At 68.1% G+C, this 113,812-nt stretch carries 101 protein-coding genes and 1 tRNA gene (2 of these 102 running past the window's edge); 51 read left to right on the top strand and 51 right to left on the bottom strand.

The window, feature by feature from the left end; genetic code table 11:
* Positions 1–1,019, bottom strand: partial view of an L-lactate permease gene (locus BM013_RS05430; RefSeq protein ID WP_093123830.1) — the 5' portion only. Its footprint begins 643 nt before the window's first position; the window shows 1,019 of its 1,662 coding nt (coding positions 1–1,019); its start codon is at positions 1,017–1,019; the stop codon falls past the left edge of the window.
* 119 nt (positions 1,020–1,138) lie between these two features.
* Between BM013_RS05430 and BM013_RS05425 the strand changes: the two genes are divergently transcribed.
* The 5 genes from BM013_RS05425 to BM013_RS05405 all read left to right on the top strand — a co-directional run bounded on the left by BM013_RS05425 (position 1,139) and on the right by BM013_RS05405 (position 6,489).
* Complete coding sequence (locus BM013_RS05425) at positions 1,139–2,023, top strand: LysR substrate-binding domain-containing protein (protein WP_093123828.1); 885 nt, start codon at positions 1,139–1,141, stop codon at positions 2,021–2,023.
* Between the two features lie 189 nt (positions 2,024–2,212).
* Positions 2,213–3,370 (top strand): alpha-hydroxy acid oxidase, encoded by a 1,158-nt coding sequence (locus BM013_RS05420; RefSeq protein ID WP_093123825.1) that lies wholly within the window; start codon positions 2,213–2,215, stop codon positions 3,368–3,370.
* Positions 3,371–3,479: 109 nt separating this feature from the next.
* Positions 3,480–4,829: an MFS family transporter gene (locus BM013_RS05415; protein WP_093123822.1), complete on the top strand. Its 1,350-nt coding sequence runs from the start codon at positions 3,480–3,482 to the stop codon at positions 4,827–4,829.
* 76 nt (positions 4,830–4,905) lie between these two features.
* Entirely contained in the window at positions 4,906–5,496 is a 591-nt protein-coding gene (locus BM013_RS05410) for a hypothetical protein (protein WP_093123820.1), read from the top strand.
* A 90-nt stretch (positions 5,497–5,586) separates the two neighbouring features.
* A complete protein-coding gene (locus BM013_RS05405; RefSeq protein WP_093125156.1) occupies positions 5,587–6,489 on the top strand; it encodes an EcsC family protein in 903 nt (300 codons plus the stop codon).
* Between the two features lie 134 nt (positions 6,490–6,623).
* Here the strand turns inward: BM013_RS05405 and BM013_RS05400 are convergent, their stop codons facing one another.
* From BM013_RS05400 to BM013_RS05385, 4 genes are all read right to left on the bottom strand, one after another.
* Positions 6,624–7,067, bottom strand: coding sequence for a helix-turn-helix domain-containing protein (locus BM013_RS05400; protein ID WP_093125154.1), 444 nt, complete (start codon positions 7,065–7,067; stop codon positions 6,624–6,626).
* Between the two features lie 155 nt (positions 7,068–7,222).
* The gene (locus BM013_RS05395) at positions 7,223–8,209 is read right to left on the bottom strand and encodes a tripartite tricarboxylate transporter substrate-binding protein (RefSeq protein WP_093123818.1); all 987 of its coding nucleotides are present in this window, start codon (positions 8,207–8,209) and stop codon (positions 7,223–7,225) included.
* Between the two features lie 42 nt (positions 8,210–8,251).
* Positions 8,252–9,559, bottom strand: coding sequence for an alpha/beta hydrolase (locus BM013_RS05390; RefSeq protein WP_256221398.1), 1,308 nt, complete (start codon positions 9,557–9,559; stop codon positions 8,252–8,254).
* A 68-nt stretch (positions 9,560–9,627) separates the two neighbouring features.
* On the bottom strand, positions 9,628–12,414 hold the full coding sequence (locus BM013_RS05385) for a tannase/feruloyl esterase family alpha/beta hydrolase (RefSeq protein WP_093123812.1): 2,787 nt from the start codon (positions 12,412–12,414) through the stop codon (positions 9,628–9,630).
* 131 nt (positions 12,415–12,545) lie between these two features.
* Here BM013_RS05385 and BM013_RS05380 point away from each other — a divergent pair, with 131 nt between their 5' ends.
* Positions 12,546–13,475: a LysR substrate-binding domain-containing protein gene (locus tag BM013_RS05380; protein ID WP_093123810.1), complete on the top strand. Its 930-nt coding sequence runs from the start codon at positions 12,546–12,548 to the stop codon at positions 13,473–13,475.
* Positions 13,472–14,497 carry a Bug family tripartite tricarboxylate transporter substrate binding protein gene (locus tag BM013_RS05375; RefSeq protein WP_093123807.1) on the top strand — a complete coding sequence of 342 codons (1,026 nt, stop codon included), beginning with the start codon at positions 13,472–13,474 and terminating at the stop codon, positions 14,495–14,497. The genes BM013_RS05380 and BM013_RS05375 overlap by 4 nt, the downstream gene beginning before the upstream one ends.
* Before the next feature lie 24 nt (positions 14,498–14,521).
* Here the strand turns inward: BM013_RS05375 and BM013_RS05370 are convergent, their stop codons facing one another.
* Positions 14,522–15,082 carry a putative glycolipid-binding domain-containing protein gene (locus tag BM013_RS05370; protein WP_093123805.1) on the bottom strand — a complete coding sequence of 187 codons (561 nt, stop codon included), beginning with the start codon at positions 15,080–15,082 and terminating at the stop codon, positions 14,522–14,524.
* A gap of 64 nt (positions 15,083–15,146) precedes the next feature.
* Here BM013_RS05370 and BM013_RS05365 point away from each other — a divergent pair, with 64 nt between their 5' ends.
* The 3 genes from BM013_RS05365 (at position 15,147) to BM013_RS05355 (ending at position 17,836) form a co-directional block, all read left to right on the top strand.
* Positions 15,147–15,812 (top strand): YiiX family permuted papain-like enzyme, encoded by a 666-nt coding sequence (locus tag BM013_RS05365; RefSeq protein ID WP_256221396.1) that lies wholly within the window; start codon positions 15,147–15,149, stop codon positions 15,810–15,812.
* Between the two features lie 129 nt (positions 15,813–15,941).
* Positions 15,942–17,129: a DNA polymerase IV gene (gene dinB, locus BM013_RS05360; protein ID WP_256221424.1), complete on the top strand. Its 1,188-nt coding sequence runs from the start codon at positions 15,942–15,944 to the stop codon at positions 17,127–17,129.
* On the top strand, positions 17,129–17,836 hold the full coding sequence (locus tag BM013_RS05355; RefSeq protein WP_256219772.1) for a TIGR02117 family protein: 708 nt from the start codon (positions 17,129–17,131) through the stop codon (positions 17,834–17,836). The genes dinB and BM013_RS05355 overlap by 1 nt, the downstream gene beginning before the upstream one ends.
* Positions 17,837–17,876: 40 nt before the next feature.
* Here BM013_RS05355 and BM013_RS05350 read toward each other — a convergent pair whose 3' ends face one another.
* Complete coding sequence (locus tag BM013_RS05350; RefSeq protein ID WP_093123802.1) at positions 17,877–18,956, bottom strand: purine-nucleoside phosphorylase; 1,080 nt, start codon at positions 18,954–18,956, stop codon at positions 17,877–17,879.
* Positions 18,957–19,117: 161 nt separating this feature from the next.
* Between BM013_RS05350 and BM013_RS05345 the strand changes: the two genes are divergently transcribed.
* Positions 19,118–20,350: a DNA topoisomerase IB gene (locus BM013_RS05345; protein ID WP_093123800.1), complete on the top strand. Its 1,233-nt coding sequence runs from the start codon at positions 19,118–19,120 to the stop codon at positions 20,348–20,350.
* On the opposite strand, the gene BM013_RS05340 is transcribed toward BM013_RS05345, so the two are convergent.
* The 5 genes from BM013_RS05340 to BM013_RS05320 all read right to left on the bottom strand — a co-directional run bounded on the left by BM013_RS05340 (position 20,293) and on the right by BM013_RS05320 (position 26,420).
* A complete protein-coding gene (locus tag BM013_RS05340) occupies positions 20,293–20,991 on the bottom strand; it encodes a hypothetical protein (protein WP_093123797.1) in 699 nt (232 codons plus the stop codon). The two genes, BM013_RS05345 and BM013_RS05340, sit on opposite strands and share 58 nt — an antisense overlap.
* A gap of 161 nt (positions 20,992–21,152) precedes the next feature.
* A complete protein-coding gene (locus BM013_RS05335; protein ID WP_093123795.1) occupies positions 21,153–21,338 on the bottom strand; it encodes a DUF3606 domain-containing protein in 186 nt (61 codons plus the stop codon).
* Between the two features lie 157 nt (positions 21,339–21,495).
* On the bottom strand, positions 21,496–23,043 hold the full coding sequence (locus BM013_RS05330; protein WP_093123792.1) for a class I adenylate-forming enzyme family protein: 1,548 nt from the start codon (positions 23,041–23,043) through the stop codon (positions 21,496–21,498).
* A gap of 3 nt (positions 23,044–23,046) precedes the next feature.
* A complete protein-coding gene (locus BM013_RS05325) occupies positions 23,047–24,042 on the bottom strand; it encodes a Bug family tripartite tricarboxylate transporter substrate binding protein (protein ID WP_093123790.1) in 996 nt (331 codons plus the stop codon).
* Between the two features lie 41 nt (positions 24,043–24,083).
* A complete protein-coding gene (locus tag BM013_RS05320; protein WP_093123787.1) occupies positions 24,084–26,420 on the bottom strand; it encodes an acyl-CoA dehydrogenase family protein in 2,337 nt (778 codons plus the stop codon).
* A 139-nt stretch (positions 26,421–26,559) separates the two neighbouring features.
* Between BM013_RS05320 and BM013_RS05315 the strand changes: the two genes are divergently transcribed.
* From BM013_RS05315 to BM013_RS05305, 3 genes are read left to right on the top strand one after another with little or no spacing between them, the layout of a single operon-like run.
* Positions 26,560–27,342, top strand: a complete 783-nt coding sequence (locus BM013_RS05315; protein ID WP_093123784.1) for a citryl-CoA lyase — start codon at positions 26,560–26,562, stop codon at positions 27,340–27,342.
* A gap of 11 nt (positions 27,343–27,353) precedes the next feature.
* Complete coding sequence (locus tag BM013_RS05310; protein ID WP_093123782.1) at positions 27,354–28,517, top strand: acyl-CoA dehydrogenase family protein; 1,164 nt, start codon at positions 27,354–27,356, stop codon at positions 28,515–28,517.
* Positions 28,518–28,534: 17 nt separating this feature from the next.
* Positions 28,535–29,884 (top strand): MmgE/PrpD family protein, encoded by a 1,350-nt coding sequence (locus BM013_RS05305; protein ID WP_093123779.1) that lies wholly within the window; start codon positions 28,535–28,537, stop codon positions 29,882–29,884.
* A gap of 26 nt (positions 29,885–29,910) precedes the next feature.
* On the opposite strand, the gene BM013_RS05300 is transcribed toward BM013_RS05305, so the two are convergent.
* The 6 genes from BM013_RS05300 to BM013_RS05275 form a co-directional block, all read right to left on the bottom strand.
* Positions 29,911–30,618: an arylmalonate decarboxylase gene (locus BM013_RS05300; protein WP_093123777.1), complete on the bottom strand. Its 708-nt coding sequence runs from the start codon at positions 30,616–30,618 to the stop codon at positions 29,911–29,913.
* A gap of 132 nt (positions 30,619–30,750) precedes the next feature.
* A complete protein-coding gene (locus BM013_RS05295) occupies positions 30,751–31,755 on the bottom strand; it encodes a Bug family tripartite tricarboxylate transporter substrate binding protein (RefSeq protein ID WP_093125144.1) in 1,005 nt (334 codons plus the stop codon).
* A gap of 87 nt (positions 31,756–31,842) precedes the next feature.
* On the bottom strand, positions 31,843–32,997 hold the full coding sequence (locus BM013_RS05290; RefSeq protein ID WP_093123774.1) for a mandelate racemase/muconate lactonizing enzyme family protein: 1,155 nt from the start codon (positions 32,995–32,997) through the stop codon (positions 31,843–31,845).
* A gap of 110 nt (positions 32,998–33,107) precedes the next feature.
* Positions 33,108–33,995 (bottom strand): LysR family transcriptional regulator, encoded by an 888-nt coding sequence (locus tag BM013_RS05285; RefSeq protein ID WP_093123772.1) that lies wholly within the window; start codon positions 33,993–33,995, stop codon positions 33,108–33,110.
* A 13-nt stretch (positions 33,996–34,008) separates the two neighbouring features.
* Positions 34,009–34,899: a LysR family transcriptional regulator gene (locus BM013_RS05280; protein ID WP_093123769.1), complete on the bottom strand. Its 891-nt coding sequence runs from the start codon at positions 34,897–34,899 to the stop codon at positions 34,009–34,011.
* 156 nt (positions 34,900–35,055) lie between these two features.
* Entirely contained in the window at positions 35,056–35,961 is a 906-nt protein-coding gene (locus BM013_RS05275; RefSeq protein WP_093123766.1) for an SDR family NAD(P)-dependent oxidoreductase, read from the bottom strand.
* 375 nt (positions 35,962–36,336) lie between these two features.
* Between BM013_RS05275 and BM013_RS05270 the strand changes: the two genes are divergently transcribed.
* From BM013_RS05270 to BM013_RS05260, 3 genes are read left to right on the top strand one after another with little or no spacing between them, the layout of a single operon-like run.
* Positions 36,337–37,227, top strand: a complete 891-nt coding sequence (locus BM013_RS05270) for a DUF4123 domain-containing protein (RefSeq protein WP_093123763.1) — start codon at positions 36,337–36,339, stop codon at positions 37,225–37,227.
* Entirely contained in the window at positions 37,224–40,283 is a 3,060-nt protein-coding gene (locus tag BM013_RS05265; protein WP_093123760.1) for a T6SS effector BTH_I2691 family protein, read from the top strand. Before BM013_RS05270 ends, BM013_RS05265 begins: the two co-directional genes overlap by 4 nt.
* Entirely contained in the window at positions 40,280–41,257 is a 978-nt protein-coding gene (locus BM013_RS05260; RefSeq protein WP_143098231.1) for a DUF6708 domain-containing protein, read from the top strand. Before BM013_RS05265 ends, BM013_RS05260 begins: the two co-directional genes overlap by 4 nt.
* A gap of 50 nt (positions 41,258–41,307) precedes the next feature.
* On the opposite strand, the gene queF is transcribed toward BM013_RS05260, so the two are convergent.
* From queF to yaaA, 4 genes are read right to left on the bottom strand one after another with little or no spacing between them, the layout of a single operon-like run.
* Complete coding sequence (queF, locus tag BM013_RS05255) at positions 41,308–42,180, bottom strand: NADPH-dependent 7-cyano-7-deazaguanine reductase QueF (protein ID WP_093123754.1); 873 nt, start codon at positions 42,178–42,180, stop codon at positions 41,308–41,310.
* Entirely contained in the window at positions 42,177–43,079 is a 903-nt protein-coding gene (locus BM013_RS05250; RefSeq protein WP_093123752.1) for an alpha/beta hydrolase, read from the bottom strand. The genes queF and BM013_RS05250 overlap by 4 nt, the downstream gene beginning before the upstream one ends.
* A 35-nt stretch (positions 43,080–43,114) precedes the next feature.
* A complete protein-coding gene (locus BM013_RS05245) occupies positions 43,115–43,957 on the bottom strand; it encodes a 2OG-Fe(II) oxygenase (protein ID WP_093123749.1) in 843 nt (280 codons plus the stop codon).
* Entirely contained in the window at positions 43,957–44,739 is a 783-nt protein-coding gene (yaaA, locus tag BM013_RS05240; RefSeq protein ID WP_093123746.1) for a peroxide stress protein YaaA, read from the bottom strand. The genes BM013_RS05245 and yaaA overlap by 1 nt, the downstream gene beginning before the upstream one ends.
* A gap of 106 nt (positions 44,740–44,845) precedes the next feature.
* Between yaaA and BM013_RS05235 the strand changes: the two genes are divergently transcribed.
* Both BM013_RS05235 and galU read left to right on the top strand, forming a co-directional pair.
* Positions 44,846–47,725: a valine--tRNA ligase gene (locus BM013_RS05235; RefSeq protein ID WP_093123744.1), complete on the top strand. Its 2,880-nt coding sequence runs from the start codon at positions 44,846–44,848 to the stop codon at positions 47,723–47,725.
* Between the two features lie 123 nt (positions 47,726–47,848).
* The gene (galU, locus tag BM013_RS05230; protein ID WP_093123741.1) at positions 47,849–48,739 is read left to right on the top strand and encodes a UTP--glucose-1-phosphate uridylyltransferase GalU; all 891 of its coding nucleotides are present in this window, start codon (positions 47,849–47,851) and stop codon (positions 48,737–48,739) included.
* A 72-nt stretch (positions 48,740–48,811) separates the two neighbouring features.
* Here galU and BM013_RS05225 read toward each other — a convergent pair whose 3' ends face one another.
* The 3 genes from BM013_RS05225 to cysM all read right to left on the bottom strand — a co-directional run bounded on the left by BM013_RS05225 (position 48,812) and on the right by cysM (position 50,608).
* Positions 48,812–49,045 (bottom strand): sulfurtransferase TusA family protein, encoded by a 234-nt coding sequence (locus BM013_RS05225; protein ID WP_093123739.1) that lies wholly within the window; start codon positions 49,043–49,045, stop codon positions 48,812–48,814.
* On the bottom strand, positions 49,035–49,610 hold the full coding sequence (locus tag BM013_RS05220) for an NUDIX domain-containing protein (RefSeq protein WP_093123736.1): 576 nt from the start codon (positions 49,608–49,610) through the stop codon (positions 49,035–49,037). Before BM013_RS05220 ends, BM013_RS05225 begins: the two co-directional genes overlap by 11 nt.
* A 95-nt stretch (positions 49,611–49,705) precedes the next feature.
* The gene (gene cysM, locus BM013_RS05215; RefSeq protein WP_093123734.1) at positions 49,706–50,608 is read right to left on the bottom strand and encodes a cysteine synthase CysM; all 903 of its coding nucleotides are present in this window, start codon (positions 50,606–50,608) and stop codon (positions 49,706–49,708) included.
* A 42-nt stretch (positions 50,609–50,650) separates the two neighbouring features.
* Here cysM and BM013_RS05210 point away from each other — a divergent pair.
* A tRNA-Leu gene (locus tag BM013_RS05210) sits at positions 50,651–50,735 on the top strand.
* 131 nt (positions 50,736–50,866) lie between these two features.
* Here the strand turns inward: BM013_RS05210 and BM013_RS05205 are convergent.
* Positions 50,867–51,799, bottom strand: coding sequence for an NAD-dependent epimerase/dehydratase family protein (locus BM013_RS05205; RefSeq protein WP_093123731.1), 933 nt, complete (start codon positions 51,797–51,799; stop codon positions 50,867–50,869).
* An 80-nt stretch (positions 51,800–51,879) separates the two neighbouring features.
* On the opposite strand from BM013_RS05205, the gene BM013_RS05200 reads away from it, so the two are divergent.
* Positions 51,880–52,944, top strand: a complete 1,065-nt coding sequence (locus BM013_RS05200) for a CDP-6-deoxy-delta-3,4-glucoseen reductase (protein WP_093123729.1) — start codon at positions 51,880–51,882, stop codon at positions 52,942–52,944.
* A gap of 86 nt (positions 52,945–53,030) precedes the next feature.
* A complete protein-coding gene (locus tag BM013_RS05195; RefSeq protein WP_093123726.1) occupies positions 53,031–54,008 on the top strand; it encodes a Bug family tripartite tricarboxylate transporter substrate binding protein in 978 nt (325 codons plus the stop codon).
* 84 nt (positions 54,009–54,092) lie between these two features.
* Here the strand turns inward: BM013_RS05195 and BM013_RS05190 are convergent, their stop codons facing one another.
* The 8 genes from BM013_RS05190 to BM013_RS05155 all read right to left on the bottom strand — a co-directional run bounded on the left by BM013_RS05190 (position 54,093) and on the right by BM013_RS05155 (position 63,403).
* A complete protein-coding gene (locus BM013_RS05190) occupies positions 54,093–54,869 on the bottom strand; it encodes an ABC transporter ATP-binding protein (protein WP_371268835.1) in 777 nt (258 codons plus the stop codon).
* Between the two features lies 1 nt (position 54,870).
* Positions 54,871–55,650 (bottom strand): ABC transporter ATP-binding protein, encoded by a 780-nt coding sequence (locus BM013_RS05185; RefSeq protein ID WP_093123723.1) that lies wholly within the window; start codon positions 55,648–55,650, stop codon positions 54,871–54,873.
* 20 nt (positions 55,651–55,670) lie between these two features.
* Positions 55,671–56,879, bottom strand: a complete 1,209-nt coding sequence (locus BM013_RS05180) for a branched-chain amino acid ABC transporter permease (protein WP_093123720.1) — start codon at positions 56,877–56,879, stop codon at positions 55,671–55,673.
* Between the two features lie 13 nt (positions 56,880–56,892).
* On the bottom strand, positions 56,893–57,822 hold the full coding sequence (locus BM013_RS05175; protein ID WP_093123717.1) for a branched-chain amino acid ABC transporter permease: 930 nt from the start codon (positions 57,820–57,822) through the stop codon (positions 56,893–56,895).
* 242 nt (positions 57,823–58,064) lie between these two features.
* The gene (locus BM013_RS05170; protein ID WP_093123715.1) at positions 58,065–59,357 is read right to left on the bottom strand and encodes a replication-associated recombination protein A; all 1,293 of its coding nucleotides are present in this window, start codon (positions 59,355–59,357) and stop codon (positions 58,065–58,067) included.
* A gap of 22 nt (positions 59,358–59,379) precedes the next feature.
* Positions 59,380–60,012: an outer membrane lipoprotein periplasmic chaperone LolA gene (lolA, locus tag BM013_RS05165; protein ID WP_093123712.1), complete on the bottom strand. Its 633-nt coding sequence runs from the start codon at positions 60,010–60,012 to the stop codon at positions 59,380–59,382.
* Positions 60,013–60,171: 159 nt separating this feature from the next.
* Positions 60,172–62,628 (bottom strand): DNA translocase FtsK, encoded by a 2,457-nt coding sequence (locus tag BM013_RS05160; protein WP_093123710.1) that lies wholly within the window; start codon positions 62,626–62,628, stop codon positions 60,172–60,174.
* Positions 62,629–62,728: 100 nt separating this feature from the next.
* Positions 62,729–63,403 carry a Crp/Fnr family transcriptional regulator gene (locus tag BM013_RS05155; protein WP_093123707.1) on the bottom strand — a complete coding sequence of 225 codons (675 nt, stop codon included), beginning with the start codon at positions 63,401–63,403 and terminating at the stop codon, positions 62,729–62,731.
* A 180-nt stretch (positions 63,404–63,583) separates the two neighbouring features.
* Here BM013_RS05155 and trxB point away from each other — a divergent pair, with 180 nt between their 5' ends.
* From trxB to rpmG, 3 genes are all read left to right on the top strand, one after another.
* The gene (gene trxB, locus BM013_RS05150) at positions 63,584–64,543 is read left to right on the top strand and encodes a thioredoxin-disulfide reductase (RefSeq protein ID WP_093123704.1); all 960 of its coding nucleotides are present in this window, start codon (positions 63,584–63,586) and stop codon (positions 64,541–64,543) included.
* A 191-nt stretch (positions 64,544–64,734) separates the two neighbouring features.
* Complete coding sequence (gene rpmB, locus BM013_RS05145) at positions 64,735–64,968, top strand: 50S ribosomal protein L28 (RefSeq protein ID WP_007830293.1); 234 nt, start codon at positions 64,735–64,737, stop codon at positions 64,966–64,968.
* Between the two features lie 11 nt (positions 64,969–64,979).
* Entirely contained in the window at positions 64,980–65,153 is a 174-nt protein-coding gene (gene rpmG, locus BM013_RS05140; protein ID WP_007830291.1) for a 50S ribosomal protein L33, read from the top strand.
* A gap of 265 nt (positions 65,154–65,418) precedes the next feature.
* Here the strand turns inward: rpmG and BM013_RS05135 are convergent, their stop codons facing one another.
* The 3 genes from BM013_RS05135 to BM013_RS05125 form a co-directional block, all read right to left on the bottom strand.
* Entirely contained in the window at positions 65,419–66,633 is a 1,215-nt protein-coding gene (locus BM013_RS05135) for a DesA family fatty acid desaturase (protein WP_093123702.1), read from the bottom strand.
* Positions 66,634–66,765: 132 nt separating this feature from the next.
* Positions 66,766–68,037, bottom strand: coding sequence for an RsmB/NOP family class I SAM-dependent RNA methyltransferase (locus BM013_RS05130; protein ID WP_093123700.1), 1,272 nt, complete (start codon positions 68,035–68,037; stop codon positions 66,766–66,768).
* Between the two features lie 61 nt (positions 68,038–68,098).
* Positions 68,099–69,952 (bottom strand): M48 family metalloprotease, encoded by a 1,854-nt coding sequence (locus tag BM013_RS05125; protein WP_093123698.1) that lies wholly within the window; start codon positions 69,950–69,952, stop codon positions 68,099–68,101.
* Positions 69,953–70,004: 52 nt separating this feature from the next.
* Between BM013_RS05125 and BM013_RS05120 the strand changes: the two genes are divergently transcribed.
* On the top strand, positions 70,005–70,238 hold the full coding sequence (locus tag BM013_RS05120) for a DUF1653 domain-containing protein (RefSeq protein ID WP_093123696.1): 234 nt from the start codon (positions 70,005–70,007) through the stop codon (positions 70,236–70,238).
* Positions 70,239–70,310: 72 nt separating this feature from the next.
* On the opposite strand, the gene BM013_RS05115 is transcribed toward BM013_RS05120, so the two are convergent.
* Together BM013_RS05115 and purN are read right to left on the bottom strand one after the other, a co-directional pair.
* Positions 70,311–70,631 (bottom strand): I78 family peptidase inhibitor, encoded by a 321-nt coding sequence (locus BM013_RS05115; RefSeq protein ID WP_093123693.1) that lies wholly within the window; start codon positions 70,629–70,631, stop codon positions 70,311–70,313.
* A gap of 36 nt (positions 70,632–70,667) precedes the next feature.
* Positions 70,668–71,264: a phosphoribosylglycinamide formyltransferase gene (gene purN, locus BM013_RS05110; protein WP_093123691.1), complete on the bottom strand. Its 597-nt coding sequence runs from the start codon at positions 71,262–71,264 to the stop codon at positions 70,668–70,670.
* Between the two features lie 133 nt (positions 71,265–71,397).
* Here purN and BM013_RS05105 point away from each other — a divergent pair, with 133 nt between their 5' ends.
* From BM013_RS05105 to BM013_RS05090, 4 genes are all read left to right on the top strand, one after another.
* Positions 71,398–72,579 (top strand): acyl-CoA dehydrogenase family protein, encoded by a 1,182-nt coding sequence (locus BM013_RS05105; protein WP_093123688.1) that lies wholly within the window; start codon positions 71,398–71,400, stop codon positions 72,577–72,579.
* A gap of 12 nt (positions 72,580–72,591) precedes the next feature.
* The gene (locus BM013_RS05100; protein ID WP_093123686.1) at positions 72,592–73,707 is read left to right on the top strand and encodes an acyl-CoA dehydrogenase family protein; all 1,116 of its coding nucleotides are present in this window, start codon (positions 72,592–72,594) and stop codon (positions 73,705–73,707) included.
* Between the two features lie 86 nt (positions 73,708–73,793).
* Positions 73,794–75,164 (top strand): alpha/beta fold hydrolase, encoded by a 1,371-nt coding sequence (locus BM013_RS05095; protein ID WP_093123683.1) that lies wholly within the window; start codon positions 73,794–73,796, stop codon positions 75,162–75,164.
* Positions 75,165–75,196: 32 nt separating this feature from the next.
* The gene (locus tag BM013_RS05090) at positions 75,197–75,985 is read left to right on the top strand and encodes an enoyl-CoA hydratase (protein ID WP_093123680.1); all 789 of its coding nucleotides are present in this window, start codon (positions 75,197–75,199) and stop codon (positions 75,983–75,985) included.
* 22 nt (positions 75,986–76,007) lie between these two features.
* Here the strand turns inward: BM013_RS05090 and BM013_RS05085 are convergent, their stop codons facing one another.
* On the bottom strand, positions 76,008–76,568 hold the full coding sequence (locus BM013_RS05085) for an HNH endonuclease (RefSeq protein WP_093123678.1): 561 nt from the start codon (positions 76,566–76,568) through the stop codon (positions 76,008–76,010).
* A gap of 164 nt (positions 76,569–76,732) precedes the next feature.
* Between BM013_RS05085 and BM013_RS05080 the strand changes: the two genes are divergently transcribed.
* The 10 genes from BM013_RS05080 (at position 76,733) to BM013_RS05035 (ending at position 88,999) form a co-directional block, all read left to right on the top strand.
* On the top strand, positions 76,733–77,770 hold the full coding sequence (locus BM013_RS05080) for a bifunctional riboflavin kinase/FAD synthetase (RefSeq protein ID WP_093123676.1): 1,038 nt from the start codon (positions 76,733–76,735) through the stop codon (positions 77,768–77,770).
* A 128-nt stretch (positions 77,771–77,898) separates the two neighbouring features.
* Positions 77,899–80,757: an isoleucine--tRNA ligase gene (gene ileS / locus BM013_RS05075; protein ID WP_093123673.1), complete on the top strand. Its 2,859-nt coding sequence runs from the start codon at positions 77,899–77,901 to the stop codon at positions 80,755–80,757.
* The gene (gene lspA, locus BM013_RS05070; protein ID WP_093123671.1) at positions 80,757–81,269 is read left to right on the top strand and encodes a signal peptidase II; all 513 of its coding nucleotides are present in this window, start codon (positions 80,757–80,759) and stop codon (positions 81,267–81,269) included. The genes ileS and lspA overlap by 1 nt, the downstream gene beginning before the upstream one ends.
* A 176-nt stretch (positions 81,270–81,445) precedes the next feature.
* The gene (locus BM013_RS05065) at positions 81,446–82,465 is read left to right on the top strand and encodes a LacI family DNA-binding transcriptional regulator (protein WP_093123668.1); all 1,020 of its coding nucleotides are present in this window, start codon (positions 81,446–81,448) and stop codon (positions 82,463–82,465) included.
* A gap of 43 nt (positions 82,466–82,508) precedes the next feature.
* Positions 82,509–83,531: an ABC transporter substrate-binding protein gene (locus BM013_RS05060; protein WP_093123665.1), complete on the top strand. Its 1,023-nt coding sequence runs from the start codon at positions 82,509–82,511 to the stop codon at positions 83,529–83,531.
* Between the two features lie 171 nt (positions 83,532–83,702).
* Complete coding sequence (locus BM013_RS05055; RefSeq protein WP_093123663.1) at positions 83,703–84,524, top strand: ABC transporter permease; 822 nt, start codon at positions 83,703–83,705, stop codon at positions 84,522–84,524.
* Positions 84,525–84,564: 40 nt separating this feature from the next.
* Positions 84,565–85,365 (top strand): ABC transporter permease, encoded by an 801-nt coding sequence (locus BM013_RS05050; RefSeq protein WP_093125139.1) that lies wholly within the window; start codon positions 84,565–84,567, stop codon positions 85,363–85,365.
* Positions 85,355–86,416 (top strand): ABC transporter ATP-binding protein, encoded by a 1,062-nt coding sequence (locus BM013_RS05045; protein ID WP_093123660.1) that lies wholly within the window; start codon positions 85,355–85,357, stop codon positions 86,414–86,416. The genes BM013_RS05050 and BM013_RS05045 overlap by 11 nt, the downstream gene beginning before the upstream one ends.
* Positions 86,413–87,273: a phosphodiesterase gene (locus BM013_RS05040; protein ID WP_093123658.1), complete on the top strand. Its 861-nt coding sequence runs from the start codon at positions 86,413–86,415 to the stop codon at positions 87,271–87,273. The genes BM013_RS05045 and BM013_RS05040 overlap by 4 nt, the downstream gene beginning before the upstream one ends.
* Positions 87,274–87,337: 64 nt before the next feature.
* The gene (locus BM013_RS05035) at positions 87,338–88,999 is read left to right on the top strand and encodes a Na/Pi cotransporter family protein (RefSeq protein ID WP_093123655.1); all 1,662 of its coding nucleotides are present in this window, start codon (positions 87,338–87,340) and stop codon (positions 88,997–88,999) included.
* 325 nt (positions 89,000–89,324) lie between these two features.
* Here BM013_RS05035 and BM013_RS05030 read toward each other — a convergent pair whose 3' ends face one another.
* On the bottom strand, positions 89,325–90,335 hold the full coding sequence (locus BM013_RS05030) for a bile acid:sodium symporter family protein (protein ID WP_093125137.1): 1,011 nt from the start codon (positions 90,333–90,335) through the stop codon (positions 89,325–89,327).
* A 70-nt stretch (positions 90,336–90,405) separates the two neighbouring features.
* Here BM013_RS05030 and BM013_RS05025 point away from each other — a divergent pair, with 70 nt between their 5' ends.
* On the top strand, positions 90,406–91,347 hold the full coding sequence (locus BM013_RS05025) for a LysR family transcriptional regulator (RefSeq protein ID WP_093123653.1): 942 nt from the start codon (positions 90,406–90,408) through the stop codon (positions 91,345–91,347).
* Here BM013_RS05025 and BM013_RS05020 read toward each other — a convergent pair.
* Positions 91,289–91,726, bottom strand: a complete 438-nt coding sequence (locus BM013_RS05020) for a response regulator (RefSeq protein ID WP_093123651.1) — start codon at positions 91,724–91,726, stop codon at positions 91,289–91,291. The two genes, BM013_RS05025 and BM013_RS05020, sit on opposite strands and share 59 nt — an antisense overlap.
* A 153-nt stretch (positions 91,727–91,879) precedes the next feature.
* Positions 91,880–92,866, bottom strand: a complete 987-nt coding sequence (locus BM013_RS05015; protein WP_093123648.1) for a quinone oxidoreductase family protein — start codon at positions 92,864–92,866, stop codon at positions 91,880–91,882.
* Positions 92,867–92,968: 102 nt separating this feature from the next.
* Here BM013_RS05015 and BM013_RS05010 point away from each other — a divergent pair, with 102 nt between their 5' ends.
* Positions 92,969–93,886, top strand: coding sequence for a DMT family transporter (locus BM013_RS05010; RefSeq protein WP_093123646.1), 918 nt, complete (start codon positions 92,969–92,971; stop codon positions 93,884–93,886).
* Between the two features lie 58 nt (positions 93,887–93,944).
* Here the strand turns inward: BM013_RS05010 and BM013_RS41155 are convergent, their stop codons facing one another.
* From BM013_RS41155 to BM013_RS04985, 5 genes are read right to left on the bottom strand one after another with little or no spacing between them, the layout of a single operon-like run.
* Entirely contained in the window at positions 93,945–95,711 is a 1,767-nt protein-coding gene (locus BM013_RS41155; protein WP_177225425.1) for a DUF5672 family protein, read from the bottom strand.
* Positions 95,712–95,742: 31 nt separating this feature from the next.
* Positions 95,743–96,534, bottom strand: a complete 792-nt coding sequence (locus tag BM013_RS05000; RefSeq protein ID WP_093123643.1) for an SDR family oxidoreductase — start codon at positions 96,532–96,534, stop codon at positions 95,743–95,745.
* Positions 96,535–96,574: 40 nt separating this feature from the next.
* Complete coding sequence (locus BM013_RS04995; protein WP_093123640.1) at positions 96,575–97,522, bottom strand: DMT family transporter; 948 nt, start codon at positions 97,520–97,522, stop codon at positions 96,575–96,577.
* 43 nt (positions 97,523–97,565) lie between these two features.
* Positions 97,566–99,179: a gamma-glutamyltransferase family protein gene (locus BM013_RS04990; protein WP_093123638.1), complete on the bottom strand. Its 1,614-nt coding sequence runs from the start codon at positions 99,177–99,179 to the stop codon at positions 97,566–97,568.
* A gap of 15 nt (positions 99,180–99,194) precedes the next feature.
* On the bottom strand, positions 99,195–100,166 hold the full coding sequence (locus BM013_RS04985; RefSeq protein WP_093123636.1) for a Bug family tripartite tricarboxylate transporter substrate binding protein: 972 nt from the start codon (positions 100,164–100,166) through the stop codon (positions 99,195–99,197).
* Positions 100,167–100,263: 97 nt separating this feature from the next.
* Here BM013_RS04985 and BM013_RS04980 point away from each other — a divergent pair, with 97 nt between their 5' ends.
* A complete protein-coding gene (locus BM013_RS04980) occupies positions 100,264–101,190 on the top strand; it encodes a LysR family transcriptional regulator (RefSeq protein WP_093123633.1) in 927 nt (308 codons plus the stop codon).
* Positions 101,191–101,268: 78 nt separating this feature from the next.
* Here the strand turns inward: BM013_RS04980 and BM013_RS04975 are convergent, their stop codons facing one another.
* The 3 genes from BM013_RS04975 to BM013_RS04965 form a co-directional block, all read right to left on the bottom strand.
* Entirely contained in the window at positions 101,269–102,780 is a 1,512-nt protein-coding gene (locus BM013_RS04975) for a tripartite tricarboxylate transporter permease (RefSeq protein WP_093123630.1), read from the bottom strand.
* A 19-nt stretch (positions 102,781–102,799) separates the two neighbouring features.
* Entirely contained in the window at positions 102,800–103,288 is a 489-nt protein-coding gene (locus tag BM013_RS04970; protein ID WP_093123628.1) for a tripartite tricarboxylate transporter TctB family protein, read from the bottom strand.
* A gap of 143 nt (positions 103,289–103,431) precedes the next feature.
* The gene (locus tag BM013_RS04965) at positions 103,432–105,231 is read right to left on the bottom strand and encodes a type IV pilus assembly ATPase TfpB (protein ID WP_093123625.1); all 1,800 of its coding nucleotides are present in this window, start codon (positions 105,229–105,231) and stop codon (positions 103,432–103,434) included.
* Positions 105,232–105,567: 336 nt separating this feature from the next.
* Here BM013_RS04965 and BM013_RS04960 point away from each other — a divergent pair, with 336 nt between their 5' ends.
* The 8 genes from BM013_RS04960 to BM013_RS04925 all read left to right on the top strand — a co-directional run.
* Positions 105,568–107,463 (top strand): phage tail sheath family protein, encoded by a 1,896-nt coding sequence (locus BM013_RS04960; protein ID WP_093123623.1) that lies wholly within the window; start codon positions 105,568–105,570, stop codon positions 107,461–107,463.
* A gap of 21 nt (positions 107,464–107,484) precedes the next feature.
* Positions 107,485–108,009: a phage tail protein gene (locus BM013_RS04955; protein WP_093123620.1), complete on the top strand. Its 525-nt coding sequence runs from the start codon at positions 107,485–107,487 to the stop codon at positions 108,007–108,009.
* 33 nt (positions 108,010–108,042) lie between these two features.
* Positions 108,043–108,822, top strand: coding sequence for a hypothetical protein (locus BM013_RS04950; protein WP_093123617.1), 780 nt, complete (start codon positions 108,043–108,045; stop codon positions 108,820–108,822).
* Positions 108,819–109,622 carry a hypothetical protein gene (locus BM013_RS04945; protein ID WP_093123615.1) on the top strand — a complete coding sequence of 268 codons (804 nt, stop codon included), beginning with the start codon at positions 108,819–108,821 and terminating at the stop codon, positions 109,620–109,622. Before BM013_RS04950 ends, BM013_RS04945 begins: the two co-directional genes overlap by 4 nt.
* A 6-nt stretch (positions 109,623–109,628) precedes the next feature.
* The gene (locus BM013_RS04940; protein WP_093123612.1) at positions 109,629–110,813 is read left to right on the top strand and encodes a Pvc16 family protein; all 1,185 of its coding nucleotides are present in this window, start codon (positions 109,629–109,631) and stop codon (positions 110,811–110,813) included.
* On the top strand, positions 110,813–112,936 hold the full coding sequence (locus BM013_RS04935; protein ID WP_093123610.1) for an ATP-binding protein: 2,124 nt from the start codon (positions 110,813–110,815) through the stop codon (positions 112,934–112,936). Before BM013_RS04940 ends, BM013_RS04935 begins: the two co-directional genes overlap by 1 nt.
* 196 nt (positions 112,937–113,132) lie before the next feature.
* Positions 113,133–113,420, top strand: coding sequence for a hypothetical protein (locus BM013_RS04930; RefSeq protein WP_093123607.1), 288 nt, complete (start codon positions 113,133–113,135; stop codon positions 113,418–113,420).
* On the top strand, positions 113,417–113,812 hold the 5' portion of the coding sequence (locus BM013_RS04925) for a hypothetical protein (protein ID WP_093123605.1). 273 nt of this gene lie beyond the right edge of the window; only the first 396 of its 669 coding nucleotides appear in the window; its start codon is at positions 113,417–113,419; its stop codon lies off the right edge, out of view. Before BM013_RS04930 ends, BM013_RS04925 begins: the two co-directional genes overlap by 4 nt.

The following is a 113,812-nucleotide window of genomic DNA, read 5'->3' as shown; positions in this document are numbered from 1 at the left end:
TCGATGGGGAAGCTCGGCGCGAAGATGCCGTTGAGCCAGGTCTTCACCGTGGGCAGGCCCCAGATGAACACGAACACGGTGAGGATGAGCCACGGCGTCCACGCGCGGATGACGGCGGCGCTCGGGTGCTTCGCGGGCGCGGTGGCCGGGCCGGCCTCGCCGCCGTCGGCCTCGTGCCCCTTGAGCGACACCGAGGTCCAGATCTTCTTCGGCTTCCACACGCGCAGGAACAGCACCAGGCACACCATCGACACGATGGCCGCGATGATGTCCACCAGCTCCGGCCCGATGAAGTTCGACACCAGGAACTGCGGAACGGCGAACGACACGCCCGTCACCAGAATGGCGGGCCACACCTCCATCATTCCCTTGCGCCCCGCGAAGGCCCAGATGAGCCAGAACGGCACCAGCAGCGAGAAGAACGGCAGCTGCCGCCCGATCATCGCGGTGACCGCCATGAGGTCGTAGCCGTGCACCTTGGCCAGCGTGATGACCGGCGTGCCCAGCGCGCCGAAGGCCACCGGCGCCGTGTTGGCGATGAGCGAGAGCCCCGAGGCCGCGAGCGGCGAGAAGCCCAGCCCGATGAGGATGGCCGCCGTGACCGCCACCGGCGTGCCGAAGCCCGCCGCCCCCTCGAAGAACGCACCGAACGCGAAGGCGATGAGCAACAGCTGCAGGCGCCGGTCTTCGGTGATGCCCGCGATGGAATCCTGCAGCACCTGGAAGCTGCCGTTCTGCTGCGTGAGCTGCTGCAGGAAGATGATGTTCAGCACGATCCAGCCGATGGGCAGCAAGCCGGTGATGCCCCCCAGGAAGGCCGCCTTGCCCGCCATGTCGGCCGGCATGCCGAAGGCGAACACCGCGATGGCCACCGCGCTCAGGAGGCCCAGCCCCGCCGCGTAGTGCGCCTTGACGTGAAGCAGCCCCAGAGACACCAGCATCACCACCACCGGTATCGCGGCCAGGGCCGTCGATACGATCATGTTGCCGAACGGGTTGTAAACCTGTTGCCAGACCATGCGCTTGTCTCCTCTTTGTTGGAATCTTTTTGAGCCGGTGACCCGAGGCAATGAGAGTCCGCCACGAGAGACCGAGAGCGTTCGATACCATCCTACCCCGCTACTTTCGCCAACAAAAGATGGTTTCTCCGCGTCTCCCCTCGACCCAGGGCCTGCAGGCCTTCGAGGCCGTCGCGCGGCTGCGCAGCGTGAACCTGGCCGCCGAGGAGCTCAGCGTGACGCCCAGCGCGGTGAGCCACCGCATCCGCCAGCTCGAGCTGCTGCTGGGCCTGAAGTTCTTCGCGGGCAGCGACTTCAGCCTGAGCGCCGACGGCATGGCCTACCTGGCCCGCGTGCGCGAAGCCATTGCGGCGCTGCAGCAAGTGCCCGGGCGCGAGCCCGCCTCGCAGGTGCGCCGGCTGCGCGTGGCCGTCACGCCCACCTTCTCGCGGCAGATGCTGCTGCCGCGGCTCGCGCGCTTTCGCGACGCCTACCCGAACATCGAGCTCATGCTGCAGGTGACCGCGCCGGTGCGCAACACCACGGTGGAAGAGGCCGACATCGAGCTGCGCTTCGGCACCGGGCCGTTTCACGACCGCGAGTCTTTCCAGCTGCTGGCCGACGAGGTCTCGCCGGTGTGCAGCCCGGCCTACCTGCGGCGCCACGGCCCGTTCGACGGCTTCGCCACCGACGCCGAGGTGTCGCGCGCGCAGTTGCTGCGCACGCCGCTGGAGTCGTGGCGCACCTGGTTCAAGGCCTGCGGCGTGGGCCTGCCAGAGCCGGCCACGGGCCACCAGTTCAACGACCTGGGACTGGCGCTCGACGCGGCGGCCGAAGACTTCGGCGTGGTGCTGATGCACCTGCGCCTGGGCAGCGCCTGGCTGGACAACGGCCGGCTGGTGCGGCTGTCGCCGCGCAGCGTGCCCTCGCCCAACGCCTACTTCCTGTGCTGGCGGCCGGGGGCCATGGAGCGATGGGAGTGCGCGACCTTCGTGGAGTGGCTGCGCGAGGCGCTGCGTGATTGACCGGGGACCGATAAGGGGCCGATGAGGGGCCGATCGGGGACCGGTCAGTGACCGGCCAGTCACCGATCGGCTGGACTGAATTTATTTCAGTTGCCGGCCAGGCTTTTTTCAGATGGCCGCCGAAGGTGCCTGCGGATAATGGCCGGTTCGCCCCCGCCTTCCCACCAAGACCAGCCAGGAGACAAGCCCGTGTCCGACCTTTCCAAGATCACCAGCATCGAAGACCTGCGGGTGATCGCCAAGCGCCGCGTGCCCAAGATGTTCTACGACTACGCCGACTCCGGCGCCTGGACCGAGGGTACCTACCGCGCCAACGAAAGCGACTTCCAGAAGATCAAGCTGCGCCAGCGCGTGGCCGTGAACATGGAAGGCCGCTCGCTGCGCACCACCATGGTCGGCCAGGAAACCGCCATGCCCGTGGCCATTGCGCCCACCGGCCTCACCGGCATGCAGCACGCCGACGGCGAGATCCTCGGCGCCCGCGCGGCCAAGGCCTTCGGCATTCCGTTCACGCTGTCCACCATGAGCATCTGCTCGCTGGAGGACATCGCCGAGAACACCGACCGCCACCCGTTCTGGTTCCAGCTGTACGTCATGAAGGACCGCGACTTCATCGAGCGCCTGATCGAACGCGCCAAGGCCGCCAACGTGACCGCGCTGCAGCTCACGCTCGACCTGCAGATTCTTGGCCAGCGCCACAAGGACATCAAGAACGGCCTCACCGCGCCGCCCAAGCCCACGCTGAAGAACCTCATCGACCTGGCCACCAAGCCGCGCTGGTGCATGGGCATGCTGGGCACCAAGCGCCGCACCTTCGGCAACATCGCGGGCCACGCCAAGGGTGTGAAGGACCTGTCGTCGCTGTCGTCGTGGACCGCCGAGCAGTTCGACCCCGCGCTGAGCTGGGCCGACGTGGAGTGGATCAAGAAGCTCTGGGGCGGCAAGCTCATCCTGAAGGGCGTGATGGACGTGGAAGACGCGCGCCTCGCGGCCTCCAGCGGCGCCGACGCGCTCATAGTGTCGAACCACGGCGGGCGCCAGCTCGACGGCGCGCCCTCTTCCATCGCGGCGCTGCCCGCCATCGTCGATGCCGTGGGCACCGAGATCGAGGTGTGGATGGACGGCGGCATCCGCAGCGGGCAGGACGTGCTCAAGGCCCGCGCACTGGGCGCGCGCGGCACGCTCATCGGCCGCAGCTTTCTGTACGGCCTGGGCGCCCACGGGCAAGAGGGCGTGACGCGCGCGCTGGAAATCATCCGCAAGGAACTCGACATCACCATGGCCTTCTGCGGCCGCACGCAGATCGACGAGGTCGACTCGAGCATCCTCCTTCCGGGCACCTTCTAAGGCCCCTTCGGAGGTAGGCTGATGCGGTGCCGGCTGACACGCCGCACCCTTGTGGCGGCGCAGAATGTTTTGGCAACAACAACATTGCCGCACGGCACAAGAAGGCACCATGAGCGCAGTCACGCCGACTTCGGGAGGCCCAGCGGCCTCCTCGTCCCTCACGCAGCCGGAGTCTGCGCCGCACTACACCGCCGAAGAAAAACGCCACCGCGTCTTCGCGATCATGGCGGCCTCGTCGGGCAACCTGGTCGAGTGGTTCGACTTCTACGTGTATGCGTTCTCGGCGCTGTACTTCGCGCCGGCCTTCTTCCCCAAGTCGGACCCCACCGCGCAGCTGCTGAACACCGCCGGCGTGTTCGCGGCGGGCTTTCTCATGCGGCCCATCGGCGGCTGGCTCTTCGGCCGCGTGGCCGACCGGCTCGGGCGCAAGACCTCGATGCTCATCTCGGTCACCATGATGTGCGGCGGCTCGCTGGTCATCGCCTTCTTGCCGACCTACGCGCAGATCGGCGCGTGGGCGCCCTTTCTGCTGCTGATGTGCCGCCTGTTCCAGGGCCTGTCGGTGGTCGGCGAATACGGCACCACCGCCACCTACATGAGCGAGGTGGCGCTGCGCGGCCAGCGCGGCTTCTTCTCGTCGTTCCAGTATGTGACGCTCATCGGCGGGCAGCTGCTCGCGGTGCTGGTCATCGTGGTGCTCGAACAGCTGCTGACCGAGTCCGAACTCAAGGCCTGGGGCTGGCGCATTCCGTTCGTCATCGGCGCCATCGCCGCCGTGGTGGCGCTGCTGCTGCGCCGCACGCTGCATGAGACCCAGACAGCAGAGGCCAAGGCCAACAAGGAAGCCGGCAGCATGGCCGGGCTCTTCAAGCACCACACGCCCGCCTTTCTGACTGTGCTGGGCTACACGGCCGGCGGCTCGCTGATCTTCTACACCTTCACCACCTACATGCAGAAGTACCTGGTGAACACCGTGCACCTGCCGATCAAGACCGCGAGCTACGTGATGACCGGCGCGCTGTTCGTCTACATGTGCATGCAGCCGGTGTTCGGTGCCTTGTCGGACCGCATCGGGCGGCGCAACAACATGCTGCTGTTCGGCGGCCTGGGGACGCTGGCCACCGTGCCCATCCTCACGGCCTTGCAGCACACCACCAGTCCCGTGCTGGCCTTCGTGCTCATCATCGTGGCGCTGGCCATCGTGAGCTTCTACACCTCGATCAGCGGCATCGTGAAGGCCGAGATGTTCCCGCCCGAAGTGCGCGCGCTGGGCGTGGGGCTGGCCTATGCCGTGGCCAATGCCATCTTCGGCGGCTCGGCGGAGTACGTGGCGCTGGGCCTGAAGTCGCTGGGGCACGAGTCGGCGTTCTTCTGGTACGTGAGCGCCATGATGGTCATCGCGTTCCTGGTCAGCCTGCGGCTGCCGCGCCAGGCCAGCTACCTGCATCACGACCACTGAGCGGGTTAAGCCCCTCTGTTCGGGCAATTCAAACGCCCGGGTGGCGGAGATACTTCCGGCCTCAAAGGATCGAGGCATGAAGTCAAAGCTGGAAAGCGCGGCGGTGTATGGCGCCGCCGTACTCATCTGCGGCACGTTGATCGGCATCTTCGCGGCCTACCCGCCCGTGACGCCCGGGGACTGGGCCGCCTGGGCGCAGGCCTTCGGCGCCATCGCCGCCATCGCGCTGGGGCTGTGGGCCGTGCAGCGGCAGCACCGGCTCGAGATACTGCGCCAGGTCGAAGCGACCGCCGCGGCGCGCCGTTCGCAGCACCAGAGCGCGCTGCTGCTGATCGACGCCGTCTACAAGATGGCGGAGAAGGTCAAGTCGCACGCCGACGAGAGCGCACTCGACCTGCTGCACCTTTCCCTCGAAGCCGAAGGCATCACGTCGGCATTGGCAACCGTCGACCATCTGCGCTTCGACACGCAGCGCGCGATCGACGCGCTGCTCGTGGCACAGGCTTCGTCGCGCAAGCTGCTGGCGCACCTGCAGCGGGCCTATGACCTGTCGCTCGATGGACGGGGGCACAAGTGGGCGCCGGTGAAGGAATTTGCCGAGCAGGTGAGTGCCGCGGTGAAGGGGCCGATGGAGGCGTATCGCGGGGAACTCGTGGGTGACGAGTAAGCAGCCACCGGCGCTTCATCAAGGCCGAACGCGTGAGTTCCGCGTGAGAACACGTTTCAATTTTTACCAACGCTGATTTCAGTGCTGACCATGTCCAATCTCCCCGCTTACGACCTTCTTGCGCTGAAGCAAATCCATGACTGGAAGCATCCATCGGTCGGATGGTTGGGCAAGAAGTTGCAGTTGCTCAACCGACCGTTGGACAAGGCGGGAGACTTCTTGCTCGATACACCGGGCGTGGGCACGGTCATCAAGAAGTCCGTTCAAGGACTGACCACCCTTTGCAACGATGCCGCTCAGTGGAGCGTTCGGCCAGAAGCCATCTTTGAAGAGTTTCGCAAGGCCGGACACGAGGGCGTCAAATCACATGCGGATATCGCCGATCTGCCTCTGAAAGATGTCGACAAGGTCGTCGGCTGGCTCGCGGCGAAGTACAAAGGCATCGCCGCCGCCGAAGGCGCGAGCGCGGGGGCAGCAGGTGCGGTGGGTCTGGTCGTCGATATCCCAGCGTTGATCGCACTCAATCTGCGCGCAGTGGGCGAATACGCGGCGTACTACGGGTTTGACACGACACGCCAGGAAGAACGGCTGTTTGCACTGAACACGCTGGGATTCGCTTCTTCGCCGACCGATGCATCCAAAGCCCTTGCAATGTCTCAGCTGGTCCGGCTGGCCCAGGACGTGGCAAAGAAAGTCACGTGGAATGAGTTGGAAAAGAACGTCTTCGTGAAGCTGGTCCAGGAGATCGCCAAAGCACTCGGCATCCGTTTGACCAAAGCGAAACTTGCCCAGGCCATTCCCGTGGTCGGTGCCGCGGTCGGCGGCGGTTTCAATGCGTACTTCACTTCAAAGGTATGTGACGCGGCATACCAGCTCTACCGCGAACGCTTCCTCGCCCAGAAGCACGGCGCCAATGTCATCGATGCGGCGGTGAAGCCGGCGGAAACATTCGATGCCGAGTTCCCCGACGTGGATCTGAAAAAAGCAGCGTAGCCGCACCGTGCCGCCGGCAAATCGGCCGTAACGAAAGCAGGCGTGTGGAATTGGTGAAAGAGCCGCTCCATTTCATGAAGCGCTCAAACCAAAAGGCCAAACCAAAGGCCGCACGGCCAACCATTGGGCGCTGCTTATTCAGTCCCCAACCGCTGCGCCACTTCCACTTTCCCCAGCCCCCGCACGGAAGCCAGGCTTTCCAATTGCGCGGCCCTCGGCCGCGCCTTGCCCTGCTCCCAGTGGTAGATCGTCTGCCCCGACACGCCCACCAGCTTGCCGTAAGACGCCGCGGAAATACCCAACTTGGTGCGGTGCGAAGCCAGACGGCCCGCGCTGAAGCGTCGCTTCGTTTCACCGTCGCCCGATTCGTCGGATGCGCTCGAGGCACGTGCACTGCGGGCGCTGCCCTTGGCCACGTTGCGCAGTTCCTTTTCCAGCGCGCTCACCTGACGGCGCAATGCCGCGATGGCCGTGCGGTGGTGCACGGAGGCTTTCTTGAGGGTTTCGATTTCAGCGCGGACTTCCTTGCGGGCGACACGCGAGATTTCAGACTTAAGGATTGACGCAATGTTTGGCATGCCGGCATTGTGCCCAGCAAATGTAAACATCCGAAAAGAATACTGAATTGCCCCGCCATCAAATTTGAATCTTTTGATTACAAAGAGGCCATGCATTTCGCGCGCGAGCCTTCTTGCAAGCCCGCGCGCGAACTGTCGACGATGGGCTGCGCGGCTCAGTCGGCGTACACGCCGGCCGCCTTGATGATCGGCGTCCACTTGGCGATTTCGTCGATCACGAACTTCTTGTGGCCCGCGGGTTCGATGCGGCCGTCGGTGGCCACCACGGCGCCGAGCAGTTCCTCGCGGTGAATGAAGTCCGGGTCTTTGAGCGCCGCCTTCATGGCGTCGTTCAGCTTCTTCAGCACCGGCGCGGGCGTGCCCTTGGGCGCATAGAGGCCGTGCCAGATCGTCACCTGGAAGTTCTTCAGCCCTGCTTCGTCGAGCGTAGGCAGGTCCTTCAGCATCGGCAGCGCGAGCCGCTTGGGCGTGGTCACTGCAAAGGCCTTCACCTTGCCGGCCTGGATCTGCGGCGTGGTGTTGGTGGTCTGGTCGCACAGCAAGTCGATCTGCCCGCCGATCAGGTCGGTGATGGCGGGCGCCGTGCCCTTGTAGGGCACGGGCGTCATCTCGGTTTTGGTGGCGCTCTGGTACAGCAGGCCGCACAGGTGCGAGGCCGAGCCCACGCCCGCATTGCCGATGTTGATCTTGCCCTTGTTGGCGGCGATCCAGCCGGCCAGTTCCTTGTAGTTGCTGGCGGGAATGCCGGGCTTGGAGATGAGCGTCATGGGCACGTCGTTGACGATGCCCAGGTACTCGAAGTCGGTCTCGACCTTGAACGGCACGTTGCGCACCAGGCTGGGCACGGTGGCCATCGCGATGTGGTTCAGCAGCAGCGTGTAGCCGTCGGGTGCGGCGCGCGCCACCTTGGCCGCGCCGATGGAGCTGCCCGCGCCGGGCACGTTGTCGATGATGACGGTGTTGCCGCCCAGCGGCTTGCGCAGCGCCTCGGCCAGGTCGCGCGCCACGCGGTCGGTCGGGCCGCCGGCCGCGAACGGCACGACGATGGTGACGGGCTTGCTGCCCGGGAAGTCCTGGGCCTGCGCGCAGGCGGCGCCCATGGCTGCAGCGGCGACGGCTGCGAGGGCGAACAGTTTCTTCATGGAGTCTCCGTAATTTTCCGTAGGGTTGAAGGCAGGATGGAATCAGGGTGCGCGCGAAGGCACGCGGGTTTCGAGTGCGGGCGGCTGCCACCCGGGCTTGATGTGGCAGCCGTTCTTGCCGTCGGTGTCGAAGCGCGGCATCAGCGCCTTGCAGCGTTGCGCGAGGCCTTCGGGCGTGGGCTTCTCGCCCTTGTCGACCCAGTCGAGCAGCGAGGCAAAGAGCGCGGGGTATTCCGAATCGCTCAGATAGCTGTGCTCGTGTTCGGTGCTGAAGCTCTGCACCAGCAGCTCGCCGGTGCCGGCCGCGTCGCGGATGCGGCGGTAGGAGTTCTCGAGCTCGACGAAGGCCGTCGGGTCGTCGATGGCGTGCAGGCCCACGGTGGGCAGCGCGGTGCGGCCGGTGGGCTGGCTGTCTGCGGCGAGGGCGCCCTTGGCCTGCGGGTCGGCCGCGTAGCGCGCCACGCCGGCATTGAGTGCCGCATCGTCGGCCGAGCCGGCATACACCACGCCGATGTTGCCGAAGGGGTTGCGCCCGCCCAGGCGCTTCTGCACGAGGTCCTGGAACAGCCAGGTCGCCCAGCCGAGGTGGCCGAGCAGCGAGCGCTCCTGGATCTTCACGACCGACAGGATGGTCTTCAGGCGGGCCGCCTGCTCGGGCGTGCGCTGCGCGGCGGGCAGGCCGACGCCGGTGCATTCCTTGACGCGCGCGGCGAGCTCGGCGCGCGAGAGCTTCGCATCGAGCGGCAGGCCCATCCACAGCGGGTACTGCGGCTCGTCGGGGCGCGGATGGTTGTGGCAGACGTACTGGTAGACCACGCGCAGGTCGAGCCGGAAGTCGTAGGCGCTGTTGCCGCCGCCGAGCACGCCGCTGGTGAGCATGAGGCCGTCGTACGGGCTCTTTGCACCGCCCGCGGGGGCGTACAGCTCGGCCGCCTTCGCCGCCACGCCCGCGCCGTAGCTCTGCCCGTGCAGCAGCGTGCGCCGCGGCTGGCCGAAGTAGCGCACGAAGACCTGGCGCAGGCGCTCGGTGTCTTCCGCGGCCATGGTCACGCCGTAGCCGCCGCGGCGGTAGGTGGAACCGGCCCAGGCGTAGCCGGCCTTCACGGTCACGGCCCAGCGCTTCAGGTCTTCCTCGCTGCGCTCGAGCTTGGGCGGGCCGCTCTCGGGGCCGCCGTGGGCGTGCATGACGAGCACACCCTTGCCATCCCTGGACCAGTCCTTCGGAATGGCGATCCAGTAGAGCGCGCCGCTGCCGTCTTCACCGGTGTAGCAGCGCGCGGCCTCGGGCACGGGGGACGGGCAGGTCGCGGGCTTCGGCGCGGTGGCCGGTGCGGCGTGCGCGGACAACATCGGCGCCGCGCTGAGCAAGGCGAATACGGCAAGGTGCGAAAGGTGCGAAAGGTGTGAAAGTGGTTTTTTCAATGACGTACTCCGAATTCGAGCGCTGCGTTCGCTCCTTGGGGTGCTGTGGAAACGAACACAAGAACGCCGCGGTTGAAAATCAGTTCGCCGGGTCGACCCGCATCGGCCTGCGCCACCGCGTCCAGCGGCTGTGCCTTGTAGCTCAAGGCTGCGGTCGCATCGCCCAGGTAGAACGTCTTGCCCGAGACGATGGCATCGTGGTTCTCCCCGTTCGCGCTCAGCATCGCGTAGCTGCCGTCGGACGAGCCTGGCACAAAGCGCAGCGGGGCCAGGACACGCAGGCCCTTGACCATCTCCGTGCCGGCGACCGGGGTGAAGGCCTTGGGTATCAGGTGCAGCGGCACTGCGGCATCGTTGACCATCCCGATCACCATCGAGCCGCTGAGCGTGCCGCCGACCGTATCGGCCTTGTCGGTCGCCGGCGTGGTGAAGACGTCGAACGACCTGCGGGTGGTGTTGTAGGTGATGTAGCCCTTCTCTGCGGGCTTGCATGCAGCGTCGTAGGCCATGAAGCCGCCGTTCTTCTCATCGGCGCAGTACTGGAAGGTGCCCACGTCGCGCAGCTTGCCCGTCGACCTGTAGCTGGTCGCGCCCTTGTCGCGCTGCAGCACCCCCGCCGCATTGAATGAGTCCGCAGCTTTCGCGACATCGCTCGGCAATTTCCCCGCCTCGAGTTCGTCACCGAGCGTTTTCTCGAAAGCCAGCAGCGGCGTGAAGCGTCCGTTGCCCGGCACGTTCACGCCGCCCGACAGCACGCCGCCGGCCCCGAAGGTGAAGATCGCGCCGTTCTCCGCGCTCGTGTAGCTGCAACTGCCCTCCTCGACCAGCGAACCCGTGCGCGGTGCGCGGGCCGTGCCGCCCACGGTGGCGACGAAGGTCACGGCATAGGTCATGGTGGCCCGGTCGATCTGCACGCGCAGCTCCTCGCCCAGGGCGTTGCCGCCCTTGTAGGTCGCCACGGACGCGGGCAGGTTGCTGCAGACCGGGTCGCCGCAGCTGTAGTTGACGATCGCATCCTGGCTGCCGCGGCCGCGGTATCGGGGCCACGACGGGAACCGGCACAGCGGCCGCGAGCGCCCCGCGGTGGCGACCACCGCATCGACCGCCGTGCCGGTCTCCGGCGCAAGGCCGCCGTCGACCCAGCCTTCGAGCGCCGCGAGAGAATCCCAGCCGGGGATGAAGGTGCCGGTGCCATGGCCCATGCCGGGCACGGTGTAGAAGCGCACGTTCTTGTCGACCGCGGCCTGGCCGAGCGTGGCAATGAGCTGCTTGTAGTAGTCGATGGTCGAGTTCGGGCTGATCACTTCGTCGGCCAGCCCGTGCAGCAGGATGAGCCGGCCGCCGTGCGCGAAGAACGGCGCGAGGTTCGGGTTGGTCGCGTCGGTGAGGTTCGAGAGCTCCGTCACCCGCGCGGCATAGCTGCCGAGGTTCAGCGGATCGAAGGTCAGCGTGTCGAACGTCGCGATGCGCGTGACGAAGTACTTCACCCACTGGTCGCCTGTGACGTACATGTTGGCGTCGTCCAGGGTGGCGGGGTTGCCCGGCGTCTTGCGATCGCCGAGGTTGCGCGGTTCCTTCTCCAGGTCGACGGCCGGCGGGGCCACGAGCGTGCCCTCGAGGATGTTGTAGCCGCCCGCGCGCTTCACGCCGTTGGCGAGCGAATAGGTGGTGAAGTCCAGCGGCGATTCGATCGTTCGCAGGGTGTTCAGTTGCGCCTCCGACAGGCAGGTGTCGGCCTTTTTACCGGTCATGGCAATGCCGCCAGGGCAGCGCAGCGACTCCAGGATCTGCTGGTTGAGCTGGCGGCATTTCTCGACGTTGCTCACGATGTTGTCGACCACGCCGTCGAGCTTGTCGCAGGCCTCCTTCACCCTTGCCTGCACCAGCAGGGTCTTGGGCACGTTCAGCCAGCCCTTGCCCTCGTCGGCGTAGAGCGCGCGCCCCACCGCCACGTTCGACAGGCGGGTGCCGGTGTAGTTGAGCGCGGGCTCGTTGGCGATCACGCCGTCGTAGTCCAGTGGCCAGCGCTGGATGTAGCTGAGCGCATCGCGCCCGCCGGTGGAGGTGCCGAGAAAGTAGGCGTGCTTGGGCTTGACCGCATAGCGCGCGAACACCAGTGCCTGCGCCACGTCGCGCGTCTTCTTGAGCGACTGGCCGGCGTAGTTGGCGAGCTGCTCGTCGTTGGCCGCGAACTTGGCGTCGGTGATGCCGGACTTGTGGCCCGAGTCGCTGCCATAGGTGGCGTAGCCCAGCGCGAGCGGCGCGGGCTGGTCGGCGGGGCCGAAGCGGACCACTTCGGTGCCGTCGATCAGCTTCCCGTTGAAGCCGCCGCCGCCGAAGTGGATGGTCTTCCGGTTCCATTTTTCGGGCAGGTTGAGCGCGAATGCGATGGCCTGGGCAGAAGGGTCGACCGGCTGGATGGTGCCGCGCACGCGGCAGTAGTTGCCCAGCAGGTTGCCGGGCTCGCCCGCGGTCACGGGCGTGGCGCTGACGACGGTGGCGCCCTGCGTGGGCAGGCTGATCAGCGAAGCCGGCAGGTTCCTGCCCGCGAGAGCGGCGCAGGGGACGACGGGTTGCACGGTGTCGTCGACCGGGGTGTCGAGCACCTTGTCGGGCGAGTTGCCGCTGCCGGAAGGCGTGGCCGACAGGAAGACGGCTCCTCCTTCCCCTACGCCGCCGCTGCCACCGCCCCCGCCACAGGCGGCCAGGACCATTGGAATGCCGAGCGCCATGCCGAACCAGCGGCAGGCGCGAACCATCGATGCAGGGCGCGGTGTGCGCATGGGTTTGTCTCCTTGATGCGGCCTCGATGGGCCGCTTTTTCCAATGGGCGGGCGGACGATAGATTCACGAGTGACTTCGGGTCAAATAAAATAAAGCGGCACTTTCGATATAAAAAACATATGAGAGACAGATGGACATCCGTGCACTGAGGTACTTCGCCGCGGTGGCCGAAACCGGCCATATGACGCGTGCCGCGGAGCAGCTGGGCATCCAGCAGCCGCCGCTGAGCCTGCAGATCAAGGCGCTGGAGCGCGAACTGGGCACGCTGCTGTTTCGCCGCCATCCGCGCGGCGTGGCGCTCACCGACGCGGGCCGGCTGTTCCAGGTGGAGGCGCTGCGCATGCTGCAGGACATGGACGCCATGAAGCAGCGCATGGCGCGCGTGGCCAACGGGCAGGCCGGCACGCTGGCGGTGGGCTTCACCAGCTCGGCCGCGGCGCACCGCTTCATGCCCGAGGCGCTGCGCGCGTTCCGCCGCGCCTATCCCGCCGTGGAGCTGCAGCTGCGCGAGGACAATGCCGCCGAGCTCACCGAGGCGCTGTCGGCGGGCCGCCTGCATTGCGGGCTGCTGCGCGTGCCGGTGGCGCGGCCCGAGGGGCTGGTGTTCGAGACGCTGCTGCGCGAACCGGTGTGGGCGGCCATGCCCAGCGACCATCGCCTTGCCGCGTCCTTCGGCCAGCGGGGCAAGGCCTCGCGCCCGTTGCCGCTGGCGAAGCTGTGCGAGGAAGGCATCATCCTCGTGCGGCGCCCGGGCGCGCCCGGCCTCTATGCCGACCTGCTCGCGCTGTGCCACGCCAAGGGCCTGCGCCCGCGCGTGGTGGCCGAAGTCGATCGCATGATGACCAACCTGAACCTCGTGGCCGCGGGTGTCGGCCTGTCGGTGGTGCCGGCCTCCATGACCGGCGTGCACGCGCACGCCATCGCCTATGCGCGGCTGGCCGACGGCGGGCAGCTCGACGCGCCGCTCACGCTGGTGTCGCGCGCGGAAGAAGACAACCTGCCCGCGCAACACTTCGCCACATTGCTGCGCCAATTGGCCGCCCAGAATCCCGCGTCATGAGATTGCCCGGGCGTCGCCACTTCATCCGGCTTGCCGGCGGCGCGCTGGCGGCCGCGTGCGCGGCGCCGCGCCTGCTGCGGGCTGCGCACGCATCCACATCCACACCCACATCGGCCGACGGGCTTTGGCCGAACCGGCCGCTGCGTCTCCTGGTGGTGTACCCGCCCGGCGGCGTGAGCGACGGCATGGCGCGCGTGCTGGCCGAGCCGCTGGCGCAGTCGCTGGGCGTGCCGGTGCTGATCGAGAACCGGCCGGGCGCGGGCGGCAGCCTGGGCATGGACGCGCTCTCGCGCTCGGCGCCCGACGGCCATACGCTGGCTTTCTCGGCCATCAGCCCGCTCACGCTGCACCCGCTGATTGCGCGCGTGTCCTACGACCCGCTGCGCGCCGTGGTGCCCGTGGCCAGCGTGATGCGCACGCCGGTGCTGGTGGTGGGCACGCCGGCCTTCACCGGGCGCGGCTTCGGCGAGCTGATCGCGCAGGCGCGCCGGGAGCCGGGCGCGGTGCGCTGGGCCACCTCGGGCGTGGCCACCATCGGCCACATGGTGCTGGCGCAGGTGCGCATGCAAAGCCGCACCGGCATCACGCACATTCCCTACCAGGGCGGCGGTCCGCAGGTCAACGACGCGCTGAGCGGGCAGTTCGAGGTGCTGTCGACCAACGTGGCGGCGCAACAGCTGCAGTACATCGAGGGCGGGCGCCTGCAGGCGCTGGCGGTGGGCGCGCGCACACGCATCGAGGCGCTACCGGCGGTGCCCACGCTGGCGGAACTGGGCTTCGAGAAGGCCAACCGCGATTCGCTCTTCGGCTTCTTCGCGCCGGCCCGCACGCCGGCGGCGGTGGTGCAGCGCCTCAACGCGGAGATCAACCGCGTGCTGGCCGGCGACACGGTGCGCGCGCGCCTGCGCGAGGCCTACAACCTGCCGGCCGGCGGCAGCACCGAAGACTTCGCGCGCGAGATCGCGGCCGACCGGCGGCGCAACCGTGAACTGGTGGCGGGCGACCGGTCGCAGTTCGACTGACCGGCCGTTGCGCGTTCCGGCAAGCTACTTCTCGGCCACCCACAGCCGCGGGTAGTCGCGCACGAAGCCGTCTTCGGTCACGCTCAGCGTGGCCGCGTAGTCGAAGCGCTTGGCCTCGTAGGCGTATTCGCTGTCGCTGCGCCGCTCGTAGCGCTGCGCCAGTTCGCTCAGCACGCCGCCGTCCAGGTCGACCCACGCGGCCGGCGCGTCGGCGCTCTCGCCCTTCGAGAGGTTGAGCCGGCGCAACTGCAGCAGGTTGGTGGCGGGCGTGAAGCCCAGGTCGAGGTCCACGCAGTGCGACAGGTCGGCCACCGCCTCGTCGTTGAGCTTCCAGTGGCCGCGCGCGTCGCGGGCAATCGACAGGTCGACCGCCGCGCCGCCGAGCCAGCCGCGCACCGTGCCCCACTGTGTGTGCCACAGCAGGTCGCAGCGCACGCGATAGTGCAGCTGGGCGATGCGGCCGTCTTCCAGGCGGAACACGGTGGCACCGTCGAGCTGCCAGGCCGAGGCATTGCGTTCAAGACGGCAGGCGTCATGACCCGGTGCATCGAGCCTGCGCCAGAGGATGGAGGCGACGGTTTGCATGGCGCGCATGATGGCACCGGCATGCGGCGGTGTGCAAGCGGCATCGCGCAAAATGCCCCGCATCATGAAAGACCATTCCGCCGCATCGCTGGCACTTCTGGCCGCCCTGCTGGGCATGGCGGGCGCCATCTCGGCCGCCCAGGCCGCACCCGCTGCACCCGCTGTACACGCCGCGCGCGCCACGGACTCGCTGAAGGACGGCGACATCGTCTTCCACACCTCGCGTTCCGCGCAGAGCGTGGCCGTGCAGCGCGCCACCGGCTCGCGCTACAGCCACATGGGCATCGTGCTGCTGCGCAACGGCAAGCCCTATGTGTTCGAGGCGGTACAGACCGTGCGCTACACGCCGCTGGCGCAATGGGCGGCGCGCGGCAACGGCGGGCACTACGTGGCCAAGCGGCTGCGCAATGCCGACACGCTGCTGACACCCGGCGCGGTGGCCCGGTTGCGCGCGGGCACCTCCGACTTCGAAGGCCGCCCCTACGACCTGACCTTCGAGTGGTCGGACAAGCGCATCTACTGCTCCGAGCTGGTGTGGAAGCTCTACCAGCGCGCGCTGGGCGTGCGCATCGGCGAGCTGCAGAAGATCCGCGAGTTCAACCTGAACGACCCGGCCGTGCGCGCCAAGATGCGCGAACGCTACGGCGACAAGGTGCCGATGGACGAGCCGGTGATCTCCCCGGTGGCGATGTTCGACTCCCCGTTGCTCAGGACCGTCGAAACGCGCTGAACGAATGCCCCCTGGCGGGCAGCTGAGCGAACGCCCCCCAACGGACGAAGGCGGCCCGGCCGGGAGACAATTGTGGCCGTGAGTTCCCAGACCCCGAAACCGCCGATCCGCCGCATCGCGCACCTCGACATGGACGCCTTCTACGGCTCGGTCGAGCTGCTGCGCTATCCGCAGCTCAAGGGCCTGCCGGTGGTGATCGGCGGCGGACGGCGGCGCGTGGACGAGGCCATCCGCGGCCTGCCCGAGGGCGGCACGCTGGCCGACATTCCGGTCGGCTCGTTCCCGCTGCTGAAGGACTACACCGGCCGCGGCGTGATCACCACCGCCACCTACCCGGCGCGCCAGTTCGGCGTGGGCTCGGCCATGGGCCTCATGAAGGCCGCCAAGCTGTGCCCGCAGGCCATCATCCTGCCGGTGGACTTCGACGAGTACCGGCGCTATTCGCGCGCCTTCAAGCAGGTCATCCTGGAGGTGGCGCCGCTCATGGAAGACCGCGGCGTGGACGAGGTGTACATCGACTTCACCGACGTGCCCGGCGGCCAGCGCGACGGCGGGCGCTCGCTGGCGCGGCTCATCCAGAAGGCCATCCTCGACGCCACCGGCCTGACCTGCTCGATCGGCGTGGCGCCCAACAAGCTCATCGCCAAGATGGCGAGCGAATTCGAGAAGCCCAACGGCATCTCGGTGGTGTACGAGGACGACCTCGAGACGCGCATCTGGCCCCTGCCCTGCCGCAAGGTGAACGGCATCGGCCCCAAGGCCGACGAGAAGCTCAAGCGCTTCGGCATCGAGACCGTGGGCCAGCTGGCGGCGCACGACCGCGACTGGCTCGTGGCCAACTTCGGCAAGGCCACCGGCGCGTGGATGCACGAGGTGGCCTGGGGCCGCGACAACCGGCCCGTGGTGACCGAGAGCGAGCCCGTGTCGATGAGCCGCGAGACCACCTTCGAGCGCGACCTGCACGCGGTGCGCGACCGCGCCGAGCTGGGCGCGATCTTCACGCAGCTGTGCGAGAAGCTGGCCGAAGACCTGCAGCGCAAGGGCTACGTGGGCAAGACCATCGGCATCAAGCTGCGCTACGACGACTTCAGGATCGCCACGCGCGACCAGACCATCGACCGCTTCACCGCCGACGCGAAGACCATCCGCCAGACCGGCGGCCAGTGCCTGAAGCGCGTGCCGCTGGAGCGCCCGCTGCGGCTGCTGGGTGTGCGCGTGGGCGCGCTGGCGAAGGCGGGCAGCCCCGAGGCGCTGGCGCCTGCGGGTGCGCAGCGCACGGCCCCGGAGCCGGTGGCGACCACGGCGTCGCTGTTCTGATGGCCATGCTGAAACGCTGGCTCCTGCGCATCGCGTTCACGCTGCTGGGGCTGATCGCGTTGGTCGGCCTCTATGTGGCCACCGCCAGTGCCCTGGTGTTCTGGCCGGCCAACGCAAGCACCCATACCGGCACCCCGCCATCGAACGACGCGCCCGCCGACGTGCAGGCCTGGGTGCTGAGCAACGGCGTTCACACCGACTACGTGTTCCCCATCCGCTCGGCCACGGTCGACTGGCTGCAGGTGTTCCCGCTGAAGGACTTCAAGGCCCCGCCGCCCGACGCCGAGTTCGTCGCCATCGGCTGGGGCGACCGCGAGTTCTACCTGAACACGCCCACCTGGGGCGACCTGACGGCGGCGCGCGCCTTCGGGGCGCTGTCGGGCGGCAACCGTGCGCTGATGCACGTGAGCTACCTGCGGCGCGCCCAGCTGGCGCGCGGCGCATACCGGCTGCCGCTGTCGCAGGCGCAGTACGCGCAGCTTGCCGGCTACGTGCGCGCGGCCCTGCCGCAGGGCCGCGCCACGCCCATCGCGGGCGCGCACTACGACAGCCAGGACGCCTTCTACGAAGCCGAAGGCGGCTACAACCTCTTCGAGACCTGCAACACCTGGACCGGGCGCGGGCTGCGGCAGGCGGGCCTGCCCGCGAGCCGCTGGACGCCGTTCGACTTCACGGTGACCTGGCACCTGGTGCCGGGGCGGCCCTGAAGGGCCTCAGCGCCTGAGCGCCTGAGCGCCCTGAACAGGGTCAGGGCTTCGGCACGCCCGCCGACCACTTCGGCCAGTTGCCCACGATGTGGTCGACCACGCGCGAGCCGACGCGCTCGATGTTCTCCACCGTCTCGGCAAAGCCGCCCGCCGTCTCGCCCGGCGCCGGGTCCAGGTGCTGCAGCGTGGTTTCCTTCGGGCTGCCCTGGTCGAAGTTGACGGCGCCGCGCAGGCTCATCACGCGGTCGGTGCCGTGCGTGCGCTTGATCACCAGGGTGATGGCGGCGGCTTCCATCTCGGTGATCACGTAGTCGTCGGCGCCGTACAGCCTGGCGATGTACTGCGCCTGCTTCGACATGCCCGGGCCGTGGAAGAAGGTGTCGCCGGTCATGTGCGTGCCGGTGCCGACGAAGGGCGCGCGGCGCGCCGCGGCGTCGGGGTAGCGCAGGCGGTACTTGCGGGCCGAGTCGGCGTCCTTCAGGGGCGTGTCCGCCGAAAGCTTCATGGCCCAGGTCACGAGGTCGGGGTTGAGCTTGAAGCGGCGGTAGTCCTCGTAGCCCTTGCGCGGCATGAAGGTCGGCTCGCCGGCCTTGTTCTCCTCGGGCGCCCAGCGGTGGCCCAGGTCGTAGTCGACCAGCCAGGTGGCCCAGCTCACCTCGCCGATGGTGCCGCGCGAAGGCGGCGTGCCGGCCACGCCCGAGATGACGTAGTAGCTCTGCGAGAAGTCGAACTGCGGGTTCAGCAGGATGGCCTGCATCGACGACGACGAGTTGACCTTGCCCATGCCGAGCACCGCGCCGCACACGCCGTCGGCGTTGCAGTACACGGGCTGCAGCGCGCCGGGCACGGCGATGGGCTTGGCGCCCTTCCAGTAGCGCTCGTACCAGTGCTGGAACTCGCCGGCGCGGTCACCGGTGTTCTGGCCGATCTCGAACATGGCGGCGACGAAGACCTTGACCTTCACCGGCGCGGTCGGGGTGACGGGGGTCACGGCAGCGGCCGGGGCCGATGCACCAGAAGTGGTCGGCGTGGTGGTCGAGGCGCACGCCGTGAAGAGCAAGGCGGCCGCGGGCGCCGCGAGCCAGCGGGCCGTGAAAAGGGAGGGCTTGGAGGCAGTCATTCTGGAACTCGATGAAAAAGGAAAAGACACGGGGGCAGAGCAACAAGCGCGCCCAGCGCACCGCCGGCGCTTGCGGCGTCCTACAACCCGCGATTGTCGGCGCTGGCAAAAGCACGGTGTAACGCCACCACTTCACCTCGCTGCCCATCCACCCCTACGCCATGCCGGCCTCCCACACCTCCTCCGCACGCGCCGCCAGGCCGCCCTCGAAGCCGACGCCCATCGCCAACGGCCTCGTCTACGTGAACCCCGAGATGCCCGGCATCCACCGCCTGAAGCAAGGCGAGCGCTTCCGCTACCGCGACGCCAAGGGGCAGTGGCTGCGCGACGTGGACGAGATCTCGCGCATCCGCATGCTGGCCATTCCGCCCGCCTACACGCAGGTGTGGATCTGCCCGTTGCCCAACGGCCACCTGCAGGCCACCGGCATCGACGCGCGTGGGCGCAAGCAGTACCGCTACCACGCCGACTGGCGCACGCTGAAGGACGAGACCAAGTTCGAGCGCCTGGAGGCCTTCGCGCTCGCCCTGCCCCGCATCCGCGCCCGCGTGGCACGCGACCTGCGGCCCGACAAGGCACGCAAGGCGCCCGGCCGCAACCAGGTGCTGGCCGCGCTGGTGCGCCTGCTCGACACCACGCTGATGCGCGTGGGCAACGAGGAATACGCGAGCAGCAACGGCTCCTACGGCCTGACCACGCTGCGCAACCGGCACGCGGCGGTGCAGGGCACGGCGCTGCGGCTGCGCTTCAGGGGCAAGAGCGGCGTGATGCACGAGGCCAAGCTCGAAGACCCGCGCGTGGCCAAGGTGGTGCGGCAATGCCAGCAGCTGCCAGGGCAGGCGCTGTTCCAGTACGCGGACGAAGACGGCGAAAGCAGGGAACTGCACAGCGTGTCGTCCACCGACGTGAACGACTACCTGGCCGAAGCGGCGCGCGGCGAGCGCTTCACCGCCAAGGACTTCCGCACCTGGCACGGCACGGTGCAGGCGCTGGAACTCACGCGTCTGGCCTGCGAGCCCGGACGCACCGCCGCCGACGGCAGCCGCTACAGCGCCAAGGACATCCTCGCCGCGGTGGCCAAGCAGCTGGGCAACACGCCCGCGGTCTGCAAGAAGGCTTATGTGCACCCGGCCGTGCTGGCGCTGGGCAGTGCGCTGTCCGACGGCGACGAGGCCACTGGCGCGCTGTTCGAGAAGATCGGCGGCAGCAGCCAGGCCCGGCCGTCGCGCGGGCTGCACGCGGCGGAGCGGCGCATGCTGGCCTTCCTCAAGGCCAACCGCCAGGCGCAAGGTCGCGCCACGCGAAAGACATCGGCCCCGCGTGCCGCGAAGAAAGTTCAGTTGCCGGTGGCGAGCACCAGGCGCACGCTGTCGCCGTCCAGCGTCATGGCGTAGCCGAGGTCTTCGGCCAGGTTCTGCAGCGCCACGGCGTCGATGGCCAGCGCGCGCGGCGCGCGGTGCGCGTCGAGCACCGCGGGCGTGGTGCCGGGCTCGCGCGGCACGGCCTTCAGGCGCAGCGCGTTGGCACCGTCGGCCTCGACGCGGATCGCACCGGCCTCGGCCGCGCCGTCATGCAGGTAGCCCAGCGCGCCGAGGAACAGGTAGCGCAGCGCGGCCGCGGCGGGCCAGCGGTGTTCGCCGTCCTGGCCCTCCTTCGTCTCCTGCGGGTCGAGCGCGCCGTCGATGTCGAGCGACACGCCGTGCAGGTCGAAGGCGGAGCGCATCAGCGTCACGCATTGCGCGACCAGCGCGCTGCGCGTGATGCCGTCGTCGGCGGTGGCCAGTTCCCAGTCGCGCAGCGAGCGGATGGCCCCGACCAGTTCGCTCACCTGGTTGTCGATGAGCGCCACGCGCTCTTCGCAGGCCGCGGAGTCGATGGCGGGCGCGGCCACCTGGCGCTTGAGCATGAGCAGGGCCATGCGGATCACCGACACCGGGGCGGCCATGTCGTGGCGCAATGCGGGCAGCGCCCGGGTCAGCAGTTCGTGGCGCACGCCGGCGGCGATCCAGCTGCGCGCGCTGGGAGAAGACTTCATTGCGCGGCAGCCAAAGGTGTCAGGTGGGTCGGCACGGTCACGGGGTACTTCCTGAAACGAGGGGAAATACAAGTATCGTGCCCGCGTTTGGCCACGGGTGTAGGAGCGTGCCTACGATCTCCACGCGACGCGGTCCTCTGCGCAATCCCCGGGGCGAAAGATCAGGTCACCGGCTTGCCCAGGTAGGTGCGCACGTCCTTCACCTGCACGCCCGCCGCGGCGATGGCCGAGCGCAGCTGCTGCTCGGTCACGCCCAGCGTCTGGGTCCAGTAGCGCACCTCGTGCAGTTCGTTCACGTTGATGCGGGACGCATCCTGCGGCCCGCGCTTGCTCATGTCATCGGCCATGGTGTTTTCCTTTGTAGAAGACGCCACGATGCGGCGCACGCCGGGCGCGGGCTGGAGGACGCCGGCGCACCCGCGTGCAGGAGAAATCCGGCCGCGGCCGCGCAGGCGCGAGGCCTCTTCGCTCCTCGGGAGAGCCGCGCCGCCATCCTCCGCGGTCTCACACCGCGGCCGGCCGGCAACGCGCCTGCAGTTCGCGCTTGAGCAGCTTGCCGTTGGCGGTGGTCGGCATCGCGTCGATCACCTCGATGCGCGCCGGCCGCTTGTAGGGCGAGAGGTGCTCCACCAGGTGCGCGCGCAGCGCCGCCTCGTCGAGCGCGGCACCGGGCTTGAGCTCGACGAAGGCGATCACCTGCTCGTTGCCGTCGGCCTCGGGCACGCCGACCACGGCGCACAGGTGCACGCCCTCGAAGCGGCCGATCACCGCCTCGATTTCCGCCGGGTACACGTTGAAGCCCGAGCGGATGATCATTTCCTTCAGCCGCCCCACCACGAACAGCGCGCCGTCGCCGCCGAAGCGGCCAAGGTCGCCGCTCGCGTACCAGCCGCCGGGGCGCATCACGTGGGCCGTGGCCTCGGCGTCGCGGAAGTAGCCCCGCATGAGGCCCGGCCCGCGCAGCCAGATCTCGCCGGTCTCGCCCGGCGGCACGTCATGGCCGTCGAGCGACACGATGCGGGCCTCGCCGCCCTCCACCGCATGGCCGGCCGCGGTGTCCGCGCGCGGCGCCTCGGTGCGCGTGAGGAACACCGAGCCCGCGTACTCCGACAGGCCGTAGCCGTAGTGCAGCGGCTGGCCGAACAGTGTCTCCACGCGCTGCTTGAGCGCCGGGTCGAGCGGCGCGGAGCCGGTGTACACGTAGCGCAGGTGCGGAAAGCGCGGCCGCGCATGCTCGGCCTCCACATGCTCGCCCTCCACATGCCCGGCTTCCACATGCCCGGCTTCGATGTGTGCGAGCAGCCGCGCATACATGGTCGGCGGCCCCAGCAGGTTCGACACCTGCTCGCATGCCAGCGCCTGCAGCATGTCGGCCGGCGAGAAGCTGGCGCGCAGCACCAGCGCCGCACCGCCCGTGAGCGCGGCCATCAGCACGGTGCCGATGCCGAAGATGTGCGTCATCGGCAGGAAGGCGTAGGCCCGGTCGCGCTCGCCCAGCGCGCGCACCTGCGCCGACACGCGCCCGAAATGCAGCAGCCCGCGGTGCGACACCATCACGCCCTTGGGCGTGCCCGAGGTGCCCGACGTGAAGATGATCGCGGCGGTGTCGGCCAGCGCCGCGCCGGGCTCGGTGCGCGCCTCGGCACGCACGGCCGAGCGCGCCACGCCGTGCAGCGCGGCCGGTTGCGCGGCGGCGCGCTGCGCATGCACGGCGGCCGCCTCGGAAGCGGCCGTCGTGAAGCAGCACAGCCGTGCATCGGCCCGCTCGACGATGGCGGCGATCTCGCCCGGCGACATGCGCGCGTTCACGCCGCACGACCACGCGCCCACGCGGCTGCACGCCATGAGCAGCGCGATGTGCGCGGCGCAGTTCTCGGCCACCAGCACCACGCGGTCGGTGGGCCGCACGCCGGCGTCGAGCAGGTCCTGCGCGGCCGTGTCGACCATGGCCTGCAATGCGGCGTACGTCGTCGTGCCGCCAAGTTCATGAAGAAAGACCGCGTCGGGCGTGCGCGCGGCGCGCGCTTCGAGCAGGTGATGGATCCGCTGCATCGCTTATTCCGCCTCGATGCCCTTGGACGCCGTGGCCCACAGCCGGCGGTCCGACTGCCCCTTGCTCGCCAGCAGGTCGGCCCCGCCCGACCACACGTCGTAGCCCTGCTCGCGCAGCCGGTGCGCGATGTCCTCGCGCGCCAGCATCTTCTGCGCGGCGGCGTTGATGCGCGCGGCCAACGCCGCGTCCATGCGCGCCGGGCCGTACAGGCCGAACCAGCCGCCCACGTCGTAGCCGGGCACGCCCGACTCGATCATGGTCGGCACGTCGGGCAGCATGCGGTTGCGCTGGCGCGAGGTGACGGCCAGCGCGCGCACCTTGCCGGTCTGGATGAAAGGCTTGGAGGTGGCGATGATGTCGAACATCATGGTCACGGTGCCGCCCATCACGTCGGCCAGCGCCGGGGCGCTGCCCTTGTAGGGCACGTGCGTGAGCTGCACGCCGGTCATCTTCTCCAGCAGCGCGCCGCTCAGGTGGTTGGACGCACCCACGCCGGCCGAGCCGTAGAACACCTTGCCGGGCCGCGTCTTCGCGTAGGCCAGCAGCTCGGCCACGTTGCGCACCGGCACGTCGTTGTTGATGACCAGCACGTTGGTGTAGTCCACCAGCGGCGCGATGGGCGTGAGGTCCTTCATCGGGTCGAAGGCCATCTTGCGCTGCACGTTCGGATTGATGGTGATGGTCGGGCTCGCGCCGAAGAACAGCATGGCGCCGTCGGGCGCGGCCTTGGCCACCGCGTCGCCGCCCAGCGAGCCGCTGGCGCCGGGGCGGTTGTCCACGATCACCTGCGTGCCCAGCTCCTGGCTCAGCGCGGGCGCCAGCAGGCGCGCGGCGCCGTCCACCGGACCGCCGGCCGAATAGCCGACCACCAGCTTGATGAGCGGCGGCAGCTGCTGCTGCGCGAAGGCGCGGTGCGGCAATGCGGCCAGCGCCGCGCCGCCCGCCGTGGCAGCCATGGCGGCCATGAGCCGGCGGCGCGAGAGGTCGATGGAAGTCATGAGCGTTGTCTCCTGTTATGAATTCTTTCGGCGCCCGTCGCTCAGGCCGGCAAGTCGAGGACTTGCCGCGCGAGGATGTTGCGCTGGATCTCGTTCGTGCCGCCGTAGATCATTGCGGCGGTGGCGCCGATGAGCGGCGAGAGCACGTTGAAGGTCTGCCCGTCGAGCAGCTGGTCGCCCGCCACGGCGCCCTGCTCTTCGCCGGCCTCGACCAGCAGCGCGCCGATGCGGTGGAAGGTCTCGCTGGCCCAGATCTTCAGCAGCGACACCGACGCGGGCAGCGGCTTGCCGGCCCGCACGATGTCCGCGAAGCCGGTGTACGCGGCCGACAGGTCGAGCACATCGAGCCGCAGCGCCGCGAAGCGCTGCGCGAACACCGGGTCGGCGAACAGGCGCCGCGCCTGCGCCAGCCGCGCGAGCTGGCCCAGCGCGTACTGCGATTGCTTGGGGCTGCCCAGGAAGATGCGCTCGAAGCCCAGCAGCGCCTTGGCGATGCTCCAGCCGCCGTGCAGCTTGCCCACCAGGTTGCCGGCCGGCACGCGCACGTTGTCGAAGAACACCTCGCAGAACTCGGGCTCGCCCGCCAGCGTGTGGATCGGGCGGACGGTGATGCCCGGCGTGCGCAGGTCGCACAGCAGGAAGCTGATGCCCTCCTGCTTGCGCGCGTCCTTGTCGGTGCGCACGAGCATGAAGATGTGGTCGGCGTCCTGCGCGAGCGTGGTCCAGATCTTCTGGCCGTTGACCACGAAGTGATCGCCCTGCGCGTCGCGCGCGGGCATGGCCTCGGTGCGCAGGCCCGCGAGGTCGGAGCCGGCATTGGGCTCCGAGTAGCCCTGGCACCACACGTTCTCGCCGCTCAGGATGCGCGGCAGAAAGCGCTGCTGCTGCTCGGGCGTGCCGTGCTGGATCAGCAGCGGGCCGATCATCACGATGCCCTGGTCGGGCGCGCGCGCCACGCCGTGCTGCTCCAGCTCCTCGATCCATGCGATGAGCTTGTCGGCCGGCAGGCCCATGCCGCCGTGCGCCTGCGGCCAGGCCGGCGCGATCCAGCCCTGGGCCGACAGCGTGAGGTACCACTCGCGCATCTCGCTCCAGCGCGCGCGGTGCGACAGGTAGCGCAACCGCGGCGGGTAGCGCTGCTGCACGAAGGCGCGCACCATGCGGCGGAAGTCGGCCTCGGGCATGGCGGCCCAGTCGGCGGTGCGCGGGAACTCGCCTTGCCAGGCGGCCGCGCCCGTGACTGCGTCGGCCTCGCCGGCCAGCGCGGCGTGCCGGCGCTGGTGCGCGCTGACGTTGCCCAGCCAGGCCGAGAGGCACAGCACGCGCTTGTAGAACAGGCTCAGGTCGCATTCCTGCGTGTAGCCGATGGCGCCGTGCAGCTGCACCGAGGCACGCGAAGCCTGCAGCGCGGCGGCGGTGCAACGTGCGTTGACGCGGCTGGCCTCGGCCTCGAGCCGCGCTGCCGGCAACCCCTGCCCCGCCAGCGCCAGCACCTCGGCCAGCGTGGCCTGCGCCACCTCGAGGTGAATGAACATGTCGACGCAGCGGTGCTGCAGCGCCTGGAAGCTGCCGATGGGCTTGCCGAACTGGGTGCGCGTGCGCAGGTAGGCCAAAGTCTGCGCGAGCATGGCCTGGCCGGCGCCCAGCAGTTCGGCGGCCTGGAGAATCTGGCCGGCCGCGAGCGCATGGCGCAGCGCATCCTGCGCGGCGGGGCCTTCGGCCAGCACCGCGCCGGGCGGCAGCGCGACCTGCTCGAAGCGAAGGTTCGAGGCCTGGCTGCCGTCGACCAGCGGCACCGGCGTCTCTGTCACGCCTTCGGTGCCGCGCGGCACCCAGAGCAGCACCGCGTCGTCTTCGCCGCGCGCCGACACCAGCCAGCCACTGGCGGCCGCGCCGGGCAGCACCATGAGCTTCTCGCCCTGCAGCAGCACGCCGCCGGCCTGGCCCGCGCGCCCCTTCCACGCCTCGCAACCGCAGGCCAGCGGCACCGCGCTCAGGTCGCCCGCGCTTTCCTGCCAGGCCAGCGCGGGCAGGCTGCGGCCGGCCACCAGGTCGCCCAGCAAGGCACGGGCGGGCGGTGTGTCCAGCCGCGCCAGCAGCAGCGCGCCGAGCCCGGCCACGGCCAGCAGCGGCTCGGGCGCCACGTGCTCGCCCGCGGCCCGCAGGATCTCGGCGGCGCCGTCGAGCCCGAGCGCCAGGCCACCGGCCGCTTCGGGCGCCAGCATGCCGGGCCAGCCGAGCGCGGCGATGTCGCGCCAGCCCTCGGCTTCGTCGCCGCCGGGTGCTTCCGTGCGGGCCCGCCGCCGGGCGATGGCACGGCTGCGCGCAAAGTAGTCCAGGGCCGCGGCGCGAATGGCCGCGCGGGATTCGGAGTCCATCGGTGGGTCTGCCTCGTTGCGTTGCAAAGACGGTTCGCAGCGTGCCTGAAGACCCCATGGCCGGGCATTCGCATTTGCCGAAGGGAGGGTTTCGCAATCAGAGAACCATGCCGCGCGAGGGCGGTCTAGATTCGATGCCATGACCAAGATCAAGAAATCCCTGCATACCGAGCTGGGCCACAGCACGCCCGACAAGATCACCGTGCGCGGGCGCGACCTGCCCTCCGAGATCCTCGGCCACCTGAACCTCGGCGACATGGCCTTCCTGGAGCTGACGGGGCGCATCCCGACGCCGCAGGAGTCGGTGACCTTCAACGCCATCGTCGTCACGCTGGTGGAGCACGGCGTCACGCCCAGCGCGCTGGCCGCGCGCCTCACCTACGCGGGCGCACCCGAGGCGCTGCAAGCCGCCGTGGCAGCCGGTCTCTGCGGGTTGGGCAGCGTGTTCGTCGGCAGCACCGAAGGCGCGGCCAGGATGCTCTACGAGGCCATTCCCTTCGGCGAGAAGCCCGTGCGTCCGCTGGCGGACATCGCGAAGGACATCGTCGCCGACCACCGCGCGCGCCAGCAGATCGTGCCGGGCCTGGGCCATCCGCTGCACAAGCCGATCGACCCGCGCACGCCGCGACTGTTCCAGATCGCGGCGGAGAACGGGCTTTCGAGCCACTACGTCGCGCTGATGCAGGCGGTGCAGGCCGAGGCCGAGCGCGTGTCGGGCAAGTCGCTGCCGATCAACGCGACAGGTGCCATCGGCGCCATCGCGGCCGAGTTCGGCTTTCCGTGGAAGATCATTCGCGGCTTCGGCGTGATGGCGCGCGCCATCGGCCTGGTGGGCCACATCCTCGAGGAGATCGACGACCCGATGGCCATCGAGATCTGGCAACGCGTGGAAAAAGAAGCCGGCGGCCCGCGCCAGGACTGAAGAGCCCCCAGATGAACAACGCCAACGACAAGAGCTTTCCCGACATCCGCGACGCGGTGCGCGACCTGTGCGCGCAGTTTCCCGACGCCTACTTCCGCAAGATCGACGAGGCCCGCGGCTACCCCGCCGAGTTCGTCGATGCGCTCACCAAGGCCGGCTGGATGGCCGCGCTGATTCCGCATGAATACGGCGGCTCCGGCCTGGGCCTGACCGAGGCCTCGGTCATCATGGAAGAGATCAACCGCTGCGGCGGCAACTCCGGCGCCTGCCACGGCCAGATGTACAACATGGGCACGCTGCTGCGCCACGGCAGCGAGGCCCAGAAGCGCGCCTACCTGCCCAGGATCGCCAACGGCGAGCTGCGCCTGCAGTCGATGGGCGTCACCGAGCCCACCACCGGCACCGACACCACCAAGATCAAGACCACGGCGGTGAAGAAGGGCGACCGCTACGTCATCAACGGGCAGAAGGTGTGGATCTCGCGCATCCAGCATTCGGACCTGATGATCCTGCTGGCGCGCACCACGCCGCTGGCGGACGTGAAGAAGAAATCGGAAGGCATGTCGATCTTCATCGTCGACCTGCGCGAAGCCATCGGCAAGGGGCTCACGGTGCAGCCCATCCTGAACATGGTGAACCACGAGACCAACGAGCTGTTCTTCGAGAACCTCGAGATCCCGGCGGAGAACCTGATCGGCGAGGAAGGCCAGGGCTTCAAGTACATCCTGGACGGGCTCAACGCGGAGCGCACGCTGATCGCGGCGGAGTGCATCGGCGACGGCTACTGGTTCATCGACCGCGTGACGGCCTACACCAAGGAGCGCGTGGTGTTCGGCCGGCCCATCGGCCAGAACCAGGGCGTGCAGTTCCCGATTGCCGAGGCGTTCATCGAAGTGGAAGCCGCCAACCTCATGCGCTACGAGGCCTGCCGCCTCTTCGACGCGCACCAGCCCTGCGGCGCGCAGGCCAACATGGCGAAGTACCTCGCGGCCAAGGCGAGCTGGGAAGCGGCCAATGCCTGCCTGCAGTTCCACGGCGGCTTCGGCTTCGCGTGCGAATACGACATCGAGCGCAAGTTCCGCGAGACGCGGCTGTACCAGGTCGCGCCGATCTCGACCAACCTGATCCTGAGCTATGTGGCCGAGCACATGCTCGGCCTGCCACGCTCGTTCTGAAAGCGAAGCACCTCACCATGAACGAATCCAGAACCCTTGCAGACTTTGCCGCCGGCCTGCAGTTCAAAAGCATTCCGCCGCCCGTGCTGCGCCGCACCGAAGACCTGATGCTCGACTGGCTGGGCTCGGTGCTCGCGGCGCGCACCGCGCGGCCGATTCGCAGCATCGAGCGCTTCGCACAGCTGATGGGCCCCGCCGACGGGCCCAGCGAAATCCTGACCTCGCGCCGCACCAGTTCGCCGCTGTTCGCCGCGCTGGTCAATGCGGCGGCCTCGCACTTCGTGGAGCAGGACGACGTGCACAACGGCTCGGTGTTCCACCCCGCCGCCGTCGTCATTGCACCGGCACTGGCCGTGGCGCAGAGCGTGGGCGCGAGCGGCGCGCAGCTGCTGACGGCGGTGGTCGCGGGCTACGAGGTCGGCATTCGCGTCGGTGAATTCCTGGGCCGCTCGCACTACAGGACCTTCCACACGACCGCGACGGCGGGCACGCTTGCCGCAGCCGCAGCCGTGGGTCGGTTGCTGCAGCTCACGCCGCAGCAGATGCTGCATGCCTTCGGTTCCGCGGGCACGCAGTCGGCCGGCGTGTGGGAGTTCCTGCGCGACGCGGCGGACTCCAAGCAGCTGCACTGCGCGCACGCGGCATCCAGCGGGCTGATGTCGGCCTACCTCGCGCAGGACGGTTTCACCGGTGCCGCGAAGATCCTCGAAGGCGCGCAGGGCCTGGGTGTCGGCATGTCGAGCGACGCCGACCCGGCCAGGCTCACCGACGGCCTGGGCACGCGCTGGACGCTGGCCGAGACCTCGTTCAAGTACCACGCCTCCTGCCGCCACACGCACCCCGCGGCCGACGCGCTGCTGCAGGTGATGACGCAGAACAAGCTCGGGCCCGCCGACGTCTCGCGCGTGACCACGCATGTGCACCAGGGCGCCATCGACGTGCTGGGCCGCGTGAACGTGCCGGCCACGGTTCACCAGGGCAAGTTCTCGATGGGCACGGTGCTGGGCCTGATTGCCGTGCACGGCCGTGCGGGCCTCGGCGAGTTCGACCGCGACTTTCTCGCCCCTGAAGTCTCGGCCTTCCGCGACAAGGTGACGATGGAACTCGACGCCGAGGTCGACACCGCCTACCCCGCGCGCTGGATCGGCAAGGTCAGTGTGCAGACCGCCGACGGCCGCACGCTGCAGGGCCGCGTCGACGAGCCCAAGGGCGATCCGGGCAACAGCCTGAGCCGCGCGGAGATCGAGGACAAGATGCAGCGCCTGGCGCACTACGGCGAAGGCGCGACGGCCGACGAGGCCAAGGCGCTGTGCCAACGTGTCTGGCAACTGGAAGCCACGCCGCGCGTGGGCCGCTGGCTGGGCTGAGCCGCGTCAGGCGAACTCAGGCGAAGTCAGGCGAAGAGCCGCCCCTGGCCGGGCGAACGCGCATCGAGCCCCGCGGCGCGCACCAGGTCCCAGAAGCCCGCGGGCGAACTCGACACCACGGGCACCTGCAGCCGCGCCTCCACTTCGCGCACCGCATCGAGCGTGACCAGCCCGCCGCACGAGATCAGGACGCCGTCGGCGCCCGGTTGCGCGTCGAACACCTTGAGGCACAGGTCGACCAGCACCTGCGTCGGCACCTCGCCCACGGCCTGCACGTCGGAGATCGACAGCCCTTCGAGCCCCAACGGCTCGAAGTCGCTTTGTTCCAGGTACTTGCGCAGGTGCACGTTGACCTCGTCGATGTAGGCCGTGGCCACCGCCACGCGCCGCACCTTCAGGTGGCGCAATGCGCCGACGATGGCGTTGCTCATCGTGCTGCACGGCAGGCCGGTGGCGCGCGCCATCTCGGCCTCGAGCTGGCGATTGAAATCCGCGCCGCGGAAGAAGCTCAGCGAGGTGCCCATGAGCGAGACCGCGCTCACGCCCTCTTCCTTGAGCGCGACGGCCTTCTCGACGACCGAATCGATCACGTCGAGGTACCCGCGCGTGGAGATCTCGCCGAGGCCGAGGCCGCGCGCGCTGAAACGGATGCGTTCGCCGTAGAGCAACGGGCCGTCCACCGGTACGGCGCCGGCGGCCGGTGGAACTATCAGGCCCAGGTGGGGGGGTGTCATTTCGATGGTCCTTGTTGCGTTTGCTGTTGGTTCTCGTGTTCGGGGCGATCAACGACCGCGCTTGATCACGAGCACGTCGATGGCGGGATCGCACCCTGAACAGTGCCCTGCCAACGCACCGCTGCAGACTGCCTAGCTGCCTTCGACCACGATGCGTTGCTCGGTGATGATCCGCTTCCATCGCGTCGTTTCCTCCGCCATGTCCTTGCCCAGCTGGGCCGGCGTGGCGTACGCGCGCAGCGTGCCCTGCGCGGCCGCCGCCGTGCCGGCCTCGGGCGTGTCGAGCACCGACTTCACAGCCGACGACAGCTTGTCGACGATGTCGTTCGGCGTGCCCGCCGGCGCGAGCACGAAGATGCGCGGCGCCACGTCGAAGCCCGGCAATGCATCGGCCAGCGGCGGCACGTTTTCCACGCCGTCGAGCTTGGCCGTGTTCATCAGCGCCAGCGCGCGCAGCTTGCCGGCCTTGGCCTGCGCCATGCCGGCCGTGGCGCTCACCACGCCGATGGGAATCTGCCCGCCGATCACGTCGGGCACGATCTGCGCGGCGCCGCGGTACGGCACGTGCACCACGGTGCTGCCGGTGGCCTGCTTGAGCATCTCGAAGCCCAGGTGCTGCACCGTGCCCACGCCCGAGGTGGCGTACGAGTAGCGCGACGGATGCGCCTTGATTTCCTTGACCAGTTCGGCCGGCGTCTTCGCGGGGAATTCGTTGCCCGTGACGATCATCAGCGGCGAAATGAAGGCGCCCGCCACCGGCTTGAAGCTGGTGAGCGGATCGATGCCGATCTTCGGCTGCAGCAGCTTGGCGATGAGCAAGGCGCTGTCGCCCATCATCAGCGTGTAGCCGTCGGGCGCCGACTTGGCGACGAACTCCGCGGCAATGAGGCCGGTGGCGCCGGTGCGGTTTTCCACCAGCACCTGCTGGCCCAGCGCGGCCGACAGGCGCACGCCGAGCAGCCGCGCCACCGCGTCGACCCCGCCGCCGGCGGAATAGCCGACCACCAGGCGAATGGGCTTGTCGGGGTACTTCTGGGCCCAGGCCATGGGCGCCGCGAGCAGGCCCGCGAGGCCCAGGACCACCGCGGTGCGCAGTGCATGCCGGCGTGCCGGGCGAAGGACTTGTCTGGTTTTCATCATGTCTCCGTTGTCTTTTTCGGGTGTCGCCGGCCGTCTGCGCGGCCTGGTCGTGAAGAGAAGTGTCGGTGCGTCGCGACGCGTGGCTCAGGCCTTGCCCTTGCCGTGCGAGGTCGGCAGCTTCGCCAGCTCGCGCACGCGTTCGGCGTTGGGCGTGAAGCCCAGGCCCGGCGTCTCGGGCAGCGTGAGCCAGCCCTGGTCGGGCACCGGCAGGCCGTCGAAGATCTGCTTGAGCATCTGCACCGCCACGTAGTGGTACTCGACCAGCCCGCCGTTGGACACGCCCGCGTGCAGGTGCATGTTGTGGAACGGCCAGGCGCCGCCGTTGTCGATGGGCACGTTGAAGGCCTGCGCCATGCCGGCGATCTTCAGGCACTGCGAGTAGCCGCCCGAGATGGTCACGCTGGGCTGGAGCACGTCCGCCGCCTGGTTCACCAGCAGGTCGCGAAAACGGAAGGCCAGGCCTTCGTTCTGGCCGCAGGCCAGCGGAATGCGCGTGCGCGCGCGCAGCTGCGCCATCTGGCGCACGTCGTTCTGCGTGAGCGGCTCCTCGAAGAAGCTGATGCCGTAGGGCTCGATGCGCTGCGCCAGTTCGCTCGCATGGAACAGGTCGAGGCCGCAGTTGGCGTCGACGTAGAGCTTCACGTCGGGGCCGACCGCCTCGCGCACGGCTGCCACGCGGCGCACGTCCTCCGCAATGACCTCGTCGAGCGGGCGCGGCTCGTCGCGGCGCGCCAGCGCGTGGTTGCCGACCGTCATCTTCAGGCGCTGGAAGCCCTGCGACACCCACAGCTTCGCGGCGGCGGCGAGCTGGTCGCGCTCGAAGAAGCCGAAGCCGAAGGTGGCGTACACCGGCACCTTCGACCGCGCGCCGCCGAGCAGGCGCCACAGCGGCTGGCCCAGCGCCTTGGCCTTGAGGTCCCACAGCGCGATGTCGAGCGCGGCGATGGCGTGGCTCGCGTAGCCGGTCTGCCCGCGCGGCGAGAGCAGCCAGTAGAGCTTGTCCCACAGGCGCTCGGTGGCCATCGGGTCTTCGCCGATCAGCGCGGGGCCGGCCACCTCGCGCACTGCGGCGGCAATGATCTCTTCTTCGGTGATGGCCGTCATGCCGTGGCCGACGAGGCCGGTGTCGGTCTCGATCTCGGTGAGGCACAGCGACAGCGAGGTCTGCTTGTTCATGCCGACCACGTCGATGGTGACGGGAATGTTCAGCGGCGTGGCGCTGACGCGAACGATCTTCAAGGCTGTCTCCTTTGGTTTGCACGCATCTTTGCGCGCGGGCCGCGGGAGAACAATTCGTTTTTGACGGGATCGAGCCTTCGCGAGCCACGAAGGCTCGACGCCGGGCGCGTTCAGTCGGGCCGGCCGAGGTGCTCCAGCACCGAGCGCGCGGCCACCGTCAGCTCCTGTTGCTTGCGCACGCACAGCAGGTGGCGGCGCAGCGCCCAGGGCGCGTCGAGCTTCAGGCAGCGCAGCTTCAGGATCTGCAGCTGCGGCAGGATGGCCGCGTAGGGCAGCACGCCGATGCCGATGCCCTGCTCCACCATGCGGCACACCATGTCGAAGCTGCCCACCTGCATGCGCACCTTCAGCGGCACCTGCGCCTCCAGCGCGGAAGCCAGCAGCACGCGGTGCAGCGCCGTGCCTTCGCGCACCACGATGTGGTCGTGGCGCAGCACCTCTTCGACGCCGATGCGCTTGCGCCGCGCCAGCGGGTGGTCGCGCGCGATGACCACGGCCAGCTCGTCGGTACGGTACGGCAGGCATTCGAGACCCTCGGCGGGCGTCTGGCCCTCGATCACGCCGATGTCGGCCAGGCCCGCCTGCACGGCCTTCACCACCTCGGTGCTGGCGCGCTCCTGCAGGTCGATCTTGAGCACCGGGTGCAGGCGCAGGAAGGAGCCGATCTGCGCGGGCAGGAACTGCGCGATGGTCGAGGCATTGGCCGTGATGCTCACCACGCCGGCCACGCCGTTCTGGAAATCGTCGAGCTCGGCGCCCAGGCGGTCCATGGCCGAGAGCACGGCGCGCGCATGCAGCAGCAGGCCGTGGCCCGCCGAAGTGAGCGTGACGCCACGCGCATGGCGCACCAGCAGCGGCAAGCGCGCGCGGGCTTCGAGGTCGGAGATGCGCTTGCTGGCCGCGGCCAACGCGATGTGGCAGCGCTTGGCGCCCTCGCTGATGCTGCCGTGGTCGGCCACGGTCACGAACAGGCGCAGCGACTTGAGGTCGGCGGACATCGGGTGCGCGCCTTCAGGACGCCACGAGGTGGTCGAACAGCTCGCGCGCCGACGCGGGCAGCTGCTCGCGGTTGCGTGCGATGAGCTTGAGCTCGCGCTCGGCCCATGCGTCGCTGAGCGCCACGGTCGAGATGCGCATGGCCATCGACAGCCGCTGCGCCGACGAGGCCGGCAGCACGCCGACGCCCACGCCCGCTTCGATCATCAGGCAGATGGCCTCGAAGCTGCTGACCTGGATGCGCGGGTTGAAGCCGCGGCCCGCGAGCTCGGCGCGGCGCTGCAGGAAGCGGTGGATGGCGCTGCCGTGGTGCAGGCCCACGTGCTGCTCGTCGAGCGTGTCGGCGAAGGCCACCGACGGCGCGCCCGCCAGGTGGTGCGTGGTGGGCACCACCAGCACCAGCTGGTTGCTGCCGAAGGCACGCGCGTCGAAGTCGCCGGTGTGCACGTCGCCGGCCAGGATGCCGATGTCGGCCTCGCCGTCGGCCACGGCGCGCACGATTTCCTCGCTCAGGTATTCGCGCAGGTCGACCTGCACCGCGGGGTGCTGCGTGAGAAAGCCCGCGAGCTTCTGCGGCAGGTACTCGGTGATGGAGGTGGTGTTGGCGAACACCCGCACGTGGCCCTTGATGCCCTTGCCGAAGTCCTGCATGTCGCAGCGCAGGTGCTCCATCTGCTGCATCACGCGCTTGGCGTGGTAGAGCACCGCCTGCCCCGCGGCCGTGAGGCTCACGCCCTGCGCACTGCGGTGCAGCAGCTTGCCGCCCACGGCCTCTTCCATCTGCTTGATGCGGGTGGAGGCGGCGGCCAGCGAGATGCAGGCCTTCTCGGCGCCGCGCGTGAGGCTGTGCGCGTCCGCCACGTAGACGAACAGTTTCAGGTCGAACAGGTCGAAATGCAGGTTCACCGGGTGCGGGCACGTAAGAGGGAGGGAACGCGCATTGTCCGGCGAATGGCGCTGCGCGCTGCTTGCGGGTTTGTCCTCAGGCCGCCGCGGCCATTGCGGCGGTCAGAGCCATCCGAGCCGTCACAGCCGTCACAGCCGTCACAGCCGTCACAGCCTTCAGACGGGATCCCAGCTGAACACGTCCGCCGAACGGTCGAGCGGGAAGAAGCTCGCGCGCATCGCCGGCATGGCGTGCTCGGCGATGCTCTGCGGCGTCCAGCCCTCGGCGCGGTGGATGGAGCGCACCGGGCGTGGCTGGCTGATGAGCGAGATCTCGTTGTTGCGCACCGAGAAGATCTGCCCGTTGACCGCACCCGCCGCATCGCTTGCCAGGTACACGGCCAGCGGCGCGACCTTGGCGGGCGTCATCTGCTTGATCTTGTCGACGCGGGCGCGCTGCTCGTCGGTGTCGGTGGGAATCGCGCCGATCATGCGGCTCCACGCGAAGGGCGCGATGCAGTTGGAGCGCACGTTGAATTTCTGCATGTCGAGCGCGATCGACTTCGACAGCGCCACGATGCCGAGCTTGGCCGCCGAATAGTTGGCCTGGCCGAAGTTGCCGATGAGCCCCGAGGTCGAGGTCATGTGCACCAGCGCGCCCGCGTTCTGTTCCTTGAAGTGCGTGGCCGCCGCGCGGCTCACGTGGTACGAGCCGTACAGGTGCACCTTGAGCACCGAGTCCCATTCGTCGACCGACATCTTGTGGAAGAAGCGGTCGCGCAGGATGCCCGCGTTGTTGACCACCGCGTCGATGCGCCCGAAGCTGTCGAGCGCGCACTGCACGATGTGCGCGGCGCTGGCGGCGTCGGCCACGTTGTCGGTGCTGGGCACGGCCTGCCCGCCGGCCGCGCGGATCTCGTCGACCACCTGCTGCGCGGGGCCCGCGCTGCCGCCAGCGCCGTCGAGCGCCGCGCCGATGTCGTTGACCACCACCTTCGCGCCGTGGGCCGCCATGGCCAATGCGATGTCGCGCCCGATGCCGCCGCCCGCGCCCGTGACGACGACCACTTTTCCTTCAACCATGTCTGTGCTCCGGATGTTCATTCGCCCGCGGGTTCGCGGGGGAAATCCAGAATGCCACAGGGCGGGTGGGAGCGGGTTTGGGGTTTCCGAAGAGGGGCTTCAGGCAAACCCGCTCGCGTGGTTGCCCTGTGAACTTTCCACGGTCTGCCGTGTTGGTTGCGGGATTCGGCGGCCGTTTGACCATCGTTTTCAATGATGCCGCGGCATGCGCTTCAGACTTTTGGACAGCGTCCATCACATCTCCAGCGCATGCCTCACCCCCTTGCCACTTCCGTCACGGCTCTCTCCTGGCCATGGGACAGTCCACCGCCCTCGCTGACCGCCTCGCTCGCATCCCGGCTGTCCGAGCAATTCGGCGCAGGCCCTGCATATCTGTTGATCGACCCCGACCACGGCGATCCGCCCGGCGTCGAACTCGACGAGAGCGCCGGCGCTGCCTTCGGGGACGGTGTTCGGCACGCCCGGGAGGCGGTCTGGCAACGGCCGGTCCACACCCTTCATTCCAGTGAATACCGCCGCTTCACCGAGGTGAATTTCCCTTACCTCGTGCAATTCAACGAGGGAAACGATCCCTGGCTGACCACGAGCATCGAATGGGCCGTGCAGGAGCATCTCAACGCCTGTGCCATCGGCACCGGTGTCTACCGTATCGGAGGCTGGGTCCGGCCTCATGGCGAACGCAGTGGCCATGCGCTGGCGCGGCAGCTTGCTCTTCTGATGCATTTCCGCGGCAGCGATGGTTCACCCGGGTTGGCCCGCCTGCAAGACCGGCGTGTGCTGCACCTGCTGCATCAACGCGCCGGCATCGACTGGAGCTCCGGCCTGAAAGGCGTCGAACGCTGGTGCTACCTCGACCACAACCTCGTCCTCCAGACCCTGCAGGGCGCGCCGGGTGTCCCGGGCTTTCAGGCGCTGCCAGCCGCAGCGGTGCACTCGGGGTTGCTCGACCGGAGCATGGCCGTCAATCTTGCCGTCGCCCGCTGGCTTCGCAGTGCATTTCCCTTGCCTGAGAACGCCCTGGCGCTCGTGCTCGACAAGGTGCGTATCGCCGGGCAGCGCGGCGTGCGCCATGCGCAAGACCAGGGCGCCTATGCCGCCGAGGCCTTGATCGACCCGGCCTTCGAGCACTGGCCGGACCTGGACCGCCTCATCAAGACCGTTGCGCGCTTCCACCAGCGCCTGAGCGACGGCATGGACCTCCACAGGCCCGAGTGGACAGGCAAGCCTCCGGATCACTGGCGCCGACCCGAAGAAAGACCCGCATGAGCGACCTGCCCTGCAACATTTGCGACCACAAGATCGGCCTCTCGATCCTGTTGGTGCGCGCTACCGCCATCGCCAGCGACGCAGCGTTCGCTCCCGCCGAGGCGGCCGGGCTGCTGACTCACGAGGCGAGCGTCAAGGCGTTGAAGCTGCCCCCGCTGCAAGCTAGCCGCCACGCCCTGCGCATGCTGCGCCGTGGAGGCTTCGTCTACGCCTGGTACACCCGAAAACCGCGGCAACTGGCCAAGGCGTGGCAGGCCTTCCGCGTGCATGAGAGCGGCGCGCTGATCCCCGAATCGGAAATCAGTTGGGCCGACAAGGCATCCAGCTTCGCCTGCGGCAAGAATGACTCGCACCCGCACGACCTGCGCACCTTGTGCATCCAGTTGCCGGAGGACAACCCGGAGAGTGCCGGCCCCGTGTGGATCGGCTTCAGCATGAACTGGTGGAACGATGCGATGCGCCGACGTGTGCAGGCAAATGCGGCGGCGGCCGGCATGGTGAAGATCGATCCGTTGGCGCTCTTGGGAGGTGTTCCCAACGCCTTCAAGGCCGATGCCATGTCCATCCGGCAGCACGTCGCCGATTTCGCGTTGCGCTCGTTCGATCACGGTGGCACCAAGACCGGCATCAACGTCACCTCGGGTGGTACCGAGCCTGCCACGCCCTTCTACAACGGCGACCACGACAAGACCTATGGACAGGCTGGCAGCCTGGCGGGCGTCATGCGAAGGCAGGCCGCGGGACACCCCCTGACCGCGGGCAGGGAGTTCGTGCTCGCCATTCCCGACCCCGTGGGCCTGGCGGCGGACCTCAACGGCATTCGCGTGGCGAAGAACCGGGCCAACCAGCAGGAGTGGAATGGAAACAACGAATGGGTGCGATCCGAAGCCTGCCACACCACCCTGGAAGGCTTGCGCAAATCGATCGTCGTCGCGGGCATGCGCCAGTCGCGCGAGTGGGGCAGCCGCGCCTCGCAGAAGCAGTGGAACAGCGTCGAAGGCCGGGGCGTGCCCTATGAATGGAAGCCCGACGCCGACGGCGCCTATGCCGCTGACGGCAGCCGGGCCGGGCACATGACACCTGTCGGTCCCGAGGCTGGAGCGATCGGCAGCCGCCTGGAGAACCGGGGCCGGATGCTGGGCGAGCGCAACTGGCGCAAGATCACCGACCAGCTCGACATGGCGCGCTACACGGCCTGGCCTGCCCAGCGCGCCGACGTCGAAAAGCGGCTTGCCGATGCACTGGCGCCCTACGAGGCCGACTGGATCTGCGCGATCGACGGGGAACCGCTGCGGGGCTGCTTCAAGCACCACTTCGACGAAAACGATGCCGGCAAACTCACGGCCCGCGCATCTTCCGGCCTGATCTACGCATCGGAGAGCGATCTGGTCCACTTTCCGCAGCCGCTCGTCCATCGGCACGCCGAGCGTTGGACGGGCTTGATCCTGGACGCCGACATCACCGAGCCGCGTGCCATTGCGCTTCGTGCGATGTTCGGCAACCAGAAGTCGGCGATCGACAAGGTGCAAGCCATCCTCGTCGGCACGGCGGACCGCTCCGAAGGTGACAGCCGTGACAAGACATACGACCTGCTCAAGGGCGTGGTGACCCACGAACTCGGGCAGCGCCTGAACTGGCTGCACCCGCACCTCTTGGCGCTCTCGGCGGGCGGACTGGCAGCAAGCGCAGCGGGTGTGCTGCAGCTCCTGGCGCTGGCCTCGGGCAAATCGCCGACACCGTCATCCGGCAAGCTCAAGAAATACCTTGCACTGCTGTCCAGGCTCACTGCGGCCCAACAACAGCTGGAACTGGTGGTCGAGGCGACCCGGCCCGGCGGCGGCAACAAGGCCGCGCTTTCGGTCGCGCTGCTGATCAAGACCCGGGTGGACGCGAAGACGGCCTTGCACATGCTCAACGGCTATGTGCCCAAGGGACAACCCACCATCGTCGTGGCGCACGGCAACACCGTCGAACTGCAGGTGATCACCGACGTGGAAACCGCGCTCTCGGTACAGGAAGGTCGGACCAGGGCCGAGCAGTTGGCGGGCCAACGCGTGAACGTCGCGCCCACGGGCGGCACAGCGGCGCGCAGCCTCGAAGATCTCCAGCTCCGCATGAGCCGGCTGCGGGTCGACCAGCCCCTCACGCCAGAAGAAGTGGCCGAGGTCATGCGGCGGCAGGCCGTCAAGAAGGAGCTGGGTCTCAACAGCGTCGACGGGCGCCTGGCCATGGGTGCGATGCTGGTGCAGTTCCTGGGTCTGTACCAGGGCTTGCCGCAACTGCTGGCTGAACTCAACAAGAGCCAGCGCGATCAGGACAGGATCAACGAGGCCGCGCTCGGCGCGGCCGACAGCCTGGGTGGCTTTCTGGGTGCGAGCGCGGAGCGCCTGGCCGCTGCGCACAAGGCGGCGTTGATCGTGAAGAAGGGAGGCGAACACCTGGTGGAGGTGAGTACGCGGTTGGCGGTGTTGCGGACCGCGGCTGCGCTGACTGGGGTGTTTGGCGGGGCTATCAACGCGTGCTTGATGCTCAAGAAGGCGGATGGGGCGGAGAGGGAGGGCGACGCTGTGGCTTCGCGCAACTATGCGTACTCCGGCATTTCCTTTTCTTTATTGGCAACTACCAGCATGGTCACAGGAGCCGATGCGGCCACAAAGGGGGTCGTGACTCGCGCGGTCGCCAAACACGTCGTCTTGCGCCTGGCTGGTGCTGTTGCGACCGAGGCAGCAGTCGTTGGCGCAGCCGCCGCGGTAGCAAGCGTTGTGTCAGGCGTAGGCCTCGTTTTGCTGCTTGTTGGTATTGGCAGCTATGTCTACGCGGTTGTCAGCGAACGCGATTCCTACCAACGTTGGGCCGGCCGCTGCTATTTTGGCAAGGACGAGGTGAAGCGCTTCGAGAAGGCCAGCGCCGAAGGAGCTTGGCTCATGGCCATCGAATATGAAGCGGAGGCACAAGAGGATGCAAAGCGCAAGGCGCTGCGATATCCCGATCCTGGACGCCATGACCCACCGCCGAGCAACCCGATGGGCGATGGCTGGGGTGGAGGCATTCTGTGATTGGATTCAACACCAGCGGCATCAGTACTGATGATGCACGACAGGAAATTCTGATTTCGGGGTTACTCCAGCGCTTCGACAAGCGCTTGCCGAGCAGCGGACAAGCAGGGCATCAGGCACGGCTGAGTGGTGTTTATCGGAATGCGATTGAACTCAATGGTGGATCGCTGGTTGCAGCGGGGGGGTATGTTTCTACGATAGGGTTGCTCGGTGCACTCGTGACCATTCGATTCTTCGGTCATGGCGTGTATAGAAACCTAATTGATGGTGCCTACGTTTTCTTCGTGCTGAATGTGTTGACTATCTGGAGTCTTTTTCTCGTCGGTGTTTACTTCGAGATGTTCAGTCCCAGCGAACAACCGATCTATTTCGACCGCGCCCGCCGCAAGGTTTGCTACGTGCATCAAGGCCGGCGAAAGCGCTTTTTCCTTTTCGGTCCGTCCACCGTTGAAGCACGCATGGCCGATTGGTCTTTGGTGGACTGCGAATTGCACGCCAAGCTGGGTGGCAGCACCACCAGCGTGCGACGAACCTGCCACCTGCTTTTTCTGGTTCGAGCAAGCGAGACGGACCCCACCATCGTGGACTGGTTCGTCCTCCCACAGGTTGAGTTCCCCGGGGCCATGTGGGAATACATCCGCGGGTACATGGAAGCGGACATGCCTCCGCTGATTGCCAATGAAGCGCCTCCCATCAAGGGCAAAGGCTTCGACATGATCGAAGCACTCAGGCAGCGCCGCAAGGACTACTGGCGCGACTGGAAGGAGTTTCCCTGGACACAGCTGTGGCAGCACCTTGTCTTGCCGCTTTTCGCGGTGTTCCTCATCGTCAATCGCTTCGTGGTCTGGACGGCGCAAACCGTCTCATGGCCAAGAGAGATCACGGAAGCGCTCGGCGCGCCGATGACCCCCGCCGATGTCGAAGCAGACACGACCAACGAACTGCGCGCCCGACCCAAGAGCTCCGAGAGCTAGACGCGAACGGTGGCATGCCGTGCGGCCAACGCCCGCCGCATCAGCCGGACCTACTGCCGCGCCGTCCGGATGTTCCCCGGCAGCGCCTGCGGCCAGCTCGTGCGGAACGGGTTGATGTCCAGTCCGCCGCGGCGCGTGTAGCGCGCATACACCGCGAGCTTGGTCGGCTTGCAGCGGTTCCAGATGTCCGTGAACATGCGCTCGGCGCACGGCTCGTGGAACTCGTTGTGGTTGCGAAAGCTCACGATGTACGCGAGCAGCCCGGCCTGGTCGATGGGCGGACCGCTGTAGCGGATCTGCACGCTGCCCCAGTCGGGCTGGCCGGTGACGAGGCAGTTGCTCTTCAACAGGCGGCTGGTGAGGGTTTCGTTGACGTGCACCTGCGCGGTGTCGCTGCTCAGCAGCTCCGGCGCGGGCTGGTAGTGGGTGCACTCGATGTCGAGGCGGTCGAGGTCGAGGCCGTCGAGTTCGTGCACCGGTTCGCGATCGAACATGTCGGGTGCCAGCAGCGTCACGCCGATGCCGCCCGAACGGTCGCTGCCGCGCCATGCGGCTTCGGCCAGGTCGGTGCGCAGGCGCTCGCGCACCTCGTCCACGGTCGCGAAGGCGCTGTTGTTGAAGCTGTTGAGGTAGAGCTTGAAGCTCTTGCTCTCGATGATGTTGAGCGTCTCGCACGGAATGGTGAAGTGCGCGATGGCCAGCTGCGGCTTGCCGCGCAGGTTGAGCCAGCTCACCTCGAAGGCGGTCCAGAGGTCGGCGCCGAAGAAGGGCAAGGCATCGGGCTTGATGCCCATGGCCTCGCGCTGCGTGGCGCGCGCGATGGGGAACAGCAGCGTGGGGTCGTAGCGGTCGGCGTAGGCCGAGGCGCGGCCGAGTTGCGACTGTTCAGGCGTGTTGGGGTTGGAGTTGGGGTCTGTGCTCATGGCTTGGCTTGTCTGGCATCCGCCGCGTGCGCGAACGCAGCGATGTGTTGGGCGAGGATGGTGCACACCTCGGGTGGCAGGTCGTGGCCCATGCCGGGCACGGCAATGAATTGCGAGCCCGGAATGCGTTTCGCGGTGTCTTCGCCGCAGGCGATGGGCACGAGCGCGTCGGCATCGCCGTGCAGCACCAGGGTGGGCGACTGGATGCGCGGCAGCACCTGGGGCCGCTCGGCGTCGGCGCCGATGGCGAGCATCTGCCGCATCAGGCCGGCCGGATGGTAGGAGCGCCGCATGCTGAAGGTGAGCCGTTCGGCCAGTTCTTCGTCGGTCTGCGGGTAGGCCGGGCTCTGGATGAGCCGCAGCAGCCGGATGCTGTGCGCGACCAGCTCGGCCTCGCCGCGGCCCAGCGGGCGGCGCATGAGCATGCGCGTGACTTCGCGGCGCGGACCGGGCAGGCCGCGCGCGCCGCTCGAACTCATGACGCTCACGAGGCTGGTGGCGCGCCGGGGCGCGTGGGCGGCCAGGCGCTGGGCGATCATGCCGCCCATGGAGGCGCCGACGATGTGGGCCTTCTCTATGCCCAGCGCGTCGAGCACGCCGAGCGAATCGAGCGTCATGTCCTGCAGCGTATAGGCCGAGCGCACTTTCAGGCCGAGGCGGTGGCGGATGGTTTCCCACACGACGTTGCCGGTGCCCACGTGGTCGAAGCCCTGGCTCAGGCCGATGTCGCGGTTGTCGTGGCGCACCACGCGAAAGCCCGCATCGACCAGCTGCTGCACGAAGCCGGTGGGCCACGCCACCAGCTGCATGCCCAGGCCCATGATGAGCAGGATGACGGGGCGCCCCTCGCCACCGGTGTCGTCGACCTCGATCTGCAGCCCGTTGGCGGTGACTTTCATCGCTTCCTTGTTCGGCGGGATTTGTTCGTCGGGATCTACTTGAACTCGCGCTCGCGCAGCCACTTGGTGGCGACCCACTTCTCGCCCGCCAGCACCGGCGCGCCGCCGTGCAGCGTGCGGGTGACGGGGTCGGGCCGGTCGTAGCTGAAGAACACGCCGGTGCCGCGCACCGGTGCCACCTCCAGGCCCACGTCGGGGAAGGTGGTGGCGCCGCCGCCTTCGGGCTCCTGCAGGTACATCACGAGCGTGGCGACGCGCTGGCCGCCGCGCTTCAGGATGGTGGGCGTGCCGGGCTCGCCGGGGTCGAAGTAGTCGTAGTGCGGGCGGTACTGCGCGCCGGGGGCGTAGCGCAGGATCTGCAGGCCTTCGCCGAATTCGAGCGGCCAGCGCAGCAGCATGGCGATGCGCTGCTCGAGGCGCGCGACGATCTCGTTCTCACCGCGCTCGAAGAACATGCCGTCGCTGGTACGGTCGACGTTCAACACCTCGCCGCCGGTGCGGGTCTCGACGGTGAGCGAGCGCGCCAGGCGCACGCGCGCGGCGGCGATCAGGCCTTCGCACTCCTCGCCCGACAGCAGGTTGCCGAACACCACCACGCGCGGATGGCGCATGGTCTGCAGCACCTGCACGCGGCGGTCGCCGGCGTCGAGGTACAGCGGCGCACCGTCGAGGTCGGGGCCCGGCATTTCGGTGCGCACGGACGGCAGCGCCGCTTCCACATTCGGGAAGCCGGCTTCGAGCTGGGCCAGCGCCGTGTCGGCGGCGGCATCGTGCCAGCCGGCCGCGCGCATGGACGCGCGCAACGCTGGCACCGAGTGCCCGGCCGCGAGCTGGGCTACCAGCCACTCGCGCAGTTCCGGACTGATCGGTTGGGACATCAGACTTTCCTCCTGAACACCAGCCTTTCGGCCGTTGACACCTCTGCAACGAAACCATAACCCTCGAGGTCGAACTTTTCCAGTGCCTTGGGGGTGGCCGCCTTGTGCAGCACGGCCCAGCGGGCCAGCAGGCCGCGGGCGCGCTTGGCGAAGAAGCTGACGATCTTGTACTTGTCGCCCTTCCACTCCTCGAACACGCATTCGACCACACGGGCCTTGAGCACCTTCTTGTCGACCGACTTGAAGTACTCCTGCGAGGCCACGTTGACGACCACCGGCGTGCGGTCGGCCGCCAGGCGCTCGTTCAGGTGCTCGGCAATGCGCGAGCCCCAGAAGGCGTACAGGTCCTTGCCATGGCGGTTGGCCAGTGGCGTGCCCATTTCGAGGCGGTAGGGTTGCAGCAGGTCGAGCGGGCGCAGCAGGCCGTACAGCCCGCTGAGGATGCACACGTGCTCCTGGGCCCAGCCCAGCTGCGCCTGGGTGAGCGTGCGGGCGTCGAGGCCGCCGTACACGTCGCCGTCGAAGGCGAAGGCGGCCTGGCGGGCGTTCTTCTCGGTGCTCTTGCTCGACCAGGCCTCGTAGCGGGCCACGTTCAGGGCGGAGAGCTTGTCCGACAGGTGCATGAGCTCGGCGATCTGCTGGGGCGACTTCTCGCGCAGCAGCTTGATGAGCTCGACCGAGGGGCCGCGCGGGGACTCGAAATGGGGTTGGGTGGCGGGGATTTCGGAGGGGACCGGGGTGTCGTAGTCGAGCGACTTTGCAGGGGAGAGCAGGAACAGCATCCCGGAATTATGAGTGGCGCCCGTGACGCGGAGCGGCCCCGGTAAAATCCCCGGCAATCCCACCTTTGTCACCAACGGCACCCGAGGGTGCCGTTTTGCATTCCCCATGAGCGAACCCATCACCCCCCCTGCCCAACCCGGCCTCGACAGCCTGTCGAAATCGTTCGAACCCGCCGCCATCGAGGCGCACTGGGGCCCGGAATGGGAAAAGCGCGGCTATGCCAAGGCCGGCTACCGCGGCACGCAGCAACCCAAGGACGGCGCCGACGCGTTCGCCATCCAGCTGCCGCCCCCCAATGTGACGGGCACGCTGCACATGGGCCATGCGTTCAACCAGACGATCATGGACAGCCTCACGCGCTACCACCGCATGAAGGGCGACAACACCGTGTGGGTGCCGGGCACCGACCACGCGGGCATCGCGACGCAAATCGTGGTGGAGCGCCAGCTGCAGGAGCAGAAGGTCAGCCGCCACGACCTGGGCCGCAAGAACTTCGTGGCGCGCGTGTGGGAATGGAAAGAGAAGTCGGGCAACACCATCACCGAGCAGATGCGCCGCATGGGCGACACGGTGGACTGGAGCCGCGAGTACTTCACGATGGACGACGACCTCTCCAAGGTCGTGACGCACACCTTCGTGAAGCTCTATGAGGAAGGCCTGATCTACCGCGGCAAGCGCCTGGGCAACTGGGACCCGGTGCTGAAGACCTCGGTGAGCGACCTGGAGGTGGAAAGCGAAGAGGAAGACGGCTCGCTCTGGCACATCGCCTACCCGCTGGAAGACGGCAGCGGCACGCTGACCGTGGCCACCACCCGGCCCGAGACCATGCTCGGCGACACGGCCGTGATGGTCCATCCCGAAGACGAGCGCTACAAGCACCTGATCGGCCAGCGCGTGCGCCTGCCGCTGGTCGACAAGCTGATCCCGATCATTGCGGACGACTACGTCGACAAGGAATTCGGCACCGGCGTGGTGAAGGTCACGCCCGCGCATGACTACAACGACTACGCCGTCGGCCAGCGCCACAAGCTCGAGATGATCGGCGTGCTCACGCTGGACGCCACCATCAACGACAACGCGCCCGAGAAGTACCGCGGCATGGACCGCTTCGTGGCGCGCAAGGCCATCGTGGCCGACCTGGAAGCGCTGGGCCTGCTCGTCGAGGTGAAGAAGCACAAGCTGATGGTGCCGCGCTGCGCACGCTCGGGCGCCATCGTGGAGCCGATGCTCACCGACCAGTGGTACGTGGCCATGACGCGCCCCGGGGCCGACGGCCAGTCGATCGCGCAGAAGGCCATCGACGTGGTGAAGTCGGGCGAGGTGCGCTTCGTGCCCGAGAACTGGGTCAACACCTACAACCACTGGATGGAGAACATCCAGGACTGGACCATCTCGCGCCAGCTCTGGTGGGGCCACCAGATCCCGGCCTGGTACGACGAGGACGGCAAGGTGTACGTGGCCGAGAACGAGGCCGACGCACAGGCCAAGGCGCCCGGCAAGAAGCTCACGCGCGACGAGGACGTGCTCGACACCTGGTACTCGTCGGCGCTGGTGCCCTTCTCTTCGCTGGGCTGGCCCGAGAAGACGCAGGACCTCGACCTGTACCTGCCCTCGACCGTGCTGGTGACGGGCTACGACATCATCTTCTTCTGGGTCGCCCGGATGATCATGATGACCAAGCACTTCATGGGCAAGGTGCCGTTCAAGCACGTGTACATCCACGGCCTGGTGCGCGACGCGCAGGGCAAGAAGATGAGCAAGTCCGAGGGCAACGTGCTCGACCCGGTCGACCTGATCGACGGCATCGAGCTGCCCCAGCTGCTCGACAAGCGCACGCAGGGCCTGCGCAAGCCCGAGACGGCACCGGCCGTGCGCAAGAACACGCAGAAGGAATTCCCGGACGGCATTCCGGCCTTCGGCGCCGATGCGCTGCGCTTCACCTTCGCCTCGCTGGCGTCGCTGGGCCGCAGCATCAACTTCGACTCCAAGCGCTGCGAGGGTTACCGCAACTTCTGCAACAAGCTGTGGAACGCCACGCGTTTCGTGCTGATGAACTGCGAAGGCCAGGACTGCGGCCTGCTGGAGCACACCAAGGAAGACTGCAAGGTCGGCGGCCCGGCCCACGGCTACCTGAAGTTCAGCCGCGCCGACCACTGGATCGTGTCGCAGCTGCAGCGCGTGGAAGCCGACGTGGCCAAGGGCTTCGAGGAGTACCGCCTGGACAACGTGGCCAACGCGATCTACCAGTTCGCCTGGGACGAGTTCTGCGACTGGTACCTGGAAATTGCCAAGGTGCAGATCCAGACCGGCGACGACTCGCAGAAGCGCGCCACGCGCCGCACCCTCATTCGCGTGCTCGAGACGCTGCTGCGCCTGGCGCACCCGGTGATCCCGTTCATCACTGAAGAGCTGTGGCAGAAGGTGTCGAAGGTCGCGGGCCGTGAAGGCGAGTCGATCATGGTGGCGGCGTATCCGCAGAGCCAGCCGGAGAAGATCGACGAGAAGGCCGAGGCCCATGTGGCGCGGCTCAAGAGCCTGGTGGACGCCTGCCGCACGCTGCGCGGCGAGATGAACGTGTCGCCCGCCATGCGCCTGCCGCTGTACGCGGTGGCCGACGACGCCGAGGGCGCGGCCTTCCTGCGCGAAGCGGCGCCGGTGCTGCAGGCGCTGGCCAAGCTCAAGGAAGTGAAGGTCTTCGACGACGAGGCCTCCTGGCAGGCCGCGGCCGAAGCGGCCCCGGTGGCGGTGGTGGGCGCGACGCGCTTCTGCCTGCACATGGAGATCGACAAGGCGGCCGAAAAACTGCGCATCGGCAAGGAAATTGCACGCATCGAGGGCGAAGTGGCCAAGGTGCACGGCAAGCTGGGCAACGAGGCCTTCGTGGCCAAGGCCCCGCCGGCCGTGATCGACCAGGAGCGCAAGCGCCTGGCCGACTTCACCGCGACGCTGGAACGCCTGCGCGACCAGCTTGTGCGCCTCGGCTGACAGACGGGCGAAATCACCGGCGTTTAGGATGCTGGTTCGGCAATTGCTTGCGAATTGCTTGCGATTGCCTGCCGTTCCGGCACACTGATTTACATCTTCCAACGAACCTGAGCCGACCTGCCCATGTCCACTCCACCGACACGTATCCGCAAGGCTGTATTTCCCGTTGCGGGCTTTGGCACCCGCTTTCTGCCCGCCACCAAGGCACAGCCCAAGGAGATGCTGCCGGTGGTCGACAAGCCGCTGATCCAGTACGCCGTCGAAGAGGCCTATGCCGCCGGCATCCGCGACATGATCTTCGTGACCGGCCGCAACAAGCGCGCCATCGAGGACCACTACGACACCGCCTACGAGCTCGAAAGCCAGCTCGAGGCCAGCGGCAAGACCGCCCTGTTGAACATCGCGCGCTCGGTGATGCCCGACGACATGACCTGCTCCTACGTGCGCCAGCCGCGCATGCTGGGCCTGGGCCACGCGGTGCTGTGCGCAGAGCACCTGGTGGGCAACGAGCCCTTCGCCGTGCTGCTGGCGGACGACCTGATGGTCGGCCCCGCGGGCGGTGAACCGGTGCTGGCACAGATGACCGCCGCCTTCGCCCGCCTCGGCGGCTCGCTGCTGGCGGTGCAGGAAGTGCCGCTGGAGCACGTCAAGCGCTACGGCATCGTGGCCGGCGACACCGTCGAAGAAGGCCTGGTGAAGGTCAGCAAGATGGTCGAAAAGCCGAAGCCCGAAGACGCCCCTTCGCGCCTGGGCGTGGCGGGCCGCTACATCCTCACGCCGGGTGTGTTCAACGAGATCCGCAACCAGCCCAAGGGCGCGGGCGGCGAGATCCAGCTGACCGACGGCATCGCGGCGCTGATGAAGAAGGAATCGGTCTACGCCTATTCGTACAAGGGCATCCGCTACGACTGCGGCAGCAAGGAAGGCTTCCTTCAGGCGTCGGTGGAACTGGCGCTGGCGCACCCCGAAGTGGGCGCGGAATTCCGCGAGTACCTCAAGAGCCTGAAGCTGTAGTTTCTTCCTGCAGCGCTTCCTTGTTGAAGTGCTTCAAAGCAAAGGGCCGCAACAGCGGCCCTTTTTTCGTGTTCAGCGGCGCTTCAACACGTGGATGAAATCGCTGCCCACCGTCTCCTGCGCCACCAGCTCATTGCCGGTCTGGCGTGCAAAAGCCTGGAAGTCGCGGATCGAGCCGGGGTCGGTCGACACCACCTTCAGCAGCTGGCCGCTCGCCATCTCGTTGAGCGACTTCTTCGCCTTGAGGATGGGCAGCGGGCAGTTCAGCCCGCGCGTGTCGAGCTCGCGGTCGACTTCAACTTGCATTGCCTGGCTCCGGCGGCAGGTTCAGGCCGCGGCGGCGCTCTTCGTTCTCGGCCGCGGTGAAGAACACCGGCTCGTGGCCGCGCGTGCGCAGCCAGTCGGCCAATGCGTAGCCGGTGCCGGCGGGCCAGCACTTGAGGTCCGGCAGGTCGTAGAGGCGGTAGTCGACCAGCTCGGGCGAGAGCTTCACCTCGCCGTCGGCCACCACGTGGTACGCGATGATGATCTGGTTCATGCGCTGGAAGTCGTAGGCGCCGACAAGCTTGGCCGCGCTCACGTCGAGGTTGGTTTCTTCCTTCACCTCGCGCGCGATGCCCTCCTCGGGCGTCTCGCCGGCCTCCATGAAGCCCGTGATCAGCGCGAACATCTTGCCCGGCCAGGCCGCGTTGCGCGCCAGCAGCACCTGGCCGCGGTACTCGACGATGGCCGCGAGCACGGGCGTGGGGTTGTTCCAGTGCGTGTGGCCGCAGTTGGGGCAGCGCAGGCGCTCCTTGGGACCGCCGTCTTCCATCAGGGCGATCCACTCGAGCGGCGTGGCACAGACCTGGCAGAACTTGGGATGGGGCATGGGAGTCTCTTTTCTTCTTGTGATCGCCGCCGCGGCGCCCGGGGCGGGTACCGCGTCAGCTTGGTTGGAGTGCGCTCAGCCGGGCTCAGCCGGGCTCAGGCGGGGAACACGCCGGTCGACAGGTACCGGTCGCCGCGGTCGCAGACCACGAACACGATGGTGGCGTTCTCGACCGTCTTCGACACCTCGAGCGCCGCCCACAGCGCGCCGGCCGCGGAGATGCCGCCGAAGATGCCTTCCTCGCGCGCCAGGCGCCGGCACATTTCCTCGGCGTCGTCCTGGCTCACGCTGATTTCCTGGTCGACACGGCTCGGGTCGAAAATCTTCGGCATGTACTCGGCCGGCCACTTGCGGATGCCCGGAATGCGCGAGCCTTCGGCCGGCTGCGCGCCGATGATGCGCACGGCGGGGTTCTTCTCCTTCAGGAAACGCGACACGCCGGTGATGGTGCCGGTGGTGCCCATGGCGCTCACGAAGTGCGTGATCTTGCCCTTGGTGTCGGCCCAGATCTCGGGGCCGGTGGTCTCGTAGTGGATGCGCGGGTTGTCGGGGTTGGCGAACTGGTCGAGCACGCGGCCCTTGCCCTGCGTGACCATCTGCTCGGCCAGGTCACGCGCGTATTCCATGCCGCCGCTCTTGGGTGTGAGCACGAGCTCGGCGCCGAAGGCCTTCATGGTCTGGGCGCGCTCCACGGAGAGGTCCTCCGGCATGATGAGCACCATGCGGTAGCCCTTGATGGCCGCGGCCATGGCCAGCGCAATGCCCGTGTTGCCGGAGGTGGCTTCGATCAGGGTGTCGCCGGGCTTGATCTCTCCGCGCTCTTCGGCGCGCTTGATCATCGAGAGAGCCGGCCGGTCTTTCACCGAACCGGCGGGGTTGTTGCCTTCGAGCTTGCCGAGAATCACATTGCCGCGCTTGGCGTTTTCTGCCGCGTTGATGCGTTGCAGGGCGACCAGGGGGGTCTTGCCGATGGCGTCTTCGATCGTCGGATAATTCATGCCAGCCACTGTGCCATAATTTTGGGCTTGCTTCAGAACCCTGCCCGGGTGGTGAAATTGGTAGACGCAGGGGACTCAAAATCCCCCACCGAAAGGTGTGCCGGTTCGATTCCGGCCCCGGGCACCACATTTGGCTCCCCAGCCCCCAGGCTTCGCGCACTTCGTGCCGCTGAGCTATCGCCTACCGGGGGCAACGCCAGCGGCCCGGCGGATCCGGCTCCGCACTGCTGCTGGAAGGGCCCCTTCCCTCCCCCCAGATCAGGTTGTCTCGCGCAGACCCGTGTGCACCGTCGGGTGCGCCAGTCGCACGCGCAGCTCGCGCTTGAGCCTGGTGTTGTCCAGGCGGCGCGATTCACCCATGAAACTCAGCAATTGCACCGGCAGTTGCCGCTCGGCCTCGTCGCGCGCCAGGCGCTGCGGGCGGGGCATGCCGTAGAGGTCGGCGGCCAGGTCGATGTAGTCGCCCATGCGCAGCTCGGTGTCGTCGGCGGCATGCACGATGCGTTGCGGCTTGCCGCGGAACAGCGCGGCCACGCAGGCGCGCGCCAGGTCGTCGGCGTGGATGTGGCTGGTATAGACGTCGTCCTCGCGCCGCAGCACCGGCGTGCCGCGCTCCAGGCGCGCGCGCGGGGTGCCGTTGGCGCGGTCGGGCGCGTAGATGCCCGGAATGCGCAGGATGCTGGCGCGCATGCCCGCGCTGCGGCCCAGCCAGCGCACGGCGCGCTCGGCGTCCACGCGGCGATGGGCGCGCGGGGTGTCGGGGCGCACGCCGCGGGTTTCGCTCACGCGGGCGCCGCCGCAGTCGCCGTAGACGCCGCTGGTCGAGCCGTAGACGAAGGTCGAGGGCGCCGAGCGCAGCCGCAGGGCGCGCGCCAGGCCGGTGGTGCGCTGGTCGCGCCACCAGGCGGCGCCGCCGTCGCGCGCCGGGGGCGCCAGGTGCAGCACCCGCGTGGCGATGCCCGCCAGCCGGCGCAGGGTGGCCGTGTGGTCCAGGTTGCCCACCAGGGGCCGGATGCCGGCGGCGCGCAGGCCCTCGACCCGCCCGGCCGACGACGTGAGCGCCACCAGTTGCATGCGCCCGCGCAGGTCGCGCGCCACGCGCTGTCCGACGTCGCCGCAACCGACGATCAGCAGGCGCTCGCGGCGGAACCGGGCCGGTAAGGCGCCGGAGGGGCTATTGATTGAGGGCAAAATCGAGGTTCCTGTCCGAATTCAGTTGATCCCGGCGCTGCACGCAGGCCGGGCAGAGTTTTACCCCCCGAAGAATACCGATGACTGCTACAGCGCCGCACGACGCGGGCTTTTCCATCACCGTCGAACCCAGCGGCCGCCATTTCGTGGTCCACGGCGACGAAACCATCCTCGCGGCCGGCATCCGGCAAGGCATCGGCCTCCCCTACGGCTGCAAGGACGGCGCCTGCGGCTCCTGCAAGTGCAAGAAGCTCTCGGGCGAGGTCACCCTCGGGCCGCACCAGAGCAAAGCCCTGAGCGCCGAGGAGCAGCTCGCCGGCTTCGTGCTGACCTGCTGCGCCCACGCCACGAGCGACGTGGTGCTCGAGTCGCGCCAGGTCACCGAGGCCGGGGCGATGCCGATCCGCAAGATGCCGGTGCGGGTGCAGGGCCTCTCGCGCCTGTCGCACGACGTGATGATGGTGCGCCTGCAACTGCCGGCCGGCGAGCCGCTGCAGTTCCATGCGGGCCAGTATGTGGAATTCATCCTGCGCGACGGCGCGCGCCGCAGCTATTCGATGGCCAACGCACCGCACACGGTCGGCGTGCCGGGCACGGGCATCGAGCTGCACCTGCGGCACATGCCCGGCGGCAAGTTCACGGACCACGTGTTCGGCACGATGAAAGAAAAGGAAATCCTGCGCATCGAAGGCCCGTTCGGCAGCTTCTTCCTGCGCGAGGACTCCGACCGGCCGATCGTCCTGCTGGCCTCGGGCACGGGCTTCGCGCCGATCAAGGCGCTGCTGGAGCACATGCAGTTCAAGGCCATCGCGCGGCCCGTGTCGCTCTACTGGGGCGGCCGCCGCCCCGAAGACCTGTACATGGACGCCTGGCTGCGCGAGCAGATGGCGAAGATGCCGCACCTGCGCTACGTGCCCGTCGTCTCCAACGCCACGCCCGACGACAACTGGACCGGCCGCACCGGCTTCGTCCACCAGGCCGTGCTGGAAGACTTCGCCGACCTGTCGGGCCACCAGGTGTATGCCTGCGGCGCGCCCATCGTGGTCGACTCGGCCAAGCGCGACTACGTGGCGCTGGCGGGCCTGCCCGAAGAAGAGTTCTTTGCCGACGCGTTCACCACCGAGGCCGACAAGGCCCTGCCCTGAAGCGCTGCCGAGCCTCTCTGGCCTCTGGCCTCTCTCTACGGAGGCTCTCCTGAATTCCCCTGACGTTCCCTGAAGACACCACAACAATGAAGACGAGACACTTCCTTCTCACCCTGCTCGCCAGCGCCACCGCCCTGATGGGCACCGGCCAGGCCCTGGCCCAGCAGCAGCGCCCCATCCGCCTCGTGGTTCCGTACGCGGCCGGCGGCCCGATCGACAACACGGCGCGCATCCTCGCCGAGCGCGTAAAAGACACGCTGGGCCCGGTCATCATCGACAACAAGCCCGGCGCGGGCGGCAACATCGGTGCCGACATCGTGGCCAAGGCGCCCGCCGACGGCCTGACCATCGGCATCGCGGCCACCGCCACCAATGCGGTGAACCCGTGGCTCTACAACAAGATCCCGTTCAACGCGGCGACCGACTTCGCGCCCATCACGCAGATGGTCCGCGTGCCCAACGTGCTGGTGATGAACGCCGACACGGCCAAGCGCCTGAACATCAACAGCGTGGCCGACCTGATCCGCTACGCCAAGGCCAACCCCGCCAAGCTCAACTACGGCAGCGGCGGCAACGGCAGCGCCGGCCACCTGGCGGGCGAGCTGTTCAAGAAGGAAGCGGGCATCTTCGCGCTGCACATTCCGTACAACGGCGGCAGCCCGGCACAGCTGGCGCTGATCTCGGGCCAGGTCGACTTCAACTTCGACAACCTCGCCACCGCCGCGCCGAACATCCGCTCGGGCAAGTTGAAGGCGATTGCCGTGACGACGCTCCAGCGCAGCAGCTCGCTGCCCGACGTGCCGCCCATTGCCGACACGCTCAAGGGCTTCTCGATCGACACGTGGTGGGGTCTGGTCGCCCCGGCCGGCACGCCGCACGACGTGGTCGTGAAGCTGAACCAGGCATTCGTGGCTGCGTTGAACGCGCCGGAAACGAAGACCCGCTTCGCCGGCCTGCTGGCCGAGCCGGTGGCCAGCTCGCCCGAGCAGTTCGGCGCGTTCATGAAGAGCGAACTCACCAAGTACGAAGCCGTGGTCAAGTCCACCGGCGCAAAGGTGGACTGACCCCCAGGCTGCGCGCACTTCGTGTCGCTTCGCCCCCCTTGCAGGCCTTGCAGGGGGCGATACCCGCGGCCCGGCAGGTTGGGGTTACTCGCCCAGGTAGGCAGCCCGCACGCGCGGGTCGCTCAGCAGGGCCTTGGCTTCACCGTTCATGGTGATCAGGCCCGACTCCATCACGTAGCCGCGATCGGCCAGTTGCAGCGCGCGGTTGGCGTTCTGCTCCACCAGCAGGATGGTCACGCCCTGCGAGGCCACGGTCTGCACCACCTCGAAGATCTTGTCGCACATGATGGGCGACAGGCCCATGGTGGGCTCGTCCAGCAGCAGCACCTTGGGGCGCGCCATCAACGCACGGCCCATGGCCAGCATCTGCTGCTCGCCGCCCGACATGGTGCCGGCCAGCTGGTCCTTGCGCTCGCGCAGGCGCGGGAAGGTCACGAACACGCGCTCCATGTCGCTGGCGATCTCGGCCTTGTCCTTGCGGATGTAGGCGCCGATCTGCAGGTTCTCGGTGATGGTCATGCGCGTGAACACGCCACGGCCTTCCGGCACCATCACGAGGCCCTCGCTCACCAGGTCCCACGCGCCGCGGCCCTTGATGCTGCGGCCCATGAATTCGATGTGGCCGGCCCCGGCCGGCAGCGTGCCGGTGATGGCCTTCATGGTGGTGGTCTTGCCGGCGCCGTTGGAGCCGATCAGCGAGACCAGCTCGCCCTCGCGCACCTCGAAGTCCACGCCCTTCACGGCCTGGATGCCGCCGTAGCCGACCTTCAGGCCGCTGACTTTCAGCAGCGTCTTGCCGGCCGTCCTGGCTGTTGCGGCATTCGACACGGTTGCTTGTTCGCTCATGGTTGCGGTGCTCATCTCAGTGGCCTCCGGTGCCGAGGTAAGCCTCGATCACCTTCTCGTTCTTCTGCACGTCCGCGGGCGTTCCTTCGGCAATCTGCTTGCCGTAGTCCAGCACGGTGACGCGGTCGCACAGGCCCATGATCAGCTTCACGTCGTGCTCGATGATCAGGATGGTGCGGTTGTCGCGGCGGATGCGGTCGATCAGCTCGCGCAGCGCGACCTTCTCGGTCAGGTTCATGCCCGCGGCGGGCTCGTCGAGCGCGATGAGCTGCGGGTCGGTGGCCAGCGCACGGGCGATCTCCAGGCGGCGCTGGTCGCCGTACGACAGCGTGCGCGCCTTGTAGTCGGCGAACTTGCCGATGCCCACGTAGTCGAGCAGTTCGTGCGCGCGGTCGGCAATGGCCTTCTCCTCGGCCTTGAAGCTGCCGGTGCGCAGCATGGCGCCGAACACGCCCGAGCTGGTGCGGATGTGGCGCCCGACCATCACGTTCTCCAGCGCCGTCATTTCGGCGAACAGGCGGATGTTCTGGAAGGTGCGCGCAATGCCGGCCTTGGCCACTTCGTGCACGGCCGTCGGCTGGTAGGGCTTGCCCGCGAGCTCGAAGGTACCGCTGTCGGGCGTGTACAGGCCGGTGATCACATTGAAGAACGTGGTCTTGCCAGCGCCGTTGGGGCCGATCAGGCCGTAGACCTGGCCGCGCTTGATGGTGATGCCCACGTCCGACAGCGCCTGCAAGCCGCCGAAGCGCTTGGAGATGCCGCGAACGTCGAGGATGGTGTCCGTTGTCGTCGTCATGTTGATTTTTCCTTCGGCGTTCACGGATTGATCGACATGGGGCGCGAAGCGGCACCGGGCAACTCGTCGGCGGGCGTGTCGATGCCCGGCGCATGCGTCTGCAGCGAGCCCGGCGCCACGGCCGCGTGGGCCGGGTCGACGGGCACGCCGCCCTTCCTGGTGAGCGTCTTGCCGTGCTCCGGCGAAGGCCACAGGCCGCGCGGACGCACCAGCATGATGATGATCATGGCCAGCGCGATGAACAGCTGGCGCAGGATGGAGGCGTCGAGGCGGCCGCCGGTGAGCGACTGCAGCGGGCCGGCCACGTAGCGCAGCACTTCCGGCAGCGCGGCCAGCAGCACGGCGCCCAGGATGACGCCGGGCAGGTGGCCGATGCCGCCGAGCACGACCATCGCGACGATCATCACCGACTCCATCAGGCTGAAGGACTCGGGCGACACGAAGCCCTGGAAGGCGGCGAACATCGCGCCCGACACGCCGCCGAAGCTGGCACCCATGCCGAAGGCCAGCAGCTTCATGTTGCGGGTGTTGATGCCCATGGCCTTGGCGGCGATCTCGTCTTCGCGGATGGCCATCCAGGCGCGGCCGATGCGCGAGACCTGCAGGCGGTGCGAGATGATCACGGTGGCGATCACGAGCGCCAGGAACAGGTAGTAGTACAGCGACACCGAGGAGATCGAGAAGCCGTCGAACTTCCATGCCTTGCCGAGGTCGAGGCCCCAGAACTTGACGGAGTCGATGGCCGTGATGCCCTTCGGGCCGTTGGTGATGTTGACGGGCTGGTCCAGGTTGTTCAGGAACACGCGGATGATTTCGCCGAAGCCCAGCGTCACGATGGCCAGGTAGTCGCCGCGCAGCTTGAGCGTGGGCGCGCCGAGCAGCACGCCCAGGCAACCGGCCACCACCAGCGCCAGCGGAATCACGATCAGCAGCGAGGTGTGCAGGCCGTTCGGGAACATCTGCGCGAACCACGGGAAGGTCTCGGTCAGGTGCGACGAACCCATGAGCGCGAAGAGGTAGGCCCCCACCGCGAAGAAGGCCACGTAGCCCAGGTCGAGCAGGCCGGCATAGCCGACCACGATGTTCAGGCCCAGGGCCAGCAGCACATAGAGCAGTGCGATGTCGGCAATGCGCACCCATGCGTTGCCCTGCATCTGCAGCAGCAGGGGCAGCGCGAGCACGGCGATGATGCCGATGACGTAGAGAGCGAGGTTCTTGCTGTTCTTCATGATCCGCTGCTCCTTACGCACGGTCCGCCACGCGTTCGCCGAGCAGGCCCGACGGACGCAGGGTGAGCATGACGATCAGCACGATGAACGCGAAGATGTCGCTGTAGTTGCTGCCCAGCACGCCACCGGTGATGGTGCCGATGTAGCCGGAGCCGATGGCTTCGATGAGGCCCAGCAGGATGCCGCCGACGACCGCTCCCGCAAGGTTGCCGATGCCGCCGAACACGGCCGCGGTGAAGGCCTTCAGGCCGGGCAGGAAGCCCATCGCGTGTTGCGCGATGCCGTAGTTCGACGCGTACATCACGCCGGCGATGGCCGCGAGCACGGCGCCGATGATGAAGGTGGCCGAGATGACCATGTCGGGGCGGATGCCCATGAGCGCGGCGACGCGCGGATTCTCCGCGGTGGCGCGCATCGCGCGGCCGAGCTTGGTGTAGTTGACCAGCCACATCAGCACCACGAGCGAGAACGCCGTGACGCTCAGGATCATGACCTGGGTGGGCGAGATGACCGCGCCGCCCACGTGGATGGGGTCGGTGGGCAGCAGGTTGGGGTAGGCCTTGTTGGTGGGCTTCCAGATGATCATGGCCAGCGTCTGCAGCAGGATCGACATGCCGATGGCCGTGATCAGCGGAGCGAGCTTGGGGCTGTTGCGCAGCGGCCGGTAGGCCACTTTCTCGATCACGAAATTCAGGGTTGCCGCGACGACGCAGGCGATGATCAACGCAATGAGGAGGACCAGCCAGCCCGGTGTGTTGGGCATGCCGTCCTTCATGAGTCCGATGATGGTCCAGCTCGTCAGAGCCCCCACCATCAACACCTCTCCGTGTGCAAAGTTGATCAGATTGATGATGCCGTACACCATGGTGTAGCCCAAGGCTATCAAGGCATACATGCTGCCGAGTACCAGACCGTTGATGATCTGCTGCAGCAAAATGTCCATATCGCGTTTCCCTATGTGTTGCACCGTTTGCGGGGTGCCATTCACCCACCGAGGCACCGGTTTGGCGCCCTTGGCATGACAAGCAAAAAACCAGCCAACATGTGTCGCCGGCGGATTTGTGGGCGGGATTGTAGTCACGCCCCAGCGCTGATTTGGTGCGTGTTGACCGGGGTTTACCCGCTCACCTCATGCTGTATGCGCGTGGGGTCATGCACACTTCGCGGGCATGTTGCAAGACAGTATCAGTCGTTGCCTTGCGCGTTCAGCCGGCGCAGTTCGCGCAGCTTTTCGCCGATGCGAATTTCGAGTCCGCGGTCCACGGGTTCGTAGAAAACCTGGCCTTCCAGGCCGTCGGGAAGGTAGCGCTCGCCGGCGGCGAAACCGCCCTCCTCATCGTGCGCGTAGCGGTAGCCCTTGCCGTAGTCGAGCTCTTTCATGAGCTTGGTCGGTGCATTGCGCAGGTGCATCGGCACCGGGCGCGTGCTGTCCTTCTTGATCAGCGCGCGCACCGCGTTGTAGGCCTTGTAGACCGCGTTCGACTTGGGCGCGATCGCAAGGTAGACCACGCATTCGGCCAGTGCCAATTCCCCTTCGGGGGTACCCAGTCGTTCGTAGACCTCGGCCGCGTCGAGCGCGAGGCGCAGCGCGCGCGGGTCGGCCAGGCCGATGTCTTCGCTCGCCATGCGCACCAGGCGCCGCGCCATGTAGCGCGGGTCGGCACCGCCGTCGAGCATGCGCACGAACCAGTAGAGCGCGGCGTCGGGGTCGCTGCCGCGCACCGACTTGTGCAGCGCGCTGATGGTGTCGTAGAACTGCTCGCCGCCCTTGTCGTAGCGGCGCATGCGCTCGCCGAGCACACGCAGCAGCCACTCGTCGGCGATGTGGTCGAGCTTCTCGGCGCGCGCCGCGACGGCGAGGGTCTCGAGCGTGTTGAGCAGCCGGCGCGCGTCGCCGTCGGCGTAGGCCACGAGGCGGTCGACCGCGGCGGCCTCGATGGCCGGCACCGCCTGGATGGCCTGTGCGCGCGCGACGATCTGCTTGAGGTCTTCCTCGTTGAGCGACTGCAGCACGTACACGGCGGCACGCGACAGCAAGGCCGAGTTGACTTCGAACGACGGGTTCTCGGTGGTCGCGCCGATGAAGGTGAAGAGGCCCGACTCCACGTGCGGCAGGAACGCGTCCTGCTGGCTCTTGTTGAAGCGGTGCACCTCGTCCACGAAGACGATGGTGCGCTGCTGCTCGAGCCCGTCGCGCGCCGATGTGGCGCGGTCGACCGCCTCGCGGATGTCCTTCACGCCGCCGAGCACCGCGCTGATGCTGAGGAACTGGGCGTCGAAGGCATCGGCCATCAGCCGTGCGATGGTGGTCTTGCCGGTGCCCGGCGGGCCCCAGAGGATGCACGAGTGCGGCTGGCCCGACTCGAAGGCGATGCGCAGCGGCATGCCGGGGCCCAGCAGGTGCTGCTGGCCGATCACTTCGCCGAGCGTCTTGGGACGCAGGCGTTCGGCGAGGGGCTGATGGGCGGTGGTGGCCAAACCGGTAAGGCGCTCGTCTTGCTTATTGCTTGACGACGTCGGCACCCGCTGGCGCCTTGAAGTCGAACACGCTGGCTGGCAGCGACGGGTTCACTTCCACCTTGCTGAACTTGAGCACCGAGCGTTGGCCGAAGCTGTCGAGAATCTCGAGCGCCGCCAGTGCCTCGCCCTGAAAGCCGACCTGCACGCTCTGCAGCTGGCCGTCCTTGTTCTTCGGCGTGGCCTTGACCCACTGCAGCCCATCGCGCTCCGGTGCGGCTTCCAGCGTGAAATCGGCCTGCAGGGCGCGCAGATCGGGCGCCGCGGCAATCAGTGCGGCGGGCGTGGAGCCCAGCGCCTGCGCCTGCGTGCGCTGCGTGACCTGGTTCAGGTCGGCGTCGTACAGCCACAGCGTCTTGCCGTCGGCCACGATGCTTTGCGCGAAGGGCTTCTGGTAGTCGAACTTGAACTTGCCGGGACGCTGGAATTCGAAGGTGCCGGTCGACGTCTTGGTGCGCCCGGGTTGCCCTTCGCGCGCCGGCGCGGTCACGGTCTGGGTGAAATCGGCGCGGCCGGACTTCACGGTCTTCACGAAGGTTTCAAGGCTTTCAAGGCCGCCGGCCCACGCGTTGGCGGAACTCAGGAGGCCGATCAACAGCCAATGACGCAATTTCAATTTGGATTCCTCGAATAGCTGTGACAGCTGTGGCACAGGGCTTCACCCTAACTGCCGCGAATTGCGACAGGTGTAGGCCTTGATGAAGATTTGCAATTCCGCCGTGCGCTTTTGCAAATTGCCTTTCAGCACGTAACTGGAAACCGAAAGTGCGGCGAATTACTCCGCCGCGCGTGCCGGCACCAGGATTTCGCGCTGGCCGCTGCCGCTCATGGCACTCACCAGGCCGGCCTTTTCCATGTCTTCGACCAGGCGCGCCGCGCGGTTGTAGCCGATCTTCAGGTGGCGCTGCACCAGCGAGATGCTGGCCTTGCGGTTCTTGAGCACGACTTCGACCGCCTGGTCGTACATCGGGTCCTTCTCGGCATCGCCGCCGCCGAGCAGGTCGCCGTCACCGTCGCCATCGACCGTGCCGCCTTCGAGCACGCCCTCGATGTAGTCGGGCTCGCCCTGGCTCTTCAGATAGGCCACCACGCGGTGCACTTCCTCGTCGCTCACGAAGGCGCCGTGCACGCGAATCGGCAGGCCCGTGCCGCTGGGCATGTAGAGCATGTCGCCCATGCCGAGCAGCGCCTCGGCGCCCATCTGGTCGAGGATGGTGCGGCTGTCGATCTTGCTGGACACCTGGAACGCGATGCGGGTCGGGATGTTGGCCTTGATCAGGCCGGTGATCACGTCGACGCTGGGGCGCTGCGTGGCCAGGATCAGGTGGATGCCGGCGGCGCGCGCCTTCTGCGCGAGGCGGGCGATGAGCTCTTCGATCTTCTTGCCGACGACCATCATCAGGTCGGCCAGCTCGTCGATGACCACGACGATGTGCGGTTCGCGCTTCAGCGGTTCCGGATCGTCCGGCGTGAGGCTGAAGGGGTTGTAGATGAACTCCTCGCGCGCCTTGGCTTCGTCGATCTTGGTGTTGTAGCCGGCCAGGTTGCGCACGCCGAGCTTGCTCATGAGCTTGTAGCGGCGCTCCATCTCGGCCACGCACCAGTTCAGGCCGTGCGCGGCCTGGCGCATGTCGGTGACCACGGGCGCCAGCAGGTGCGGAATGCCTTCGTAGACCGACATTTCGAGCATCTTCGGGTCGATCATGAGCAGGCGAACGTCGCGTGCCTCGGCCTTGTAGAGCAGCGAAAGAATCATCGCGTTGATGCCCACCGACTTGCCCGAGCCGGTGGTACCGGCCACCAGCACGTGCGGCATCTTCGCAAGGTCGGCCACCACCGGGTTGCCGATGATGTCCTTGCCGAGGCCCATGGTGAGCATCGACTTGCCTTCGTTGTAGACCTGCGAGCCCAGGATTTCGCTGAGCTTGATCGACTGGCGCTTGGCGTTCGGCAACTCGAGCGCCATGTAGTTCTTGCCCGGAATGGTCTCGACCACGCGGATCGACACCAGCGAGAGCGACCGTGCCAGGTCCTTGGCGAGGCCCAGGATCTGCGAGCCCTTGACGCCGGTGGCGGGCTCGATTTCGTAGCGCGTGATGACGGGGCCGGGCGAGGCGAGCACCACGCGCACCTCGACGCCGAAGTCCTTGAGCTTCTTCTCGATCATGCGCGAGGTCATCTCGAGCGTGTCGGAAGAAACGGTTTCCTGGCGCGCCTGCGCGGCGTCGAGCAGGTCGACCTGCGGCAGCTTGCTGTCGGGCAGCTCCTTGAAGAGCGGCTTCTGGCGCTCCTTGACGACGCGATCGCTGCGGGGCACCTCGGTCATCGCGGGCTCGATCTGCACCGGCGGCGAAGGGACGCGGCGCTTCGGTGCCGGATCGATGGGAATGTCTTCGTCGTCGTCGAAGCTCGGCTCCTGCGGACTCGAGTCGCCGAATGCGGCCTCCTTGGGGGCGCGCGTTTTCTTCGCACGCGGCGCGGTCATGGGCACGGGCTCTTCGTCGCCGGCGCGCTCACGGGCGGCCTGCTTGCCCATGGCGATGTCGGCGGCCATCTCGCGCTTTTCGCGGCGCGACTCGAACAGCGAATAGGCACGCGAGCCGATGCGCTCGGCAATCTGGCTCCAGGAGAACCGGAAGACCAGTGCCGAGCCGATCACGCCGCCAGCGATGGCCATCAGCGCCGAGCCGGTGAAACCCATCCAGCGGACGCTGGACGGACCGACCATGGAACCCAGCACGCCGCCGCCGGAGCCCGGCAGGTGCGATTCGAGGCGGTACAGGCGCGACCATTCGAGCACGGCGCTGGCGCACAGGAGCAGGATCAGGCCGAACCAGAAGGCCAGGCGGCTGCGGTTGAAGCGCCCGCGCGGGGGTTGTTGCTCGGCGGCGGGGGCCGGCTCGCCGCCGCGCAGCCAGTTGGCGAGGGACGAAAGCCAGGCGCGCAGCCCGGCGGCAAGGCACCACCAGACAGAGTAACCGGCGACGAAATAGCTGCCGTCGGCCAGCCAGGCGCCGATGCGGCCGCCCCAGTTCTTGATTTCGCCTCCGGTGCCCGACGTCGACCAGGCGGCGTCGGAAGGCGTGAAGCTCAGCATGGCCAGCAGCCAGAACAACAGCGCTGCAAATCCTGCGATCAGTGTGATTTCGTGGGCGAAGCGCATGGCGCGAACGCGCACGGGTTGGCCCTCGGCGGCAGAAGAAGATTGAAGCGTATTGAGCGAATAGGTCATGAAAAACACGGCAACCGGCCCAGGAAAACAGGGGCCGGAAGCACGAACACTACAACAAAAGGCCAGGGCCGCCGGCAACGGCGGGCCCGGCCCGAAAGGCTCAAGCCAGCGACAGGAGCCGTTCCTTGACGATCATCGACCCGTCTTCCTGGGTCTGGACGAAGCCGCGCTCCTCGAGGTCCTTCATCACGCGGCTCACCATTTCGCGCGAGGCGCCGACCATCTTGGCCAGGTCCTGGCGGGAGATCTTGTCGCGCACCTTGAGGTTGCCGGCGCCGTCCTCGATGGCGAACTCGAGCAGCGAGCGGGCGACACGGCCGTACACGTCCATCAGCGCCAGCGACTCGATCTTGCGGTCGGCGTGGCGCAGGCGCTGCACCAGGCCGCGCATGATGTTGTACGCCATGGAGGAGTTCTCGGGCAGGCAGCGCGCGAAGGCGTCGCGACCCAGCATGAGCACGTCGCACTGGATTTCGGTACGCACGGTGGCCGAATGCGGCTCGTCGTCGATCAGGCTCATCTCGCCCAGGTAGTCGCCGGGGTGCAGCGTGGCGAGGATGACCTCGCGGCCGCGGCTGTCGGCGCTGGTGACGCGCGCCCGGCCGGTCAGGATGATGTAGAGCGCGTCGGACTTCTTGCCCTGCTCCACGACGACTTCCGCTCGCTTGAAGCGCTTCTTGATGATCGCGTCCGCGATGCTGGCGGACTGCGTGGCCGTCAGCGACGCGAACAATGGAACGCGCCGAAGCAATTCGAGGTTGGACAGCATCGACATTTATGAATCCCTGAGACAGCGCGCGGAGCAGCCCAAGAGACGAGCCGATGGATTACTACAATCGCGCGCATTGAAAACACCGTTTACCCGGTGTTGAACCGGGCAGTGATACTCCACATATATCGCTACCACCCTGAAAATGTACACGCTGCCGCAGCGTATATCCTAGGTTTTCTACTCATGTCCGCTCCCCAACACGCCAAGGTTCTGATTCTCGGCTCCGGCCCCGCCGGCTACACCGCGGCCGTCTACGCAGCCCGCGCAAACCTGAAGCCATTGCTCATCACCGGCATCGCCCAAGGCGGCCAATTGATGACCACCACCGAGGTCGACAACTGGCCCGCCGACGTCCACGGCGTGCAGGGTCCGGAGCTGATGCAGCGCTTCCTGGAGCACGCCGAACGCTTCAAGACGCAGATCGTTTTCGACCACATCAACAAGGTCGACCTGAGCAAGCGCCCGTTCACCCTGACCGGCGACAGCGGAACGTACACCTGCGATTCGCTGATCATCGCGACCGGCGCATCGGCCAAGTATCTGGGCCTCGATTCCGAGGAAAAGTTCATGGGCCGCGGCGTCTCGGCGTGTGCCACCTGCGACGGCTTCTTCTACCGCGAACAGGAAGTCTGCGTGATCGGCGGCGGCAACACGGCCGTCGAGGAAGCGCTGTACCTCGCCAACATCGCGAACAAGGTCACGCTGGTGCACCGCCGCGACAAGTTCCGCGCCGAGCCCATCCTGATCGACAAGGTGATGGAGAAGGTGGCCGAAGGCAAGATCGTGCTGAAGCTGCACAACGAACTCGACCAGGTGCTGGGCGACGACACGGGCGTGACGGGCATCCGCATCAAGAGCACGCAGACCGGCGCCACCGAGCAGATCGACCTCAAGGGTTGTTTCATCGCCATCGGGCACCACCCGAACACGGACATCTTCCAAGGCCAGGTGGAAATGAAGGACAACTACATCCTGACCCGTTCCGGCTTGCAGGGCTTCGCCACGATGACCAGCATTCCGGGCGTCTTCGCCGCCGGCGACGTGCAGGACAACGTGTACCGCCAGGCCATCACCAGCGCCGGCACAGGCTGCATGGCCGCCCTGGACGCGCAACGCTTCCTGGAACAGGACGGCACGCTGTAAACGCAAACGCACGGCGGCGCCCGAAAGGGCTATAATCCGAGGCTTTGCCGAAATAGGGCCACCCTTCAACGAAGGACAGGCTACGGCGAAGCCGGGATACCGCCACCCGTTTTCTGGCGAGGTCAAGCTGCAAAACACCCTGCGACTTTCCGGTTGCAAGCGGTGCCAGCTGTTCAAGAAAGAGTGTCCTCATGGCACGCGTATGCGACGTAACGGGCAAAGGCCCGATGGTCGGAAACAACGTTTCCCACGCCAACAACAAAACCAAGCGCCGGTTCCTGCCGAACCTGCAATACCGCCGTTTCTGGGTCGAAACTGAAAACCGCTGGGTTCGCCTGCGCGTTTCGAGCGCTGCCCTGCGCCTGATCGACAAGAACGGTATCGACGCCGTGCTCGCAGACCTGCGCGCACGCGGCCAAGCTTAAGGAGCTGAATCATGGCAACGAGCAAAGGCGGACGCGAAAAGATCAAGCTGGAATCCACCGCGGGTACCGGCCACTTCTACACGACCAGCAAGAACAAGAAGACGATGCCTGAAAAGATGTCGATCATGAAGTTCGACCCGAAGGCGCGCAAGCACGTCGAATACAAGGAAATCAAGCTGAAGTAATTCAGCCCTGGTTTTCCCAAACAAGAAACCCGCTGCTTACCCAGCGGGTTTTTTGTTGCCTGTTGATTTGTGCCCTGCTACCTGCTACCTGCTACCTGCTACCTGCTACCTGCTACCCGCTACCTGCTACCTGCCAGCAGCCAGCAGCCAGCAGCCAGCAGCCAGCAGCCAACGGCAAACAGCGTCAATAGGGCTGAAGCCAGCACAAGTGACAGGCACAAAAAAGCCGGCCCTCAGGCCGGCTTTTTGATGAGCGTGAGACGCGTCAGGCGCGAGCGGCGCGCAGGCGGGTCGAGAAGTCACGCAGGCCGGCGATGCCGCTGGCCTCCGCACGGTGGCACCAGGCCGCCAGATCGGCTGCCAGTTGCTCGCGCGATTGCGAGGTGTTCAGCCACAGCTGACGCAGCTCTTCGCGCATCGTGACCATCTTGTCGAGAACCGGGTGAGCGGCACGGGCTTGCACGACGTGCGTGCGAGCCGACGCAGGCACCTTGTCGTCGTCGCGGTGCAGCCAGCGCTTGGCGGCCTTGAGCGCCGACAGGTCGGCACCCTTGGTCTTCAGCGCATCGAGTTCCATGCTGGTGGCGCGGCGCATTTCGCGCGCATAGCCGGCCATGACTTCATAGCGGTTGGCGATGACGGCCTCGAGCGTCTTCTCGTTGGCCACGGGCTGGATGTCGCCCATCAGCATCTTCGGCGGCACCTTCTTGACCTTGGCCCAACCGAGCTTCTGGAACACCTGGATGTAGACCCAGCCGATGTCGAACTCGTACTTCTTGACCGAGAACTTGGCCGAAGTCGGGTAGGTGTGGTGGTTGTTGTGCAGCTCTTCGCCGCCGATGATCAGGCCCCAGGGCATGATGTTGCGGCTGGCGTCCTGCGCCTCGAAATTGCGGTAGCCCCAGTAGTGGCCGATGCCGTTGATGATGCCGGCGGCGGTGATGGGGATCCAGAGCATCTGCACCGCCCACACGGCCATGCCGAGCGTGCCGAACAGCGCCAGGTTGATCACCAGCATCAGGCCCACGCCTTGCCAGCTGTAGCGCGTGTAGAGGTTGCGCTCGATCCAGTCATCGGGCGTGCCGTGACCGTAGCGCTCCATCGTTTCCTTGTTCTTCGACTCGGCGCGATACAGCTCGGCGCCGCGCCAGAGCACTTCGTCGATGCCCTTGACCTGCGGGCTGTGCGGGTCGTCGACGGTTTCGCACTTGGCGTGGTGCTTGCGGTGAATGGCAACCCATTCCTTGGTCACCATGCCGGTGCCCAGCCACAGCCAGAAGCGGAAGAAATGCGATGGAATCGGGCCCAGATCCATGGCCCGGTGCGTTTGTGTCCGGTGCAGGAAGATGGTGACCGCGGCAATCGTGATGTGCGTGGTGACGAGCGTGTACAGCACGACTTGCCACCATGCAAGGTCCCACAGGCCGTGTCCGAGCCATTCGATGGCCGCATTCAGAACGGCGGAGTCAGGAAGCAACATTGAGTCAGGTACTCCATGGCCACACGAAGGTGCAGCCTTCAGATAACCCGCGATTTTAAAGCGGTGGGCCTAAATGAGGCCCTTTAAACCTTCAAGAAAATCACAGATTAACCCTAGTTTGGAGTCCCGCCTCTATTTGCGGTTCCACACCGCGGCAAAGAAACCGTCGGTCGAGTGACGGTGGGGCCACAGCCGCAGATAGCGCCTGCCGCCCTCCCCGCCCGCGCACAGCGCCTCGAAACCCTCGACTTTCAGGCCCTGGAGCAGTTCGGCGGCATCCAGGGGCTCGAAATCCGGGTTGGCGGCACTGAAAGCCTCGGCGATGGCCTCGTTTTCCTCGGGCAGCACGCTGCACGTGGCGTAAACCAGACGGCCGCCCGATTTCACCAGCCGGGAAGCGCTTTGCAGGATCGCGGTCTGCTTGACCGTCAATTCCTCGACCGATTTGACCGATTGGCGCCATTTCAGGTCCGGATTGCGCCGCAGCGTCCCCAGCCCCGAACACGGCGCATCGACCAGCACGCGGTCGATCTTGCCCGCCAGGCGCTTGATCCGGTCGTCGCGCTCGTGCGCGATCGCGGCCGGGTGCACGTTCGACAGCTTGCTGCGCGCCAGCCGCGGCTTGAGCGCGTCGAGCCGGTGCGCCGACGTGTCGAACGCATACAGGCGCCCGGTGTTGCGCATGGTGGCGCCGATGGCGAGCGTCTTGCCGCCCGCACCCGCGCAGAAATCGACCACCATTTCGCCGCGCTTGGCGTCCAGCAGCAGCGCCAGCAGTTGCGAGCCTTCGTCCTGCACCTCGATGGCGCCGCGAACGAACGCGTCGAGCTTGGTCAGCGCCGGCTTGCCTTCGATGCGCAAGCCCCACGGCGAGAACGGAGTTGCTTCCGATTTGATAGCAGCCTTCGCAAGCTCGGCCTTCACATCCGCCCGTTTGTCGCCCAGCGCGTTGACGCGCAGGTCGAGCGGCGCCGGCTGCTGCAGGCTTTCGACCAGCGGCCAGAAACCGTCGCCCAGCTGCGCCTTGAGCGGCGCGACCAGCCATTCGGGCAGGTTGTGGCGGTGGCGCTCGAGCAGGTCGTCGGGCTTGACCGCGTCGCAGTTGTCGAGCCAGCGCTTTTCGGTGTCGTTGAGCGCGCTCTTCAGGAAGTCTCGCGGGCCGTGGAAGCCCAGGATCGCCATGCGGCGCTCCTTCGAGCCGGAGCCCGAGGGCGAGAGATGGTCGAACAGCAGCTTCTTTCGAAGCACGGTGTAGACGGTTTCGGCGAGCGTCGCGCGCTCGCGCGGGCCGAACTCGCGGTGGTCGCGGAAAAAGCGCGAAACGACCTGGTCGGCCGGGTGATCGAATTTCAGGACAAGGCCGACCAGATCGGCGGTGGCCTCCAACAGGGCTTTGGGGTGCATCCCCCGATTGTCTCAGCCATCCGGCCTGTCCCGCCCGTCCAGCCCGATCCGAGCCGAAAGCCTATGCGGCGCGGCCCCAGACCTCGCCGAAAGCCTGCCGCTGGATGTCTTCCAGCGTGGGCGAATGGCCCGCCCACAGCACCAGCGCGGCGCCCGGCAGCGTGAGCGTCTGCTCCAGCTGGCGGCACAGTTGCCAGCGGTCCTCGTCGTCGAGCCCCGGCAGGTCGACGAACACGATGTAGGCCCGGCGCCACGGAAACTCGCGCAGGTTCTTGCGCACCAGCCAGGCGCGCGACGCCGGCAGGCAGCGCACGAGATCGGCCCGCAGCTCGCCCAGCTCGTAGTCGTTCAGGTCGTGGCGCGAGATCTGGCTGAAGAACGGCGTGCCGGTGATCTCCTCCCAGGCGCGCGTCTCGGCCTCTTCCGCCTCCTTGAGACGGCCGCGCCACAGCTTGAGCGCCTCTTCTTCGTGCGGTCCGGCGTCGGGGTCCTCGAGCGACGCCACGGCGCTCCTGGCCGCCCACCAGCGGCTGGCCGCGCCGGAACTGTGCAAGCGCTCGAGCACGGCGAGCCGCGCTGCGCGGTCGTTCGACGGCAGCATCTGGGCCAGCCCGCGCAGCGCACCCGGGTGCTCCGGCGCAATCTGCAGGGCGGTTTCGTAGCGCAACCGCACGGGCGCCGCCGGGTCGAGCCGCCGCTCCGAATCGGCCCACTCGACCATCTCGTCGGGCGTGTTGCGCTCGCCGCGCGCGGCCAGCACCGAGATGCGCTCGCGGATGCGCGAGCGGTGCGCGTGGTGCTGTTTCCAGTCGGCCGCATGCGCGCGGCGCCAGCGAACATCGAAATACTCGATCCACTTCTTCCGGTCGGCCAGCAACTCGAGCGCCGAGCGCTGCGACCATTCCGGCAGCGCCGCCTTCTGCTTGAGCGCCTCGAGCCGGTCGCGCAGCACCGGGTGGGTGTCCTCCAGGTCGCTGACGCGGCGCATCGCCTCGCGCAGCGCCTGGCGGGCGAAGTCTTCGTCGGGCGGGGTGCGCACGCGCTTGCGCAACGCGGCGAAAGGCCCCGGCGGCGTCGGCTCGTGCTCGGCGCGGGCCCAGTGCCAGGGCCAGAACTCGTTGGCGTACCAGTTGCCCTTGATGGCGATCTCGGTCAGCGCGGCAGCTGCCACCGTGGTGCCCAGCAACCGCCCGGAAATGCGGTCGGCCTCGTACTCGTCCTGGCGGGCCAGCGCGAAGGTCTTGGCGGCAAAGCGCGGAAAGTACCAGCGGAAGAAGGCCTGCGAGAACACCGCCATCACGCCTTCGCTGCGCTGCAGGTTGGCGTCCAGCTTGAGCCAGGACAGCCGCGTGCGGTAGATCCACGCGCTCAGCCTGCCGTGGTTGCCGCGCAGGTGGCCGTACTCGTGCGCCAGCACCGACAGCAGCCGCCGCCGGTCGAGCATCATCAGCAGCGGCAGGCCGATGCTCAGCGAGTTGATGGCGCCGCCGAACAGCCCGAAGCGCGGCACCTGGCGGATGCTGGCGTTGAATTCGTCGTCGAGGTAGACGTGGTGGACCGGCGGCCCCTTGATCTTGCTGCGGATACGGTCCAGCGCCTCGAAGAGCGCGGGCGCATCGTCGCGCTGCAGTTCCACGCCGTCGGGCTCGTCGAAGCGCACCCACAGCGCGCGCAGCGTGGCCCAGAGCAGGCCGCCCGCGAACAGCAGCAGCCAGCCGCGCGTGAAGCTGAAACGCTCCTCACGGATCGACGACAGCACCCAGACAATGAGGCCCACCGCAAGCGCGAGGCAGCCCAGCACCCACAGGTAGCCGAGCGCGGCAAAAGCCGCCACGCTGCGTCGATAGCGCGCACTGTCGTCCGCACTGGCATGCTCGCTCAGTCGAACCAGGTGAACAAAATCAGCGCGATCCATCCGACTCCTGTCACATCAAGCCAACCCCGACTGTTTTAGAAAGAAGCCCCCGTTGAACGACGAAGACCTCCCGCCCCTGATCGAAACACCACCCGGCCGCTACCGTCACTACAAGGGCGGCGAATACGAGGTGATCGGCACCGTGCGCCACAGCGAAACGCTGGAGCCGATGACGCTGTACCGCGCCCTGTACGGCGCCCACGGACTCTGGGTCCGGCCGGCCGCCATGTTCGGAGAAACCATCGAGATCGACGGCGCGCTCCGGCCAAGATTCGCTCCGATCTAGACGGCAGTCGGGCTGCGTACGCCCGTCCTGCTTCAGTGGGTTGCTATGTTCTTCATAGCAACCCGATCGCCGTCAACCGCAGCGGACGTCCGTCACGCGGTTGCGGGCGTCGACGTCGAGGTTCAGGCGCCCGCCGTTGAGTTCCATCGTGGCCGCGTCGCCGGGCTTGAGCACCCGCACCGTGCCGGCGGCTGCGCGCACGCGGGCGGCGGCTTCCAGTTGGGGCGTGAGCAACTGGCCCACGGCAAAACGGGCGCCATCGGCGCTGCATTGGTAGACCGGTTCCGGCGGCGGCGCGGGGGGCGCCGGGGCGGGCGCGGGCGCCGGAGCGGCGCAGCCGACCAAAAGGACGACAGCGCCAGCGGCGGCCAGCAGCAGCGATTGGGTTTTCACGTCAAGACTCCCGAAAAGCCGCGAATATAAACAAATTTAATGATTGTGACTCGATGTATCTGCAAGCCATCCCTCAATGGCTCGCGGATACAACAGATGCTCTTGCGCGAGCACCCGTCCGGCCAGCGTGGCGGCCGTGTCGTCGGGCAGCACGGGCACCACGGCCTGCGCCAGGATCGGCCCGTGGTCGAGTTCGGTGGTCACCTGGTGGACCGTGACACCCGCCACCTTGCAGCCCGCCTCGATGGCGCGCTGGTGCGTGTGCAGCCCCGGAAACGCGGGCAGCAGCGAGGGATGGATGTTCACCAGGCGCCCCGCGTAGCGCCCGACGAAGCCCGGCGTCAGGATCCGCATGAAGCCGGCCAGCACCACCAGCGCGGGCGAATGGGCGTCGACCGCCTGCGCGAGCGCCTCGTCGAAGGCCTCGCGGCTCGCGAAATCCTTGTGCGGAACCACGGCCGTCGCGATGCCGTGCGCCTTGGCCGTCGCCAGGCCGCCGGCCTCGGCCTTGTTGCTCACCACGGCGGCAATGCGCGCGCCGAAGCGGCCGGACCAGCGCTCGCGCTCGGCCGCGCGCACGATGGCGGCCATGTTGGAGCCGCCGCCGGAGATCAGGATCACGATGTTCTTCATGGGAGGCGGGATTATCCGTGGGCCGACTTGTTGTCGCGGCGCGGACACTCGATCGCAGCACGACCGTGCTAAAACTCACGGCTCCGGAGACACACCGCGTCTGCGGTGAACCGATCAACACAGCGAGGCACGCATGGATTTGAGCTTCACACCCGAAGAACAGAAGTTCCGCGAAGAAGTTCGCGCCTGGGTCAAGGAAAACCTCCCCAAGGAGATTTCGCACAAGGTGCACAACGCGCTCGAACTGACGCGCGACGATCTGCAAGGCTGGGCCAAGATCCTCGGCAAGAAGGGCTGGCTGGGCTACGGCTGGCCTAAGGAATTCGGCGGTCCGGGCTGGACCGCCATCCAGCGCCACCTGTTCGAGGAAGAAACCGCACTGGCCGGCGCGCCCCGCATCATCCCGTTCGGCCCCGTCATGGTGGCCCCGGTGATCATGGCCTTCGGCAATGCCGAGCAGCAAAAGCGTTTCCTGCCCGGCATCGCCAGCGGCGAAGTGTGGTGGAGCCAGGGCTACAGCGAGCCGGGCTCGGGCTCCGACCTGGCATCGGTGAAGACCAAGGCCGAGCGCAAGGGCGACAAGTACATCGTCAACGGCCAGAAGACTTGGACCACGCTCGGCCAGTACGGCGACTGGATGTTCAACCTCGTGCGCACCAGCAACGAAGGCAAGCCGCAGACCGGCATCAGCTTCCTGCTGCTGGACATGAAGTCGCCCGGCGTCACGGTTCGCCCGATCAAGCTGCTCGACGGCGGCCATGAAGTGAACGAGGTGTTCTTCGACAACGTCGAGGTGCCCGCCGAGAACCTGATCGGCGAAGAGAACAAGGGCTGGACCTACGCCAAGCACCTGCTCTCGCACGAACGCACCAACATCGCCGACGTGAACCGCGCCAAGCGCGAACTCGAACGCCTGAAGCGCATCGCCAAGACCGAGGGCGTGTACGAAGAGCCGCGCTTCCGCGACGAGATCGCCAAGCTCGAAGTCGACATCGTCGCGCTCGAGATGATGGTGCTGCGCGTGCTGTCGGCCGCGACCTCGGGCAAGAACTCGCTGGACGTGGCCGGCCTGCTCAAGATCCGCGGCAGCGAGATCCAGCAGCGCTACGCCGAACTCATGATGCTGGCCGGCGGCCCCTACTCGCTGCCGCTGATCCGCGAAGCGATGGAAGCCGGCTGGCAAGGCAACTTCCCGGGCGGCAACCCGGCGCTCGCGCCGCTGACGTCGACCTTCTTCAACATGCGCAAGACCACCATCTACGGCGGTTCGAACGAAGTGCAACGCAACATCGTCGCGCAGACGGTTCTGGGCTGAGGAGACACGCACATGGATTTCAATTTTTCCGACGACCAGGAACAACTGCGCGACGCCGTTCGCAAGTGGGTCGACAAGGGCTATGACTTCGAGCGCCGCCGCGGCATCGAGGCCAAGGGCGGCTTCTCGCGCGAGGCGTGGGACGAACTGGCCGAGCTCGGCCTGGGCGGCCTGTACATCGGCGAAGACGACGGCGGCCTGGGCATGGGCCCGGTGGCCGGCATGGTCGTCATGGAAGAACTCGGCCGCGGCATCGTGCTGGAGCCCTTCGCGCAGACGCTGATTGCCGGCGCGGTGCTCAGCGGCTACGCGGGCACCGAGGTCAAGGACGCCTGGCTGCCCCGCATCGCCGGTGGCCAGGCCATCGTGGTGCTGGCCTACCAGGAACGCAAGGCGCGCTACCGCCTGGACCTGTGCGAAGCCACGGCCGTGAAGTCGGGCAGCGGCCATTCGCTGACCGGTGCCAAGAGCGTGGTGCCCGTGGGCGACGAAGCCGACGCCTTCATCGTGCCCGCCAAGCTCGACGGCAAGATCGCCCTGTTCCTGGTCGAGCGCAGCGCCAGCGGCGTGGAAGCCCGCGGCTACGGCACGCAGGACGGCGCCCGCGCGGCCGAGGTCGTGTTCGACAAGGCCGACGCCACGCTCGTCACGGCCGATGGCCTGGCCGCGCTCGAATACGCGGTGGACGTGGGCATTGCCGCCACCTGCGCCGAAGCGGTGGGCGTCATGGACAAGACCGTGGCCCTGACCGTCGAGTACATGAACCAGCGCAAGCAGTTCGGCGTGGTCATCTCCAGCTTCCAGGCGCTGCGCCACCGCATCGCCGACATGAAGATGCAGCTGGAGCTCGCACGCTCGATGAGCTACTACGCCACGCTCAAGCTCAACGCCCCGGCCGACGAGCGCCGACAGGCGCTGGCGCGCGCCAAGTACCAGCTGGGCACGTCGATGCGCTACGTGGCCGCGAACTCGGTGCAGCTGCATGGCGGCATCGGGGTGACCGACGAGTACATCGGCAGCCACTATTTCCGCAAGCTCACGCAGATGGAAATGACCTTCGGCGACACCCTGCATCACCTGGGTGAGGTGTCCGCGCGCATGCAGGACACCGCGGGCGTCTTCGCCTGACGGTCTTTTTCCCCTAGCATCCAACGCCCGCCCGCCTTGCGCCGGCGGGCGTTTTCACTTGGAAATCCGCTCCCCAGGAACGAAACATGCAATCCCGCCGCACCCTCCTTGCCATGGCGGTCGCCACGACCTCCGCGATCGCCGCCTCCACCATGCTGACCGCCTGCGCCACAGCCCCCTCGCCGTCCTACGCGGAACGCCCGCCCATCGTCTTCGTGCACGGCAACGGCGATTCGGCCGCCCTCTGGCAAACGACGATCTGGCGCTTCGAGTCGAACGGCTGGCCGCGCGACCGGCTCTTTGCGTTCGACCAGCCGAACCCGCTCGCGCGCGACGACGACGCCGTGGCCCAGCCCGGACGCAGCTCGACAGGCGAATCGGCGGTGTTCCTGAAGGCCCAGGTCGACAAGGTGCTGAAGGCCACGGGGGCGAGCAAGGTCGTGCTGATCGGCAATTCGCGCGGCGGCAACACCATTCGCAACTACGTGCAGAACGGCGGCGGCGCGGCCGTGGTGAGCCAGGTGGTGCTGGGCGGCAACCCCGCGCACGGCATCTGGGCGGTGAAGGCCTTCCGCGAGAACAACGAGTTCTCGGGCCTCTCGGGCTTCATGCAGCAGCTCAATGCACCGAAGGGACCCAACGGCGACGAGGTCACGCCGGGCGTGAAGTGGCTGACGCTGCGCTCCGACAACAACGACAAGTACGCCCAGCCCGACGGCGTGTGGATCGGCGCGCCCGGCAAGCCGACCCACATCGGCTTCGACGGACCGGCCCTGAAGGGCGCCACCAACGTGGTGCTGCCGCGCGTGGACCACCGCGAAACCTCGTTCTCGCCCGCCGCCTTCGCCGCGACCTGGCAGTTCCTGACGGGCCAGGCGCCGCGCAGTACCGGCGTCGAGGCGGAGGCGGCCGTGGTGCTCGACGGGCATGCCATCGGCGCGGAAAACCTGCCGCTGAACGGCGCGCGGCTCACGGTGTACGCCGTCGACCCCGCCACCGGCGAGCGGCTGAGCAACGCCGTCCACACCAAGGCCATCGGCATGGACGGCCGCTGGGGGCCGTTCAACGCGCGCGGCGACGCGGCCTACGAGTTCGTGCTGGCCACGCCCAGCTACGGCACCACGCACATCTACCGCAGCCCGTTCCCGCGAAGCAGCAAGCTGGTGAACCTGCGGCCCGAGCGCATCGTGCCGGCCGACAACGGCGCGACGTCGGTGGTGGTCTTCACGCGGCCGCGCGGCTACTTCGACGTGCAGCGCGACACCATGCGCTTCGACGGCAAGAGCCCGCCGGCCGGCGTGCCGCCCAAGGGGGCGGGCGTGTCGACCTCGCGCCTGCGCCTGGAAGGCGGCGGTGCGCCGCGCGCGGTGACCGGCGAATTCAACGGCGAGCGCATCACCGGCCTGACCTGGCCCACCGCGAACGAGCACACGACGGTGCTCGAGCTGACTTACTGATCTACTGACCTACTGATCTGCGAGGCCACGCCATGAACGACACGAGCGCCCCCTTCGTGCTGCAGCAGCGCGACAACCGCGGCGTGCTCACGCTGACGCTGAACCGGCCGTCTTCGTTCAACGCGCTCTCCGAAGGCATGCTGGGCGCGCTGGAACAGGCGCTCGGCCAGGTCGCGGCCGACGATACGGTGCGCGCCGTCGTCATCGCCGCCGCCGGCAAGGCCTTCTGCGCGGGCCACGACCTGAAGGAAATGCGCGCCGAGCCCTCGCTGGGCTACTACCGGCAGCTGTTCGAGCGCTGCGGCGCGATGATGCTGTCGATCCAGCGGCTGCCGGTGCCGGTGATCGCGCGGGTGCACGGCATCGCGACCGCGGCGGGCTGCCAGCTGGTCGCGGTGTGCGACCTGGCGGTGGCCTCGAGCGAGGCGCGGTTCGCGGTCAGCGGCGTGAACGTGGGCCTCTTCTGCGCCACGCCCAGCGTCACGCTGTCGCGCAACCTGGGACGCAAGGAAGCCTTCGAGATGCTGGTGACCGGCGAATTCATCGGCGCGCGGGAAGCGCAGGAAAAGGGACTGGTGAACCGGGTGGCGGCGCCCGAGGCGCTCGACGCGGCCGTCGAAGCGTTGGTGGCCAGCATCGTCGCCAAGCCGCGCCAGGCGCTGGCGCTGGGCAAGGCGCTGTTCTACCGACAGCTCGAAACCGGCATCGAGGCCGCGCTGGCCGACGCCAGCCAGACCATGGCCTGCAACATGATGGACGAGAGCGCGCTGGAAGGCGTCCAGGCCTTCATCGAGAAGCGCCCGCCGCACTGGAAGCGCTGAAGCTTCCCTTGAAAGCCGCCAGCTAGCTGTCGTGCAGCCGGGAGCTCTGCGGCAGGTGCGCCATCAGGAATTCCATCTGGTCGGCCAGGATGCGCCTGTTTCGCAGAATGAAATCTTCCCAGAGGCTGGGCACGTAGGGCGCGTACAGCAGCGGCATGTTCGCCTGCTCGGGTGTGCGGCTGCTCTTGCGGTGGTTGCAGGGCTTGCAGGCCGTGACCACGTTCATCCAGGTGTCGATGCCGCGCTGGGCAAAGGGAATGATGTGCTCGCGGGTGAGCTCGTCTTCGTGGAAATGGCCGCCGCAGTAGGCGCACACGTTGCGGTCGCGCGAGAACAGCTTGCTGTTGGTCAGGCCGGGGCGCTGGGCGAAGGGGTTGATGCGCGGCACGCCCTTGGTGCCGATGATGCTGTTGATCGCGATCTGCGACTGCTCGCCGGTGATCGCGTTGTGGCCGCCACGGAACACGGCCACCTGCGCGCCCACCTCCCAGCGAACTTCGTCCGCCGCATAGTGGATCACCGCCTGTTCCAGCGAAATCCATGACTGGGGCAGCCCTTGGGCCGACAGCTTCAAGACCTTCACACACGCCTCCTGAAAAGGAAGAACCACGGAAAGACCAGGGACACGGAGCGCGTCGAAAACACACCTCAGTCAACGCACTGCGTCACAATATACCGGCTTTGTGACAAATCGGCCTGATTCGCCCATTTGACGGGCGAAAGGCGCTATCAAAAAGATACTCACCGATGCAGGTTTTTCGCGGCTTCCGGCACCCGGGCGTGGCCCCTGCCTGCGCCCTCACCATTGGCAATTTCGACGGCGTGCACCGTGGCCACCAGGCCATGCTCGCGCTGCTGCAGACCGAGGCCCGCCAGCGCGGGCTGCCGAGCTGCGTGCTCACTTTCGAGCCCCACCCGCGCGACTATTTCGCCGCGCTCACCAAGAAGCCCGATCTGGCGCCGGCGCGCATCGGCACGCTGCGCGACAAGCTCAGCGAGCTGGCCGCCTGCGGCGTGGCGCAGACCATCGTGCTGCCCTTCGACAGCCGGCTGGCCTCCCAGTCGCCCGAGGAATTCATCCAGAACGTGCTGGTCGACGGCCTGGGCGCGCACTACGTGCTGGTGGGCGACGACTTCCGCTTCGGCGCCAGGCGTGCCGGCGACTACGCCATGCTCGACGCGGCCGGCGATGCCCGCGGCTTCGACGTGGCGCGCATGAACAGCTACGAGGTACACGGGCTGCGGGTTTCGAGCTCCGCCGTGCGCGAGGCGCTGGCCGAAGGCCGCATGGCCGACGCCCACACCCTGCTGGGCCGGCCGTACACCATTTCGGGCCACGTGGTCCACGGCCGCAAGCTCGGCCGGGCGCTGGGCGCCTCGGCGCCGGGCCAGGACGACGGTTTTCGCACCCTCAACCTGCGCTTCAAGCACTGGAAACCGGCCGCCAGCGGCATCTTCGCGGTGCTGGTGCACGGCCTGGCCGACCAGCCGCTGCCGGGGGTGGCGAACCTGGGCGTGCGCCCCTCGCTGGACGCCAACGACGTCAACGGCGGACGGGTGCTGCTCGAAACCCATTGCCTGGAGTGGCCCTCCCATCTGGGCGCCGAAGGGGCCTACGGTAAAATCGTGCGCGTGGAACTCCTGCACAAACTGCACGACGAATTGCGCTACACCAGCCTCGAGGCCCTCACTGCGGGCATCGCGAAGGATGGCCGCGACGCGCGTGCGTTCTTTGCATCGACCCACGCAGAAACCCATCGCCAGACCACGCGCGATCGAATTTAGCCCTGCACGCATCGTGCTGCCGCCCTTCGACAAGCTCAGGGCGAACGGCTTTATCTTCCGCACCGACACGCTTCACAACGCAGTTCGGGCTGAGCCTGTCGGAGCCCCCTGTTTCGCCGTACCCCACCATGTCTGACGCTGCTTCCACTGCCTCCCCCAAAGACTACCGTTCCACGCTGAACCTGCCCGACACCCCCTTCCCGATGCGCGGCGACCTGCCCAAGCGCGAGCCGGGCTGGGTCAAGGAATGGAACGACGAAGGCCGCTACCACCGCCTGCGCGACGCCCGCCACGGCGCGCCCAAGTTCATCCTGCACGACGGCCCGCCCTACGCCAACGGCCAGATCCACATGGGCCACGCGGTGAACAAGATCCTGAAGGACATGATCACCAAGGCGCGCCAGCTCGAAGGCTTCGACGCGCTCTACGTGCCCGGCTGGGACTGCCATGGCCTGCCGATCGAGAACGCCATCGAAAAGCAGTACGGCCGCAACCTGAGCCGCGACGAGATGCAGGCCAAGAGCCGCGCCTACGCCACGGAACAGATCGCCCAGCAGATGGCCGACTTCCAGCGCCTGGGCGTGCTGGGCGAATGGGACCACCCCTACAAGACGATGGACTTCGCCAATGAAGCCGGCGAGCTGCGCGCGTTCAAGCGCGTGATCGAGCGCGGCTTCGTGTATCGCGGCCTGAAGCCCGTGTACTGGTGCTTCGACTGCGGCTCCTCGCTGGCCGAGTTCGAAATCGAATACGCCGACAAGAAGAGCCAGACCATCGACGTGGCCTTCAAGGCGCACGAGCGCGAGAAGGTGCTCGAGGCCTTCGGCACCGACCACACGATCCTGGGCGACATCTTCGCCGTGATCTGGACCACCACCGCGTGGACCATCCCGGCCAACCAGGCGATCAACCTGAACCCCGAGCTCGAGTACTCGCTGGTCGACACCGAGCGCGGCCTGCTGATCCTGGCCAACTCGCTGGTCGAGATGTGCATGACGCGCTACGCGCTCGACGGCAAGGTGCTGGCCACGGTCAAGGGCGAGGCGCTAGGCGGCCTCGAATTCGAACACCCGCTGTACGACGTCGACGCGGGCTACCAGCGCCTGTCGCCGGTGTACCTGGCCGACTACGCCACCGCCACCGACGGCACGGGTCTGGTGCACTCCTCGCCCGCCTACGGCGTGGATGACTTCAACTCCTGCATCGCCCACGGCGTGGCGTACGACGACATCCTGAACCCGGTGCAGGGCAACGGCAGCTACGCGCCCGACTTCCCGCTGTTCGGCGGCCAGAACATCTGGAAGGCCGTGCCGGTGGTCATCGCCGCGCTGCGCGACGCCAACCGCCTGCTGACCACCGAGACCATCACCCACAGCTACCCGCACTGCTGGCGCCACAAGACGCCGGTGATCTACCGCGCCGCGGCGCAGTGGTTCGTTCGCATGGACGAGGGCGAAGGCGTGTTCACCAAGGACAAGGCCCCCAAGACGCTGCGCCAGACCGCGCTCGACGCCATCGAACAGACCAGCTTCTACCCGGAGAACGGCAAGGCGCGCCTGCACGACATGATCGCCGGGCGTCCCGACTGGTGCATCAGCCGCCAGCGCAGCTGGGGCGTGCCGATCCCGTTCTTCCTGCACAAGGATTCGGGCGAGCTGCATCCGCGCACGATGGAAATCCTCGACCAAGCCGCCGACATCGTCGAGAAGGGCGGCATCGAGGCCTGGAGCCGCGTCACGGTCGAAGAGATCCTGGGCGCCGAGGACGCGCCGAGCTACACCAAGAGCACCGACATCCTGGAGGTGTGGTTCGACTCGGGCTCGACCTTCTATCACGTGCTGCGCGGCACGCACCCCACGGTGCACCACGACGTCGGCCCCGAGGCCGACCTGTACCTCGAAGGCCATGACCAGCACCGCGGCTGGTTCCATTCGTCGCTGCTCATCGCCTGCATGCTGGAAGACCGCGCGCCGTACCGCGGCCTGCTCACGCACGGCTTCACGGTGGATGCCAAGGGCATCAAGATGAGCAAGTCGCTCAAGAACGGCATCGACCCGCAGGAAATCAGCAACAAGCTGGGCTCGGAAATCATCCGCCTGTGGGTGGCCGCGAGCGACTACTCGGGCGACATCGCGGGCGACGACAAGATCCTGGCGCGCGTGGTCGATGCGTACCGCCGCATCCGCAACACGCTGCGCTTCCTGATGGCGAACACGAGCGACTTCGACATCGCCAAGGACGCCGTGCCGCTCGACCAGCTGTTCGAGATCGACCGCTACGCGCTGGCGCGCGCCGCGCAGTTCCAGGCCGAGATCCTCGCGCACTACCAGGTGTACGAGTTCCACCCGGTGGTGGCCAAGCTGCAGATCTACTGCTCGGAAGACCTGGGCGGCTTCTACCTCGACATCCTGAAGGACCGTCTCTACACGACGGCCCCGGGCTCGCTGGCGCGCCGCAGCGCGCAGACGGCGCTGTGGCACATCTCGCAGGCGATGCTGCGCTGGATGGCGCCGTTCCTGAGCTTCACGGCCGAAGAGGCCTGGAAGTTCGTGGGCACGGGCAAGCCGGGCGAGTCGATCTTCACGCAGACCTACAGCGAGTTCGCCGCGCCCGACGAGGCGCTGCTCGCCAAGTGGGGCCGCATCCGCGAGATCCGCGACGTGGTGAACAAGGACATCGAAGCCGTGCGTGCCGAAGGCAAGGTCGGCTCGTCGCTGCAGGCCAACCTGCAGGTCACGGCGCCGGCCGACGACTTCGCGTTGCTCGGCTCGCTGGGCGACGACCTGAAGTTCGTCTTCATCACCTCGGCGATCGCGCTGGCCGCGGGTGAAGCGCTGTCGACGGTGGTCACGCCCAGCACCGCCCAGAAGTGCGAACGCTGCTGGCACTACCGCGACGACGTGGGCCACGACGCGGCCCATCCGACGATCTGCGGCCGCTGCACCAGCAACCTGTTCGGCGCCGGCGAATCGCGGAGCGTTGCCTGATGGCCGCCGCGCGCTCCATGTCCGCCTCGCGTTCGCGCGGTGCCAGCATCTGGCCGTGGCTGGGGCTGGCGGTGATCATCCTGATCATCGACCAGTTCACCAAGACGCTGATCCTGGGCTACTACAAGCTCGGCGACTCGACCTACGTGACGAGCTTCTTCAACGTCGTGCGCGCGCACAACACGGGCGCGGCCTTCTCGTTCCTGGCCGACCACTCGGGCTGGCAGCGCTGGCTCTTCACGGGCATCGGCGTGGCGGCCGCGATCTTCATCGTGTGGATGCTGCGCTCGCACGCGGGGCAGAAGCTGTTCTCGTTCTCCATGGCCTGCATCCTGGGCGGCGCCATCGGCAACGTGATCGACCGGATGATGCACGGCTACGTCGTGGACTTCCTGTTCTTCCACGTGGGCAACTGGGGCTTCCCGGCGTTCAATGCCGCGGACAGCGCCATCACGCTGGGCGCGATCTGCCTGATCGTGGACGAGATCCGGCGCGTACGCCGAGGCAAATAAGCCGGCTCGGCTTTCGAGCAGGCAAGCAGACACCAGAAGGGGCCCCGCGGGGCCCCTTCTTCTTTGGGTCTTCGGGCGCCCGCGAAGGCCTGCGGGTTTGTCCCCGCTTCCAAAGCCTGTCATCGCAAAGTCATACTGCGGCGGTCCAATGTAATCGATTACATGAACACCGCACGATGAGCATCCAAGCCGTAGCCGCCAAGGCGGGAGTCTCCGTGGCCACCGTGTCGCGGGCCTTCAATTTCCCCGACAAGGTGACGCCCGCCACCCGCGCGCTGGTGGAGCGCGTGGCGCGCGAGCTCGACTACCTGCCCAACGCCAGCGCGCGCACCTTGCGCACCCAGCGCAGCCGCGTGCTCGGCGTGGTGCTGCCCACGCTGCTGAACCCGACCTTCGCCGAATGCCTGCAGGGCATTGCGCGCGCGGCCATCGCGGGCGGCTACGCGATCATTCCCGTCACCACCGGCTACCAGGTCGACGAAGAAGACCGCGCCGTGCACCTGCTGCTGGCGGGCAACGTCGACGGCCTGATCCTCGTGGTGTCGAACCCCTCCACCTCGGCTGCCCTGCCCCGCCTGCAGGCGGCCGGCGTGCCTTATGTGCTGGCCTACAACCGCCACCCCGGCCACCCCTGCGTGTCGGTCGACAGCGAAGGCGCCGTGGCCGATGCGGTCACGCGGCTGGTGCTGCTGGGCCACCGCCGCATCGCCATGGTGAGCGGCACGCTCGCCGCGTCGGACCGCGCGCAGCAACGCTACCGCGGCTACCTGCGAGGCATGGCCGACGCGGGCCTCGATGCGCCGCCGCTCATCGAAGTGCCCTTCGTCGAGACCGCCGTCGATGCGCTCTCGCGCCAGCTGCAGGCACGCCACCGGCCCACCGCGCTGGTCTGCTCCAACGACCTGCTGGCCATCCGCAGCATCCGCGCCGCGCACCTGAGCGGCCTGGCGGTGCCCGACGACCTGAGCGTGGTCGGCTTCGACGGCATCGCGCTGGGCGAAGACCTCACGCCCGCGCTCACCACCATCGCGCAGCCCAACAGCAACATCGGCCGCCACAGCGTCGAGCTGCTGATGCAGGCGATGGCCGGCGGCGCCACGCTGCAGGCCGATGCGAGCCTGCTGCTGCCCCATGCCTTCCGAGACGGCGAGTCGTGCGCCTGCGCGCGCGAGGACAACAACGCCGCCAGTTACTGACCTCACCTCGTTCCCGCGCCCCATCCATCCAAGGAGTTCCACCATGTCCCTTCGCTTCCACCGCATGGCCCGCCTCGGCCTGCTTGCCGCCGCGCTCGCGGCCACGCTTTCTGCGGGCAGCGCCATGGCGCAGACCGCCATTTGCTACAACTGCCCCACCGAATGGGCCGACTGGGGCACCCAGCTGAAGGCCATCAAGGCCAAGACCGGCGTCACCGTGCCGCCCGACAACAAGAACTCGGGCCAGTCGCTCGCGCAGATGTCGGCCGAGAAGGCCAGCCCCGTGGCCGACGTGACCTACCTCGGCGTGACCTTCGCCGTGCAGGCCGCGAAGGACGGCCTGGTCGAGCCCTACAAGCCCGCCGCGTGGAAAGACATTCCCGACGGCCTGAAGGACCCGGCCGGCAACTGGTTCACCATCCACTCGGGCACGCTCGGCTTCATGGTCAACGTCGACGCGCTCAAGGGCAAGCCGATTCCCAAGTCGTGGGCCGACCTGCTCAAGCCCGAATACAAGGGCCTCATCGGCTACCTCGACCCGGCCTCGGCCTTCGTGGGCTACGTGGGCGCCGTGGCGGTGAACGAGGCGCGCGGCGGCACGCTCGACAACTTCAAGCCGGCCATCGACTACTTCAAGGCACTGCAGAAGAACGAGCCCATCGTGCCGAAGCAGACGTCCTACGCGCGCGTGCTGTCGGGCGAGATCGCGATCCTGCTGGACTACGACTTCAACGCCTACCGCGCCAAGTACAAGGACAAGGCCAACGTCGCCTTCGTGATCCCGAGCGAAGGCACGCTGGCCGTGCCCTACGTGATGAGCCTGGTCGCCAAGGCCCCGCACGCGGCCGACGCGAAGAAGGTGCTCGACTTCACGCTGTCCGACGAAGGCCAGGCCATCTGGGCCAAGGCGTATCTGCGGCCGGTTCGCGCCTCTGCCATGCCCAAGGACATCGAGGCTCAGTTCCTGCCTGCGAGCGAATACGCCCGTGCCAAGAGCGTGGACTACGGGCGGATGGCTGCGGCGCAGAAGGCTTTCTCTGATGAGTATTTGAAGGAAGTTCGCTAACTGTCGTTCGCTCGTTTATTCAGGGCGCGCTCAAGTGCACAGGGCATCGGGGGCTCCCCGCAGCGAAATAAAGGAGGAGCCGAAGGCGGGGGACATTCGCGGAGGGGAGTACCCGGTGTCCTGTGCACACGCCCTGAACAAGACAACACACAAACACAAAGAAGGCAAAAGATGAAGCAAGACAACGCCTGGAACCCAAGCTGGCGCCTGCTCGCCTGCGTCGCACCCGCGGCCGCCTTCTTCGCGGCCTTCTGGCTGCTGCCGGTGGTGCGCCTGCTCACGCTGCCCGCCGACAAAGGCTGGGCCACCTACTTCGCCGTGCTGACCGACGCGCGTTACCTCACGAGCATGGCCAACACCGTTGCGCTCTCGGTGACCGTGACGGTCGCCACGCTGGTGCTCGGCGCGGCCGTCGGCATCTACCTCGCGCGCCATGCCTTCGTCGGCAAGCGCGTGCTGCTGTCGCTGCTCACGCTGCCGCTGTCGTTTCCCGGCGTGATCATCGGCTTCTTCGTGATCCTGCTCGGCGGGCGGCAAGGCGTGGTGGCCGACCTGAGCGACAGCCTGTTCGGCGTGCGCATCACCTTCGCCTACGGCCTGCTCGGGCTGTTCCTGGCGTACCTGTATTTTTCGCTGCCGCGCGCCATTGCCACCTACACGGCAGCCGCCGAATCGATGAACACGCAGCTCGAGGAAGCCGCGCGTTCGCTCGGCGCCTCGCGCCTGCGCGTGGCGCGCGACGTGTGGATGCCCGAACTCGCGCCCACCACGCTGGCCTGCGGCGCCATCCTGTTCGCCACCTCCATGGGCGCCTTCGGCACCGCCTTCACGCTGGCCAGCAAGTTCGAGGTGATCCCCATCACCATCTACAACGAGTTCACCAACTACGCCAACTTCGCGCTCGCCGCGTCGCTGTCGATCTCGCTGGGCATCGTGACCTGGCTGGTGCTGTTCGTGGCGCGCCGCTTCGGCGCCAACCCCGTCGCACGCTGAAGCCCCCCCTTGCTCCATGCCCATGACCATGACCATGCCCTTGCGAAAGAACACCCACGCCAAGGCGCCCTTCCTGCTCGCCGTGACGGTCATCGTGAGCCTCTTCATGATCGCGCCGATGCTGCTGTCGGTCATGGCCGGCCTCGTCAACAACTACAGCACCGGCCTGAAGAGCGGCCTCACGCTGCGCTGGCTCGGCGAGGTGTGGGAGAACTACGGCGGCACCGTCGGCTGGTCGCTCGCGCTGGCGCTGGCTTGCGTGGCCGGCACCGTGCTGCTGGGCGTGCCCTGTGCTTATGCACTGGCGCGCAGCCGCTCGCGCGCGGCGCACATCTTCGAAGAGCTGCTGACGCTGCCGGTCGCGGTGCCGGGCCTGGCCACGGCGCTCGCACTGATCCTCGCCTACGGCCAGCTCACGGCCTTTCGCCAGAGCTTCGCCTTCATCCTGGTGGGCCACATGATCTTCACGCTGCCCTTCATGGTGCGCACCGTGAGCTCGGCCTTCCAGCGCGACGACCTGCTCGCGCTCGAGGAGGCCGCGCGCTCGCTGGGCGCGAACTTCCGCCAGCGCTTCCTGGGCATCCTGGTGCCGGCCGTGTTCCCCGCCATCGTGGCCGGCAGCCTGATGGTGTTCACGCTGTCGGTGGGCGAGTTCAACCTCACCTGGATGCTGCACACGCCGCTCACGCGCACGCTGCCCGTGGGCCTGGCCGACAGCTACGCCTCGATGCGCATCGAGATCGGATCGGCCTACACGCTGGTCTTCTTCGCCGTCATTCTTCCCGTGCTGTGGGCCCTGCAGTACCTTGCCAACCTGATGCAGAAACGCCATGGAACTTGAACGCATCCCCATCGACATCGCGAACTGCGCGAAGACCTACGCCGACGGCACGCGCGGCCTGCAGCCCACCGACCTGCGCGTGGAAGCCGGCGAAGTGCTGGCCCTGCTCGGCCCCTCGGGCTGCGGCAAGACCACGCTGCTGCGGCTGATTGCCGGGCTGGAATCTCCCGACGCCGGCACCCGCATCGTGTTCGGCGGCCAGGACGTCACGCAACGCCCGGTGGAGCACCGCGGCGTGGGCATGGTGTTCCAGAGCTACGCGCTCTTTCCGCAGATGACGGTGGCCGCCAACATCGGCTACGGCCTGCGCATCCGCGGCGTGTCGCCTGCCGAAGAAAAGCGCAGCGTGGGCGAACTGGTCGACCTCGTGCGCCTGGGCGGCCTGGAGAACAAGCGCCCCGCCGAACTCTCCGGCGGCCAGCGCCAGCGCGTGGCCCTGGCGCGCGCCGTGGCCGTGCGCCCGCGCGTGCTGCTGCTCGACGAACCACTGGCCGCGCTGGACGCCAAGCTCAAGGAATCGCTGCGCGACGAACTCGCCGAGCTGCTGCGCCGGCTGCACATCACGGCCATCCACGTCACGCACGACCAGCAGGAAGCGCTGGCCATCGCCGACCGGCTCGCAGTGATGCGCGCCGGGCGCATCGTGCAGGTCGGCCGCGGCGAAGACCTCTACCGCGCGCCCGCGCACCCCTTCGTCGCCGAGTTCCTGGGCCGGGTGAACCGGCTGGAGCGCGAAGCAAGCGCCATCGCGCAGGGCGTCGTGCGACTCGGCGGGTCGAACGTGCCCTGCCCGAGCGCCTGGCAAAGCCATGAGAAGCTGCTGGTGCGGCCCGAAGACATCGAGGTCAACACGCCCCAGCCCGGCTGGGGCGCGGCCACCGTCGAACGCCGCACCTTCCTCGGCGACCGCGTGCAGCTGCACCTGCGGGTGCAGGACCAGCCCCTGCTCGTGGCCGACGTGGGGCGCGACAATCCTTTCGGACCGGGCGACAGCGTGGGCCTGCGCATCCACCCCGACCGCCTGATGACGTCGCAGGAAACCAGCGCATGACCAATCCCGAAAACAACAAGCTCACCGTGCTGGTCCAGCTGACCGACCTGCACATCCGCGAGCCGGGCCGCCTGGCCTACGGCCGCATCGACACCGCGCCGTACCTCGAACGCGCCGTGCAGTCGGTGCTGGCCCTGCGCCAGCGGCCCGACGCGGTGGTCGTCACCGGCGACCTGACCGACTTCGGCCGCGCCGCCGAGTACGAGCACCTCGCTCGCCTGCTGGCCCCGCTCGCCATGCCGGTCTACCTGATGCCCGGCAACCACGACGACCGCGACCAGCTGCGCCGCAGCTTCCCCGGCCACGCGTACCTGGGCAGCGGCGCCGACACGCACGGTTTCATCCAGTACTCGGTGCGCGTGGGCCCGCTGCGCCTGCTCACGCTCGACACCTGCGTGCCCGGCGCCAGCCACGGCTCGCTGTGCGAGAAGCGCCTGGCCTGGCTCGAAACCCAGCTCGATGCCTGCCGCCACGAGCCCGTGGTGGTCGCCCTGCACCACCCGCCGTTTCGCACGCTGATCGGCCACATGGACGAGATCGGCCTGCTCGAAGGCGCCGAAGCGCTCGAGGCGCTCGTTGCGCGCTACAGCAACGTCGAGCGCGTGATCTGCGGCCACCTGCACCGCGCCATCGACGTGCGCTTCGGCTGCACCATCGCCTCGACCTCGCCGGCGCAGGCGCACCAGGTCTGCCTCGACCTCGCGCCCGACGCCGACTCGGCCTGGACCCTGGAGCCGCCCGCCTTCCGGGTCCATGCCTGGTCCCCCGCCGAGGGGCGGCTGGTCACCCATCTGGCGGCCTCCGGAAGCTTCGAAGGCCCGTATCCTTTCCACGACAACGGAGCGCTGATCGACTGAAACGCGTATCTGTGGAAAATGGGGTCAAAACGAACCAAAACGAAAAGGATAGAACCCGACACCCATGAAGCATCTCCTGAATCTGCTGGCGGCCATTGCCCTGCTGGTGTGGGGCACCCAACTCGTTAGAACCGGCGTGCTGCGCGTCTTCGGCGCCAACCTGCGCAAGATCCTCGTGCAGAGCATGCGCAACCGTTTCACGGCCGCCCTCTCGGGCATCGGCGTGACCGCGCTGGTGCAGTCGAGCACCGCCACCTCGCTCATGACCTCGTCCTTCGTCGGGCAGGGCCTGGTCACGCTGCCGGCGGCGCTGGCGGTGATGCGCGGCGCGGACGTGGGCACCGCGCTCATCTCCGTGCTGTTCTCGGCCGACCTGTCGTGGCTGTCCCCCATGTTCATCTTCGTGGGCGTGGTGCTGGTCATCACGCGCGCCGACACCGTGGCCGGCCGCGTGGGCCGCGTGCTCATCGGCCTGGGCCTGATGCTGCTGGCGCTGCAGCTGGTGGTGGAAGCCACCGAGCCCCTGTTCTCCTCCCCCGCCGTGCGCGCGCTGCTCGCCTCCATCAACAGCGACGTGCTGCTGGAGATCACCATCGGCTCGGTGCTGGCCATCGTGGCCTATTCGAGCCTGGCGGTGGTGCTGCTGGTGGCGGCCATGGCCACCTCCAACGTGGTGCCGCTCGACGTGGCCCTGGGCCTGGTGCTCGGCGCCAACCTCGGCAGCGGCCTGCTGGCCGTGCTGACCACCGCCAAGGCGGCCGTCTCGGTGCGCCAGGTGACCGTGGGCAACCTGCTCTTCAAGGCCCTGGGCGTGGCCCTCGTCGCGCCCTTCATCGGCCTGTGGATCCGCTACGTGCAGCCCGAGCTGCCGAACCAGACCCATGGCGTGGTGCTGTTCCACCTGGCGTTCAACATCGTGATCAGCGTCGGCTTCATCGGCCTCACGCAATGGGTGGCCAAGCTGGTGACGCGCATGCTGCCCATGCCCCAGCAGGCCACCGGCACCAGCCGCCCGCACCACCTCGACCCCTCGGCACTGTCAACACCTTCGCTGGCCATCTCGAACGCGGCACGCGAGGCCCTGCACCAGGCCGACATCGTGGAGACCATGCTGATCGGCGTGCTCGACGTGATCCGCAACAACGACACCCGCCTGTCGCAGGAACTGCGGCAGCTCGACGACACCGTCGACCAGCTGTACTCGGCCATCAAGTACTACATGACCCGCATCTCGCGCGAGGCGCTGGGTGAGGAGGAAAGCCGGCGCTGGACCGACATCATCAGCTTCACCATCAACATGGAGCAGATCGGCGACATCATCGAGCGCGTGATCATCGACGTCGAGGACAAGAAGATCAAACCCCAGCGCAACTTCTCCGAAGCCGGCATGGCCGAGATCGTCGAGCTGCACGGCCGCCTCGTCGCCAACCTGCGCCTGAGCATGAGCGTGTTCCTGAACGGCAACGTGCGCGACGCGCAGAAGCTGCTCGAAGAGAAAGCCCGCTTCCGCGACCTGGAGCGCGCCTATGCCACGACCCACCTGGATCGCCTGTCGGACCGCACCACCCTGAGCATCGAGACCAGCTCGCTGCACATCGACCTCATCAGCGACCTGAAGCGAATCAATTCGCACATCTGCTCCATCGCCTACCCCATCCTGGAATCGGCCGGCGCACTGGCACCCAGCCGCCTGAGGGAATCGCGCCTGGGCAAGATCGAGGGCTGAAACCCACCCCCGGCAACGCAACGCAACGCAAGTAAAGCGCCAAGCGCGTTACTTGCACGCAGGCCGAGCGAAGCAAAGGCCTGAAAGGTTCCCCAGCCCCTCTGACCGCGCCGAGGAGCGGAGCGTTTCGCGGATCAGGGCCCACCCTCGTCTGAGCGAAGCGAGTTTGGGTGGGACCCCGCGAAACGTGAGCACCGCAGGTTGCCCGCAGCGAAGCGGAGGGACGCGGGCAGTGGGGTCGCCTTTCTTTTGCCTACTTTTCTTTGGCGAAGCAAAGAAAAGTAGGTCCGCCGCCGGGCGGAATCCCGGCCCCGAAAAACAAACCCTACTTGGCCGCAGCTTCGAGCGCACCACCTGGAGCAGCAGCGTCAGCCCCTCGCCGCGCATACCGCTGCGCGAGCACAGCACAAACCATCAACTGCATCTGATGAAACAACATCAAAGGCAGCACGATCGCCCCCACCGCATGTGAAGCAAACAGCACCTTGGCCATCGGAATCCCGCTGGCCAGGCTCTTCTTCGACCCGCAAAAAACAATGGTGATCTCGTCCGCCTTGTCGAAGCCCAGCCTGCGGGCAGCCAGCGTCGTCAGCGTCAGCGCCAGTGCCAGCAGCACAGCGCAAACCAGCAGCAACCCCAGCAGCGCACTCACAGGAATCTGCTTCCACAGCCCTTCGATCACCGCCGCGCTGAACGCCGTATAGACCACGAGCAGGATCGACCCCTGGTCCACGAACTTCAGCACCGCGGCGCGCTTTTGCACCCACTTCCCGATCACGGGCCGCAGCAGGTGCCCCGCCGCAAACGGCACCATCAGCTGCAGAAGAATCTTGCCGATCGAATCGAACGAGGACGACGCGTTGCCGCCGTGCGGCAGCACCACCAGGTTCACCAGCACCGGCGTGATGAACACCCCCAGCAAGGTGGAAGCCGAGGCACTGCAGATGGCCGCCGGCATGTTCCCCCGCGCCATCGCGGTGAACGCGATCGCCGACTGCACCGTGGCCGGCAGCACGCACAGGAACAGCACCCCCATGTAGAGCTCCGGCGTCACCAGCGGCGACAGCACGGGCTTCAACGCCCAGCCCAGCGCAGGAAACAGGATGAAGGTGCTCGCGAACACCAGCAGGTGCAGCCGCCAGTGCGTGATCCCCGCCATGATCGCCTCGCGCGAAAGCTTGGCGCCGTGCAGGAAGAACAGCAGCCCGATCGCCACCGTCGTCAGGCCTTCGAAGAAATGAGCCACACGCCCGCTGGCGGGCAGCAGGCTTGCAAGGGTCACGACCGAGACGAGCGCGAGCGTGAAGTTGTCGGGGAGGAAGCGTGAACGTGCCATGGCGCCCATTGGACCGCTACGCGATTCAAAAGAGAAATGGATTTATCGGATCAATATATGATTCCCACGCATGAATATCACCCTGCGCCAGCTCCGCGTGTTCCGCTCGGTCGCGCAAGGCCGCAACTTCAGCCGCGCCGGTGACCAGGTCGGCCTGAGCCAGCCGGCCGTCAGCCGCTCGATCTTCGAGCTCGAATCGCAGCTCGGCCTCAAGCTGCTCGACCGCACCACGCGCGAGGTGGTGCTCACCGAAGCCGGCCAGTCGCTCGCGGCCCGGCTGGAGCGCGTGCTCGACGACCTCGACCAGACCCTGCAGGACGTTGCCGGCCTCGCCAGCGCGCGCGGCGGCAAGGTGCGCGTGGCCAGCAGCCCCACGCTCTCGGCCAACCTCATGCCCGATTGCATCGCCACCTGCGCCCACACGGCGCCGGGCATCCAGTTCCTGCTGCTCGACCGCATCCAGCAGGACGTGCTCGACAGCGTGCGCAGCGGCGAGGTCGACTTCGGCGTGGTCATCGAGCCCTCGGAGGCCGACGACCTGCACTGCGAGCCGATCCTTGCCGACCCCTTCATGCTGGTGCTGCCGCCCGCGCACAGGCTGGCGCAGAAACCGTCGGTGCGCTGGAGCGCGTTGGAAGGCCAGCCGCTGGTGTTGCTCGACCATGCCTCGGGCAGCCGCCGCCTGATCGACCAGGCGCTCGAGCGCCACGGCGCGCACTGCGAGGTGAAGCAGCAGCTCGGCCACCCGACCACGGTATTCCGCATGGTGGAGGCCGGCATCGGCATCAGCGTGATGCCGGGCATGTCGTTGCCGCCGGAAGGGCTGGCGCAACTGGCGGTGCGCCCGTTGACGCCGCGCGTTCAGCGCGCCGTGATGCTCATCCGCCGGCGCAACCGCGCGCTCTCGCCGCTGGCCGAGCGTGTGTGGGGCATCGTGCGCGACACCGCCGCGCTCAATGCGGCAGCGGGGTCTGGCGAGACGGCGCCGCGGACGCCGCAGGCGAAGCGCTGAAGTGCGCCTGGCGCTGCCGCACGCAGAAGTCGATCAGGTCCTCGACCTCGGTCGCCTTGTCGAACACCGCGTCCGCGCCGAGCATGGCGCACTTGCGGCGCATCTCGGGCGTGGCGTAGTTGCTCAGCACCACCATCTTCTGGCCCGGGTCACGGTCGCGGCAGGCCTCGAGCACGCGAAAACCGGTGCCGTCCTTCAGGAACAGATCGACGATCGCCAGGTCCCACTGCGACAGGTTGCCCGTGAGCCAGCGCGTGCCTTCGGCTTCCGACTCGGCCTGGCCGATGGGGTCGATGCGCGCCACCTCTCGCAGCGTGCCCACCAGGTTTTCACGGATGGTGGGGTTGTCTTCGACGATGAAAGTGCGAATGGTGGTCATCACGGCGGGTTACCTTTGAGCTTGGAACCAAGGCTACAAAGTGCATCCGCCACAAGTCGAAGGCATGACACCCCAGCGCGGGTAGGACAAGACTGGCGTTACCGCACCGCAGCACCCGCAGCACCCGCAGCCCGCGCATGGCGCCCCGGCACCTCACAGCGTGAGGATCGTGCAACCCGTGGTCTTGCGCGCTTCCAGGTCGCGGTGCGCCTGCTGCACGTCGGCCAGCGCATAGCGCTGCTCGATCGGGATCTTCACCGCGCCGCTTTGCACCACCGCGAACAGGTCGTCGGCCATGGCCTGCGTGCTCTCGCGCGTGGACATGTGGGTGAACAGCGTGGGCCGCGTCACATACAGCGACCCCTTGGACGCCAGCGTGCCGAGGTTGATCGGCGGCACCGGGCCCGAGCCGTTGCCGAACACCGCCAGCAGGCCGAAGGGCCGCAGGCAGTCGATCGAGCCTTCGTAGGTGTCCTTGCCCACCGAGTCGTACACCACCTTCACGCCCTTGCCGCCGGTGATCTCCTTCACGCGCGCCGCGAAGTTCTCGGTGCTGTAGTTGATGGCGTGCGCCGCGCCGTGCGCCAGCGCGAGCTTGCACTTGGCGTCGCTGCCGGCCGTGCCGATCAGCTGCAGGCCCAACGCCTTGGCCCACTGGCAGGCGATGAGGCCCACGCCGCCGGCGGCCGCGTGGAACAGGATGAAATCGCCGGCCTGCAGGCCTTCGGCCGGCAGCGTCTTCTTCAGCAGGTACTGCGTGGTGAGGCCCTTGAGCATCATGGCCGCGCCGGTCTCGAAGGAGATGTCGTCGGGCAGCCTGCACACGCACTTGGCGGGCATCACGCGCAGCTCGCAGTAGGCACCGGGCGGCGGGCTGGCGTAGGCGGCGCGGTCGCCGGCCTTCAGGTGCGTCACGCCTTCGCCCACCGCCTCGACCACGCCCGAGGCCTCCATGCCGAGCTGCAGCGGCATCGCGAACGGATAGAGCCCGCTGCGCTGGTAGGTGTCGATGAAGTTCAGGCCCACGGCCTTGTGGCGGATGCGGATCTCGCCGGGGCCGGGCTCGCCGACCTCCACCTCGACGATCTTCAGTTCTTCGGGACCGCCATGGCGGTCGATACGGACGGCTTTGCTGATCATCTTTGCAGTCTCCACGCACAGGAAAAAAGATGAGGCGCATCCTGCCACGTCCGGGTGTCCCGTGGCGGCGCGGGACATCATTGCCCGGTAGAGTCGGCGGCCATGTCGACCCTGCCCCAGCACCCCGCCCGCCTCACGCCCCTGACCGTCGCTCTCCTGCTCATCCCGCCCCTGCTCTGGGCCAGCAACGCGGTGGTCGGCCGCCTGGTGCGCGACCTGGTGTCGCCGATCACGCTGAACTTCGTGCGCTGGGTCATCGCCTTCGCACTGCTGCTGCCGCTGGCCGCGCCGGTGCTGCGCCGCGGCAGCCCGCTGTGGACGCACTGGAAGCGCTACGCGCTGCTCGGCCTGCTGGGCATCGGCCTGTACAACGCCTTCCAGTACCTGGCGCTGCAGACCTCCACGCCGATCAACACCACGCTGGTGGGCTCGAGCCTGCCGCTGTGGATGCTGGCGGTGGGCACGCTGTTCTTCGGCGCCCGCGTGAACGCGCGTGAGATCGGCGGCGCGCTGCTGTCGATGGCGGGCGTGCTGCTGGTGCTGAGCCGCGGCGAGTGGCGGCAGCTGCTCGGGCTGCGGCTGGTGCCGGGCGACCTGTACATGATCCTGGGCACCATCGCCTGGGCCTTCTACAGCTGGCTGCTCGCGCGCACGCACGAGCCGAAGGCGGTGCGCCAGGACTGGGCCGCGTTCCTGATGGCACAGCTGGTGTTCGGCCTCGCATGGTCGGGCGCGCTGGCCGCGGGCGAATGGACGCTGACCGACGCGCACATCGACCTGGGCTGGCCGCTGGTGGCCGCCATGCTGTTCATCGGCATCGGCCCCGCGGTGGTGGCCTACCGCTGCTGGGGCACCGGCGTGCAGCGCGCGGGGCCGCAGGCGGCCAGCGTCTTCATGAACCTCACGCCGCTGTTCGCCGCCGTGCTCTCGGCCGCCTTCCTGCGCGAGCCGCCGCACTGGTACCACGGCGCGGCGTTCCTGCTGATCGTGGGCGGGATCGTGGTGGCGTCGCGGCGCTAGCCGCGACGCGGACGGCACCGACCGCGGGGATGGCGCTGGTGGCGCTGACTACGGCGCGTCACGCGAACAAGTGCGACAGCGCCGGCTGGTCCGCCAGCCATTGCGGGGCCTCGGCCTTGTCCACCACGCGCCACACATAGCCCGGCCGGTCGTACAGGTCGCGGCCCGAGGCCAGCAGCGCGGGGATGTCGATGGCGTCGAGGAACGCGGCGGCGTTGTACTCCTGGTGCGCGAAGCCGCGGATCTTGGCGCGCACCGCGGCCTCGTCCATCGCCAAATACGAGAAGTGCCAGCCGGCGTCGGCCAGGATCAGCGCGGGCTGCGCGCCGCTGCGCACGCGCATGCGCAGCTGGTCGGGCGTGAGGCCGTCGAACTGCGCGCGCGTGGCGGCCACCGTCCACACCGAGGAGGCCTCGGGCCCCTCGACGTTGCGGTAGTTCGCATAGAAATAGTAGAAGGCCAGGCACAGGCCGTAGACCTCGTGGCGGCGATCGTCGCGCATGGCGCGGACCACGTCGGCACGCGGGATCTCGTCGGCGTCCGAGACCATCACCAGGTCGTGCGGCGCGGCGTCGTGCAGGCCGCGCATGACCTGGTTGCGCTGGAATTTCTCGCGGATCCAGAAACCCGATTTCGGCGTGTCGGAGTGCCAGTCGCCCGCCACGGGCGCGGCATCGGCCGCCTCGTCGAGCACCGGCATGTCGTGCACGGCGATGTAGCGGATGCGCGGCAGGAACGCCGCGATGCGCGGGTCGGCGGCGTCGAAGCGCAGCGCCTTCGGCTCGCCGCTGAAGGTGCGGTCGGCCTCGACGATCACGAAGCAGTCGACCACGCCGGACAGCTCGTGCAGCCGCGCCGCGAGGATGTCGGCCTCGCCGTTGTAGGTGATGCAGTCGTACACCTTGCGCTGCGCCGTCGCGAGCGTGGCGGGCGCTTCGGGTTCCGGCGCGAACTCGATCCGGTAGCCGTTGCGCTCGAACATCTGCAGGATGTCGCGCTCGCCGTACCAGCCGTCGAGCTGCGACAGCGGAACGAGCGAACGCAGCGTGAGCGGCGCCAGGCTCGCGAGCTGCCGCACCCTGGCGTGGTGGCCGAACAGCAGCATGGCGTTGTAGCCGTGGTGCAGCTGCGGCCCCGCGTGCTCGATGGCGAAGCTGCGCGCCAGCTCCAGCGGCGCGAAGCGCATGCCCACGGCCTCCAGCGCGGGCCGCAGCACGCCGCTGAGCTGCACGTCTTCGAGCAGCGCGTTGTGCTGCCAGTGCATCTTCAGAGGCTCGCCGTCGCGCGCCTCCACCGCATCGGGCGGCGGAATCTCCACGCGGATGTGCGGATGGTCGACCAGCGCGCGCATGAAGCGCCGGCTGCGCAGGCTGAAGCCGCCGTTCTGGACCGGTGTGACGCGGTGCTCCGCCTTGTGCAGCTCGTCGGCCCACGCGAAGCGGTTGCGCCAATAGGTGCCCTGCGGCGCGTCGATGCGCGCGAGGTGGATGGGCGCGCCGATGTAGTCGCAGCCGAGGAACTCGTCATTCCAGTTGTCCGCGTTGACGACCCAGCCGTCTTCCTGCACGACCAGCGCGAACTCGGTCTGCACCACGCGCCACAGCGCGAACATCATGAACCAGCCGTACTCGTGGTAGTTCAGCGGCGCGATCGGCAGGTGCACGATGCCGGGCGCCAGGTTGGCGGGCGCGCGCGGGCTGCACAGCAGCGCACGCGCGCCGGGCATCTGCGCCTGGCTGTGCTGCAGGGCCATCGCCGCGCCGCCCGCGTCGGGCAGCCCGGTGACCGAGACCAGTGTTATTTTTCTGAAGGATTCCCTGTTCACGATGCGCCTCCCGTCGCTTTCGTGAACCCGCTCAGTAGGTGCCCGGGTAGGCTCCGCCGTCGGCCAGCACGTTCTGGCCGGTCATGTAGCCGGCCTGCATGCTGCACAGGAACGCGCAGATGGCGCCGAACTCCGCCGGCGTGCCGAAGCGCCTGGCCGGAATGTTCTTCTTGCGGGCTTCCCACACGGTGTCGAAGTCCTGGCCCGACTTCTGCGCCGCGCCGGCCATCGTGCCCTTCAGGCGGTCGGTGTCGAACGAGCCCGGCAGCAGGTTGTTGATGGTCACGCCCTGCGCAGCCACCGCCGTGCGTGCCACACCGGCCACGAAGCCCGTGAGGCCGCTGCGCGCGCCGTTGGACAGGCCCAGGATGTCGATGGGCGACTTCACCGAGCTCGACGTGATGTTCACGATGCGGCCGAAGCCGCGCCGGGCCATGCCGTCGACCGTGGCCTTGATCAGCTCGATGGGCGTGAGCATGTTGGCGTCGACCGCCTTGATCCACGCCTCGCGGTCCCAGTTGCGGAAGTCGCCGGGCGGCGGGCCGCCGGCGTTGGTGACGACGATGTCGAAGTCATGGCCCAGCGCGAACACGGCGGCGCGGCCGGCTTCGGTGGTGATGTCGGCCGCCACGTGCTTCACGAACGCGCCCGACGTGCCCGCGGCGCCGACCAGGGTCTTCGCAGCCGCCTCCAGCACCTCGGCGCCGCGCGCCACGATCACCACGTTCACGCCCTCGCGCACCAGCGCCTCGGCGCAGCCGTAGCCCAGCCCCTTGCTTGCGCCGCACACCAGCGCGGTCTTGCCTGCGATACCCAGATCCATGTTGTTTCTCCAGTCGGTCTTGTAGGTCCTGCAAGGGGCCTCAGCGCCCCTTGCGCGTGAAAACGAAGATGCCCGCGATGACGAGCACCGTGCCGGCCGCGATCCACGCGGTGAACGGCTCGCCGAGTATGACCACCCCCATGAGGATGGTCGACAGCGGCCCGATCATGCCGGTTTGCGCGGCCACCGCGGGGCCGATGCGCTCGATGGCCATCATCACCATGAGGACAGGCACCGCCGTGCACAGCGTGGCGTTGAGCACCGACAGCCAGATCACCTCGGGCGCCACCTCGAAGGCCACGCCCATCGGCCGCGTCAGCACGAACTGCAGGATACACAGCAGGCAGGCCACGGTGGTCGCCAGCCCCACCAGGCGCAGCGAGCCCAGGCGCTTGACGAACTCGCCACTGTAGATGAGGTAGCCGGCGTAGCTCACCGCGCTCAGGAACACCAGGAACGCGCCCCAGGCCGCCGCGCCACCGCCCTTGCCGCCACCGCCCGTCCACAGTTCGTGGCCGAACACCAGCAGCACGCCGGCGTAGCTCACGACCATGCCCAGCACCTGCGGGCGCGTCGGGTGGCGCCGGTACAGCAGCCAGCCGAAGAACAGCACCAGCGTCGGATTGAGGTAAAGAATCAGCCGCTCGAAGCTGGCCGAGATGTACGCGAGCCCGGCAAAGTCGAGGAAGCTTGCGAGGTAGTAGCCCGAGAAGCCCAGGCCGATCACGCCGATCCAGTCGCGCCCGCTGAGCGCCGGCTTGCCGCGCCCCGCCCACCACGCCATGAGCGCGAACAGCGGCAGCGCGAACAGCATGCGCAGCATGATGAGCGTGATGGCGTCCACGCCATGGCGGTACGCCAGCTTGACGATGATGGCCTTGCCGCTGAACGCGATGGCGCCCAGCGAGGCAAGGACCAGGCCCGACGCGTAGCCCTTCTTGTGCGTCTGTGCGGGGGAAATGCCGGCCGTTGCGGCTGTCTTGTTCATCCCCCGATCATCGCGGCAAGCCCGGAGCCTTGCTGCCCCGCGCTCAGTAACCCGCCGCCACGCCGTCGCGGCGCGGGTCGCTGGCGGCCACGTAGCCTTCGACCGAAGGCTCGCCCGCGCGCCAGATGAACTGGCCGGCGCCGAAGTCCTGGTACGAGTCGTTGATCACCTCCAGGTGATGGCCCAGCTCGCGCAGGCCCTGCAGCGTGTTCGCGTTCATCGCGGCCTCGACGTTGATCTCCAGGCCCGCGTTGAAGCGCCAGCGCGGCGCGTCGCAGGCGGCCTGCGGGTTCTGCTTGTAGTCGAGCATGCGCACCAGCGTCTGCATGTGGCCCTGCGGCTGCATGTTGCCGCCCATCACGCCGAAGCTCATCACCGGCTGGCCGTCCTTGGTGAGGAAGGCCGGGATGATGGTGTGGAACGGGCGCTTGCCCGGTGCCACCACGTTCGGGCTCTCGGCCTTCAGGCTGAAGCCGTGGCCGCGGTTCTGCAGGCTGATGCCGAATTCGGGCTCCACGCAACCCGAGCCGAAGCCCATGTAGTTGCTCTGGATGAAGCTCACCATCATGCCGCTCTCGTCCGCGGCCGTGAGGTAGATGGTGCCGCCCTTGACCGGGTTGCCGGCCTTGAAGTCCTGCGCCTTCTTCACGTCGATGAGGCGCGCGCGCGAGGCCAGGTAGGCGTCGTCGAGCATCTGCTCGGTCGTCACCTCCATGGTGTTGCGCTCCGACACGTAGCGGTACACGTCGGCAAAGGCCAGCTTCATCGCCTCGATCTGCAGATGCTGCGACTCCACCGAGTCGACCGGCAGCGAGGCAATGTCGAACTTCTCGAGAATGCCCAGCGCGATCAGCGCGGCAATGCCCTGGCCGTTGGGCGGGATCTCGTGCAGCGTGTGGCCGCGGTAGTCGCGCGAGATCGGCTTGACCCACTCGGGCTGGTAGGCCGCGAGGTCGGCCACGGTGAGCGCGCCGCCCTGCTCGGCCGAGAACTTGGCCAGCGCCTCGGCGATCTCGCCGCTGTAGTAGGCCTCGCCCTTGGTGCGGGCAATGGCCTTCAGCGCGCGCGCGGCGGCCGCGAAGCGGAACAGGTCGCCCACCTCGGGCGCGCGGCCCCACGGCAGGAAGGCCTGCGCGAAGCCGGGCTGCGACTTCAGGATCGGCGTGGCCGCGGCCCACTTGCCCTGCACCACCGGCGGCACCAGGTAGCCGCGCTCGGCGATGTCGATCGCCGGCGCCATCAGGTCGGCGAACGGCAGCTTGCCGAAGCGCTCGCTCATCGCGACCCAGCCGCGCACCGCGCCCGGCACCGTGACCGAGTCGATGCCGCGCATCGGCGGATTGGCGGCGTCGGCGCCGTACTTGGCCTTGAAGTACTCGGGCGTCCAGGCCTTGGGCGCCGGGCCCGAGGCGTTCAGGCCGTGCAGTTCCTTGCCGTCCCACAGGATGCAGAAGGCGTCGCTGCCCAGGCCGTTGCTCACCGGCTCCACCAGCGTCATCACCGCCGCCGTGGCGATGGCCGCGTCGACCGCGTTGCCGCCCTGCTGCAGGATGCGCAGGCCGGCCTGCGAGGCCAGCGGGTGCGAGGTCGACACCACGTTGCGCGCGAAGATCGGGATGCGCGTGGAAAGGTAGGGGTTGTTGAAGTCGAAGTTCATGTCAGCGGCTCTGCTTCATTCGTTGGTGATCTTGCGGTCGACGACGATCTTTTTCCACTTGGCCGCATCGACGGCGACCATCTTCGCGAACTGGTCGGGGGTGCCCGGCGTCGCGGGCTCGATACCCAGGCGCGCGAGCTTTTCCTTCACCTCGGGATCGGCCAGTGCTTCGTTCGCGGCCTTGTTCACGCGCGCCACGACGTCGGCCGGCAGGTTCTTCGGACCGTAGAAGCCGAACCACGTGTTCGACTCGTAGCCCGGCAGCGTGTCGGCGATGGGCGGCAGCTCGGGCGCCAGCGGGCTGCGCTTGAGCGAAGTGACGCCCAGCGCGCGCAGGCGGCCGTCGCGCACGTGCGGCATGCCGGTGGGCAGCGAGTCGAACAGCACGTCGACCTTGCCGCTGATCAGGTCGGGAATGGCCAGCGCCGTGCCCTTGTACGGAATGTGCGTGACGAACACGCCGGCCTGCGCCTTGAACAGCTCGGCCGTGAGCTGCACGATGGTGCCGTTGCCGCTCGACGCGTAGTTGAGCTTGCCGGGGTTCTTCTTGGCGTAGTCGATCCACTCGCGCACCGTCTTGGCGGGCGAGTTCACGGGCACCAGCATGATGCTGGCCGCGTCGCCCACGTGCGCGATGGGCGTGAAGTCGCGCACCGTGTCGTAGGGCAGCTTGCTGACGGCCGGGCCGATGGAGTGCGTGCTGGTGGTGGCCAGCAGGATCGTGTAGCCGTCGGGCGCGGCCTTGGCGGCCTGGTCGGAGCCGATGGCGCCGCCGGCACCGGGCTTGTTGTCGACCACCAGCGTGGTGCCGAGCTTCTCGCCCATCTTCTGGCCCAGCGTGCGGGCGAAGAGGTCGGTGGCGCCGGCCGCCGGGAACGGCACGATCAGCCGGATGGGCTTGTTCGGGTAGCCCTGGGCCAGGCTGGCGGACGACGCTGCCATGCCAAGCGCAACGGCGAGCACCTGGAGGAACTGGTTTCTTTTCATGTGCAGGATTCTGAGCGTCTGGAGGGAAAAACGGATGCTATTCAGCGTCGGCGCATCAAACCAGATAATTCAGCTTATTCAACTATCAACGCTGTTTATGACACGCACCGCCACGGAAGAGATCTCGCTGCAGCAGTTGCGCGCCCTGGCGGCCGTGGCCGAAACAGGCAGCTTCACGCTGGCGGCCGAGGCGCTTCAACTGACCCAGCCTGCCATCAGCCACCTGATCAAGCGCATGGAGGAAGAACTGGCGCAGCCGCTGGTGGTGCGCGGGCGGCGCATCCGCATGACCGGCGCGGGCCAGATGATGGTCGACACGGCCGTGCGGGCGCTGCGTCTCATCGACGAATCGGTCGGCGCCTGCCGTTCGCAGTCGCAGCTGCGCGAGGGCCGCGTGGTGCTGGCGGTGGGCCACCTCACCGCGGGTGCCCTGCTGCCGCCGCTGCTCGGGCGTTTCTCGCAGCAACACCCGACGCTGGCGACCACGCTGCTCGACAGCACGGCCGAGCAGATGATTTCGCGCGTGCTGTCGCAGGAGGCCGACCTGGGCTTCGGCTCGGACATCGGCCAGAAGCATTCGGAACTGGCCACCGAGCCCCTGTTCTCCGAACGCATGGCCTTGTTCGTGCGCGACGACCATCCGCTGGCGCAGCGCGTGGTGGTCGATGCGCGGCACCTGGAGTCGCAGCCCTTCATCCATGTGAACCCCGACGCCAATGTCTGGCGCGCCGTGAGCCGCCAGCTGTCGAGCATGGCCAATGTGTACCCGCGCGTGGTGCACCACGTGTCGATGCTGTCGACGGCCTTCGGGTTGATCCAGGCGGGCGCGGGCGTGGCGCTGCTGCCGCGCTACGTCGAGGTGCTGATGCCGGCCAACCTGCGCGCGGTGGCCGTCACGCGGCCCATCCTGGAATACCCCGTGGTCGCGGTGCGGCTGGCCAAGCATCCGTTGAGTCCGGCGGCCCTGGCCTTTCTGGCGATGGCGCGTCAGCACATGAAGCCGCCGCGTGCCGGCAAGCCTTGAGTTGGCCGTGCGTGCGCCGTTCGCAAACAAAAACGGCGCCCGAAGGCGCCGTTTTCACTGAAGAGCCCGAGGCTCGGATCACTCCTCGACGAAGGCCTCTTCGCGCTTCGACTTCACGGCCGGCAGCAGCACGATGATCAGCAGCAGTGCAGCCGCGGCCAGCAGGCTCGCCGAGATCGGGCGCGTCACGAACACGCTCCAGTCGCCACGCGACAGCAGCAGCGAGCGGCGCAGGTTCTCTTCCATCATCGGGCCCAGGATGAAGCCCAGCAGCAAGGGGGCGGGTTCACAACCGAGCTTGAAGAAGGTGTAGCCCACCAGACCGAAGATGCCCACCATCCAGATGTCGAAGGTGTTGTTGTTGGTCGAGTACACGCCGATCGCGCAGAACAGCACGATCGCCGGGAACAGGTACTTGTACGGCACCGACAGCAGCTTGATCCACATGCCGATCAGCGGCAGGTTCAGGATGATCAGCATCGCGTTGCCGATCCACATCGAGGCGATCAGGCCCCAGAACAGTTCCGGGTTGCTGGTCATCACCTGCGGGCCGGGCTGGATGTTGTGGATCGTCATGGCACCCACCATCAGCGCCATCACGGCGTTGGGCGGAATGCCCAGCGTCAGCAACGGGATGAAGGAGGTCTGCGCGCCGGCGTTGTTGGCCGACTCGGGAGCCGCCACGCCGCGGATGTTGCCCTTGCCGAAGGGCACTTCGCCCGGCTTCAGCTTGGTCTTCTTCTCGATCGTGTAGGCCGCGAAAGCTGCCAGCAACGCGCCGCCACCGGGCAGGATGCCCAGGGCCGAACCCAGCGCCGTGCCACGCAGGACTGCAGGCGTCATGCGCTTGAAGTCTTCCTTGGTCGGGAACAGGCCCGAGACCTTGGCGGTGAACACTTCGCGCTCGTCGTCCGGACGCGAGAGGTTGGCAATGATTTCGCCGTAGCCGAACACGCCCATGGCGATGGCCACGAAGCCGATGCCGTCGGTCAGCTCGGGAATGTCGAAGCTGTAGCGCGCCACGCCCGAATTCACGTCGGTACCGACCAGGCCCATCAGCAGACCCAGCACGATCATCGCGATGGCCTTGAGCAGCGAGCCCGAAGCCAGAACCACGGCGCCGATCAGGCCCAGGATCATCAGCGAGAAGTACTCGGCGGGGCCGAACTTGAAGGCCAGTTCGGTCAGCGGCGGTGCGAAGGCGGCCAGGATCAGCGTGCCCACGCAACCCGCGAAGAACGAGCCGAGGCCGGCCGCGGCGAGCGCCGGACCCGCACGGCCCTTGCGCGCCATCTGGTAGCCGTCGATCACGGTCACCACCGACGAAGACTCGCCGGGCAGGTTCACAAGAATCGCGGTGGTGGAGCCGCCGTACTGCGCGCCGTAGTAGATGCCGGCCAGCATGATCAGCGCCGACACGGGCGGCAGCGCGTACGTGGCGGGCAGCAGCATCGCGATGGTCGCGACCGGGCCGATGCCCGGCAGCACGCCGATCAGCGTGCCAAGAATGCAGCCGACCAGGCAGTACAGCAGGTTGGTGAAGGTAAAGGCAACGCCAAAACCCATCGAGAGGTGTTCAAACAATTCCATGATGTGAGTCGCTTGTTTCTCAGCCGGTGATGAAGGTCGGCCAGACCTGGATCTGGAGCTTCAGCGCCCAGATGAAGGCAACGTAGCTGCCCACGGCCAGGACGGTTGCAAGCGCGATGACCTTCTTCAGGTCGAACTCGTTGCCGGCCAGGCTCGAGATGATCACGAGCGCGTAGATGGCGATGATCATTCCCATCGCCGGCACACCCAGGCTCGGCAGGCCGCCGAGCAGGACGCCGAACGCGAGATTGGCGCCCAGGATGTAGACGACCTGCTTCCAGGCCCACTTGCCGATCTTTTCGCCGTCGGTGGTTTCGACGGTCAGGCCGGTGAACATGATCCCCAGGCCGATGACGGCCATCAGGATGCCGAGCATCAACGGGAAATAACCCGGTCCCATTCGGGCACCCGAGCCCACGGTGTAGGTGGTGGCGCCCCATGCGAACGCCACACCCACCACCGTGAACATCAGACCCGAGAAAAAGTCTTTCTGACTCTTGATCTTCACGAACAGTCTCCTCGAACAATTTCGATGCGGGATTGTCGAGTCAGCTTCCGGTCAGCCTGATGTGGATTCCACTAACCGGGGGCCTAGGGATAACCCGAAAGAACTCAAGGGTCCCAATCGGCAATGGGCAGAAGACGAAGGGGTTATTCCAGCGGCGGCGTGGCGCTCAGCACTTCCTCGATGGTCGTCACGCCCTCGGCCACGCGCAGCGCACCGGCCAGCCGCAGCGGCCGCATGCCGTCGATCACGGCCTGGCGGCGCAGCCCGGTCAGGTCAGGCTCCTTGTTCACCTGGGTCTTGAAGGCCTCGCTGATGCTCAGCAGTTCGTACAGCCCCATGCGGCCCATGAAGCCGGTCATGCGGCAGTCGACGCAGCCCACCGGCTTGTAGGCACGCACCGAGCCCGTGATCTGCCAGGGCTTGACGATGGTCTCGAGCTTCTCGCGCGTGATGGTGTCGTCGGGCTGCTTGCAGTTGGGGCACAGCGTGCGCACCAGCCGCTGCGCGAGCACGCCCAGCATCACCGCGTTGATGAGGTACGACGGCACGCCCAGCTCCATCATCCGCGTGATGGCGCTCGGCGCGTCGTTGGTGTGCAGCGTGCTGAACACCAGGTGGCCCGTGAGCGCGGCCTGCACCGCCATCTCGGCCGTGGCCAGGTCGCGGATTTCGCCGACCATGATGATGTCCGGGTCCTGCCGCATCAGCGCGCGCAGGCCCTCGGTGAAGCCGAAGTCGAGCTGCGGCTGCACCTGCGTCTGGTTGAACGCGGGCTCGATCATTTCGATCGGGTCTTCCACCGTGCTCACGTTGACCTCGTCGGTCGCCACGCGCTTCAAGGTGGAGTACAGCGTGGTGGTCTTGCCCGAGCCCGTGGGCCCGGTCACCAGGATGATGCCGTTGGGCCGCGTCACCAGCTGTTCCCAGCGCTGCGCGTCGTGCTGCGCGAAGCCCAGCGCGTCGAGGTCCTTCACCGCGGTGTCGGGGTCGAAGATCCGCATCACCATCTTCTCGCCGAAGGCGGTAGGCAGCGTCGACAGCCGCATTTCGACTTCGTCGCCGCGCATGTTGCGGGTCTTGATGCGGCCGTCGAGCGGGCGGCGTTTTTCCACCACGTCCATGCGGCCCAGCAGCTTGATGCGCGCCACCATCGCGTTCATCACGCCCATGGGCATCTGGTAGGCCGGATGCAGGATGCCGTCGATGCGAAAGCGCACCACGCCCTGCTCGCGGCGCGGCTCCAGGTGAATGTCGCTCGCGCGCTGGTCGAAGGCGTACTGCCACAGCCAGTCGACCACCTGCACCACGCTCTGGTCGTTGGCGTCGAGGTGCTTGCTCTTGCCCAGCTCCACCAACTGCTCGAAGCTCGCGCCGCCGGTGTTGCCGCCGGCTTTCTGCGCCGCGCGCACCGACTTCGCGAGCGAGAAGAACTCGGCCGTGTAGCGCTGGATGTCGGTCGGGCTGGCCACCACGCGGCGCACCGTGCGGCGCGACTGGCGCTCGACCTCGGCGATCCAGTCGGTGAGAAAAGGCTCGGCCGTGGCCACCACCAGCTCGGTGGCCAGCACCTGCACCGGCAGCACCTTGTGGCGCTCGGCATAGGCCGCGCTCATGGACTCGGCCACCTTGCCCACGTCGACCTTCATCGGGTCGATGCGCAGGTACGACAGCCCCGCGCGCCCCGCCAGCCACTGCGTGAGCATTTCGAGATCGAGCGGCTTGCCGTCGTTTTCGCGCGTCATCGCCACATTGGCCAGGCGCACCAGCGGGGCCTGGCGGCTTTCGGCCTGCGCGCAGCGCGCGATGGTGCGCTTGGCTTCGACCGGGGAAATCACGCCGTCGGTGGCGAGCCACTCGATCAGGCGGCGCAGCTCGAGCGGACCTTCGTGGCGCGAAGCCGCGCCGGGGGTGGCGGAAGTGGAAGCAACAGGAACAGCGCTCATGAACCGGAAAGAATTAAGAAATCAGGACTCGGCCACCGCGTCGGCAACAAGGATGCGCGCGCCTGCGGGCGAGGTGCGCCGAGTCTGGATGGTTTGCGCGCGATCGGCAAGCCCACCGGGTGTCATTCGACCCGCCCCGGACCCTGAAACCGGGTCGCGCGTGACACGCCCGCCACACCCCGCGCCATCGCGTTTGCCCGTCCTTTCCCATGCGCGACAAGCACTTAGCGCCGGCGCGCCGCACGGGCGCGCGGTGGCACAGCGATTGCACCCTGTGCAGGGATGCGCACCGGCCCGTCCGGCGCTTTGACCGTCCACACGAGCGAAGGGAACGCTATGGTCCAGGTGACATATCCCGGCGTCTACATCCAGGAGCGCGCGAGCGGCGTGCGCACCATCACAGGTGTCGCCACCTCGATCGCCGCCTTCGTCGGCTACACCCGCAAGGGCGTGCCCGACAAGGCCGTGGCGATCACGAGCTTCTCCGACTTCGAGCGCGGCTACGGCGGCCTCGACCACGACAGCCCGCTGTCGTACGCGGTGCGGCAGTTCTATGCCAACGGCGGCAGCCAGGCACTGGTCGTTCGCGTGGCCAGCGGCTTCGCGAGCGCCGCCTTCGTGCTGAGCGACGACACGCCCGCGCCGGTGCTCGACGTCACCGCGGCCAGTCCCGGCAGCTGGGCCAACAGCCTGCGCATCGCCATCGACCGCACCGCCGTGCGCAACCCCGACGCCGAGTTCAACCTCGTGGTGCAGCAACTCGGCAGCGACGGCGTGACCCTGCAGACGCTGGAGACGCACCGCAACCTCAACCTCGACGCCAACTCGCCGCAGTACGCGGTGTCGGTGGTCAACGGCGCCTCGGCCGCCGTCACGCTCGCGCGGCGCGCGCTCGTGTTCGCCGACACCGGCTTCGCGGTCGGCACCGACAGCTCGACGCTGGCCTGGCCCATCAACCCCGCCGCGCGCACCATCACCGGCGTGCTCGACGGCACCACGCCCTTCACGCTGGCCGTGGGCGCGGGCCCCTTCGCCGACCTGGCCGCCGTGATCGCGGCCGTCACCGCCGCCATCACGGCCGCGGGCGTGGTGGGCCTCGCGGCATCCGAAACCGGCGCCGACGGCACGGCGGGCACCGACCACCTGAGGCTGGCCTCGGCCGCCGCGGGCGAGTCGTCGGCCGTCACCATCGGCGGCGGTGGCTTCGGCGGCCTGGCCGCGCTGCTAGGGCTGGGCCTGGCCAACGGCGGGCGCGAGTTCACGGGCAGCGCCGAACACCGGCCCGCCGTGGTGGCCGCGCCGCTGCCCGCGCCCGGCACGCCCGGTGTGGACGGGGTGCGCGCCGGCGCGGTCGAGCTCGTCGGCAGCCCGCTCGCCAAGACCGGCATGCAGGCGCTGCTCGACACCGACCTGTTCAACCTGCTGGTGATCCCCGAGACCTTCGACATGACCGACGCGCAGGCCGCCGCCGTCATCGCCTCGGCGGCCGACCTGTGCGAGAACCGGCGCGCCTTCTACATCCTCGATGCGCCCTCGGGCAAGACGCTCGCCAACATCGCCGCCTGGGCCAACGGCGTCACGCAGACGCGCAACGCGGCCGTGTACTTTCCGCCGGTGCGCATCGTCGATCCGCTGGACGGCCTGCGCCCGCGCGCCATGCCGCCCTCGGGCACGCTGGCCGGCGTGTACGCGCGCACCGACGCCACGCGCGGCGTGTGGAAGGCGCCGGCCGGCACCGACGCCACGCTCAACGGCGTGATCGACCTGGGCCTGCCCGTGAGCGACCTGGAGAACGGCAACCTCAACCCGCACGGCATCAACGTGCTGCGCAGCTTCCCGGCGTACGGCCGCGTGGTCTGGGGCGCGCGCACCACGCGCGGCGCCGACGCGCAGGCCGACGAGTACAAGTACGTGCCCATCCGCCGCCTCGCGCTCTTCCTGGAGGAGAGCCTGTACCGCGGCACGCAGTGGGTGGTGTTCGAGCCCAACGACGAGCCGCTGTGGGCGCAGATCCGGCTGAACCTGGGCGTGTTCATGAACGGCCTGTTCCGCCAGGGCGCCTTCCAGGGCTCGACGCCGCAGGAGGCCTACTTCGTCAAGTGCGACAAGGAGACCACCACGCAGGCCGACCGCAACCTCGGCATCGTGAACATCGAGGTGGGCTTCGCCCCGTTGAAGCCGGCCGAGTTCGTGGTCATCACGATCCAGCAAGTCATCGGCGACCTGTCCTGATCCAACTGAAGGGAGCTGAACATGCCCAAAGGTTTCATCGTCAACGCCCACCGCGTCGACCCCTACAAGAACTTCAAGTTCCAGCTCATGTGGGACGGCCGCGTGGTGCTGGGCATCAGCAAGGTCGGCGCGCTCAAGCGCACCACCGACGTGGTCAAGCACCGCGAGGGCGGCGACAACAGCACCGACCGCAAGTCGCCCGGGCGCACCACCTACGACGCCATCACGCTGGAGCGCGGCATCACGCACGACCTGGAGTTCGAGAAGTGGGCCAACCTGGTCCACCCCATCACCGACGCCGGCATGGACCTGAAGAACTTCCGCAAGGACGTGGTGCTGCTCATGAACAACGAACGCGGCCAGACCGTGAAGCGCTACAAGATCTACCGCGCCTGGGTCAGCGAGTACACCGCCGTGCCCGACCTCGACTCGAACGCCAACGCCATCGCGATCGAGCACCTGAAGCTGGAGACCGAGGGCTGGGAGCGCGACATCGACTCGCCCGAACCCGACGAGACCGGCGCGGTGCCGCAACCGGCGGGCTGATCTCCCGTGCCGCTGCACCATGGACGCCACGCCATGCCCACACCGTCGATCTCGCTGCGGGCGTTCGGACGTGCCGAAGACCTGGACATCGCCCTGGACGTCGACCTGCTGCAGGCCGACCGGCCCGCGCTGGTGACGGCGCTGCTCGACTGCTGCGGCGGCAAGAGCAATGCGGCGTTCTGGTGGTCGCGCCCGGTGGGCGTGCGCATCGGCGCGCTGCTGCGGCTGGTGGCGCTGACGGAAGAGACCGACACGCTGGGCGTGGTGCTGCGCTGCGTGCAGGCGGATTGCGGCGAGCGCTTCGAGGTCGAACTGCCGCTCGCCGAACTGATGGCGCGCGCGCCCGCCGAACGCGATGCGCGCGGCGAACACCTGCGCATCGCCCTGCCCGGCGGCCGCTTCGCCACCCTGCGCCTGCCCACCGGCGACGACCTGCGCGACTGGCGCACCCGGCCGCATGCGAGCACCGCCGACGCCGTGGCCGCCGTGATCGACACGCTGCGCCTGGACGGCGACCTGCAGCCCGGCGACGCGGCCGCGCTGGCCGAAGCCATTGCCGCGCACGACCCGCTGGTGGCCTTCAGCGTGGCCAGCACCTGCCCGGCCTGCGGGGCCGAAGACGAGCTGCCGGTGGACCTCGAAGGGCTGGCGCTGCACAGGCTCGCGCAGCGCCAGCGCGGGCTGCTGCTCGACGTGCACCAGCTGGCCTCGCACTACGGCTGGACCGAGGAACAGGCGCTGGCCGTGCCGCCGCGGCGGCGCGCGCGCTACATCGCGCTGATCGACAACGACGCGGGAGGCGGACTGCCATGACCACGACCACGACCACGAACTACTTCGGCGCGCTGCTGCGGTCCGCGGGGCATCCGGTGGCCGGCGCGGCGAGTGTGGCGGCGGTGCAGCCGTCTGTCCAAGCTGGCGCCGACCTGATGGAGATCGACGCCGAGCGTGAAGCGCAAGCCACCGACGCGGGCACGGCGGTGGTTCGACTGCAGCCGGCGAGCGCACCGGTTCGCCAGGCCGAAGGCGGTGCGGTGCCTTCCACGCATGCGCCGTGGCAACCCAAAGTTCGCGCGCCTTCGCCGCTACCTGCAACCCGTGACGCAGCAGCGCCCACGCCCGACGTCGTCGATCTCTCGCCGCCCTCTCTGCACACCACCGTCCAGGCCGCGCTGGCCTGGGTCGCATCGGACCCGCAGGCGCACGCCGGAGCGGGCACCGCCTCGGCGGTCGATGGCGAGGGCACGGTCGTCCGGCAGCCGGTTCTCGCGCCCGGCATCGAGGAGGTCTCGCAGGATGTCGAAGCCTTCGCTTCGACGGAGGGCGCCATCGACGGCGCCGGCGACGACGACGATGACCGCGGCACCGTGCCACAAGGCCCGTCCAACAACCGCCGCACCGCCCCCGTCCCCAGCGCGGAACGCCGCACACGAGCAGCCCCCGCCGCGCGCGAAGAGCCCATCGAGGTCACCATCGGCGCCATCCACCTGCACGTGGACGCCCCGCCGCCCGCCGCCATCGCGCCCGCGCCCAGCCCGCCCGCCGCGGCGCCGTCGCTGCGCACCCCCGCCCCGCGCTCGGCCCTCTCGCGCCGCGCGCTCTACCGGCTCTGACGCGCCATGGCACTCGTCGACTCCGGCCGGGCCATCGGTGCCGTCACGCGGCTGCTGCAGGACCACCTGATCCGGCGCGGCTTCGACGTGAGCATCGGCAAGCCCGAGGACGCGGCCAGCAACAACGCCAACGCCAAGCTCAACCTCTTCCTCTACGAGACCGGGTTCGACCCGCACCTGCGCAACCACGCGCTGCACACCGGCCAGCCCGCGCCGCTGTGGCTGGTGCTCAAGTACCTGCTGACCGCCTTCGACCGCGTCGAGGACAGCGACAGCGCCGACGCGCACGAGCTGCTGGGCCGCGGCCTGGGCGCATTGCACGAGCTCAACTTTCTCGCGCTCGACGCGGCCGTCGCGCCCGCCGTGGCACAGGCGCTGGAGAACAACCCCGAGCCGCTCAAGCTCAGCTTCGACGACTCCGGCGTGGAGCTGCTCTCCAAGATCATGCAGGGCACCGACGAGCGCTACCGCCTCTCGGTGGCGTTCGAGATGCGCCCCGTGATGATCGTGCCCGGCACCGACCCGGCGTCCTCGCTGCTGGTGGGCGTCAACTACGAGACCACGCCCAACACCATCATCGGCGGCGAGGGCGTGCAGGTCGACGTGCAGCCCACGCTCGGGCCTTCGCTCGATCGCGTCGAGCCCGACGCCTTCGAGGCCGGCGACAGCTTCACGCTGTTCGGCGACGACCTCAACGGCAGCGACCTCGAAGCCGTGCTCGACGGCGTGGTGCTCACCGTCACCGGCCGGCGGCCCGACCGCATGCAGGTCAGGGCCGAGGGCTCGCCCGCCGTCACGCCGGTGGCCGACGGCACCGTCATCTCGGCCGGCGAGCATCCGCTGATCGTGCGACGGCGCCTTTCTCCGACGCGCACGCGCTCCAGCAACCTGGTGGCCGCGCGGCTGCTGCCCACGCTCACCGGCGCGGCCATGGCCGGCGGCGACCTCACGCTCAGCGGCAACCTGCTGGGCACCGACGCCGACGACGTGATCGTCGCGCTGCTGCGCAACGGCGTCGCGGTGCGGCAGTTCGACACCGTCATCGCCTCCGGCGCGCCGGCCGCGCCGCCCTGGCAACGGACCCTGACCGTGCCCGGCGTGGCCGCCGCCGTGGGCGCGGGCGTGTACCGCGTGGTGCTGCGCGTGAACGGCCAGCAGGCGCGCTCCAGCCCGGACGTGACGGTGCCGTGATGACGCAGAACACCCCGCTCAAGGCCAGCGACGCCGACGCCGTGGTGTTCCTGCCCGGCGCGCGCGGCGAAGACCCGCTGGCGCAGCACTGGCTGCGCCAGGTCACGCTGCGGCTGCGGCGCGAGGTGTGCTGGCTGTGGCGCGAGCGGACCGCGCAGGTGGCCCAATCAGCAAGCGATGCAGGCGGCGCGCTGCCGCCGTTCTCCGACCGCGCGCTGGGCACGCTCGACCTGCTGCGCTACGCCAACGACAAGCGCAGCTTCTTCGCCAGCGACGTCACGGCACGCCACCTCGGCGAGCTGATCGCAGCGCCGGCCGCGCCGGTGCGAGCCGGCGGCCCGCGCGGCTCCTTCACGTGGCTGGTGCAGGCGCTCGGCCTCACGCCGCTCGAGCGCTTCGTGCTCGCGATGGCGCTGCTGCCGGTGGTCGACAGCGCGGCCGGCCAGGTGATCGCGGCCTGCCTCAACGACCCGGGCCGCACCGAGCCCACGCTGGCGCTCGCACAGCGCCTGTGGGACGAGCCTGACGACCTCGTGCGCGGTTTCGACGCGGCGCATCCGCTGCTGCGCCACGGCGTGCTGTCGGCGAACGGCGCGGGCTGGCATGCCACGCTGGCGGTCGCGGGGCCGGTCGCGCGCGAGCTGCTGTTCCCCGGCCATGAAGCGCCGGCCTCGCTGCAGGCGGTGCCGCCGTGCAGCGACGTCGCCGCGCCGCCCGGCCTGCGCGTGACCGCGCCCGGCGCGCGCATGAGCCTGCAGCCGCTGGTCGGTGTGGCCGGCGCGCCGCTGGCCGAAGTCGCGGCCGCGGCCTGCGCGCCGGCCGGCGTGCCCGTCGTGCAGCCCAGCCCCGCGCTGGCGCGCGAACACCTGCAGCCCTTGCTGGTCACGGCCTGGCTGCGCGGCTGCGCCGTGTACCTGCCCATCGAACTGCTGGCCGACGGCTGTGCGCACGACGCGCACGACGCCCATGCCGAGCCGCCGCCGCTGCCCGCCCTGCCGCTCACCGTGTTCATCGGCCTGCGCGAGCGCGAGCCGCTGCGCAGCCTCGGGCCGCACGCGCTGCCGCCCGTGGAAGTGCCGCCGATGACGCACGCGGAGCGCCTCGCCTGCTGGCGCGGTGCATTGCCCGGCGTGCGCGACGAGACCCTGCTGGGCGAGGTGGCCCGGCGCTTTCGCTACGAGCGCGAGGCCATCCACCGCGTCGGCGACGAACTCGCGGCGCGCGGCACCGTGCCCACCGCCGAGGCGCTGCTGCAAGCCGCGCGCGCCGACCTCGACCTGGGCGCGCTCGCGCAACCGGTTGTGCCGCGCTTTCGCCTCGACGAACTCATGCTGCCGCCGGAGCAGACCCGCCAGCTCGGCGAGATCGTCGCCGCCATGCGCAACCTCACGCGCGTGCACTACGAATGGGGCACGGCGCGCTCGTGGAACGAGGGCGGCCTCGCGGCCCTGTTTTCCGGCCCGCCCGGCACCGGCAAGACCATGGCGGCCGAGGCCATCGCCAACGAACTCGGCCTGCCGATCTACCGCATCGACCTGTCGCAGGTGGTGAACAAGTACATCGGCGAAACCGAGAAGAACCTGCGCCGCCTGTTCGACGCCGCCGACTCGGCCGACGTGATCCTGTTCTTCGACGAGGCCGACGCCCTCTTCGGCAAGCGCACCGAGGTGAAGGACGCGCACGACCGCTATGCCAACCTCGAGGTGAGCTACCTGCTGGAGCGCATGGAGCGCTTCAAGGGCCTGGCCATCCTCGCCACCAACCGCAAGAAGGACCTCGACGAAGCCTTCCTGCGCCGCCTGCGCTTCGTGCTCGAACTGCCCTTGCCCGGCCCGGCCGAGCGGCTGCGCATCTGGCAGGGTGCGATGCCGGGCGGTGTCGATGCGAGCGCGCTCGACCTGCCTTTTCTCGCGCAGAACTTCGCATTGGCCGGCGGCCATATCCGCGGCATCGTGTTCCAGGCGTGCCTGCAAAGCGCGAACGAAGGAGCGCCGCGTGCGCTGGGCATGCCGGCCGTCATTCGTGCGGTGCACCGCGAGTACGCGAAGCTCGAAAGGGCGCACAGCCTGGACCAGTTCGGTCCGTATGCGTCGCTGGTTGCGGCGCCGAGGAGCCCGGAATGAAAGCCTGTTCTTCGATTCAGCGTCATTCAGGGCGCGATCCCGGCGACGGCGAGCACCGGCAGCGTGCCCTTGTGCGCAGGATGCCGGGTGCTCCCCTGCGCGAAATAAAGGAGGAGGCGAAGCCGGGGGACATTCGTGCAGGGGAGTACCCGGTGTCCTTTGCACACACCCCGAAAGAAGCACGGGAGCCAACGAGATGACCAGACACATCGTCATCGACCGCCTCGACCTCGACCTGCGCGGCATCGACCCCGCCACCGCCCAGGCCGCCGCGCGCCTCCTCGGCCCTGCCCTGTCGCGCGCATTGCAGCAGCGCGACTTCAGCACCCGCTCCATGGACAGACTGGACGCCGGCCGCATCGATTCCCCTGCATCGCCGCAACCCGCGGCGCTCGCCGCCCGCATCGCACGGCAGATCGCGCGGCAAGCCAGCACCCCCCGCGCCGCCAGCACCGCCCGCGCCGCGCCGAAGGCCACGCCATGAACCTGCTGCGCGGCGCCCTCATCGAATACGGCACCGACCTCATCGGCCCGATTCCGAACGTGGTCATCTTCCAGTACAACCCCGAGTCGCTGTCGCGCGTGCTGCAGATCCCGCCGCGCCCGTCGGGCGCCACGCAGCGCGAGACCACGCAGGCCGGCGAGCACACCTTCGAGAAGATCAGCTTCAAGGCCCACTTCAGCGCCGCCAACCTGCTGGCCGACGACAAGGTGCTGGCGCGCACCTTCGGCATCGGGCCGCAACTCAGCGCGCTGGAAAAGATGGTGCTCCCCAGCAGCAAGCTCGCGGGCCTGGTGGGCGCGGCCATCGACGCCATCGGCAGCGCCATCGCGGGCGGCGGCGCGGCGCCGGCGGCCCAGCCCATTCCGCGCGAG

Source organism: Variovorax sp. OK605, from assembly GCF_900115445.1.
Lineage (GTDB): Bacteria > Pseudomonadota > Gammaproteobacteria > Burkholderiales > Burkholderiaceae_C > Variovorax.
The sequence above is the reverse complement of the archived record's forward strand: the minus strand, read 5'-3'. Positions and strand labels throughout refer to the sequence as shown.

What these genes read in the sequence shown, in the direction of transcription:
- BM013_RS05425 (WP_093123828.1), top strand. Translation starts at nt 1,139, where the DNA reads ATGGTTTCTCCGCGTCTCCCCTCGACCCAGGGCCTGCAGGCCTTCGAG.
- BM013_RS05415 (WP_093123822.1), top strand. Translation starts at nt 3,480, where the DNA reads ATGAGCGCAGTCACGCCGACTTCGGGAGGCCCAGCGGCCTCCTCGTCC.
- BM013_RS05410 (WP_093123820.1), top strand. Translation starts at nt 4,906, where the DNA reads ATGAAGTCAAAGCTGGAAAGCGCGGCGGTGTATGGCGCCGCCGTACTC.
- BM013_RS05405 (WP_093125156.1), top strand. Translation starts at nt 5,587, where the DNA reads ATGTCCAATCTCCCCGCTTACGACCTTCTTGCGCTGAAGCAAATCCAT.
- BM013_RS05400 (WP_093125154.1), bottom strand. Translation starts at nt 7,067, where the DNA reads ATGCCAAACATTGCGTCAATCCTTAAGTCTGAAATCTCGCGTGTCGCC.
- BM013_RS05395 (WP_093123818.1), bottom strand. Translation starts at nt 8,209, where the DNA reads ATGAAGAAACTGTTCGCCCTCGCAGCCGTCGCCGCTGCAGCCATGGGC.
- BM013_RS05390 (WP_256221398.1), bottom strand. Translation starts at nt 9,559, where the DNA reads ATGTTGTCCGCGCACGCCGCACCGGCCACCGCGCCGAAGCCCGCGACC.
- BM013_RS05385 (WP_093123812.1), bottom strand. Translation starts at nt 12,414, where the DNA reads ATGCGCACACCGCGCCCTGCATCGATGGTTCGCGCCTGCCGCTGGTTC.
- BM013_RS05380 (WP_093123810.1), top strand. Translation starts at nt 12,546, where the DNA reads ATGGACATCCGTGCACTGAGGTACTTCGCCGCGGTGGCCGAAACCGGC.
- BM013_RS05375 (WP_093123807.1), top strand. Translation starts at nt 13,472, where the DNA reads ATGAGATTGCCCGGGCGTCGCCACTTCATCCGGCTTGCCGGCGGCGCG.
- BM013_RS05370 (WP_093123805.1), bottom strand. Translation starts at nt 15,082, where the DNA reads ATGCAAACCGTCGCCTCCATCCTCTGGCGCAGGCTCGATGCACCGGGT.
- BM013_RS05365 (WP_256221396.1), top strand. Translation starts at nt 15,147, where the DNA reads ATGAAAGACCATTCCGCCGCATCGCTGGCACTTCTGGCCGCCCTGCTG.
- dinB (WP_256221424.1), top strand. Translation starts at nt 15,942, where the DNA reads ATGGACGCCTTCTACGGCTCGGTCGAGCTGCTGCGCTATCCGCAGCTC.
- BM013_RS05355 (WP_256219772.1), top strand. Translation starts at nt 17,129, where the DNA reads ATGGCCATGCTGAAACGCTGGCTCCTGCGCATCGCGTTCACGCTGCTG.
- BM013_RS05350 (WP_093123802.1), bottom strand. Translation starts at nt 18,956, where the DNA reads ATGACTGCCTCCAAGCCCTCCCTTTTCACGGCCCGCTGGCTCGCGGCG.
- BM013_RS05345 (WP_093123800.1), top strand. Translation starts at nt 19,118, where the DNA reads ATGCCGGCCTCCCACACCTCCTCCGCACGCGCCGCCAGGCCGCCCTCG.
- BM013_RS05340 (WP_093123797.1), bottom strand. Translation starts at nt 20,991, where the DNA reads ATGAAGTCTTCTCCCAGCGCGCGCAGCTGGATCGCCGCCGGCGTGCGC.
- BM013_RS05335 (WP_093123795.1), bottom strand. Translation starts at nt 21,338, where the DNA reads ATGGCCGATGACATGAGCAAGCGCGGGCCGCAGGATGCGTCCCGCATC.
- BM013_RS05330 (WP_093123792.1), bottom strand. Translation starts at nt 23,043, where the DNA reads ATGCAGCGGATCCATCACCTGCTCGAAGCGCGCGCCGCGCGCACGCCC.
- BM013_RS05325 (WP_093123790.1), bottom strand. Translation starts at nt 24,042, where the DNA reads ATGACTTCCATCGACCTCTCGCGCCGCCGGCTCATGGCCGCCATGGCT.
- BM013_RS05320 (WP_093123787.1), bottom strand. Translation starts at nt 26,420, where the DNA reads ATGGACTCCGAATCCCGCGCGGCCATTCGCGCCGCGGCCCTGGACTAC.
- BM013_RS05315 (WP_093123784.1), top strand. Translation starts at nt 26,560, where the DNA reads ATGACCAAGATCAAGAAATCCCTGCATACCGAGCTGGGCCACAGCACG.
- BM013_RS05310 (WP_093123782.1), top strand. Translation starts at nt 27,354, where the DNA reads ATGAACAACGCCAACGACAAGAGCTTTCCCGACATCCGCGACGCGGTG.
- BM013_RS05305 (WP_093123779.1), top strand. Translation starts at nt 28,535, where the DNA reads ATGAACGAATCCAGAACCCTTGCAGACTTTGCCGCCGGCCTGCAGTTC.
- BM013_RS05300 (WP_093123777.1), bottom strand. Translation starts at nt 30,618, where the DNA reads ATGACACCCCCCCACCTGGGCCTGATAGTTCCACCGGCCGCCGGCGCC.
- BM013_RS05295 (WP_093125144.1), bottom strand. Translation starts at nt 31,755, where the DNA reads ATGAAAACCAGACAAGTCCTTCGCCCGGCACGCCGGCATGCACTGCGC.
- BM013_RS05285 (WP_093123772.1), bottom strand. Translation starts at nt 33,995, where the DNA reads ATGTCCGCCGACCTCAAGTCGCTGCGCCTGTTCGTGACCGTGGCCGAC.
- BM013_RS05275 (WP_093123766.1), bottom strand. Translation starts at nt 35,961, where the DNA reads ATGGTTGAAGGAAAAGTGGTCGTCGTCACGGGCGCGGGCGGCGGCATC.
- BM013_RS05265 (WP_093123760.1), top strand. Translation starts at nt 37,224, where the DNA reads ATGAGCGACCTGCCCTGCAACATTTGCGACCACAAGATCGGCCTCTCG.
- queF (WP_093123754.1), bottom strand. Translation starts at nt 42,180, where the DNA reads ATGAGCACAGACCCCAACTCCAACCCCAACACGCCTGAACAGTCGCAA.
- BM013_RS05250 (WP_093123752.1), bottom strand. Translation starts at nt 43,079, where the DNA reads ATGAAAGTCACCGCCAACGGGCTGCAGATCGAGGTCGACGACACCGGT.
- BM013_RS05245 (WP_093123749.1), bottom strand. Translation starts at nt 43,957, where the DNA reads ATGTCCCAACCGATCAGTCCGGAACTGCGCGAGTGGCTGGTAGCCCAG.
- yaaA (WP_093123746.1), bottom strand. Translation starts at nt 44,739, where the DNA reads ATGCTGTTCCTGCTCTCCCCTGCAAAGTCGCTCGACTACGACACCCCG.
- BM013_RS05235 (WP_093123744.1), top strand. Translation starts at nt 44,846, where the DNA reads ATGAGCGAACCCATCACCCCCCCTGCCCAACCCGGCCTCGACAGCCTG.
- galU (WP_093123741.1), top strand. Translation starts at nt 47,849, where the DNA reads ATGTCCACTCCACCGACACGTATCCGCAAGGCTGTATTTCCCGTTGCG.
- BM013_RS05225 (WP_093123739.1), bottom strand. Translation starts at nt 49,045, where the DNA reads ATGCAAGTTGAAGTCGACCGCGAGCTCGACACGCGCGGGCTGAACTGC.
- BM013_RS05220 (WP_093123736.1), bottom strand. Translation starts at nt 49,610, where the DNA reads ATGCCCCATCCCAAGTTCTGCCAGGTCTGTGCCACGCCGCTCGAGTGG.
- cysM (WP_093123734.1), bottom strand. Translation starts at nt 50,608, where the DNA reads ATGAATTATCCGACGATCGAAGACGCCATCGGCAAGACCCCCCTGGTC.
- BM013_RS05200 (WP_093123729.1), top strand. Translation starts at nt 51,880, where the DNA reads ATGACTGCTACAGCGCCGCACGACGCGGGCTTTTCCATCACCGTCGAA.
- BM013_RS05195 (WP_093123726.1), top strand. Translation starts at nt 53,031, where the DNA reads ATGAAGACGAGACACTTCCTTCTCACCCTGCTCGCCAGCGCCACCGCC.
- BM013_RS05190 (WP_371268835.1), bottom strand. Translation starts at nt 54,869, where the DNA reads ATGAGCACCGCAACCATGAGCGAACAAGCAACCGTGTCGAATGCCGCA.
- BM013_RS05185 (WP_093123723.1), bottom strand. Translation starts at nt 55,650, where the DNA reads ATGACGACGACAACGGACACCATCCTCGACGTTCGCGGCATCTCCAAG.
- BM013_RS05180 (WP_093123720.1), bottom strand. Translation starts at nt 56,879, where the DNA reads ATGAAGAACAGCAAGAACCTCGCTCTCTACGTCATCGGCATCATCGCC.
- BM013_RS05175 (WP_093123717.1), bottom strand. Translation starts at nt 57,822, where the DNA reads ATGGACATTTTGCTGCAGCAGATCATCAACGGTCTGGTACTCGGCAGC.
- BM013_RS05160 (WP_093123710.1), bottom strand. Translation starts at nt 62,628, where the DNA reads ATGACCTATTCGCTCAATACGCTTCAATCTTCTTCTGCCGCCGAGGGC.
- BM013_RS05155 (WP_093123707.1), bottom strand. Translation starts at nt 63,403, where the DNA reads ATGTCGATGCTGTCCAACCTCGAATTGCTTCGGCGCGTTCCATTGTTC.
- trxB (WP_093123704.1), top strand. Translation starts at nt 63,584, where the DNA reads ATGTCCGCTCCCCAACACGCCAAGGTTCTGATTCTCGGCTCCGGCCCC.
- rpmB (WP_007830293.1), top strand. Translation starts at nt 64,735, where the DNA reads ATGGCACGCGTATGCGACGTAACGGGCAAAGGCCCGATGGTCGGAAAC.
- rpmG (WP_007830291.1), top strand. Translation starts at nt 64,980, where the DNA reads ATGGCAACGAGCAAAGGCGGACGCGAAAAGATCAAGCTGGAATCCACC.
- BM013_RS05135 (WP_093123702.1), bottom strand. Translation starts at nt 66,633, where the DNA reads ATGTTGCTTCCTGACTCCGCCGTTCTGAATGCGGCCATCGAATGGCTC.
- BM013_RS05130 (WP_093123700.1), bottom strand. Translation starts at nt 68,037, where the DNA reads ATGCACCCCAAAGCCCTGTTGGAGGCCACCGCCGATCTGGTCGGCCTT.
- BM013_RS05125 (WP_093123698.1), bottom strand. Translation starts at nt 69,952, where the DNA reads ATGGATCGCGCTGATTTTGTTCACCTGGTTCGACTGAGCGAGCATGCC.
- purN (WP_093123691.1), bottom strand. Translation starts at nt 71,264, where the DNA reads ATGAAGAACATCGTGATCCTGATCTCCGGCGGCGGCTCCAACATGGCC.
- BM013_RS05105 (WP_093123688.1), top strand. Translation starts at nt 71,398, where the DNA reads ATGGATTTGAGCTTCACACCCGAAGAACAGAAGTTCCGCGAAGAAGTT.
- BM013_RS05100 (WP_093123686.1), top strand. Translation starts at nt 72,592, where the DNA reads ATGGATTTCAATTTTTCCGACGACCAGGAACAACTGCGCGACGCCGTT.
- BM013_RS05095 (WP_093123683.1), top strand. Translation starts at nt 73,794, where the DNA reads ATGCAATCCCGCCGCACCCTCCTTGCCATGGCGGTCGCCACGACCTCC.
- BM013_RS05090 (WP_093123680.1), top strand. Translation starts at nt 75,197, where the DNA reads ATGAACGACACGAGCGCCCCCTTCGTGCTGCAGCAGCGCGACAACCGC.
- BM013_RS05080 (WP_093123676.1), top strand. Translation starts at nt 76,733, where the DNA reads ATGCAGGTTTTTCGCGGCTTCCGGCACCCGGGCGTGGCCCCTGCCTGC.
- ileS (WP_093123673.1), top strand. Translation starts at nt 77,899, where the DNA reads ATGTCTGACGCTGCTTCCACTGCCTCCCCCAAAGACTACCGTTCCACG.
- lspA (WP_093123671.1), top strand. Translation starts at nt 80,757, where the DNA reads ATGGCCGCCGCGCGCTCCATGTCCGCCTCGCGTTCGCGCGGTGCCAGC.
- BM013_RS05065 (WP_093123668.1), top strand. Translation starts at nt 81,446, where the DNA reads ATGAGCATCCAAGCCGTAGCCGCCAAGGCGGGAGTCTCCGTGGCCACC.
- BM013_RS05060 (WP_093123665.1), top strand. Translation starts at nt 82,509, where the DNA reads ATGTCCCTTCGCTTCCACCGCATGGCCCGCCTCGGCCTGCTTGCCGCC.
- BM013_RS05055 (WP_093123663.1), top strand. Translation starts at nt 83,703, where the DNA reads ATGAAGCAAGACAACGCCTGGAACCCAAGCTGGCGCCTGCTCGCCTGC.
- BM013_RS05045 (WP_093123660.1), top strand. Translation starts at nt 85,355, where the DNA reads ATGGAACTTGAACGCATCCCCATCGACATCGCGAACTGCGCGAAGACC.
- BM013_RS05040 (WP_093123658.1), top strand. Translation starts at nt 86,413, where the DNA reads ATGACCAATCCCGAAAACAACAAGCTCACCGTGCTGGTCCAGCTGACC.
- BM013_RS05035 (WP_093123655.1), top strand. Translation starts at nt 87,338, where the DNA reads ATGAAGCATCTCCTGAATCTGCTGGCGGCCATTGCCCTGCTGGTGTGG.
- BM013_RS05030 (WP_093125137.1), bottom strand. Translation starts at nt 90,335, where the DNA reads ATGGCACGTTCACGCTTCCTCCCCGACAACTTCACGCTCGCGCTCGTC.
- BM013_RS05025 (WP_093123653.1), top strand. Translation starts at nt 90,406, where the DNA reads ATGAATATCACCCTGCGCCAGCTCCGCGTGTTCCGCTCGGTCGCGCAA.
- BM013_RS05020 (WP_093123651.1), bottom strand. Translation starts at nt 91,726, where the DNA reads ATGACCACCATTCGCACTTTCATCGTCGAAGACAACCCCACCATCCGT.
- BM013_RS05015 (WP_093123648.1), bottom strand. Translation starts at nt 92,866, where the DNA reads ATGATCAGCAAAGCCGTCCGTATCGACCGCCATGGCGGTCCCGAAGAA.
- BM013_RS05010 (WP_093123646.1), top strand. Translation starts at nt 92,969, where the DNA reads ATGTCGACCCTGCCCCAGCACCCCGCCCGCCTCACGCCCCTGACCGTC.
- BM013_RS05000 (WP_093123643.1), bottom strand. Translation starts at nt 96,534, where the DNA reads ATGGATCTGGGTATCGCAGGCAAGACCGCGCTGGTGTGCGGCGCAAGC.
- BM013_RS04995 (WP_093123640.1), bottom strand. Translation starts at nt 97,522, where the DNA reads ATGAACAAGACAGCCGCAACGGCCGGCATTTCCCCCGCACAGACGCAC.
- BM013_RS04990 (WP_093123638.1), bottom strand. Translation starts at nt 99,179, where the DNA reads ATGAACTTCGACTTCAACAACCCCTACCTTTCCACGCGCATCCCGATC.
- BM013_RS04985 (WP_093123636.1), bottom strand. Translation starts at nt 100,166, where the DNA reads ATGAAAAGAAACCAGTTCCTCCAGGTGCTCGCCGTTGCGCTTGGCATG.
- BM013_RS04980 (WP_093123633.1), top strand. Translation starts at nt 100,264, where the DNA reads ATGACACGCACCGCCACGGAAGAGATCTCGCTGCAGCAGTTGCGCGCC.
- BM013_RS04975 (WP_093123630.1), bottom strand. Translation starts at nt 102,780, where the DNA reads ATGGAATTGTTTGAACACCTCTCGATGGGTTTTGGCGTTGCCTTTACC.
- BM013_RS04965 (WP_093123625.1), bottom strand. Translation starts at nt 105,231, where the DNA reads ATGAGCGCTGTTCCTGTTGCTTCCACTTCCGCCACCCCCGGCGCGGCT.
- BM013_RS04960 (WP_093123623.1), top strand. Translation starts at nt 105,568, where the DNA reads ATGGTCCAGGTGACATATCCCGGCGTCTACATCCAGGAGCGCGCGAGC.
- BM013_RS04955 (WP_093123620.1), top strand. Translation starts at nt 107,485, where the DNA reads ATGCCCAAAGGTTTCATCGTCAACGCCCACCGCGTCGACCCCTACAAG.
- BM013_RS04950 (WP_093123617.1), top strand. Translation starts at nt 108,043, where the DNA reads ATGCCCACACCGTCGATCTCGCTGCGGGCGTTCGGACGTGCCGAAGAC.
- BM013_RS04945 (WP_093123615.1), top strand. Translation starts at nt 108,819, where the DNA reads ATGACCACGACCACGACCACGAACTACTTCGGCGCGCTGCTGCGGTCC.
- BM013_RS04940 (WP_093123612.1), top strand. Translation starts at nt 109,629, where the DNA reads ATGGCACTCGTCGACTCCGGCCGGGCCATCGGTGCCGTCACGCGGCTG.
- BM013_RS04935 (WP_093123610.1), top strand. Translation starts at nt 110,813, where the DNA reads ATGACGCAGAACACCCCGCTCAAGGCCAGCGACGCCGACGCCGTGGTG.
- BM013_RS04930 (WP_093123607.1), top strand. Translation starts at nt 113,133, where the DNA reads ATGACCAGACACATCGTCATCGACCGCCTCGACCTCGACCTGCGCGGC.